This is a genomic window from Pseudomonas rhodesiae (genome assembly GCF_013285305.1).
GTDB lineage: Bacteria > Pseudomonadota > Gammaproteobacteria > Pseudomonadales > Pseudomonadaceae > Aquipseudomonas > Aquipseudomonas rhodesiae.
Map to the genome: position 1 here is coordinate 4,010,849 of NZ_CP054205.1, position 114,983 is coordinate 4,125,831.

The 114,983-nt window shown below is 60.6% G+C and carries 103 protein-coding genes, 5 tRNA genes and 1 riboswitch (2 of these 109 running past the window's edge); of the genes, 41 read left to right on the forward strand and 67 right to left on the reverse strand.

Annotated features, from left to right (window positions below):
* The 16 genes from HRH33_RS18110 to leuC all read right to left on the reverse strand — a co-directional run.
* Positions 1-398, reverse strand: the 5' portion of a protein-coding gene (locus tag HRH33_RS18110; RefSeq protein WP_034136873.1) for an SDR family oxidoreductase. The gene continues 367 nt to the left of window position 1, outside the view; the window shows 398 of its 765 coding nt (coding positions 1-398); it begins with the start codon at positions 396-398; its stop codon lies beyond the left edge, outside the window.
* A gap of 11 nt (positions 399-409) precedes the next feature.
* A complete protein-coding gene (locus HRH33_RS18115) occupies positions 410-1,621 on the reverse strand; it encodes an O-succinylhomoserine sulfhydrylase (RefSeq protein WP_034136872.1) in 1,212 nt (403 codons plus the stop codon).
* Positions 1,622-1,686: 65 nt separating this feature from the next.
* Positions 1,687-3,192, reverse strand: a complete 1,506-nt coding sequence (gene purF, locus HRH33_RS18120; protein WP_034099151.1) for an amidophosphoribosyltransferase — start codon at positions 3,190-3,192, stop codon at positions 1,687-1,689.
* Between the two features lie 41 nt (positions 3,193-3,233).
* Positions 3,234-3,791, reverse strand: a complete 558-nt coding sequence (locus tag HRH33_RS18125) for a CvpA family protein (RefSeq protein WP_167418234.1) — start codon at positions 3,789-3,791, stop codon at positions 3,234-3,236.
* 227 nt (positions 3,792-4,018) lie between these two features.
* Positions 4,019-4,687 carry an SPOR domain-containing protein gene (locus tag HRH33_RS18130; RefSeq protein WP_167418235.1) on the reverse strand — a complete coding sequence of 223 codons (669 nt, stop codon included), beginning with the start codon at positions 4,685-4,687 and terminating at the stop codon, positions 4,019-4,021.
* On the reverse strand, positions 4,671-5,978 hold the full coding sequence (folC, locus tag HRH33_RS18135) for a bifunctional tetrahydrofolate synthase/dihydrofolate synthase (protein ID WP_167418236.1): 1,308 nt from the start codon (positions 5,976-5,978) through the stop codon (positions 4,671-4,673). Before folC ends, HRH33_RS18130 begins: the two co-directional genes overlap by 17 nt.
* On the reverse strand, positions 5,975-6,895 hold the full coding sequence (gene accD / locus HRH33_RS18140) for an acetyl-CoA carboxylase, carboxyltransferase subunit beta (RefSeq protein WP_034136869.1): 921 nt from the start codon (positions 6,893-6,895) through the stop codon (positions 5,975-5,977). Before accD ends, folC begins: the two co-directional genes overlap by 4 nt.
* Positions 6,896-7,139: 244 nt before the next feature.
* Positions 7,140-7,772: a phosphoribosylanthranilate isomerase gene (locus HRH33_RS18145; protein WP_034114430.1), complete on the reverse strand. Its 633-nt coding sequence runs from the start codon at positions 7,770-7,772 to the stop codon at positions 7,140-7,142.
* A 63-nt stretch (positions 7,773-7,835) separates the two neighbouring features.
* Positions 7,836-8,660: a tRNA pseudouridine(38-40) synthase TruA gene (gene truA / locus HRH33_RS18150; protein ID WP_034136867.1), complete on the reverse strand. Its 825-nt coding sequence runs from the start codon at positions 8,658-8,660 to the stop codon at positions 7,836-7,838.
* 158 nt (positions 8,661-8,818) lie between these two features.
* Entirely contained in the window at positions 8,819-11,344 is a 2,526-nt protein-coding gene (locus HRH33_RS18155) for a FimV family protein (protein WP_167418237.1), read from the reverse strand.
* Between the two features lie 164 nt (positions 11,345-11,508).
* The gene (locus HRH33_RS18160) at positions 11,509-12,519 is read right to left on the reverse strand and encodes an aspartate-semialdehyde dehydrogenase (RefSeq protein WP_167418238.1); all 1,011 of its coding nucleotides are present in this window, start codon (positions 12,517-12,519) and stop codon (positions 11,509-11,511) included.
* A gap of 237 nt (positions 12,520-12,756) precedes the next feature.
* Positions 12,757-13,869, reverse strand: coding sequence for an aspartate-semialdehyde dehydrogenase (gene asd, locus HRH33_RS18165; protein ID WP_034099168.1), 1,113 nt, complete (start codon positions 13,867-13,869; stop codon positions 12,757-12,759).
* A 64-nt stretch (positions 13,870-13,933) separates the two neighbouring features.
* On the reverse strand, positions 13,934-15,016 hold the full coding sequence (gene leuB / locus HRH33_RS18170) for a 3-isopropylmalate dehydrogenase (RefSeq protein WP_034136864.1): 1,083 nt from the start codon (positions 15,014-15,016) through the stop codon (positions 13,934-13,936).
* Between the two features lie 53 nt (positions 15,017-15,069).
* Positions 15,070-15,834, reverse strand: coding sequence for a class I SAM-dependent methyltransferase (locus HRH33_RS18175; RefSeq protein WP_094066763.1), 765 nt, complete (start codon positions 15,832-15,834; stop codon positions 15,070-15,072).
* A gap of 136 nt (positions 15,835-15,970) precedes the next feature.
* On the reverse strand, positions 15,971-16,615 hold the full coding sequence (leuD, locus tag HRH33_RS18180; RefSeq protein WP_034099174.1) for a 3-isopropylmalate dehydratase small subunit: 645 nt from the start codon (positions 16,613-16,615) through the stop codon (positions 15,971-15,973).
* A gap of 10 nt (positions 16,616-16,625) precedes the next feature.
* Positions 16,626-18,044, reverse strand: a complete 1,419-nt coding sequence (gene leuC / locus HRH33_RS18185; protein WP_094066765.1) for a 3-isopropylmalate dehydratase large subunit — start codon at positions 18,042-18,044, stop codon at positions 16,626-16,628.
* A gap of 148 nt (positions 18,045-18,192) precedes the next feature.
* Between leuC and HRH33_RS18190 the strand changes: the two genes are divergently transcribed.
* Together HRH33_RS18190 and HRH33_RS18195 are read left to right on the forward strand one after the other, a co-directional pair.
* Positions 18,193-19,083, forward strand: a complete 891-nt coding sequence (locus tag HRH33_RS18190) for a LysR family transcriptional regulator (RefSeq protein ID WP_034114436.1) — start codon at positions 18,193-18,195, stop codon at positions 19,081-19,083.
* Between the two features lie 70 nt (positions 19,084-19,153).
* Positions 19,154-22,432 carry a sensor domain-containing protein gene (locus HRH33_RS18195; protein WP_167418239.1) on the forward strand — a complete coding sequence of 1,093 codons (3,279 nt, stop codon included), beginning with the start codon at positions 19,154-19,156 and terminating at the stop codon, positions 22,430-22,432.
* 34 nt (positions 22,433-22,466) lie between these two features.
* Here HRH33_RS18195 and HRH33_RS18200 read toward each other — a convergent pair whose 3' ends face one another.
* From HRH33_RS18200 to uvrB, 12 genes are all read right to left on the reverse strand, one after another.
* Positions 22,467-23,411 (reverse strand): hypothetical protein, encoded by a 945-nt coding sequence (locus HRH33_RS18200; RefSeq protein ID WP_167418240.1) that lies wholly within the window; start codon positions 23,409-23,411, stop codon positions 22,467-22,469.
* A gap of 87 nt (positions 23,412-23,498) precedes the next feature.
* Positions 23,499-24,653: a hypothetical protein gene (locus HRH33_RS18205; protein ID WP_167418241.1), complete on the reverse strand. Its 1,155-nt coding sequence runs from the start codon at positions 24,651-24,653 to the stop codon at positions 23,499-23,501.
* Between the two features lie 536 nt (positions 24,654-25,189).
* Positions 25,190-26,155 (reverse strand): tRNA dihydrouridine synthase, encoded by a 966-nt coding sequence (locus HRH33_RS18210; protein WP_123478976.1) that lies wholly within the window; start codon positions 26,153-26,155, stop codon positions 25,190-25,192.
* Positions 26,156-26,210: 55 nt separating this feature from the next.
* Positions 26,211-26,645: an acyl-CoA thioesterase gene (locus tag HRH33_RS18215; RefSeq protein WP_034099188.1), complete on the reverse strand. Its 435-nt coding sequence runs from the start codon at positions 26,643-26,645 to the stop codon at positions 26,211-26,213.
* A gap of 41 nt (positions 26,646-26,686) precedes the next feature.
* A complete protein-coding gene (locus HRH33_RS18220; protein WP_167418242.1) occupies positions 26,687-27,520 on the reverse strand; it encodes an alpha/beta fold hydrolase in 834 nt (277 codons plus the stop codon).
* 13 nt (positions 27,521-27,533) lie between these two features.
* Complete coding sequence (locus tag HRH33_RS18225) at positions 27,534-28,073, reverse strand: TetR/AcrR family transcriptional regulator (RefSeq protein ID WP_034099190.1); 540 nt, start codon at positions 28,071-28,073, stop codon at positions 27,534-27,536.
* A 182-nt stretch (positions 28,074-28,255) separates the two neighbouring features.
* Positions 28,256-28,331 (reverse strand) — tRNA-Glu (locus HRH33_RS18230).
* 78 nt (positions 28,332-28,409) lie between these two features.
* Positions 28,410-28,485: transfer RNA gene (locus HRH33_RS18235), tRNA-Ala, on the reverse strand.
* 50 nt (positions 28,486-28,535) lie between these two features.
* A tRNA-Glu gene (locus HRH33_RS18240) sits at positions 28,536-28,611 on the reverse strand.
* 78 nt (positions 28,612-28,689) lie between these two features.
* A tRNA-Ala gene (locus HRH33_RS18245) sits at positions 28,690-28,765 on the reverse strand.
* Positions 28,766-28,912: 147 nt separating this feature from the next.
* On the reverse strand, positions 28,913-30,394 hold the full coding sequence (gltX, locus tag HRH33_RS18250; protein ID WP_034114447.1) for a glutamate--tRNA ligase: 1,482 nt from the start codon (positions 30,392-30,394) through the stop codon (positions 28,913-28,915).
* A gap of 188 nt (positions 30,395-30,582) precedes the next feature.
* On the reverse strand, positions 30,583-32,598 hold the full coding sequence (gene uvrB / locus HRH33_RS18255; RefSeq protein ID WP_034099192.1) for an excinuclease ABC subunit UvrB: 2,016 nt from the start codon (positions 32,596-32,598) through the stop codon (positions 30,583-30,585).
* Positions 32,599-32,941: 343 nt separating this feature from the next.
* On the opposite strand from uvrB, the gene HRH33_RS18260 reads away from it, so the two are divergent.
* Positions 32,942-34,138, forward strand: a complete 1,197-nt coding sequence (locus tag HRH33_RS18260) for an amino acid aminotransferase (RefSeq protein ID WP_034114449.1) — start codon at positions 32,942-32,944, stop codon at positions 34,136-34,138.
* A 97-nt stretch (positions 34,139-34,235) separates the two neighbouring features.
* A complete protein-coding gene (locus HRH33_RS18265; RefSeq protein WP_034099195.1) occupies positions 34,236-34,448 on the forward strand; it encodes a hypothetical protein in 213 nt (70 codons plus the stop codon).
* A 48-nt stretch (positions 34,449-34,496) separates the two neighbouring features.
* Here HRH33_RS18265 and ptrR read toward each other — a convergent pair whose 3' ends face one another.
* Positions 34,497-35,369, reverse strand: coding sequence for a putrescine utilization regulator PtrR (gene ptrR, locus HRH33_RS18270; RefSeq protein WP_034099848.1), 873 nt, complete (start codon positions 35,367-35,369; stop codon positions 34,497-34,499).
* Between the two features lie 103 nt (positions 35,370-35,472).
* Here ptrR and HRH33_RS18275 point away from each other — a divergent pair, with 103 nt between their 5' ends.
* From HRH33_RS18275 to HRH33_RS18310, 8 genes are all read left to right on the forward strand, one after another.
* Positions 35,473-36,864, forward strand: coding sequence for an aldehyde dehydrogenase family protein (locus HRH33_RS18275; RefSeq protein WP_167418243.1), 1,392 nt, complete (start codon positions 35,473-35,475; stop codon positions 36,862-36,864).
* A 73-nt stretch (positions 36,865-36,937) separates the two neighbouring features.
* Entirely contained in the window at positions 36,938-38,380 is a 1,443-nt protein-coding gene (locus tag HRH33_RS18280; RefSeq protein ID WP_034099199.1) for an ATPase domain-containing protein, read from the forward strand.
* A gap of 23 nt (positions 38,381-38,403) precedes the next feature.
* Positions 38,404-38,766 carry a response regulator gene (locus tag HRH33_RS18285; RefSeq protein ID WP_034099201.1) on the forward strand — a complete coding sequence of 121 codons (363 nt, stop codon included), beginning with the start codon at positions 38,404-38,406 and terminating at the stop codon, positions 38,764-38,766.
* 96 nt (positions 38,767-38,862) lie between these two features.
* Positions 38,863-39,792, forward strand: coding sequence for a DNA/RNA non-specific endonuclease (locus tag HRH33_RS18290; protein ID WP_167418244.1), 930 nt, complete (start codon positions 38,863-38,865; stop codon positions 39,790-39,792).
* Positions 39,793-39,828: 36 nt separating this feature from the next.
* Positions 39,829-40,021, forward strand: a riboswitch (cobalamin riboswitch).
* Between the two features lie 118 nt (positions 40,022-40,139).
* The gene (locus tag HRH33_RS18295; protein WP_034114455.1) at positions 40,140-41,150 is read left to right on the forward strand and encodes an ABC transporter substrate-binding protein; all 1,011 of its coding nucleotides are present in this window, start codon (positions 40,140-40,142) and stop codon (positions 41,148-41,150) included.
* On the forward strand, positions 41,147-42,163 hold the full coding sequence (locus tag HRH33_RS18300; protein WP_034099209.1) for a FecCD family ABC transporter permease: 1,017 nt from the start codon (positions 41,147-41,149) through the stop codon (positions 42,161-42,163). Before HRH33_RS18295 ends, HRH33_RS18300 begins: the two co-directional genes overlap by 4 nt.
* Positions 42,160-42,924: an ABC transporter ATP-binding protein gene (locus tag HRH33_RS18305; RefSeq protein ID WP_034136852.1), complete on the forward strand. Its 765-nt coding sequence runs from the start codon at positions 42,160-42,162 to the stop codon at positions 42,922-42,924. Before HRH33_RS18300 ends, HRH33_RS18305 begins: the two co-directional genes overlap by 4 nt.
* Positions 42,925-43,435: 511 nt before the next feature.
* The gene (locus HRH33_RS18310; RefSeq protein ID WP_167418264.1) at positions 43,436-43,939 is read left to right on the forward strand and encodes a GNAT family N-acetyltransferase; all 504 of its coding nucleotides are present in this window, start codon (positions 43,436-43,438) and stop codon (positions 43,937-43,939) included.
* Between the two features lie 462 nt (positions 43,940-44,401).
* Here the strand turns inward: HRH33_RS18310 and HRH33_RS18315 are convergent, their stop codons facing one another.
* Together HRH33_RS18315 and tspO are read right to left on the reverse strand one after the other, a co-directional pair.
* Positions 44,402-45,346 (reverse strand): alpha/beta hydrolase, encoded by a 945-nt coding sequence (locus tag HRH33_RS18315; protein WP_167418245.1) that lies wholly within the window; start codon positions 45,344-45,346, stop codon positions 44,402-44,404.
* Positions 45,346-45,786 (reverse strand): tryptophan-rich sensory protein TspO, encoded by a 441-nt coding sequence (gene tspO, locus HRH33_RS18320; protein WP_034099216.1) that lies wholly within the window; start codon positions 45,784-45,786, stop codon positions 45,346-45,348. The genes HRH33_RS18315 and tspO overlap by 1 nt, the downstream gene beginning before the upstream one ends.
* 186 nt (positions 45,787-45,972) lie before the next feature.
* Here tspO and chrA point away from each other — a divergent pair, with 186 nt between their 5' ends.
* On the forward strand, positions 45,973-47,172 hold the full coding sequence (gene chrA / locus HRH33_RS18325) for a chromate efflux transporter (RefSeq protein ID WP_167418246.1): 1,200 nt from the start codon (positions 45,973-45,975) through the stop codon (positions 47,170-47,172).
* Here the strand turns inward: chrA and HRH33_RS18330 are convergent.
* Positions 47,161-47,733 carry a nucleotidyltransferase family protein gene (locus HRH33_RS18330; RefSeq protein ID WP_167418247.1) on the reverse strand — a complete coding sequence of 191 codons (573 nt, stop codon included), beginning with the start codon at positions 47,731-47,733 and terminating at the stop codon, positions 47,161-47,163. The genes chrA and HRH33_RS18330 overlap by 12 nt on opposite strands.
* 133 nt (positions 47,734-47,866) lie before the next feature.
* Between HRH33_RS18330 and HRH33_RS18335 the strand changes: the two genes are divergently transcribed.
* Complete coding sequence (locus HRH33_RS18335; protein WP_167418248.1) at positions 47,867-48,472, forward strand: hypothetical protein; 606 nt, start codon at positions 47,867-47,869, stop codon at positions 48,470-48,472.
* A 358-nt stretch (positions 48,473-48,830) separates the two neighbouring features.
* Positions 48,831-49,070 carry a DUF6124 family protein gene (locus HRH33_RS18340; protein WP_167418249.1) on the forward strand — a complete coding sequence of 80 codons (240 nt, stop codon included), beginning with the start codon at positions 48,831-48,833 and terminating at the stop codon, positions 49,068-49,070.
* Here the strand turns inward: HRH33_RS18340 and HRH33_RS18345 are convergent.
* Positions 49,067-49,300 carry a hypothetical protein gene (locus HRH33_RS18345; protein WP_167418250.1) on the reverse strand — a complete coding sequence of 78 codons (234 nt, stop codon included), beginning with the start codon at positions 49,298-49,300 and terminating at the stop codon, positions 49,067-49,069. The genes HRH33_RS18340 and HRH33_RS18345 overlap by 4 nt on opposite strands.
* A 319-nt stretch (positions 49,301-49,619) precedes the next feature.
* On the opposite strand from HRH33_RS18345, the gene HRH33_RS18350 reads away from it, so the two are divergent.
* Entirely contained in the window at positions 49,620-50,342 is a 723-nt protein-coding gene (locus tag HRH33_RS18350) for a hypothetical protein (RefSeq protein WP_167418251.1), read from the forward strand.
* Between the two features lie 101 nt (positions 50,343-50,443).
* Here the strand turns inward: HRH33_RS18350 and HRH33_RS18355 are convergent, their stop codons facing one another.
* The 4 genes from HRH33_RS18355 to HRH33_RS18370 form a co-directional block, all read right to left on the reverse strand.
* Positions 50,444-50,743, reverse strand: coding sequence for a hypothetical protein (locus tag HRH33_RS18355; RefSeq protein WP_167418252.1), 300 nt, complete (start codon positions 50,741-50,743; stop codon positions 50,444-50,446).
* A 575-nt stretch (positions 50,744-51,318) separates the two neighbouring features.
* Positions 51,319-52,752, reverse strand: a complete 1,434-nt coding sequence (locus HRH33_RS18360; protein ID WP_167418253.1) for a hypothetical protein — start codon at positions 52,750-52,752, stop codon at positions 51,319-51,321.
* A complete protein-coding gene (locus HRH33_RS18365; RefSeq protein ID WP_167418254.1) occupies positions 52,740-54,356 on the reverse strand; it encodes a VPA1262 family N-terminal domain-containing protein in 1,617 nt (538 codons plus the stop codon). Before HRH33_RS18365 ends, HRH33_RS18360 begins: the two co-directional genes overlap by 13 nt.
* Before the next feature lie 279 nt (positions 54,357-54,635).
* Positions 54,636-54,965, reverse strand: a complete 330-nt coding sequence (locus HRH33_RS18370; RefSeq protein ID WP_167418255.1) for a hypothetical protein — start codon at positions 54,963-54,965, stop codon at positions 54,636-54,638.
* 361 nt (positions 54,966-55,326) lie between these two features.
* Here HRH33_RS18370 and HRH33_RS18375 point away from each other — a divergent pair, with 361 nt between their 5' ends.
* Together HRH33_RS18375 and HRH33_RS18380 are read left to right on the forward strand one after the other, a co-directional pair.
* Positions 55,327-55,869, forward strand: coding sequence for a P-loop NTPase family protein (locus HRH33_RS18375; protein ID WP_167418256.1), 543 nt, complete (start codon positions 55,327-55,329; stop codon positions 55,867-55,869).
* Between the two features lie 103 nt (positions 55,870-55,972).
* The gene (locus HRH33_RS18380) at positions 55,973-56,842 is read left to right on the forward strand and encodes an AraC family transcriptional regulator (RefSeq protein ID WP_167418257.1); all 870 of its coding nucleotides are present in this window, start codon (positions 55,973-55,975) and stop codon (positions 56,840-56,842) included.
* Positions 56,843-56,850: 8 nt separating this feature from the next.
* Here HRH33_RS18380 and HRH33_RS18385 read toward each other — a convergent pair whose 3' ends face one another.
* From HRH33_RS18385 to HRH33_RS18395, 3 genes are read right to left on the reverse strand one after another with little or no spacing between them, the layout of a single operon-like run.
* A complete protein-coding gene (locus tag HRH33_RS18385; RefSeq protein ID WP_052448396.1) occupies positions 56,851-57,516 on the reverse strand; it encodes a hypothetical protein in 666 nt (221 codons plus the stop codon).
* Positions 57,517-57,518: 2 nt separating this feature from the next.
* Positions 57,519-58,880 carry a M48 family metallopeptidase gene (locus tag HRH33_RS18390; protein ID WP_243269846.1) on the reverse strand — a complete coding sequence of 454 codons (1,362 nt, stop codon included), beginning with the start codon at positions 58,878-58,880 and terminating at the stop codon, positions 57,519-57,521.
* 3 nt (positions 58,881-58,883) lie between these two features.
* Positions 58,884-59,312 (reverse strand): hypothetical protein, encoded by a 429-nt coding sequence (locus HRH33_RS18395; protein ID WP_034099236.1) that lies wholly within the window; start codon positions 59,310-59,312, stop codon positions 58,884-58,886.
* A 173-nt stretch (positions 59,313-59,485) separates the two neighbouring features.
* On the opposite strand from HRH33_RS18395, the gene HRH33_RS18400 reads away from it, so the two are divergent.
* Together HRH33_RS18400 and HRH33_RS18405 are read left to right on the forward strand one after the other, a co-directional pair.
* Complete coding sequence (locus HRH33_RS18400; RefSeq protein WP_040268908.1) at positions 59,486-60,433, forward strand: helix-turn-helix transcriptional regulator; 948 nt, start codon at positions 59,486-59,488, stop codon at positions 60,431-60,433.
* 75 nt (positions 60,434-60,508) lie between these two features.
* Positions 60,509-60,964: a VOC family protein gene (locus tag HRH33_RS18405; RefSeq protein WP_167418258.1), complete on the forward strand. Its 456-nt coding sequence runs from the start codon at positions 60,509-60,511 to the stop codon at positions 60,962-60,964.
* A gap of 3 nt (positions 60,965-60,967) precedes the next feature.
* Here HRH33_RS18405 and HRH33_RS18410 read toward each other — a convergent pair whose 3' ends face one another.
* Together HRH33_RS18410 and HRH33_RS18415 are read right to left on the reverse strand one after the other, a co-directional pair.
* Entirely contained in the window at positions 60,968-61,747 is a 780-nt protein-coding gene (locus HRH33_RS18410) for an SDR family NAD(P)-dependent oxidoreductase (RefSeq protein WP_167418259.1), read from the reverse strand.
* A gap of 54 nt (positions 61,748-61,801) precedes the next feature.
* The gene (locus tag HRH33_RS18415; RefSeq protein WP_167418260.1) at positions 61,802-62,167 is read right to left on the reverse strand and encodes a hypothetical protein; all 366 of its coding nucleotides are present in this window, start codon (positions 62,165-62,167) and stop codon (positions 61,802-61,804) included.
* Positions 62,168-62,633: 466 nt separating this feature from the next.
* On the opposite strand from HRH33_RS18415, the gene HRH33_RS18420 reads away from it, so the two are divergent.
* The 3 genes from HRH33_RS18420 (at position 62,634) to HRH33_RS18430 (ending at position 64,875) form a co-directional block, all read left to right on the forward strand.
* Positions 62,634-63,860 (forward strand): MFS transporter, encoded by a 1,227-nt coding sequence (locus tag HRH33_RS18420; protein WP_034099249.1) that lies wholly within the window; start codon positions 62,634-62,636, stop codon positions 63,858-63,860.
* Between the two features lie 161 nt (positions 63,861-64,021).
* Positions 64,022-64,453 carry a YeeE/YedE family protein gene (locus tag HRH33_RS18425; RefSeq protein WP_167418261.1) on the forward strand — a complete coding sequence of 144 codons (432 nt, stop codon included), beginning with the start codon at positions 64,022-64,024 and terminating at the stop codon, positions 64,451-64,453.
* Between the two features lie 2 nt (positions 64,454-64,455).
* The gene (locus tag HRH33_RS18430; RefSeq protein WP_123478960.1) at positions 64,456-64,875 is read left to right on the forward strand and encodes a YeeE/YedE family protein; all 420 of its coding nucleotides are present in this window, start codon (positions 64,456-64,458) and stop codon (positions 64,873-64,875) included.
* 15 nt (positions 64,876-64,890) lie between these two features.
* Here the strand turns inward: HRH33_RS18430 and HRH33_RS18435 are convergent, their stop codons facing one another.
* Positions 64,891-66,351: an MFS transporter gene (locus HRH33_RS18435; protein ID WP_123478959.1), complete on the reverse strand. Its 1,461-nt coding sequence runs from the start codon at positions 66,349-66,351 to the stop codon at positions 64,891-64,893.
* Positions 66,352-66,476: 125 nt separating this feature from the next.
* On the opposite strand from HRH33_RS18435, the gene HRH33_RS18440 reads away from it, so the two are divergent.
* On the forward strand, positions 66,477-68,240 hold the full coding sequence (locus HRH33_RS18440) for a S8/S53 family peptidase (protein ID WP_167418262.1): 1,764 nt from the start codon (positions 66,477-66,479) through the stop codon (positions 68,238-68,240).
* 76 nt (positions 68,241-68,316) lie between these two features.
* Positions 68,317-68,697 (forward strand): cupin domain-containing protein, encoded by a 381-nt coding sequence (locus HRH33_RS18445; protein WP_123478957.1) that lies wholly within the window; start codon positions 68,317-68,319, stop codon positions 68,695-68,697.
* A 36-nt stretch (positions 68,698-68,733) separates the two neighbouring features.
* Here HRH33_RS18445 and HRH33_RS18450 read toward each other — a convergent pair whose 3' ends face one another.
* A complete protein-coding gene (locus HRH33_RS18450; protein ID WP_034136828.1) occupies positions 68,734-69,360 on the reverse strand; it encodes a glutathione S-transferase family protein in 627 nt (208 codons plus the stop codon).
* 66 nt (positions 69,361-69,426) lie between these two features.
* Positions 69,427-70,059, reverse strand: coding sequence for a TetR/AcrR family transcriptional regulator (locus tag HRH33_RS18455; RefSeq protein ID WP_123478956.1), 633 nt, complete (start codon positions 70,057-70,059; stop codon positions 69,427-69,429).
* Positions 70,060-70,195: 136 nt separating this feature from the next.
* Between HRH33_RS18455 and HRH33_RS18460 the strand changes: the two genes are divergently transcribed.
* The gene (locus tag HRH33_RS18460) at positions 70,196-70,636 is read left to right on the forward strand and encodes a hotdog fold domain-containing protein (protein ID WP_034136826.1); all 441 of its coding nucleotides are present in this window, start codon (positions 70,196-70,198) and stop codon (positions 70,634-70,636) included.
* A 41-nt stretch (positions 70,637-70,677) separates the two neighbouring features.
* Here the strand turns inward: HRH33_RS18460 and HRH33_RS18465 are convergent, their stop codons facing one another.
* Positions 70,678-72,417, reverse strand: a complete 1,740-nt coding sequence (locus HRH33_RS18465) for an OPT family oligopeptide transporter (RefSeq protein WP_167418263.1) — start codon at positions 72,415-72,417, stop codon at positions 70,678-70,680.
* A 566-nt stretch (positions 72,418-72,983) separates the two neighbouring features.
* Here HRH33_RS18465 and HRH33_RS18470 point away from each other — a divergent pair.
* The gene (locus HRH33_RS18470) at positions 72,984-73,442 is read left to right on the forward strand and encodes an REP-associated tyrosine transposase (protein ID WP_167418695.1); all 459 of its coding nucleotides are present in this window, start codon (positions 72,984-72,986) and stop codon (positions 73,440-73,442) included.
* 223 nt (positions 73,443-73,665) lie between these two features.
* Here the strand turns inward: HRH33_RS18470 and HRH33_RS18475 are convergent, their stop codons facing one another.
* Positions 73,666-74,553 carry a hypothetical protein gene (locus HRH33_RS18475; RefSeq protein WP_244962426.1) on the reverse strand — a complete coding sequence of 296 codons (888 nt, stop codon included), beginning with the start codon at positions 74,551-74,553 and terminating at the stop codon, positions 73,666-73,668.
* 91 nt (positions 74,554-74,644) lie between these two features.
* Here HRH33_RS18475 and HRH33_RS18480 point away from each other — a divergent pair, with 91 nt between their 5' ends.
* Entirely contained in the window at positions 74,645-75,802 is a 1,158-nt protein-coding gene (locus HRH33_RS18480; protein ID WP_167418666.1) for a lactonase family protein, read from the forward strand.
* Positions 75,803-75,858: 56 nt separating this feature from the next.
* On the opposite strand, the gene HRH33_RS18485 is transcribed toward HRH33_RS18480, so the two are convergent.
* The 3 genes from HRH33_RS18485 to HRH33_RS18495 form a co-directional block, all read right to left on the reverse strand.
* A complete protein-coding gene (locus tag HRH33_RS18485) occupies positions 75,859-77,916 on the reverse strand; it encodes a methyl-accepting chemotaxis protein (protein WP_167418665.1) in 2,058 nt (685 codons plus the stop codon).
* Between the two features lie 331 nt (positions 77,917-78,247).
* The gene (locus tag HRH33_RS18490; RefSeq protein ID WP_167418664.1) at positions 78,248-78,943 is read right to left on the reverse strand and encodes a tRNA (adenine(22)-N(1))-methyltransferase; all 696 of its coding nucleotides are present in this window, start codon (positions 78,941-78,943) and stop codon (positions 78,248-78,250) included.
* Positions 78,944-78,973: 30 nt separating this feature from the next.
* The gene (locus HRH33_RS18495) at positions 78,974-79,684 is read right to left on the reverse strand and encodes a FadR/GntR family transcriptional regulator (RefSeq protein ID WP_034114601.1); all 711 of its coding nucleotides are present in this window, start codon (positions 79,682-79,684) and stop codon (positions 78,974-78,976) included.
* A 323-nt stretch (positions 79,685-80,007) separates the two neighbouring features.
* On the opposite strand from HRH33_RS18495, the gene HRH33_RS18500 reads away from it, so the two are divergent.
* Entirely contained in the window at positions 80,008-81,366 is a 1,359-nt protein-coding gene (locus HRH33_RS18500; RefSeq protein WP_173603537.1) for an MFS transporter, read from the forward strand.
* Between the two features lie 19 nt (positions 81,367-81,385).
* A complete protein-coding gene (gudD, locus tag HRH33_RS18505; protein WP_167418662.1) occupies positions 81,386-82,711 on the forward strand; it encodes a glucarate dehydratase in 1,326 nt (441 codons plus the stop codon).
* A gap of 288 nt (positions 82,712-82,999) precedes the next feature.
* Here the strand turns inward: gudD and msrA are convergent, their stop codons facing one another.
* Together msrA and HRH33_RS18515 are read right to left on the reverse strand one after the other, a co-directional pair.
* The gene (msrA, locus tag HRH33_RS18510) at positions 83,000-83,506 is read right to left on the reverse strand and encodes a peptide-methionine (S)-S-oxide reductase MsrA (protein ID WP_123478950.1); all 507 of its coding nucleotides are present in this window, start codon (positions 83,504-83,506) and stop codon (positions 83,000-83,002) included.
* A 34-nt stretch (positions 83,507-83,540) separates the two neighbouring features.
* Positions 83,541-84,479 carry an AraC family transcriptional regulator gene (locus tag HRH33_RS18515; RefSeq protein WP_167418661.1) on the reverse strand — a complete coding sequence of 313 codons (939 nt, stop codon included), beginning with the start codon at positions 84,477-84,479 and terminating at the stop codon, positions 83,541-83,543.
* 158 nt (positions 84,480-84,637) lie between these two features.
* Between HRH33_RS18515 and HRH33_RS18520 the strand changes: the two genes are divergently transcribed.
* Positions 84,638-85,396, forward strand: coding sequence for an SDR family NAD(P)-dependent oxidoreductase (locus HRH33_RS18520; RefSeq protein ID WP_094064872.1), 759 nt, complete (start codon positions 84,638-84,640; stop codon positions 85,394-85,396).
* A 389-nt stretch (positions 85,397-85,785) separates the two neighbouring features.
* Here HRH33_RS18520 and HRH33_RS18525 read toward each other — a convergent pair whose 3' ends face one another.
* Entirely contained in the window at positions 85,786-86,823 is a 1,038-nt protein-coding gene (locus HRH33_RS18525) for an IS110 family RNA-guided transposase (protein WP_173603351.1), read from the reverse strand.
* A gap of 230 nt (positions 86,824-87,053) precedes the next feature.
* Here HRH33_RS18525 and HRH33_RS18530 point away from each other — a divergent pair, with 230 nt between their 5' ends.
* Together HRH33_RS18530 and HRH33_RS18535 are read left to right on the forward strand one after the other, a co-directional pair.
* Entirely contained in the window at positions 87,054-87,446 is a 393-nt protein-coding gene (locus HRH33_RS18530; RefSeq protein WP_167418046.1) for a VOC family protein, read from the forward strand.
* 278 nt (positions 87,447-87,724) lie between these two features.
* A complete protein-coding gene (locus HRH33_RS18535) occupies positions 87,725-89,746 on the forward strand; it encodes an FIST N-terminal domain-containing protein (protein ID WP_167418047.1) in 2,022 nt (673 codons plus the stop codon).
* Between the two features lie 69 nt (positions 89,747-89,815).
* On the opposite strand, the gene HRH33_RS18540 is transcribed toward HRH33_RS18535, so the two are convergent.
* Both HRH33_RS18540 and HRH33_RS18545 read right to left on the reverse strand, forming a co-directional pair.
* Entirely contained in the window at positions 89,816-91,162 is a 1,347-nt protein-coding gene (locus HRH33_RS18540) for a hypothetical protein (RefSeq protein ID WP_167418048.1), read from the reverse strand.
* A 107-nt stretch (positions 91,163-91,269) separates the two neighbouring features.
* Positions 91,270-91,785 (reverse strand): hypothetical protein, encoded by a 516-nt coding sequence (locus HRH33_RS18545; RefSeq protein ID WP_135948261.1) that lies wholly within the window; start codon positions 91,783-91,785, stop codon positions 91,270-91,272.
* A gap of 369 nt (positions 91,786-92,154) precedes the next feature.
* Between HRH33_RS18545 and HRH33_RS18550 the strand changes: the two genes are divergently transcribed.
* Both HRH33_RS18550 and HRH33_RS18555 read left to right on the forward strand, forming a co-directional pair.
* Complete coding sequence (locus HRH33_RS18550) at positions 92,155-93,195, forward strand: alpha/beta hydrolase family protein (RefSeq protein ID WP_173603538.1); 1,041 nt, start codon at positions 92,155-92,157, stop codon at positions 93,193-93,195.
* Between the two features lie 143 nt (positions 93,196-93,338).
* Positions 93,339-93,500 (forward strand): DUF2986 domain-containing protein, encoded by a 162-nt coding sequence (locus HRH33_RS18555; protein WP_080758769.1) that lies wholly within the window; start codon positions 93,339-93,341, stop codon positions 93,498-93,500.
* 1 nt (position 93,501) lies between these two features.
* Here the strand turns inward: HRH33_RS18555 and HRH33_RS18560 are convergent, their stop codons facing one another.
* From HRH33_RS18560 to HRH33_RS18570, 3 genes are all read right to left on the reverse strand, one after another.
* The gene (locus HRH33_RS18560; protein ID WP_167418050.1) at positions 93,502-94,713 is read right to left on the reverse strand and encodes a YeeE/YedE family protein; all 1,212 of its coding nucleotides are present in this window, start codon (positions 94,711-94,713) and stop codon (positions 93,502-93,504) included.
* A gap of 71 nt (positions 94,714-94,784) precedes the next feature.
* Positions 94,785-95,582 carry a DNA/RNA non-specific endonuclease gene (locus tag HRH33_RS18565; RefSeq protein ID WP_167418051.1) on the reverse strand — a complete coding sequence of 266 codons (798 nt, stop codon included), beginning with the start codon at positions 95,580-95,582 and terminating at the stop codon, positions 94,785-94,787.
* A 93-nt stretch (positions 95,583-95,675) separates the two neighbouring features.
* Entirely contained in the window at positions 95,676-96,893 is a 1,218-nt protein-coding gene (locus HRH33_RS18570) for an MFS transporter (protein ID WP_167418052.1), read from the reverse strand.
* 123 nt (positions 96,894-97,016) lie between these two features.
* Between HRH33_RS18570 and HRH33_RS18575 the strand changes: the two genes are divergently transcribed.
* Positions 97,017-97,667: a TetR/AcrR family transcriptional regulator gene (locus HRH33_RS18575; protein ID WP_034138766.1), complete on the forward strand. Its 651-nt coding sequence runs from the start codon at positions 97,017-97,019 to the stop codon at positions 97,665-97,667.
* A gap of 35 nt (positions 97,668-97,702) precedes the next feature.
* On the opposite strand, the gene HRH33_RS18580 is transcribed toward HRH33_RS18575, so the two are convergent.
* Together HRH33_RS18580 and HRH33_RS18585 are read right to left on the reverse strand one after the other, a co-directional pair.
* Positions 97,703-98,161: an Hsp20 family protein gene (locus HRH33_RS18580; RefSeq protein WP_034099277.1), complete on the reverse strand. Its 459-nt coding sequence runs from the start codon at positions 98,159-98,161 to the stop codon at positions 97,703-97,705.
* A 168-nt stretch (positions 98,162-98,329) separates the two neighbouring features.
* Positions 98,330-100,183, reverse strand: coding sequence for an ABC transporter ATP-binding protein (locus HRH33_RS18585; protein ID WP_167418053.1), 1,854 nt, complete (start codon positions 100,181-100,183; stop codon positions 98,330-98,332).
* A gap of 126 nt (positions 100,184-100,309) precedes the next feature.
* Here HRH33_RS18585 and HRH33_RS18590 point away from each other — a divergent pair, with 126 nt between their 5' ends.
* On the forward strand, positions 100,310-101,122 hold the full coding sequence (locus tag HRH33_RS18590; RefSeq protein WP_094064881.1) for a DUF1206 domain-containing protein: 813 nt from the start codon (positions 100,310-100,312) through the stop codon (positions 101,120-101,122).
* 114 nt (positions 101,123-101,236) lie between these two features.
* Here HRH33_RS18590 and HRH33_RS18595 read toward each other — a convergent pair.
* Together HRH33_RS18595 and HRH33_RS18600 are read right to left on the reverse strand one after the other, a co-directional pair.
* Positions 101,237-101,312: transfer RNA gene (locus HRH33_RS18595), tRNA-Asn, on the reverse strand.
* Between the two features lie 60 nt (positions 101,313-101,372).
* Positions 101,373-102,269, reverse strand: a complete 897-nt coding sequence (locus HRH33_RS18600) for a LysR family transcriptional regulator (RefSeq protein WP_034138769.1) — start codon at positions 102,267-102,269, stop codon at positions 101,373-101,375.
* A gap of 101 nt (positions 102,270-102,370) precedes the next feature.
* Between HRH33_RS18600 and lldD the strand changes: the two genes are divergently transcribed.
* On the forward strand, positions 102,371-103,513 hold the full coding sequence (gene lldD / locus HRH33_RS18605) for an FMN-dependent L-lactate dehydrogenase LldD (RefSeq protein ID WP_123478941.1): 1,143 nt from the start codon (positions 102,371-102,373) through the stop codon (positions 103,511-103,513).
* A gap of 272 nt (positions 103,514-103,785) precedes the next feature.
* Positions 103,786-104,712, forward strand: a complete 927-nt coding sequence (locus HRH33_RS18610) for a GGDEF domain-containing protein (RefSeq protein WP_167418054.1) — start codon at positions 103,786-103,788, stop codon at positions 104,710-104,712.
* 21 nt (positions 104,713-104,733) lie between these two features.
* On the opposite strand, the gene HRH33_RS18615 is transcribed toward HRH33_RS18610, so the two are convergent.
* The 5 genes from HRH33_RS18615 to trhO all read right to left on the reverse strand — a co-directional run bounded on the left by HRH33_RS18615 (position 104,734) and on the right by trhO (position 111,519).
* A complete protein-coding gene (locus HRH33_RS18615; RefSeq protein ID WP_373873652.1) occupies positions 104,734-105,513 on the reverse strand; it encodes an iron-containing redox enzyme family protein in 780 nt (259 codons plus the stop codon).
* A gap of 79 nt (positions 105,514-105,592) precedes the next feature.
* Positions 105,593-108,055, reverse strand: a complete 2,463-nt coding sequence (locus tag HRH33_RS18620; RefSeq protein WP_167418055.1) for an EAL domain-containing protein — start codon at positions 108,053-108,055, stop codon at positions 105,593-105,595.
* 70 nt (positions 108,056-108,125) lie between these two features.
* Positions 108,126-109,946, reverse strand: a complete 1,821-nt coding sequence (locus tag HRH33_RS18625; RefSeq protein ID WP_034138773.1) for an ABC transporter ATP-binding protein — start codon at positions 109,944-109,946, stop codon at positions 108,126-108,128.
* Positions 109,939-110,574 (reverse strand): DsbA family protein, encoded by a 636-nt coding sequence (locus tag HRH33_RS18630; RefSeq protein WP_167418056.1) that lies wholly within the window; start codon positions 110,572-110,574, stop codon positions 109,939-109,941. The genes HRH33_RS18625 and HRH33_RS18630 overlap by 8 nt, the downstream gene beginning before the upstream one ends.
* 3 nt (positions 110,575-110,577) lie before the next feature.
* Positions 110,578-111,519 (reverse strand): oxygen-dependent tRNA uridine(34) hydroxylase TrhO, encoded by a 942-nt coding sequence (gene trhO / locus HRH33_RS18635; protein WP_034099294.1) that lies wholly within the window; start codon positions 111,517-111,519, stop codon positions 110,578-110,580.
* A gap of 235 nt (positions 111,520-111,754) precedes the next feature.
* Here trhO and HRH33_RS18640 point away from each other — a divergent pair, with 235 nt between their 5' ends.
* Positions 111,755-114,457: a Tc toxin subunit A gene (locus HRH33_RS18640; protein ID WP_243269832.1), complete on the forward strand. Its 2,703-nt coding sequence runs from the start codon at positions 111,755-111,757 to the stop codon at positions 114,455-114,457.
* A gap of 33 nt (positions 114,458-114,490) precedes the next feature.
* A protein-coding gene (locus HRH33_RS18645) for a Tc toxin subunit A-related protein (protein WP_167418057.1) crosses the window boundary here: on the forward strand, positions 114,491-114,983 show its start. Its footprint extends 4,349 nt past the window's final position; the window shows 493 of its 4,842 coding nt (coding positions 1-493); its start codon is at positions 114,491-114,493; the stop codon falls past the right edge of the window.

Genomic DNA, 114,983 nt, shown 5'->3' on the forward strand with positions numbered 1-114,983 from the left:
GCACGCAGGTAGGGCGCACAATGCTTGGCCAGCAACATCGGCCCACTGAGGTTAACCGCCAGCACACGATTCCAATACGCCAGATCCAGGCTTTCCAGGGTGATGTTATGCGGATCGGCAACCGCCGCATTGCACACCAGGGCGTCCAGGCGCCCGAACTGCCCGAGCACTTCGGCAACCCCTTGGGCGACCTGTTTCTCGTCGGCCACGTCCATGCTGATAAACCAGGCGTTATCGCCCAGCACCTTGGACACCTTGGCACCGCGCTCACGATCAAGGTCCGTCAGCACAACTTGCCAACCCTCACTGATCAACCACGCCGCGATACCCAGGCCAATGCCCCGCGCCGCGCCGGTCACCAGCGCAACACGGCCGTTACTGGCTACCGCGGCTTCCATGGCCCACTCGATCACAAGGCCGCCAGCCCGCGAGCCAGGTCGGCCTGCAGGTCGGCCACGTCTTCCAGGCCGACCGCGATGCGGATCAGGCTGTCACGGATACCGGCCGCTTCCCGCTCCTGCGGTGCCAAGCGTCCGTGGGACGTAGTGCTCGGATGGGTAATGGTGGTTTTGCTGTCACCCAGGTTGGCGGTGATGGAGATCAAACGAGTCGCGTCGATAAAGCGCCAGGCGCCGTCCTTGCCGCCCTTGACCTCAAAACTCACCACAGCGCCGAAACCACGCTGCTGGCGCTGGGCCAACTCGTGCTGCGGATGGCTCTTGAGGCCCGCGTAGTGAACCTTCTCGATGCCGTCCTGCTGCTCCAGCCACTCGGCCAGCGCCTGAGCGTTGGCACAGTGGGCCTTCATGCGCAGACTGAGGGTCTCCAGGCCCTTGAGGAAGATCCAGGCGTTGAAAGGGCTCAGGGTCGGGCCGGCGGTGCGCAAAAAGCCCACCACTTCCTTCATCTGTTCGCCGCGACCAGCCACTACACCGCCCATGCAACGACCCTGGCCGTCGATGAACTTGGTCGCCGAATGCACCACAACGTCCGCACCCAGCTTCAGCGGCTGCTGCAAGGCTGGTGTGCAGAAACAGTTGTCGACCACCAGCATTGCACCTTTGGCATGCGCCACTTCGGCCAGGGCGGCAATGTCTACCAGCTCGGCCAACGGGTTGGACGGCGACTCGACGAACAACAATTTGGTGTTGGCCTTGATGGCCGCGTCCCAGCCGGACAGGTCCGCCAAGGGCACGTAGTCCACTTCGACGCCGAAGCGCTTGAAGTATTTTTCGAACAGGCTGATGGTCGAGCCAAACACGCTACGTGACACCAGCACGTGGTCGCCGGCGCTGCACAAACTCATCACCACCGCCATGATGGCTGCCATGCCGGTCGCGGTGGCTACCGCCTGCTCGGCGCCTTCCAGGGCCGCAATGCGCTCTTCGAATGCGCGTACGGTAGGGTTGGTGTAGCGCGAGTACACATTGCCCGGCACTTCACCGGCAAAGCGCGCAGCGGCATCGCCAGCGGTACGAAACACATAGCTGGAGGTGAAGAACATCGGATCGCCGTGCTCACCTTCCGGCGTGCGATGCTGGCCGGCGCGCACAGCCAGGGTATCGAAAGCTACGCCATCGAGGTCGCTGTCCAGCCGACCGGCATCCCATTCCTGACTCATGCTGCCACTCCTTACTCAATACGGTATTTAAGATACAAAACCGGCCCCTCAGGGCCGGTGTCTACTCAGTTGTTGTACAGGTCGATGATCGCACTGACCGCCTGGGTCTTGATCTTCGACGAGTCGTTACGCGCCTGCTCGATCTTGTCCAGGTACGCCTCGTCGACGTCCCCGGTCACGTACTTGCCGTCGAACACGGCGCAATCGAACTGGTCGATCTTGATCTTGCCGCCACCGACCGCTTCGATCAGGTCCGGTAGGTCCTGATAGATCAGCCAATCGGCGCCGATCAGATCAGCCACGTCCTGAGTCGTGCGGTTATGGGCGATCAGCTCATGGGCGCTCGGCATGTCGATACCGTACACGTTCGGGTAGCGCACGGCGGGTGCGGCGGAACAGAAGTACACGTTCTTCGCCCCGGCTTCGCGGGCCATCTGGATAATCTGCTTGCAGGTGGTGCCGCGCACGATGGAGTCATCCACCAGCATCACGTTCTTGCCGCGGAACTCCAGCTCGATGGCGTTGAGCTTCTGACGCACCGACTTCTTGCGTGCCGCCTGACCCGGCATGATGAAAGTACGGCCGATGTAGCGGTTCTTGACGAACCCTTCGCGGAACTTGACGCCCAGGTGGTTAGCCAGTTCCAGCGCAGCGGTACGACTGGTGTCCGGAATCGGGATCACCACGTCGATATCGTGCTCGGGACGCTCGCGCAGGATTTTCTCGGCCAGTTTCTCACCCATGCGCAGGCGCGCCTTGTACACCGACACACCGTCGATGATCGAGTCCGGACGCGCCAGGTAGACGTGTTCGAAGATGCACGGCGTGAGTTTCGGCGCCACGGCGCACTGACGGGTGTGCAGCTTGCCATCTTCGGTGATGTACACCGCTTCACCCGGCGCGAGATCGCGGATCAAGGTGAAGCCCAGCACGTCCAGGGATACGCTTTCCGAGGCGATCATGTACTCGACGCCTTCGTCGGTGTGACGCTGGCCGAACACGATCGGGCGGATGCCATGGGGGTCGCGGAAACCGACGATACCGTAGCCAGTCACCATGGCCACTACCGCATAGCCACCTACGCAACGGTTGTGCACATCGGTGACCGCGGCGAACACGTCCTCTTCGGTGGGTTGCAGCTTGCCGCGCTGAGCCAACTCGTGGGCGAACACGTTGAGCAGCACTTCCGAATCGGAGCTGGTGTTGACGTGGCGCAAGTCAGACTCGTAAATCTCCTTGGCCAGTTGCTCAACGTTGGTGAGGTTACCGTTGTGCGCCAGGGTGATGCCGTAAGGCGAGTTGACGTAAAACGGTTGGGCTTCGGCCGAAGTGGAGCTGCCGGCAGTCGGGTAGCGCACATGGCCAATGCCCATGTGACCGACCAGCCGCTGCATGTGACGCTGATGAAACACGTCACGTACCAGGCCATTATCCTTGCGCAGGAACAACCGGCCGTCGTGGCTGGTCACAATACCGGCAGCATCCTGGCCGCGGTGCTGGAGGACGGTTAGCGCGTCATACAGCGCCTGATTGACGTTCGACTTACCGACGATACCGACGATGCCACACATGCGACGCAACCCCTACTTAATGGATCTTGACTGAGTACCGCTTACTGAGGCGTTTTGGCCGGTAAGAGGTGCTCCTTGAACGGCATATCAGCGGGTACGCTGATGCCGCTGGCCAGCCACTGACTGCTCCACCCCAATATGAGGTTCTTGGACCAATCTGCAACCAATAGAAATTTTGGCACGAGTACCGACTCCTGCCACCATGCATCCTGCTGTACCGGCCCCAGGCTCAACAGCCCGACCGCCACGACCACCAGCAACGCACCACGCGCGGCGCCGAAGGCCATGCCGAGAAATCGATCGGTCCCGGAGAGGCCGGTGACGCGTATCAACTCGCCAATAAGATAATTGACCATTGCCCCCACCAGCAGCGTGGCGATGAACATGATGGCGCAGCCCGCGATGACGCGAGCCGAAGGTGTCTCGATGTAACCGGCCAGGTAAACCGACAGTGAACCACCGAACATCCAGGCTACGACTCCTGCGATGATCCAGGTCAGCAACGACAGGGCTTCTTTGACGAAGCCGCGGCTGATACTGATCAAAGCGGAGATGGCGACGATTGCGACAATCGCCCAATCAACCCAGGTAAATGGCACGTTTGAGCCTACGGACGGATAAGGCGGCGCATTTTAGCAGAGCGTCGGGCTGTCGGTAAGCGGTGATTGCAGCTGCTTAGCAAATCAATGGTTTGTGACGCCCATGACAAACCAATGTGGGAGGAGGCTTGCCTCCGATGGCGCTGGATCAGTCATTCATGCGCCGACTGTCAAACCGCCATCGGGGCAAGCCCCCTCCCACACTCAGACCGATTGGTCGGCTTGAATCAGCCGCGCTCAGGCTGGAAACGGGTCACAAAACCTTTCAGACCCTGCTGACGATCGAGCAAATCGCGCAAACGATCGGCTTCGGCACGCTCGATCAACGGCCCGATAAATACCCGATTCTTGCCGTCAGCACTGCGGATATAAGCGTTGTACCCTTGAGCCCGCAGCTTTTTCTGCAAGGCGTCGGCACCGTCGCGATTGCCCAGGCTGGCTACCTGGATTGACCAGCTGATCGACAGACCATTGGCGTCGATACGGCTCTGCCCCACGTCCGGCTTGCCCGGGGCGGCGGGCTGTGGCGCCACCGGCTTGGGTGCCGGCGCTGGCGCTACTGGCTTGGCCGCTGCGGTCGCTGGCGCAGGCGCCGGAGCAGGCTTGACCACCGGCACGCTTGGCTGCACCGGCATCGACGGCGCCTGTTGCGTCGCCAGGTCTTCCTCGCTTGGCACGGGTTCTTCTTCCGGCAAGGCTTGCGGCTCAGGCACCACCACCGGCTCAACCTGTACCTGCGGCACTGCCGGCGCCTGAGGCGCAGCCGGGGCCTCGACCACCACCTGGCGCTGTTCGTCCTGGCGGGAAAACAGCATCGGCAGGAAAATCACCGCCAACGCCACCAGCACCAGCGCGCCGACCATCCGCTGCTTGTAAGCGCTATCCAGTAATGCCATGTGCAGCTTCCTCCGTGGAGCGCCGGGCCAACCACTCAAGCGCCTCGGCAACACAATAAAATGATCCGAACAACAGAATCTCGTCCTCGGGCATTGCCACCGCACACTGCGCCTCAAGGGCTGCGATGACGCTTGTATACGACGTCACCGGTGCACCAAGGTTCTGTAGAGCCGCCGCCAATTCCGCGGCAGGACGACTGCGCGGCGTATCCAACGGCGCTACCGCCCACGCCTGGACGCTGCTCAGTAGAGGCGCAATCACCCCATCAAGATCCTTGTCGGCCAGCAACCCGAAGACCGCAAGACGTCGCCCGACCGGCGGCGTGCGCGCCAAGCGGCGCGCCAGGTAGTCGGCGGCGTGGGGGTTATGCCCCACGTCCAGCAACAGATTCAAGCGCTTGCCTTGCCATTGGACCACACGACGATCCAGGCGCCCGGTCACCCGGGTCGCCAACAAGGTCGCAGCAATCTGCTCGGCATTCCACGGCAGATCCAGCAGCAGATAGGCTTGCAGCGCCAGCGCAGCGTTTTCCATCGGCAGATTCAACAGCGGCAGGTCACCCAGAATCACGACCTGTCCGCGCGCATTACGCCCCTGCCATTGCCAGTGCCGCTCGCCGATCTCAAGTTTGAACTCACGGCCTCGCAGGAAAAACGGGCAATCCAGCGTGCGCGCTTTGTCCAGCAATGGCTGCGGCGGGTCAAGATCGCCGCACAGCGCAGGCTTGCCCTGGCGGAAGATTCCGGCCTTCTCGAACGCCACGGATTCCCGTGTGTCGCCCAGATAATCGGCGTGATCCACGCCAATACTGGTGACCAGCGCCAGGTCGGCATCCACCACGTTAACCGTGTCCAGGCGCCCGCCCAGGCCCACTTCCAGCACCACCACATCCAGGTGCGCACGCTCGAACAGCCAGAACGCCGCCAGAGTGCCCATTTCGAAGTAAGTCAGGGAAATATCGCCACGCCCGGCATCAAGCGCGGCAAAGGCGTCGCACAGTTGCGCATCGGTGGCTTCGACGCCATTGATCTGCACCCGCTCGTTGTAGCGCAGCAGGTGCGGCGAGCTGTACACGCCCACCTTCAGGCCTTGGGCCTGCAGCAACGCGGCGACAAAGGCACAGGTAGAGCCCTTGCCGTTGGTGCCGGTCACCGTGATCACGCGCGGTGCCGGCCGGCCCAACCCGAGGCGGGCCGCTACCTGTTGCGAGCGCTCCAGGCCCATGTCGATGGCGGAAGGATGCAACTGCTCAAGGTAGGCGAGCCATTCGCCCAGGGTTCGTTGGGTCATAGGTTTGCAGGCACCGGCGGCACCACGATCGGCTCGACCTTGGGCGCAACGTATACCGGCGTCGGCAAGCCCATCATTTGCGCCAGCAGGTTGCCCAGTCGCGGACGCAGTTCGCCGCGCGGAATGATCATGTCGATGGCTCCGTGCTCCAGCAGGAACTCGCTGCGCTGGAAACCTTCGGGCAGCTTTTCGCGCACGGTCTGCTCGATCACGCGCGGGCCGGCAAAGCCGATCAGGGCTTTTGGCTCGCCGACGATCACATCACCCAGCATCGCCAGGCTGGCGGAAACGCCGCCGTAGACCGGGTCGGTCAGCACGGAAATAAACGGGATGCCTTCTTCGCGCAGACGCGCCAGTACCGCGGAGGTCTTGGCCATTTGCATCAGGGAGATCAAGGCTTCCTGCATACGCGCACCACCGGAGGCGGCGAAGCAGATCATCGGGCAACGGTTTTCCAGCGCATAGTTGGCGGCGCGTACGAAGCGCTCACCAACGATGGCGCCCATGGAGCCGCCCATGAAGGAGAATTCGAACGCCGACACGACGACCGGCATGCCCAGCAGCTTACCGCTGACGGAAATCAGTGCGTCTTTCTCGCCGGTCTGCTTTTGTGCGGCGCTCAGACGGTCCTTGTACTTCTTGCCGTCGCGGAACTTGAGACGGTCGACCGGTTCCAGGTCGGCGCCCAACTCATTACGGCCATCGGCGTCGAGGAAGATGTCGATGCGGGCGCGAGCGCCAATACGCATGTGGTGGTTGCACTTGGGGCAAACGTCCAGGGTCTTTTCCAGCTCGGGGCGGTACAGCACCGCGTCGCAGGATGGGCACTTGTGCCACAGACCTTCAGGAACCGAGCTTTTCTTCACCTCGGAACGCATGATCGAAGGGATCAGTTTGTCTACTAACCAGTTGCTCATGCTTTCTTTCTCCAGTACCGGTGGCTTGAACTCAGCCCCGCGTATGCCCTTGAGCTAAATTCATATGTGGCGATGACACAAACTGGACGGGGTCAGACGTTCGACCTGCCATTTCCAGCCAGTGCCCTCAGCCTTCCAGACAACCTGCCAACGCAAGGTTGCCACTTCGTTTCCGAGCCACCCACAGACGGCGTCGGGCTGTTTTACACAGTGGTAGTTATGGACGGCGGCAGACTGCCAGCCGTCACATCCCGCCATTGCTGTCGCGCACGGCCTGCATGAACGCGCGAATCTTGCTGTGATCCTTGATGCCTTTGGCCTGCTCCACCCCACCGCTGACATCTACCGCATAGGGCCTGACTTGCTGGATGGCCGCCCCGACATTCGCTGGGGTGAGCCCGCCGGCCAGGATGATCGGTTTGCTCAACCCTTGCGGAATCAGCGACCAATCGAACGCCTCGCCCGTGCCGCCCGGAATACCTTCGACGTAGGTGTCCAGCAGTATGCCCCGCGCACCGGCATAGGCGGCGCAGGCACTGGCGATGTCATCGCCGGCCTTGACTCGCAGCGCCTTGATGTAAGGCCGCTGATAGCTTTCACATTCTTCGGGGGTCTCGTCGCCATGGAATTGCAGCATGTCCAGCGCCACGGCATCCAGGGTTTCGTTGAGTTCGCAACGGCTGGCGTTGACGAACAACCCCACGGTGGTCACGAACGGCGGCAAGGCGGCAATGATGGCCCGCGCCTGCAACACATTCACCGACCGCGGGCTTTTGGCATAAAACACCAGGCCGATGGCATCCGCCCCCGCCTCGACGGCTGCCAGCGCGTCTTCTATGCGGGTAATCCCGCAAATCTTGCTGCGAACGGCTGACATGTCGTAGAAACCTCGGGATTGGACCGCGAAAGTCCCGGATGGTAACAAAAGCTTTTCCGGGCGTCAGCCGCCAAGTTCGCTGAAGCCGGTCAGGAAGTGTGGCCCGATAAAACGCTCCGGCAGCTCAAATTCGTCCCGGTACTCCACTTGCACCAGATACAGCCCGAACGGGTGCGCCGTCACCCCCCCGGTACGCCGGATGCGGCTTTCCAACACTTCCTTGGCCCATTCCACCGGGCGCTCGCCGGCGCCGATAGTCATCAGCACGCCAGCGATATTGCGCACCATATGGTGCAGGAACGCCCCGGCACGAATATCCAACACAATCATCTTGCCGTGACGGGTAACACGCAGGTGGTGAACTTCCTTGATCGGCGACTTGGCCTGGCACTGGCCGGCACGAAACGCGCTGAAGTCATGTACACCGACCAAATGCTGCGCCGCCTCGGCCATACGTTCGGCGTCCAGCGGGCGATGGTTCCAGGTGATCTCTTCATTGAGGTGGGCCGGACGGATCTGGTCGTTGTAGATCACGTAACGGTAGCGCCGGGCGATGGCCTTGAAACGCGCGTGAAAATGCGCGGGCATGACTTTGGCCCAGCTGACGCTGACGTCATGGGGCAAATTGATATTAGCGCCCATGACCCATGCCTTCATCGAGCGCTCGGCCTGGGTATCGAAATGCACCACCTGGCCGCACGCGTGGACACCGGCATCGGTGCGCCCGGCGCACATCAGCGACACCGGCGAGTCGGCGACTTTGGACAGCGCATTCTCCAGGGTTTCCTGCACCGTCGGCACGCCGGACGCCTGGCGCTGCCAGCCGCGATAGCGCGAACCTTTGTATTCAACGCCCAAGGCGATGCGGTAAAAGCCTGCGGCCGCCATTTCGGCGGCCGCGTTATCTATATTTGCCAAGAACTGAGAGCCTGATGAGTTGCGCAAAGGCGGCCATTATAAGGCGGCTCGCCGCGGACGCCATGTGTTTGGTGGGCTGCAAAGCAAAACGGCGACCCGAAGGCCGCCGCTGCGTCAATGGCCGGTCATCAAGCCAGCCGGCCGAGCATCTCCTTGGCCTCGCCGCGCTGCACCTCGTTGCCCTCGGTGAGCACCTCGGACAGGATGTCCCGCGCACCATCCGCATCGCCCATGTCGATATAGGCCTGGGCCAGGTCAAGCTTGGTGGCCACTTCATTGGTGCCGGAGAGGAAGTCAAACTCTGGCTCATCGTCACCCAGCGCGGCGTCCTGCGCCGTGAACGACGGGTGCTCAAGGCTCTGAGACAGGCGATCCAACTCAGCGTTGACGTCGTTCAGCTCCGAGGCAAACGCATCCGGCTTGGCCTCTGCTTCGGGTTCGTCCGCCAGTGACAAATCGAAATCTTCCGGCAGTTCGAAGTCGTCCAGCGCCGCGGGGGTCAACGTTGGCGGCTCGACGGCCGGTACATCCTTCATCTCGCTTTCCAGACCCGAGAGGAAATCGTCGTCCGACTGCGCCGACGCCGGTGCGTCCAGTTGCAAGTCGAAATCCGCCAGTTCATCGGTGGCGGCCTGGGCCTGGGTTTGCTCCTTGAGCAGGGATTCGAAGGTCTGCTGATCGTCCTTGAGTTCGGCTGGGGATGCCGACTCCAGCTCGTCCAGGCTCAGGTCGAAATCGGTATCGAACGCTTCCGGCTGCTGCGCCGGCTTATCTTCCAGCAACTCCTTGACGTACTGAGCGTCAAGGGCAGCGGCGGCCACCGCGGCACTGACCCCCGCCGCCAGCACAGCCATCGCCGGGAAGCGCGCCTTGAGCTGCTCGACCTGGGCGTGGTTTTCACCGTTGGCCACCAGTTGACGCTCTTGGGTGACGAAGCCGTCTTTGTCGTTTTGCAGGCCATAGACCTCCATCAGCTTCAGGCGCAGATCGCTGCGCTTGGGCTCATGCTTGATCGCTTGCTCCAATACATCGGCGGCCTGGTTGAGCAGGCCGCGATCGATATGGGACTGAGCCAGCGCCAAGGCATCATTGGCGTTTTGCGGCGCGACCGCCGCGGCCAGGGGCGACAGCACGGACGCAACCGACGGTGCCGCCACCGGCGCGCTCACCGCAGCAGGCGCGGGCGCAGCAGCCAGTTTGACGTTTGGTGGTGGCACTTCCAGGCCTTCAAAACTGTCCGGCGGCAAGTCCTGGTCGATATTGGAGGTGAATTCCGGCTCTTCGGCCAGGGCTCGCGCCATGCGCAGGTGCTTTTCTTCTTCGCGGCGAGCATTGCGATGGCGCAACACCAGCAGCAAAAGCAGCAGTGCAATCAAGGCCGCGGCACCGCCGACCACACCCAGGACGATCGGATTGGTCAGCAGCTCATTGAACTTGCCTTCGGTGGTGGCCGGTGCTGCGTCCGTCTTGATCGGTTCAGACACCGGGGCCACTGGGGTCGGTGTAGTCGGTGTGGTCGGTGTGGTCGATGCAGCAGGAGCAGCCGGGGTGGCAGCGGGGTCGGCGGCCAGTTGGGCCGACATCGCCGGCGCGGCGGCAGGGTCCGCTTTTTCAGCCTGGAGGCGAGCCAACTGATCGTTCTTCAGTTGAATCAGCTTTTGCAGCTTGTCCAGTTGGCTTTGCAGGTCGGCGGCGCGGCTTTTCAGCTCTTCGTTGTCGCGACGCGTAGTGTCCAATTGCTCCTGGGTCATCGCCAACTTGTCGCTCAGGGCCTGGCTGTCGCCAGCCTTACCCTTGCCGCCTTTCTTGGCCGCTTCGGCAGAAACCAGGCTCAGGTTGTCCTTGGCGTTGGTGGTCGCCGGGGCATTGCCTGCCTGGGTGCGTTTGGTGGCATCCAGTTGCTGCTTGCCGGCGGCCTGGTTGGCCGCCGTGCGACGGCCCTGACGCCAGGCCTCGTTCTGCGCCCTGACTTCGGCGATCGCCTGGGGTTGCGGCAGTGCGGTACTTTGGACGGTGTCCGGCAGGCGCAGCACCTGGCCGGTTTTCAGCCGGTTGATATTGCCGTCGACGAACGCGCTCGGATTAAGTGCCTGGATAGCCAGCATGGTCTGTTGGACCGAAGCGCCATTGCGATGCTTTTCGGCAATTTCCCACAGGGTATCGCGGGGAGTGGTGGTGTGCTGGGCGGGCTTGCTCACGGCCGGCGCACTCAGGCGCGGCGTCGGAGCTGCCGTGGTGGCGGCCGGCTGATCGAACTTGGCCGGATCAAGCAGCACGCTGTAGTCACGCATCAAACGGCCATTGGGCCATTGCACCTGCAACAGGAACCGGATGTAGGAATCGGGCAATGGCTTGCTGGAGGTGACGCGCACCACACTGCGACCATTGGGATTGACCACCGGGGTGAACGTTAGATCATCGAGAAACGCCTGACGATCGACGCCGGCATCCACAAATGCCTGGGACGACGCCAGGCTCGGCGTGATCTCGGACGCCGTGAGGCCGCCGACATCGAGCAATTCGATTTCCACCGACAAGGGCTGGTTCAGCTTCGACTTGAGGGTCATTTCCCCCAACTGGAGCGCCTGCGCCATACCGGAGGACAGCGCCGAGGCGGCCGCTATTGCTAACACCAGTTTGCGAACTTGAACCATAGCCTCATCCTTTGTTTGAACGCTCCCCGGCCTGCGAGAAGGTTGGTAACCGCTGCCATAAAAGGCATGGCGAGCCGATAGGTCACCGACACGCAATTGTTCCTGCTTGGGGCCAAGCATAGCGCCTGGTTAGAATCAATCTACAAATTGCCGCCAAGTATCTTTTACACAAGGGCTTTTATCAACAACTGCGCCAGCTGCACGGCGTTGAGCGCCGCGCCTTTGCGTACGTTATCTGACGTCAGCCACAGATTTAGTTCCGCCGGGTCATCCACACCGGCACGCACACGCCCGACATAGACCACATCCTGGCCCACCGCATCGCCGACTGCCGTTGGATAATCGCCCTCCTCTACAAGCTCTATCCCTGGCGAGGTATCGAGGATGCGATTCACCGCAGCGAGATCGACCGGCGCCCCCAATTGCAGCGAGACAGTCAGGCTATCGCCAAAAAACACCGGGGCTTGAACGCAGGTTGCGGAAATCTTTAGCAAAGGTAAATCCAGCACGGCGCGCAGTTCGTGTACCAGGCGCTTTTCCAGGGCGGTATGACCTTGGGCATCTGGCGTGCCGACTTGCGCCAAGAGGTTGAAGGCCATCTGGCGATCGAAAAACGTTGGCTCCAATGGCCGCGCATTCAGCAATTCGGCGGTTTGCCGGGCCAGTTCACTGACGGCTTCGCGCCCCTGTGCCGACACCGCCAGATTAGCGGTAACGTTAACGCGCTGGATATCCAGCAAGCCGCGCAACGGCGCCAGGGCCACCGCCAGGTATGTGGCGGATGGGCTCGGGCTGCTCAGCAGGAAAGGTTTGCCCAGTCCATCGAGCAGATGGGCATTGGCCTCGGGCACCACCTGCGGCGCCTGCTCGGCGGGCAACGCGCCCGACAGGTCGATCACCGAGCAACCCGCGGCCGTGGCGCGCGCAGCGAAGCTCATGGTCACGGCCGGGCCGGCGGCGAAAAACGCCAGGTGCGCTTTGCTGAAATCGAACTCGTCGACTTCTCTGACCCGCACGTTCTTGCCACGAAACGGCACCGAGGCCCCGGCGGAGTTGCTGCCAGCTAGCAGATACAAGGTGCCCACCGGAAACGCCAGTTCTTCGAGAATCTGCACCAGGGTTTCACCGACGGTGCCGGTGGCGCCGATCACGGCGACTTCAAAGGTCTGGGTCATGGGGGTTGCCTCGGGCATTGCGGGGGGAGCGGCACTTTACCGGGTGGCTGGGGGCGAGGCAATTGGCGTGGGGGTGTGGTGGGGCGGATGGCGCTATCGGGGGCAAGCCCCCTCCCACCTTTGAGTTGCGAACACATGCCACTGTGGGAGGGGGCTTGCCCCCGATAGCACCCGAACGCCCAACAAAAAACCCGCGTCTGTCACCAGAACGCGGGTTTCTCTTACCGCCTCAGGCGATCAACGCTCCAGCAGAATCCGCAGCATGCGACGCAGCGGTTCGGCCGCGCCCCACAGCAACTGGTCGCCGACGGTGAATGCGCCCAGGTACTGGGTGCCCATGTTCAGCTTGCGCAGACGGCCCACCGGTACATTCAGGGTGCCGGTGACCTTGGTCGGGCTCAGCTCCTGCATGCTGATCTCGCGGTTGTTCGGCACCAGCTTGACCCAGGGGTTGTGCTGGCTGATCAGCGATTCGATATCGGCGATCGGCACGTCTTTGTTCAGTTTGATGGTCAGCGCCTGGCTGTGGCAGCGCATGGCGCCGATGCGCACGCAGATACCGTCGACTGGGATCGGGCTCTTGAAGCGACCGAGGATCTTGTTGGTCTCGGCCTGGGCCTTCCACTCTTCACGGCTCTGACCGTTGGGCAGCTCCTTGTCGATCCAGGGAATCAGGCTGCCGGCCAACGGCACGCCGAAGTTCTCGGTCGGGTAGGCTTCGCTGCGCATGGCTTCGGCCACACGGCGGTCGATGTCGAGGATCGCGCTGGCAGGATCGGCCAATTGATCAGCGACGGCGGCGTGGGTGGCGCCCATCTGTTTGATCAGCTCGCGCATGTTCTGCGCGCCGGCGCCGGACGCCGCCTGATAGGTCATGGCGCTCATCCACTCGACCAGCCCTGCTTCGAACAGGCCGCCCAGGCCCATCAGCATCAGGCTGACGGTGCAGTTGCCGCCGACGTAGTTCTTGGTGCCGGCGTCCAGTTGCTGGTCGATGACCTTGCGGTTGACCGGGTCCAGGATGATCACGGCATCGTCCTGCATGCGCAGGCTCGACGCGGCGTCGATCCAGTAACCCTGCCAGCCGGCCTCGCGCAGCTTGGGGAAGACTTCGCTGGTGTAGTCGCCGCCCTGGCAGGTCAGAATCACGTCGAGGGTCTTCAGCTCGTCAATGCTGTAGGCGTCCTTGAGCGGAGCAATGTCCTTGCCCACGGACGGACCCTGGCCACCCACGTTCGACGTGGTGAAAAACACCGGCTCAATAAGATCGAAATCCTGCTCTTCCAGCATCCGCTGCATGAGCACGGAACCGACCATACCGCGCCAACCGATCAGACCTACACGTTTCATCGCAACTACACCTTGTTAAAAAGTGGGCCGCCTTGCAGCAACAACTGCAAGCGGGCCCGAGAGATTACAGATTCCGCAGCGCGGCGACTACTGCGTCGCCCATTTCTTGCGTACCGACTTTGGTGCAACCCTGCGACCAGATGTCGCCAGTGCGCAAGCCCTGATCCAAGACCAGGCTCACGGCCTTCTCGATGGCATCCGCCGCGTCGCTCAGGTTGAAGGTGTAACGCAGCATCATCGACACCGAAAGGATAGTCGCCAGCGGGTTGGCAATGCCCTGCCCTGCGATGTCAGGCGCCGAGCCGTGGCAAGGCTCGTACATACCCTTGTTGTTGGTGTCCAAAGACGCCGACGGCAGCATGCCGATGGAACCGGTGAGCATCGAGGCCTGGTCGGACAGGATGTCGCCGAACAGGTTGTCGGTGACGATCACGTCGAACTGCTTGGGCGCGCGCACCAGCTGCATCGCGGCGTTATCGACATACATGTGGCTCAGTTCAACGTCCGGGTAGTCCTTGGCGACTTCTTCGACAATCTCGCGCCACAGTTGGCTGGACGCCAGCACGTTGGCCTTGTCCACCGAGCAGACCTTTTTGCCGCGCACGCGGGCCATGTCGAAACCGACACGGGCGATCCGGCGGATTTCGCTTTCGCTGTAGGGCAAGGTGTCGTAGGCCTGACGTTCGCCGTTGTCCAGCACGCGCACGCCGCGTGGGGCGCCGAAATAGATACCGCCGGTCAGCTCACGCACGATCAGGATATCCAGACCCGACACCACCTCCGGCTTGAGGCTCGACGCATCAGCCAGCTGCGGATAAAGGATCGCCGGGCGCAGATTGCCGAACAGGCCCAGTTGCGCGCGGATTTTCAGCAAGCCGCGCTCCGGACGGATGTCGCGTTCGATCTTGTCCCATTTCGGTCCGCCCACGGCGCCCAGCAGCACGGCATCGGCGGCGCGGGCACGTTCCAGGGTTTCATCGGCCAGCGGCACGCCATGCTTGTCGATGGCGGCGCCGCCGATCACGTCGTGGCTCAATTCGAAGCCCAGGCTGTACTTGGTGTTGGCCAGCTCCAGGACTTTGACCGCTTCGGCCATGATTTCCGGACCAATACCATCGCCAGGGAGAATCAGAATCTGCTTGCTCATGCTTGCCTCATTTCATCGGGCGACCCATCCGCGGGACAGGTCGGAAAAATTAATCAGCGCTCGGCCCACACTACCAGCACGTCGGTGCTGAAGGTGCCGTCGGCTTGAATCTCGTAGTAATCGCGCACTTCCTGGCCCATCGCTTGCTGCAGCTCAAGAATCGCGGTGCGCAAGGCTTGTGGCGTGCGCATGCGCTCGACCCAAGAGGTGTATTCCAGACGCAGGCGTTGGCGGCTGCTGTTGCGTACGTGCAAACCGGCTTCGCTGAGCTGACGCATCCATTCAGCGGCAGAATAATCGCGTACGTGGCTGGTGTCGCGCAGCACTTCGACGGTTTGCAGGTAAGTGTCCAGCAGCGGGCTGCCGGGTGACAGCACATCGACAAAGGCCGCCACGCCCCCCGGTTTAAGCACCCGGCGTACTTCGCGCAGGGCCAGGCCGAGGTCACTCCAGTGGTGGGCCGAATAGCGACTGAACACAAAATCGAACTCGCCATCAGCGAACGGCAAGCGCTCGGCGGCACCGTTTACGGTGCTTATATTGGTGAGCCCGCGCTCCTGCGCGGCGGCGGCCACTACGTCGAGCATCTGCTGGGACAGGTCGTAGGCCACCACGTCCTTGACCAGCGGCGCCACCTGGAAACTCACATGACCGGCTCCACACCCCAGGTCCAGCAGTCGCGCACCGCCCTGCCCGGCCAGCTCAGCCTGGAGCAGCGCGAATTCGGTGCCTTGGGCGTGCACGGCGCTGCTCAGGTAGGCCGAGGCCTGTTCGCCGAATTGCTTTTGCACGACTTGGGTGTGGGCGGTGGCGGTCATGGTGGCATCCTTCATGGGTTGTGTTGATGGTACCGGCCCTATCGGGGGCAAGCCCCCTCCCACATTTGAATGTATTCACAACTCAAAAGGTGGGAGGGGGCTTGCCCCCGATGAAGCCGGCCCTGCCTACATCAATTTACGCGTCACGAAACAACCAAGGCTGGCTGGCCCGGTGCTTGGCTTCAAACGCCGCAATCGCATCGCCGTCCTGCAGGGTCAGGCCAATATCGTCCAACCCGTTGAGCAGGCAGTGCTTACGGAAGGCATCCACTTCAAAGTGATACACCTTGCCGTCCGGACGGGTCACGGTCTGCGCGGCCAGGTCCACCGTCAACTGGTAGCCCACAGTGGCTTCCACTTGCTGGAACAGCTCGTCCACTTCGGCGTCGCTCAAGATGATCGGCAACAGGCCGTTCTTGAAGCTGTTGTTGAAGAAGATGTCGGCAAAGCTCGGCGCGATGATGCTGCGAAAGCCATATTCTTCCAGGGCCCACGGCGCGTGCTCACGGCTGGAACCGCAGCCGAAGTTTTCCCGGGCCAGCAATACACTGGCGCCCTGGTAACGCTCGGCGTTGAGGACGAAATCCTTGTTCAGCGGGCGCTTGGAGTTGTCCTGGTAGGCATAGCCCACGTCCAGATAGCGCCACTCGTCGAACAGGTTGGGGCCGAAGCCGGTGCGCTTGATCGACTTCAAGAACTGCTTGGGGATGATCTGGTCGGTGTCCACGTTGGCACGGTCCAACGGCGCGACAAGACCTGTGTGTTGGGTAAAAGCTCGCATCGGGTATTCCTCAGATCAATTCGCGAACGTCGATGAAACGACCGTTGACGGCAGCAGCGGCGGCCATGGCCGGGCTGACCAGATGGGTACGGCCACCGGCGCCCTGACGCCCTTCGAAGTTACGGTTGGAGGTCGACGCGCAATGCTCGCCCGACTCCAAACGGTCCGGGTTCATCGCCAGGCACATGGAGCAGCCCGGCTCGCGCCATTCAAAACCGGCCTCAAGGAAGATCTTGTCCAAGCCCTCGGCCTCGGCTTGCGCTTTGACCAGGCCCGAGCCCGGCACCACGATGGCTTGCTTGATGGTCGAGGCGACTTTGCGGCCCTTGGCGATCACCGCCGCGGCGCGCAGGTCTTCGATCCGCGAGTTGGTGCAGGAGCCGATGAACACGCGATCCAACTGGATATCGGTGATCGCCTGGTTGGCGGTCAACCCCATGTACTTCAAGGCGCGCTCGATGGAGCCGCGCTTGACCAGGTCGGTTTCCTTGGCCGGGTCCGGCACGCTCTGATCCACCGCCAAGACCATTTCCGGCGAAGTGCCCCAACTGACCTGCGGCTTGATCTGGGTTGCATCCAGTTCGACCACGGTGTCGAACACCGCATCGGCGTCGGACACCAGGTCTTTCCAGGCTTCGACCGCCGCGGCCCAGTCGGCGCCTTGCGGGGCGAACGGCCGGCCTTTGACGTACTCGATGGTTTTTTCGTCCGCCGCCACCATGCCCACGCGGGCACCGGCTTCGATGGACATGTTGCAAATGGTCATGCGGCCTTCGATGGACAGATCACGAATGGCGCTGCCGGCGAACTCGATGGCATGGCCGTTCCCGCCGGCGGTGCCGATCTTGCCGATCACAGCCAACACGATGTCCTTGGCGGTCACGCCAAAAGGCAATTGGCCTTCGACGCGCACCAGCATGTTCTTCATTTTCTTGGCGACCAGGCACTGGGTGGCGAACACATGCTCCACCTCGGAAGTGCCGATGCCATGGGCCAGCGCGCCGAACGCACCGTGAGTAGAGGTGTGGGAGTCGCCGCACACCACGGTCATGCCCGGCAGCGTGGCGCCCTGCTCCGGGCCGATGACGTGCACGATGCCTTGACGCACGTCATTCATCTTGAATTCGGTGATGCCATATTCGTCGCAATAGTCGTCGAGGGTTTGCACCTGCAGGCGCGACACCTGGTCGGCGATGGCGTCGATGCCGCCCTTGCGCTCGGGAGTGGTCGGTACGTTGTGATCCGGGGTGGCGATGATGGAATCGACGCGCCAAGGCTTGCGCCCGGCCAGCCGCAGGCCTTCGAACGCTTGGGGCGAGGTCACTTCATGGATGATGTGACGGTCGATATAGATCAGCGACGAACCGTCGTCGCGCCGTTTCACTTCATGGGAATCCCAAAGCTTGTCGTAAAGCGTTTTGCCGGCCATCAGTCGGTCCTCATCAGCGGTCTTTCTATGCCCCGGGTTTTGAGACGTATCAATAACCCTTTGGCTTGTGAGGCTGATGGTATGGCGCTACATTAAATAACTCAAATTCATATTTTTTATGCTTTGGATTACCAACTGGAATACAACAATGGACCTGGCCAACCTCAATGCCTTTATTGCCATCGCCGAGACTGGCAGCTTTTCCGGGGCCGGCGAGCGCCTGCACCTGACCCAGCCCGCCATCAGCAAGCGCATTGCTGGCCTGGAGCAACAGCTCAACGTGCGACTGTTCGACCGCCTGGGCCGCGAGGTCGGCCTGACCGAAGCCGGGCGTGCCCTGCTGCCGCGCGCGTATCAGATTCTGAATGTGCTGGACGACACCCGCCGCGCCCTCACCAATCTCACCGGCGAAGTCAGCGGGCGCCTGACCCTTGCCACCAGCCACCATATCGGCCTGCATCGCCTGCCGCCGGTACTGCGCACATTTACCCGGCAGTACCCTAACGTGGCCTTGGATATTCAGTTTCTGGATTCGGAAGTGGCCTACGAAGAAATCCTCCATGGCCGTGCCGAAGTAGCGGTGATCACCCTGGCGCCCGACCCTCATCATCTAGTGCGCGCCACCCCCGTTTGGGACGACCCGCTGGATTTCGTGGTAGCGCCGGAACACAGCCTGGCCGGCGATAGCCCTGTGAGTCTGGCCGACATTGCCGGCCACCCAGCCGTATTCCCTGGCGGTAACACCTTTACCCACCATATTGTCAGCCGTTTGTTCGAGGCTCAGGGGCTCACGCCGAATATTGCGATGAGCACCAATTACCTGGAAACCATCAAAATGATGGTGTCCATCGGCCTGGCCTGGAGCGTGCTGCCGCGCACCATGCTGGACGATCAGGTGGCCAGTGTTGCTTTGCCAGGCATACAGCTCAGTCGCCAGCTAGGCTATATCGTGCACACCGAAAGGACGCTGTCGAACGCTGCGCGGGCCTTTATGAGCTTGCTGGATGCACAGGTCGATCTCCCGGGGATATCGGCATGACCTACTGCGTCCCGGTTTATTGAGCAGGACCGCGTTGTTTGCCCATTGAGTGAGCCAAGGCCCTTTGATAATGCGCACCCCCGTCGATTCCATGCCACCGCTGCCCCGCATCTACGCCCTCGACCCGCGTGAGGCGGAGCAAAGCTGGGAGAGCGCCCCGCAGTTGCTGGCGGCGCTCAATGCCGCGCGCCTGGGCGCATGGTGCTGGGAAATCGACAGCGGGCGCATCAGTTGGTCACGGGGCACCCAGGCGCTGTTCGGCTTCGACCCGCGCCAGCCACTGCCCAAGGACCTGGAATACCTGGAGCTGCTGGATCCCGCCGATCGCTCCCGGGTGGTGCGCGCCTTCCACGCCGTCTTGGCCGGCGAGCCGTTCGAGCAAGCCATGCACCACCGCATCCAGTGGCCCGACGGCAGCTTTCATTGGCTGGAGATCAACGGCAGTGTGGTGCCGGACAGCACCGGTAGGGGCCGCATGATCGGGGTGATCCGCGAGATCACCGAGCAGCGCGAACGGGAGCACGCCCTCAGCCACTCCGAAAAGCGCTTCGCCACGCTGTTCCACCTGTGCCCGAACATGGTGCTGCTGACTCGCCAGGCCGACGGTTTGATCAGCGAGGCCAACCAGTATTTCGAAATGCTGTTCGGCTGGCCCCTGGCCGATGCGATTGGCCGCACCACCCTGGACCTGGGCCTGTGGCGCCATCCCGAACAGCGCGCGCAACTGGTCAAAGCCACCCAGCGCAAGGGCGAACCGATCACCATGGAAGTGCAGTTCTGCGCCAGTAACGGCCAGATCCACGACGGCACGCTCAGCGCCCAAAAGGTCGAACTGGACGGTGAGGCCTACCTGATCAGCACGTTCCTCGACACCACCGAACGCAAAATGGCCGAGGACGCCCTCAAGGACAGCCAGGAGCGTCTCGACCTGGCCCTTGATTCCGCGCAATTGGGTACCTGGGATTGGCACATCCCCAGCGGCATGCTCTACGGCTCGGCCCGCGCCGCCCAACTGCATGGCCTGCCGCCGGAGCCGTTCCACGAGTCCTTCGATGCGTTTTTCGAAGGCATGCCCGATGAAGAGCGCGAAAATATGCGCCATGCCTACCGCACCCTGCGCGAAGGCCCGGCCGGCAACTATCAGCTGACCTACCGCGTGCCGATGGAAGACGGCTCCTCACGCTACTTGGAAAGCCGCGCCCGCCTGTACCGCGACGCCCAGGGCGCGCCGTTGCGCATGGCGGGCACCTTGCTGGACATCACTGACCAGGTCGAACGGGAACAGCGCCTGAGCGCCTCCGAAGAGAAATTCGCCAGTCTGTTCCAGGCCAGCCCCGACCCAATCTGCGTCACCGGCCTGGATAGCGGCGCGTTCATCGAGATCAACCCGGCGTTTACCCAGACCTTCGGCTGGAGCGTCGCCGAGGTGATCGGCAGAAGCGCCGATGAAATCGGCCTATGGAACGATTCGAGCCAGCGCCTTGAGCGCATCGAGCGAGTAATCCGCGAGCAAGCGCTGAACAATGTGGCGGTGGTGGCCCATCACAAAGACGGCCGCAGCCTCACCTGTGTAATTTCCAGCCGCCTGATCAAAGTGGGGGAGCAACCATGCATTGTCACAACCTTGCGCGATATCACCCAGCAACAACGCTCGGAGGCGGCGTTGAAGGCCAGCGAAGAAAAGTTCGCCAAGGCGTTCCATTCCAGCCCGGACGCTATCTCGATCACCGAACGCGACACCGGCCGGTATGTAGAAGTCAACGATGGTTTCTGCCGCTTGACCGGCTACCGTGCTGAAGAGGCCATCGGTCTGACCCTCTACCAGATCGGCATCTGGGCCGACGACAAACAACGCTCGGCGCTGCTGGCCGAGCTGCAGATCAAGGGTCGCATCCATCATCTGGAGATGCTCTGGCACAACAAACGCGGCGAATTGCTGGCAGTGGAAGTCTCGGTGGAGCCCATTACGCTGAATGAAACCCCGTGCCTGCTGCTGACGGCGCGGGATGTGAGCCTGCTGAAAAACGCCCAGGCGCAGATCCGCCACCTGGCCTATCACGACCCACTGACCAACCTGCCCAACCGCGCGTTGCTGATGGATCGTCTGAGCCAGCAGATTGCATTGCTCAAGCGCCACAATCTGCGCGGGGCGCTGTTGTTTCTGGACCTGGACCATTTCAAGCACATCAACGATTCCCTCGGCCACCCGGTGGGCGACACCGTGTTGAAAATCGTCACCGCGCGGCTTGAAGCCAGCGTGCGCATGGAAGACACCGTGGCGCGCCTGGGCGGCGATGAGTTCGTGGTGTTGCTTAGCGGTCTGGAAGGCTCACGCAACGAAGTCAGCCATCAGGTTCAGAACCTGGCCAATACCCTGCGTGAGTTGCTCTCGGAGCCAATGTTTTTGGACGGTCAACGCCTGCAAGTCACTCCCAGCATCGGCGTGGCGCTGATCCCCGACCACGGTTCGACCCCGGCCGACCTGCTCAAGCGCGCCGACATCGCGCTGTACCGCGCCAAGGACTCGGGGCGCAATACCACGCAAATGTTCCACAACAGCATGCAGAAGACCGCCAGCGAACGTCTGCGCATGGAAACCGACCTGCGCCTGGCCCTGTCGCGCGGCGAGTTCAGCGTGCATTACCAGCCGCAAGTGGACGCGCGCGGCAACCGTATCGTCGGCGCCGAAGCCTTGGTGCGCTGGCAGCACCCGCAATTGGGCGCGCAGTCGCCGGCGGAATTTATCAAGGTATTGGAAGACAGTGGCTTGATCCTTGAAGTCGGCACCTGGATTCTCGACGAGGCCTGCGCGGCGTTCGGGCAATTGCTTCAGGAGGGCAAGATCGACCCGTTGGACTTCAGCCTGTGTGTGAACATCAGCCCGAGGCAGTTCCGCCAGAGCGATTTTGTCGAGCGGGTGGAGCGCAGTCTGCAGCAGCACTCCTTGCCCTGCAGCCTGCTGAAACTGGAAATCACCGAAGGCATCGTGATCCAGAACCTCGACGACACCATCAGCAAGATGCGCCGCCTGAAAAAACTCGGCGTGAGCTTTGCGATGGATGACTTCGGCACCGGCTATTCATCCCTCACTTACCTCAAGCGCTTGCCGGTGGACGCGCTGAAAATCGACCAATCGTTTGTCCGCGATGCCACCCACGATCCCAACGATGCCGAAATCATCCGCGCCATTGTGGCAATGGCGCGCAGCTTGAACCTGGAGGTGATTGCCGAGGGCGTGGAAACCCCTGAACAACTGGCGTTCCTGCAAAAGCTGGGCTGCCATTTATACCAAGGGTATTTACACAGTCGTCCGCTGCCGATTGAAGGCTTCAGGCGGCTGCTGGTATAGCCGACACCCGCCCTTCAGCGCTGGTAAGCGACCCCTAGATCAAGGCTACTGCAACGCCCCGCCTCGGTGTCGAACCCTGCCGCCCCCACAACTCTTCACGTCCGTTGATAACCGCCACCGAATGCCCGGCTCGATTACACATGCCTATTTGTCCACGGGCGAGCTCACGCACGGAGACTCTTTTCATGTGCTTTTTCAATCCAAGCCGTTCAAACCCCTCACCCGCTATGGATTCATCCTCACCGTTGTTCAAGCTGTGGATCGCAGCACGGTAACTCCTGCCCGCCGTGCCGTCGTTATTGTCCAGTTGAGCACGCTTGGCGCTCACCGCAAACAGAAACTGCGCATCCTTGAGCATTCCTTTGTCTGGGCCAATAAACTTCGCGCCTTGTGCGCCCTCTCTCAACTCTTGGTCGCTCAAGGTCAGTTCATAGCCGTCGCGCATGACCACGTGATAACCCGTACTGGTTTTTTTCACCTCTTTATAAATATCCGTTGGGCTTTGACCGAAGCGATGCATCGCCGCCTTGATCGCCGAGACAGTGACACAATTGCCATCGGGGCCCTGACGAAAACCACTCCAAATATTCTCCGGCTTGGCACCACTACGCTTGCTTGAAAGACCTGGGATATCAGTGGCGGGTCCGGGAGCGGGCGGTGTCGGATCAGGTACGACCTTGGGCAGGACGTCAGGGGGACGTGGAACGTCAGGTACGGTTGTTTCTTTTTTATTGGATATCAAGCCAATTAATTGGTTAAAAAATGAAGTAAATAATGCCACCAATGAATTGACCGCATCCGCATTTTGGACAGCACTATTTTTTACATTCGCGACGGCGCTGGGCGACGCATCAAACTTTATGTTATTTCTGGAAGAACCGTGCGAGACGTCTTCATTCACTGCATTGAAAGTATCAACACCCAGGACCTGGCGCACATCTATCACACGCGCAACATTATTAATTAAAGGACATGGCATAACTGACTCCTTGAACAATGACCTCACCGAACCGAGCCGACACCGGAGAAGTCATTGTTTTACGTGAACGAACCTAGCCTGTTGTTTTCAACGCCTGAATGCAGGCCGCCTATTAAAACGCCAGTCCCTGTTATCGAATATATTTTCGGCTGGGCCAGGGCTGGTCAAATCAGGTTCCGTTTTGTCAGGTTTAACTTCGACGAGTGTCTCCGGATTGACGGGTGGCGTCACGTTGGGTTTCGTATCCGGCTTCACATCCAACTTCACGGCCGGCTTCGTTTCCGGTTTCACATCCAACTTCACCGCCGGATTCATATCCGGTTTCACATCCAACTTCACCGCCGGATTCGTGTCCGGTTTCACATCCAACTTCACCGCCGGGTTCGTGTCCGGTTTCACATCCAACTTCACCGCCGGATTCGTGTCCGGTTTCACATCCAACTTCACGTCTGGCTTCGTGTCCGGTTTTACCTCAGGCTTGACTCTCGGCACGGGTTTTGGCGTTACGCCAGGCGTTATATCGGGATTGGGCCCAACGCGCACGTCTGGGATAACCCTTGGCCTGATCCCACTATCAGGCAATACGCCGTGGTCGGGGCAGTGACAATGGCTGACGTTGACATTCACCTGTACGTTCGCCTTTGCATCGTTGGTCACTGCGACCTCAGGCCGGGGCACTTGCGGCATCACCGGTTTTGGGGTGTTGCGGGCGTCCGCTAAAACCATCGACTTCTCTGCGTCAGCCTTACCGGAGAGGTCCGTTGCCTGAGGGGTTACCCGACGCTTATCCAAGCCTGGTGTCACGGATGGGTCGGCAGCATCCGGCTTCACCGATTGCTTTTCCATATCCGGCTTTACCATTCGCTTATCTGCGCCTGGCGTCGCCGGTTGGTCAGCGGCATCCGGCTTCACAGGCGCTTTGGTGACGTCCGGCGTAAGACCCGGCGAATGCTTCAAACCAGACATAAGATCAGGCGCATTATTTCGCCCAACAAACACTTCCCGCATAGACCTAAAGAACTGTTCGATCATGTCAAACATCTTGGAGAGTGCACCCGCGCTGAACATCAATTCGTTATTTTTAACGCTAGAATTTTCAAAGCGCGCCGTCGAAACATCGGAACGGGAAGTGCTACTAGGCGGGGTGGATTTAGCATCAGCGCTCGTCGGCTTGGACGACGGTTGATCGAGAATCGATGTATCGGGTTTTACAAAAGTAGGATTATTGATCGTTAGAGACATTCATAACTTCCTCAATTAACGCAACCTGACTCCGCTATAGGAACAGGAAAGCAATTAGTCTTATTGACCAGTAAGCAACAAAGCTGCTTCACAGTCCCTACTTTCGTGGAAAATAACGTTGTCGGGTTCCTCGAATCGCATTTCATATAAGGAAACCAAACCGAATTTTCAGATAATACCCCATGGCTTTTATCGGAAGTCCGCGAATCAAGCCGCCAAGCGAAAGCATTAACGGAAATACAAATTAATAAATCGACGCGCGCGCAACTCAGCGAAATAATTCCGGATACCGCCCAGTAATTGATTCTGCTAACAGCCTCGCAAGAAACAAATCAAGACAAACTGACACATGTGTATGAACTTAAATAAAAAGACACCCGGCGATACATCAGCTTGGTTAAATATAAAAAATACATCTCACTTGACGCCGCATCACTAATGCTGCCCATAAACAAAAAATGCCCCGCATCTTTCGATACGGAGCATTTCCTTAAAACATGCAGCCATGCACGCCATGCCGCCGCCCCACTCCCCCGTCAGGGTTGATAAACCGGAGGGTGGGGCACGCCGAGCAAACGACTGACTTGCTCCAGCGATGTCTCACGCCGCAAGGCGGCAAACAACGCCACCGCTTCAGGGTAGTTACGCGTCAACATCGCCAGCCACTGCTTCAGGCGACCCGGCGCCTGGCGCTCGGTCAACTGCGCCACGCATTGCACCCAGAAATCCTGCAGCAGCGGTTGCAGTTGGGCCCAGGACATTTCCACCACGTCTTCACCTGCACGAGCAGCCGCGATTTGCCGCGCGAGATCAGGACGCGCCACCAAGCCACGGCCGAGCATGATGTCTTCGGCGCCGCTGACTTCGCGACAACGCCGCCAGTCTTCAACACTCCAGATATCGCCGTTGGCAAACACCGGAACCTTGACCACCTCCTGCACACGAGGAATCCACTCCCAATGCGCGGGCGGCTTGTAGCCATCGGCTTTGGTACGGGCATGCACCACGATATGGGCGGCGCCGCCCTCGGCCAAGGCCGTGGCGCACACCAATGCACCGTCGGGGCTGTCGAAGCCCAGGCGCATCTTGGCAGTCACCGGGATATGCGCCGGCACCGCGCGGCGCACATGCTCGACAATCTGGTTAAGCAGCTCTGGTTCCTTGAGCAGCACGGCACCGCCGCGCGATTTATTGACGGTCTTGGCTGGACAGCCGAAGTTCAAGTCGATCACTTCAGAGCCCAGCTCACAGGCCAGCGCGGCGTTTTCCGCCAGGCAAACCGGATCGGAGCCGAGCAATTGCACACGCAATGGCACACCCGCAGCGGTGTGGGCACCGTGCAGCAGTTCAGGCGCGAGCTTATGGAAATAGGCTGGGGTGAGCAGGCGGTCGTTGACGCGGATGAATTCGGTCACGCACCAGTCAATCCCACCGACGCGGGTCAGCACGTCACGCAGGATGTTATCGACCAGCCCCTCCATGGGCGCCAAAGCAATTTGCATGGAAAACACTCAAGAAAAATCGTGGCGCAGTTTACTGGGTTTCCCGCTGCAACCGTTAACCCCCTGTCAGGGCAGGGCCATAGCCATCGAGAAACTCCGCCGGCATGCGCTTGGGCTTGCCGCTGGACAGCTCAATGCAGACGAATGTGGTGTGCGCCCGCAGCAAGGTGGCGCCATCCCGGGGGCGGACCAGTTGGAAACGGCGGGTCATCTTCAGACGCTGATCCCAATCGACGATCCAAGTGGCCAACTGCAACTCATCGCCTTCGTACCCGGCCGCCAGGTAGTCGATTTCATGACGCACCACCGCCATGGCACGATCCAATCGACGGTACTCGGCAAGGTCCAACCCCAAGCGCTGCGAATGGCGCCAGGCGCAGCGTTCGAGCCAGGCGACATACACTGCGTTGTTGGCGTGCCCCAGACCGTCAATGTCTTCAGGGGCGACCTGCAGGTCGATGATAAACGGCGTTGCCAAATCCCAGCCCATGCCTTGCTCCCGGTCGATTGATGTCGGCGGGCAGCAGTGTATCAGGCGCTTTGCCGCTCCTGTAAACGAGCGCCAGCCAGCAGCGTCAGAACACCGTCGACTACCCGTGGATCGGCCAACACCTTCTGATGACCGCCCTGCTCCAGTTGCAGCAGGCGGCTGTCGAACCAGGCGTCGTGGATGGCCTTGGCGGCCTTGACGGGCACAAACGTATCGTCCTCGGCGTGCACGATAAGACCGGGAATAGCCATATGGTAGTGAGCGACATCCAAATGCTTGAGCGGCATGCCAAACGTCTGCTCGACCTCTTGGATGAACGCCATGCGCGCCCGCTCCGGCAGGCCCACCATGCGGGTAAAGCCGCGCAGTACATCCAGGAATCGCGAGGGTGCAGCAATGCTGACCAAAGCCCGGGTGCGCAATCCCAATTGCACGGCGAGCATGGCACTCGCTCCGCCCATGGAATGGCCGATAACCGCATGCAGCGGTGGCAACTCGGCGGCCGCTTCCAGCATGGCTCGGGCAAAGAGCACCACATGGGCTTCACGTCCCGGTGAGTGGCCATGGGCTGGGCCGTCGAGGGCGATCACGGAGTAACCGTTGTTGATCAGCGCACTGATCAGACTGGCGAACTGGGTCGGTCGCCCCTCCCAGCCATGCATCAGCAGCACGGCGGGCCCTTCTCCCCAACGCAGGGCCGACAAGCCGAAACGCAAGGTGATGCGTTGCGCCTGCGCCAGCAGCGGCAACTCCCATTCACGCGGCGGCAACTCGCGCGGGGTCATAAACACACGCCGCATTTTGTTCGCCACCGTGTGCGGCGCCACGCGCCCCAACGTACCGTTGACACCTCGCACCCAGGTTAACGCACCCATAACCCGCTCCTTTTCAGCGCACCGCCGACTTGGCCGCGCGCATCACCCGATCCGACAATTCACCCGGCCCGAGCGCACGCGCCAGGGTCAGTCCACCGACCATCAACGCCATGTCCGCCAGGGCCTTGTCGATGTCTTCCGGGCACGTCGCCAACTGTGCCGCCATCAATTCAACATGCTCGCTGAGTACCTGGCGGAACGCCTCTGGCAAGCGCCCCATCTCCCCGACCGTGGCGGGTAGCGGGCAGGCCTGAGAGGTTGAGTCGCGGTGTTTGCGCGACAGATAAAACGCCGCCGCCAGGGCGCGGCGCTCTTCGCCGGTGATCTGCTCGTCCAGGTCATTGATGGAGGCCCGGCGCTGAGCCAGCAACTGACTGAATGCCTCCAGCATCAGCGCGTCCTTGCTTTCAAAGTGTGCGTAGAAGCCACCCACGGTCAGCCCCGCAGCCCCCATGACTTCACCGACGCTAGGCTCAGCCGGGCCACGCTGAATCAACGCAGCGCTGGCAGCCTGCAGAATGCGTTCGCGGGTTTGCGCTTTTTTGTCGCTCATCGTTGCCTCCGTGGTTCATGGGTTGAATATTATTACCATAATAATATTCCGCAAGCGACGGGTATGACCACTGGTCAGAACGACAAGAAGAAAGGCAAGGGGGAATGGGCCAAACGCCAGACAAACAAAAGGGCCATTCAATAATTGAATGACCCTTAAAAATCCCGCAGAGCGGGTAATCGTGGCGTCCCCTAGGGGACTCGAACCCCTGTTACCGCCGTGAAAGGGCGGTGTCCTAGGCCACTAGACGAAGGGGACACAAACCTTCTATACAACTGATCAGGCTGAGACTGATCGATCCAAGGACGGTGTGGCCGGAACCTTGAACCTGTAAATTGGTGGAGCTAAACGGGATCGAACCGTTGACCTCTTGCATGCCATGCAAGCGCTCTCCCAGCTGAGCTATAGCCCCGGATTTTTCGCCTCGCGGCGCAGCAGACCTTGCGAGCTGCTTGTTGAAACTGGCGTCCCCTAGGGGACTCGAACCCCTGTTACCGCCGTGAAAGGGCGGTGTCCTAGGCCACTAGACGAAGGGGACAAAACCTTCTGTACAACGGATCAGAGCTGAGTTCTGATCGATTCAAGGACGGTGTGGCCAGACCTTGAACCTGCAAATTGGTGGAGCTAAACGGGATCGAACCGTTGACCTCTTGCATGCCATGCAAGCGCTCTCCCAGCTGAGCTATAGCCCCTCATCGGTGAGGACGGGGCGAATCTTAATGGCGGTTTGGAAACGTGTCAAATTTATTTTCAACAATTTCCAAAATTTTTTGCCGGGATAACAATCACTTACCGACGAAACCCCGGAAAACCGGGGTTTCGTCGTTACAACCGAGTGCTTAAGCGATAGTGCCCAGCAGCTTTTCCCACTCTTTGTTTTCTTTCTTCGATACACCACCCAGCAAATCAAGCGCTTGGCGCAGACGGAAACGCGTCAGGTCAGGGCCGAGAATTTCCATCGCATCAAGCACCGACACCGAACTGGCCTGCCCGGTGATCGCCGCGAACATCAGCGGCATGGCATCGCGCAGTTTCAACTCCAGGGACTCGACCACCGCCTGAATCGTCGCGGTGATGGCGTCCTTCTCCCACTGACGCAGGCTTTCCAGTTTCCACAGGATCAACTGCATCAACTGGCGAACCTGATCACCCGAGAGCTTCTTGGATTCAAACAGCTTCGGATCCGGGTTCACGCCCCCCGCAAAGAAGAAACTGGCCAATGGCGCGACCTGGCTGAAGGTCTCCACCCTGCCCTGCACCAGCGGCGCGATCTTCATCATGTATTCAGGGTTCAACGCCCACTGCTGCACACGGCTGGCGAATTCTTCCACAGGCAAGTCGCGCAGCCATTGACCGTTGAGCCACGACAGCTTCTCGATATCGAAGATCGGCCCACCCAGCGACACACGGGACAAGTCGAAGTTGTCGACCATCTCCTGCAGCGAGAACTTCTCGCGCTCGTCCGGCATCGACCAGCCCATGCGGCCCAGGTAATTGAGCATCGCTTCGGGCATAAAGCCCATGCGCTCGTAGAAGGTCACTGAGGTCGGGTTCTTGCGCTTGGACAGCTTGCTCTTGTCCGGGTTACGCAACAGCGGCATGTAGCACAGTTGCGGCTGCTCCCAGCCGAAGTACTCGTAGAGCAGGATCAGCTTCGGCGCCGACGGCAGCCATTCTTCGCCGCGCAATACATGGGTGATGCCCATCAGGTGGTCGTCGACCACGTTGGCCAGGAAGTACGTGGGCAGGCCGTCGGTCTTCATCAGCACCTGCATGTCCATGCGGTCCCACGGGATCTCGACGTCACCGCGCAGCATGTCCGGCACCACACACACGCCTTCGCTCGGCACCTTCATGCGGATCACATGGGGTTCGCCGGCAGCCAGGCGGCGTGCCACTTCTTCTTTGGATAGCAACAGCGCGCGACCGTCGTAGCGCGGGGTTTCGCCCCGGGCCTGTTGTTCGGCGCGCATCTGGTCGAGTTCTTCGGCGGTGCAGAAGCATGGGAACGCATGCCCCATGTCGACCAGTTGCTGGGTGTACTGCTTGTAGATGTCGCTGCGCTCGCTCTGGCGATACGGGCCGTGGGGGCCGCCCACGTCCGGGCCTTCGGCCCAGGTAATGCCCAACCAGCGCAGCGCATCGAAAATCTGCTGCTCCGACTCGCGGGTGGAGCGCAGTTGATCGGTGTCTTCGATCCGCAGAATGAATTCACCGCCGTGCTGCTTGGCGAAGCAGTAGTTGAACAAGGCGATGTAAGCGGTGCCGACGTGGGGATCCCCAGTGGGCGATGGCGCGATGCGCGTGCGGACGGTGGTCATGGCAGGTCTCGAATGGGCGATATAACTGAAAATTGAAACAAGGGGCGAATGGTAACAGCCCAGGGGGTTTTCTGGAAAACCGCGGCGCGGCTATCGGGGGCAAGCCCCCTCCCACACTTGGATCTGTGAACACATTTCAACTGTGGGAGGGGGCTTGCCCCCGATAAGGCCAGTCAAGTCAGCGCAGATCAAACCGCCAGCAATCGCTCACGCAACTTGCCAATCTCGTCACGCGTCTGCGCCGCCGCTTCAAACTCCAGATCGCGCGCCAACTGGTACATCTTCTCTTCCAACTGCCGAATCCGCTTGGTGATTTCACTGGGCGAGCGCAGTTCGTTTTCGTACTTGGCACTCTCCTCCGCGGCCTTGGCCATGCCCTTGCGCTTCTTGCTGCGCGAGCCGGGCACGGTGGCGCCTTCCATGATGTCGGCAACGTCCTTGAACACACCTTTGGGCGTGATGCCATGTTCCAGGTTGAAGGCAATTTGCTTGTCGCGACGACGCTCGGTCTCGCCGATCGCCCGCTCCATGGAACCGGTGATGCGGTCCGCGTACAAAATCGCACGACCATTGAGGTTACGCGCCGCGCGGCCGATGGTCTGGATCAGCGAACGCTCGGAGCGCAGGAAGCCTTCTTTATCTGCATCCAGGATCGCCACCAACGACACTTCCGGCATGTCCAGGCCCTCGCGCAGCAGGTTGATGCCCACCAGCACATCAAAGGTGCCCAGGCGCAGATCGCGGATGATCTCCACGCGCTCCACGGTGTCGATGTCCGAGTGCAGGTAGCGCACGCGCACGCCGTGGTCGGCCAGGTAGTCGGTCAAGTCTTCAGACATGCGCTTGGTCAGGGTGGTAACCAGCACCCGCTCTTCCAGGGCCACGCGCTTGTTGATTTCCGACAGCAGGTCGTCGACCTGGGTCAGCGCCGGGCGGATTTCGATTTCCGGGTCCACCAGGCCGGTGGGACGCACCAACTGCTCGATCACCCGCCCGGCATGCTCAGCTTCGTAGTTGCCAGGCGTTGCCGAGACAAAAATCGTCTGCGGGCTGATGGCCTCCCACTCGTCAAAGCGCATCGGCCGGTTATCCAGCGCCGATGGCAGGCGGAAACCGTATTCCACCAGGGTTTCCTTGCGCGAACGGTCGCCCTTATACATCGCGCCCACCTGCGGCACGCTGACGTGGGATTCATCGATCACCAGCAGCGCATCCGGCGGCAGGTAATCGTAGAGCGTCGGCGGCGGCGCGCCGGACTCGCGGCCCGAGAGGTAGCGCGAGTAGTTTTCGATGCCGTTGCAGTAACCCAGCTCCAGAATCATCTCCAGGTCGAAGCGGGTGCGCTGCTCCAGGCGCTGGGCTTCCACCAGCTTATTGTTAGCGCGCAGGTATTCCAGGCGTTCGGCCAATTCGACTTTGATGCCCTCAATCGCGCCCATCAGGGTTTCGCGGGGCGTCACGTAGTGGCTTTTCGGATAGAAGGTGAAGCGCGGCAGTTTGCGGATTACCTCGCCGGTCAACGGATCGAACGCCGAGAGGCTCTCGACTTCATCGTCGAACAGCTCGATGCGAATCGCTTCCAGGTCCGATTCGGCCGGGTAAATATCAATCACATCGCCGCGCACGCGGAAGGTGGCCCGGGCGAAGTCCATGTCGTTGCGGGTGTATTGCAGGCTCGCCAAACGACGCAGCAACTCGCGCTGATCGAGTTTGTCGCCGCGATCAACGTGCAGCACCATCTTCAGATAGGTTTCCGGGCTGCCCAAGCCGTAGATGCACGACACCGTGGTAACGATGATTGCGTCCTTGCGCTCCAGCAGCGCCTTGGTCGCGGACAGGCGCATCTGCTCGATATGGTCGTTGATCGAGGCGTCTTTCTCGATAAAGGTATCGGAGGACGGCACGTAGGCTTCGGGCTGGTAGTAGTCGTAGTAGGAAACGAAGTACTCCACCGCGTTGTTCGGAAAAAACGCCTTGAACTCGCCATACAACTGCGCGGCCAGGGTTTTATTCGGCGCCAGCACCAGGGTCGGGCGGTTCACCTGGGCGATGACGTTGGCGATGCTGAAAGTCTTGCCTGAACCGGTCACCCCGAGCAGCGTCTGGTGGGCCAGGCCGGCTTCAATGCCTTCGACCATCTGGCGAATGGCCTCGGGCTGATCGCCGGCGGGTTCGAAGCGGGTGACTAGTTGGAAATCCGACATAACGTACCTCTTGAAGTCACCCCAGACTGTAAAGCGGTCGGGGAAGAAATAGACCACCACCCGCGAAAATACAGAGCGGGCCGTAGGAAATAATCATGATAGCCATACAAGTGGAGGCAAATGTGACGGCTTTCAAGGCAATTGTCTGACCTTGGGTTTTCGATCAAGGTTGCAATATGACTAACGGTCGGTAAATAAACCGAAAAACTTGGCCGAAAAGCCGTTTCGGTGGTCGCCCTCGGCGGTGATGGCCTCTATACTAGCTCCCCGTTTGTGCACCGCTCTAGTGCATTCGGCTGGAGCGCGACACGTCCCTCCTACCCCCCATAGAGCTGCCGCAAAAATGAGCCTGTTCTCCGCTGTCGAAATGGCACCACGCGATCCAATCCTGGGCCTCAACGAAGCATTCAACGCCGACACCCGAACCACCAAGGTCAACCTTGGCGTAGGCGTTTACTGCAACGAGGAGGGGAAGATTCCACTCTTGCGTGCCGTTGCCGAAGCGGAAGCCATTCGCGTGGCGCAACATGCCGCTCGCGGGTACTTGCCGATCGATGGTATCGCCGCCTACGACAAGGCCGTGCAGACCCTGCTGTTCGGTCAAGCATCGCCATTGCTCAGCGCTGAGCGGGTGGTCACCGTGCAAGCCGTTGGCGGCACCGGCGCGCTGAAGATCGGCGCAGACTTCCTCAAGCAGCTGCTGCCTGACGCCGTGGTGGCCATCAGCGACCCGAGCTGGGAAAACCACCGCGCGCTGTTCGAAACCGCCGGTTTCCCGGTGCAGAACTATCGCTACTACGATGCCGCCACCCACGACGTAAACCGTGCCGGCCTGTTCGAAGACCTCAACGCCCTGCCGCCGCAGTCCATCGTGGTGCTGCACGCCTGCTGTCACAACCCGACCGGCGTCGACCTGAGCCCGGCCGACTGGCAAAAAGTCTTGGACGTGGTCAAGGCCAAAAACCTCGTGCCGTTCCTCGACATGGCCTATCAAGGCTTTGGCGATGGCATCGACGAAGACGCCGCCGCCGTGCGCCTGTTCGCCGAGTCGGGCCTGACCTTCTTTGTGTCCAGCTCGTTCTCCAAGTCGTTCTCGCTGTATGGCGAGCGCGTAGGCGCGCTGTCGATCGTCAGCGAATCCAAGGAAGAAAGCGCGCGCATCCTGTCCCAGGTCAAGCGTGTGATCCGCACCAACTACTCCAACCCACCGACCCACGGCGCGGCCATCGTCGCGGCGGTACTCAACAACCCGGAGCTGCGTGCTCAGTGGGAAGCCGAACTGGCCGAAATGCGCCTGCGCATCCGTGGCATGCGTGAGCAGATGGTCGCAGAACTGGCCAAGGCTGCACCGGGCCACGACTTCAGCTTTGTCGGCCGCCAGCGCGGGATGTTCTCCTACTCCGGCCTGACCGTTGAGCAAGTCACTCGCCTGCGCACCGAGTTCGGTATTTATGCGTTGGATACCGGGCGGATCTGCGTGGCAGCGTTGAACCAGGCCAACATCGATGCGGTCACAAAGGCAATCGTTCAGGTCCTGTAAACCTGCTGGTTGCATAAGGAGGGGAAGCCGATGGCTTCCCCTTTTTCGTATCCAGCCCCTAGACTGAACCCCACCGCCCCTTTGCTGTGAGAGCCCTATGCGAAACGATGACTTGGACCTGCGCGCCGACCCCGACGACATGGACCCCTTCCCCCCGCGTGCCACCCACCACCCCAAGCGAGAAAAAAGCCTGGTGCTGCAAGTGGCGCTCGGTGTGTTCCTCGGTGGTTTGGCACTGTGGCTGGTGCAACTGGGGGCAACGGCGATCATGGCGAAATTGGCCATGGGCACCTTCCAGTTCGGCGGCTGATGAAGACCAACATGTGGGAGAGGGCAAATCCACTCCCCTATCGATAACTCAGGCGGCAACCAGGCCGCCCTCCTCCAGCAGCTTCACAAAGCTGTTCAAACTCTGCGACACCGTGCCACGCCGCCAGATCAGCCAGGTATTCAATAAGCGGAAGGTATCGGCCAGTGGCCAAACACTCACCGCCGCTGACCCCGGCATGCTTTCCAGCATGCTGCGCGGCATCAACGCCAGCCCGGCACCGGCGCTGACGCACGCCAACATACCGTGGTACGACTCGATTTCGAAGATTTTGCCCGGCACCGCGCCATCCTGGGAAAACCAGCGCTCAAAGTGATGCCGGTAAGAGCAATTGGAGCGGAACGTATAGATGTTCTCGCCATTGACGTCTTGCCCTCGGGTGATCGGCGCGTGGTGCAGCGGCGCGATCACCACCATCTCTTCCTCGAACACCGCCACACCTTCCAGGGTCGAGTGCAACACCGGCCCGTCGACAAACGCGGCCGTCAGGCGCCCCGACAGCACACCTTCGATCATGGTGCCCGATGGCCCGGTGCTCAGGTCCAACTCGACCTTGGCGTGCTTCTGGTTATAGGCCGCCAGCAAGGCCGGGATGCGCACCGCCGCCGTGCTTTCCAGCGAGCCCAGGGCGAACGCGCCCTGGGGCTCCTCTCCCGCCACCGTGGCGCGGGCCTCTTGCACCAGATCGAGAATGCGCCGCGCATAGCCGAGGAAATTCCACCCAGCTGGCGACAAGCGCAAACGGCTCTTCTCGCGAATAAACAACTCGACGCCCAGGTCCTGCTCCAACTGCTTGATGCGCGTGGTCAGGTTCGACGGCACCCGATGGATCAGCTGTGCCGCGGCACTGATGCTGCCCTGCTCGGCCACGGCCTTGAAGATTTCCAACTGCACCAGATCCAAGTCATTCTCCAATCGTGAACGTATCGCTCAATATTATTCAGTTCTCAGAAAAGAGCCAGCCCCGTACGCTGAACCCATTCCTCCCATTCAGCAGGACGGCGCCATGAACGCAATCACTTCCCAGACCCACGCCCTCTCAATCAACCCGGCCAGCGGCGAAACCGTCGGCAGCTACCCTTACGAAACCGCACCGCAACTGGACGCGGCGCTTGATCGCGCTACCCAGGCGTTCCGCACCTGGCGTCGCCAGCCGGTCGGCCAGCGTGCCGAGCTGCTGCTGGCCCTGGCCGCCGCTCTACGCGAGCAGGCCGAAGCCATGGCGCAGATGATCACCCTGGAAATGGGCAAACCCATTGCCCAGGCCCGTGCCGAAATCGAAAAATGCGCCCACCTCAGCGAGTGGTACGCCGCCCACGGCCCGGCCATGCTCGCCCCGGAACCGACCTTGGTGGACAACGGCACGGCCCACATCGAGTACCGCCCGCTGGGGCCGATCCTCGCCGTGATGCCGTGGAACTTCCCGGTCTGGCAGGTGCTGCGCGGTGCCGTCCCCACTTTGCTCGCTGGCAATACCTACGTGCTCAAGCACGCGCCGAATGTGATGGGCTGCGCGTACCTGATCAAAGCAGCGTTCCAGCAAGCCGGTTTCCCTGATGGCCTGTTCGAAGTGCTCAACGTGACCCAGGATGGCGTGTCCAACGCCATCGCTGACCCACGCATCGCCGCCGTCACCCTCACCGGCAGTGTGCGGGCCGGCATCGCCATCGGCTCACAGGCCGGCGCCGCGCTGAAAAAATGTGTGCTGGAACTGGGCGGCTCCGACCCATTTATCGTGCTCAACGACGCCGACCTCGACGCCGCCGTGCAGGCCGCCGTCATCGGCCGCTTCCAGAACAGCGGCCAGGTCTGCGCCGCCGCCAAGCGCCTGATCATTGAGGAAGGGGTGGCACAAGCCTTCACCGCGAAGTTTGTCGAAGCCACTCGCGCCCTGGTCATGGGCGACCCGACCGCCGACAGCACTTACGTCGGCCCGATGGCGCGCTTCGACCTGCGCGACGAACTGCATGGGCAAGTCCAGGCGACCCTGAACGAAGGCGCGACCCTGCTGCTGGGCGGCGACAAAGTCGAGGGGGCCGGCAACTATTATCAGCCGACGGTCCTGGCGGATGTCACCGACCAGATGACCTCCTTCAAACAAGAACTGTTTGGCCCGGTAGCCTCGATCATCACTGCCCGCGATGCCGACCACGCCGTGGCCCTGGCCAATGACAGCGAGTTCGGCCTCACCGCCAGCATTTTCACCGAGGATCCGGCCAAGGCGCGCCAGATCGCCGACCAACTGGAGACTGGCGGTATCTTCGTCAATGCGTTCAGCGTTTCCGATCCGCGCGTCGCTTTTGGCGGTGTGAAAAAGAGCGGGTTCGGCCGCGAGTTGTCGCACTTTGGCGTACGAGAGTTCTGCAATGCGCAGACGGTGTGGCTGGATCGCAAGTAGCCCCATTGAACAAATGGCGTTAGCATCCTGTCCACTCGGCTTAACAGCATGTTTTTAGGGTCAGGATCGCACTGTGGAAAAGCTAAATCGCCTTCAAAGCGGAATCGAAGGGCTGGATGCTCTGCTCAAGGGAGGGCTGGTGTCTGGGGCGTCCTATATCATCCAGGGGCGCCCCGGCTCCGGTAAAACCATCCTCGCCAACCAGCTGGGGTTTCATCACGCGCGCAACGGCGGCCGCGTCTTGGTCGCTACGTTGCTGGCGGAATCCCACGACCGCCTTTTCCAGTTTCTGTCCACCCTGAGCTTTTTCGATGCCTCCCGCGTCGGCGCCGAAATCCAATTCGTCAGCGCCTTCGACACCCTGGAAAACGAAGGTCTCGACGAGGTGGTGAAGTTGCTTCGGCGCGAAATCAGTCGGCAGAAGGCTACCGTCATGGTGGTGGACGGCCTGCTCAATGCGCGCTCCAAAGCTGACTCACCCATCGACACGAAAAAATTCATCTCCGAACTGCAAGGCCATGCCGCCTTCGCCGGTTGCACCGTGCTGTTTCTAACCAGCTCGCGATTGGACGACGGCAGCCCAGAACACACCATGGTCGACGGCGTGATCGAAATGGGCGAAGAACTGTTCGGCACCCGCTCGGTCCGCCGTATCCAATTGCGCAAGACCCGCGGCAGCGGCGCGCTCACCGGCCTGCACGAATGCGAAATCACCAACGACGGCCTGGTGGTGTACCCGCGCCTGGAAAGCCTCTATGGCCGCCCTTCCGCACCGGACAGCGCCGACCTGACGCGCATCCCCAGCGGCATCACTTCATTGGACGCGATTCTCGGCGGCGGCCTGCACAGCTCCAGCGTGACCCTGGTGATGGGCCCGTCGGGCATCGGCAAAACCACCCTGGGCCTCAAGTTTTTATCCGAGTCCACGGTGGACGCGCCGGGTCTGCACTTCGGCTTTTACGAAAGCCCGCAGCGCCTGCAACTCAAGGGCCTGTCCCTCGGCATCGACTTGCAACAGATGCAAGACAGCGGCGCCCTGAGCATCGCCTGGCAGCCCACCACCGAAGGTTTGCTCGACGGTCTGGGCGCGCGTCTGCTGGGCCTGGTGGAAGAAAAAGGCATCAAGCGTCTGTTTATCGACAGCCTCAGCGGCATGACCCGCGTGTCCACCAACCCGGCGCGCATCACCGATTTCTACAGCGCGCTGATGAACGAACTGCGCGCCCGTGGCGTCACGGTATTCGCGACCTGGGAAATGCACGATCTGTTCGGTTCCGAGGTCAGTTCACCGGCATCCGAGCTGTCGAGCATTGCCGACAACTTGATGTTGATGCGTTTCTTCGAGATTCAGTCTGAACTTAGAAGGACGCTTTCCATTCTTAAGGTCAGAGACAGCTTCTATGACCCCTCGCTTCTGGAAGTGGTCATCCGCGACCAAGCCGTTGATCTAAGAAAGGTTTCAAGAAATGCCCCCTCAGTGGTGTCCAATTCAGCGCTGCCTGGTTCAGCTTTTTAAGTCTTTGTGTGGGTTGGACTGACATGACCACCATCCTGGTCGTCGATGACGAATATCTGATCGCCGACATCCTTGGCTTCGCGCTGGAGGATGAGGGGTTCATGGTCGTCACAGCGAGCAACGGACGCAAGGCACTGGACGTGCTGGAGCGCGAACGCCCGTCGCTGATCATCACCGACTTCATGATGCCGGTGATGGACGGTCAACAGCTCGCCGAAGCGGTGCGCGCCCTGCCGAGCGTCAATCACCTGCCGATCATCCTGATGAGCGGCGCGCAGGCGCACATCGGTATGGAGCGCTCGGACTTGTTTGACGCCGTGCTGGCCAAACCCTTCAAGATCGATCTGATCGTCGCCGAAGTGAGAAGGCTGCTGGCGGCGACGTGACAAGCGCCGCCTGGACAAGGGCGATAGCGACCAGGCTGAAATTGTCATGAGCCTATGCTGCACTGGTGTGCATTCAAGGACCGAGAGGAACACCCCATGCCAGCCCGCAATCCCCCTATCGATTTGTCCCATCGCCCGCGCCTGGCCGATCTGCGCCCACTGATCGCGCCAAGCGCGAGTCTGCTGGAAGCCCGGGCAGCAACCCCACGGGTGACCGCCGCCAAGGATCTGCAGGACCGCCAAGGTTACGCCACGGATTTTCTCAGCCGCTTCGTCGTGCCTTGGCCCACTACAGACGAGGCGTTGCAGGATGATGTGGAACCACTGCGCCTGGACTACACGCACTTTTCGATAACGATGTCGCGCTCGCGGCGACTGGCGCTCTACGTGGGCGTCAATATCGACGGCGCCAAGCACGTAGACATTACCCGCAGCAACGACACCTGGGCCTACGACGGTCGCCTGCCGATCAGCGCGCAGGTGGGCGAAGCGCTCTACACCAACAATGGCCTGGACCGCGGCCACCTGGTACGGCGCCAAGACCCCAACTGGGGCGAGCAGGCCGCCACCGCCAATGTCGATACCTTCCATTTCACCAACTGTTCGCCGCAAATGAGCGGGTTCAACCAGAAGACCTGGCTGGAGCTGGAAGACTACATCCTGGACAACACCCAACGCTGGCAAGCCCGCGCCACCGTGTTCAGCGGCCCGGTGTTCGCCGATGACGACCGCGTGTACCGTGGCGTGAAAATCCCCAAGGCATTCTGGAAAGTGGTGGCTTACCTGGGCGATGACGGCAAGCCCTCGGCCAGTGCCTACATGATCGACCAAAGCCGCGAGCTGGGGCAGCTTGACCTGATCTTCGGCCCGCTCAGGACCTACCGGCGCAGCTTGCTTCAAATTGAACAACTGACCGGCATCCGCTTCGCCAACCTGGCTGACTACGACGGCTTCAGCAACGAAGAGCGCGCTACGGGCACGCGGATTGAGGCACTCATCCGGGGCCCGCAAGACATTCGTCTATGACCGGGCGTTCTTCGGGCTATATCGCCTCGCCCTGATCGACTACCATACCGCGCCGGTTCCCGAACGGGACTAATAGGGAATCCGAAGCGCGGTACGCCGCGCCAATCGGAACTGCCCCCGCAACTGTAGGTGCCGAGCCTGCTCCCCACTGCCACTGGACGCGTCCGGGAAGGCTGGAGCGAGGCGACGACGCATCAGTCAGGAGACCTGCCGGCCCAGCAACATCACTAACCGGCGGGGTGTCCGGGAAGGACTTCCTTGCCCGGCCCTTGGCGGCGGTGTTCAAGGGCGTGTTTCCATGACCGTAGCTCCCCAGTCGCACGTACGGTCCACACGGAGAACGCCCCATGCTGCCACGCGCTACCGCCCTGCTCGCCAGTTTCGGCCTGGCCACCCTGGCTCACGCCGCGCCCACTCATTACCCGCTGACGGTGCAGAACTGCGGCAGCACGCTGACCTTTGCCCAGGCCCCCGCGCGCAGCGTGACCATCGGCCAGACCGCCACCGAGATGCTTTACACCCTCGGTGTCGGCGACAAAGTGGTCGGCACCTCGCTGTGGTTCAACCCGGTGTTGCCGCAGTTCAAGGCGCAGAACGACACCATCGAGCGCCTGGCCAATAACGAACCGAGCTTCGAAGCCGTGATCGCCAAGCGCCCGCAACTGGTGGCCGCCGAGCTGGAATGGGTGGTCGGCCCCCAAGGCGTGGTGGGCACACGCGAGCAGTTTCATGAGCTGAACATCCCCACTTACCTGCTGCCCTCCGATTGCGAAGGCAAGGACAACCTGGTGGGCGCCGACGGCACGCGGCTGGAGCCGTTTCGCATCGACACCATCTACAAAAGCATCAGCCAACTGGCAGCCATTTTCGACGTCCAGGATCGCGGCCAACAGCTGAACGACAGCCTCAAGGCGCGCCTGGCCAAGGCCGTCGCCACGGCGCAGGGCAAGGGACTCAAGCAGGCCAGTGCGCTGGTGTGGTTCTCCAGCTCCGAGATGGCCAGCGACCCGTACGTGGCCGGCCATAAAGGCGTGCCCGAGTTCATGCTGGAGACCCTCGGCCTGCGCAACGTGGTGCAGTCCGACGAAGAGTGGCCGGCCGTCGGCTGGGAAACCATCGCCAAGGCCAACCCGACCTTTCTGGTAATCGCCCGCATGGACCGCCGCCGCTACCCCGCCGACGACCACGAAAAGAAACTCGCTTTCCTGCGCAGCGACCCAGTCACGCGCAACATGGACGCGGTCAAACATAACCGCATCATCATCCTCGACGCCCTGGCCTTGCAGGCCAGCGTGCGCACCTTCGATGGCCTGGAACAACTGGCCAGCGCCATCGACGGCTACGACCTGCCGCAATGACCGCCAGTCTGCTACGCACCCTCCTCGCCCTGGCGCTGCTGCTCGCTGCCGTACTCGCCGGGGTGGCCATCGGCGAAACCGCCATCGAACCCCAGGTGGTGTTGCAGGTGCTCGCCAACAAACTGTGGCACGCGGGTTATGTGCTCGACCCCATCGACGAGGGCGTGGTGTGGAACTACCGCCTGACTCGCGCCCTGGTCGCCGCCGCCTGCGGTGCCGGGCTGGCCACTTGCGGGGTGATCCTGCAATCGCTGCTGCGCAATCCGCTGGCCGATCCGTATTTGCTGGGCATCAGCGCCGGCGCGTCGACCGGCGCGGTGCTGGTGGCGCTGATGGGCGTGGGCGGCGGGCTGGTGTCGCTGTCGGCGGGCGCATTCGTCGGCGCGATGGCGGCGTTTGCCCTGGTGATCCTGCTCGCGCGGGCCAGCGGTTCGTCCAGCGGCACCGGCCAGATCATCCTGGCGGGCATTGCCGGCTCGCAGTTGTTCAACGCCCTCACCGCCTACCTGATCACCAAGTCGGCCAGCTCCGAACAGGCGCGCGGCATTCTGTTCTGGCTGCTGGGCAACCTCAGCGGCGTGCGCTGGCCATCGGTGTGGCTGGCGGTGCCGGTGGCGCTGTTGGGGTTGGCGGTATGCCTGTGGCACCGTCGCGCGCTGGATGCGTTTACCTTCGGCAGCGACTCGGCGGCATCCCTGGGCATCCCAGTGCGGCGAGTGCAGATCGTGCTGGTGGGCTGCGCGGCGCTGGTCACGGCGGTGATGGTGTCGATTGTGGGCTCCATCGGTTTTGTCGGCCTGGTGATCCCCCACGCCGTACGCCTGTTGCTGGGCACCGGGCACTCGCGCCTGCTGCCGGCCAGTGCGTTGGGCGGCGCGCTGTTTCTGATCGCCGCCGATGTGCTGTCGCGCACTTTGATCAAGGGCCAGGTGATTCCAGTCGGCGTGGTCACGGCGCTGGTGGGCGCGCCGGTGTTTGCGCTGATCCTGATCGGCCGGAGAAACGCGCGATGACGGTGTTGAGCTGCACCAACCTGGGCTTCAAAGTGCGCGACGCCGAGCTACTGCGCGGGATCGATCTGCAGGTGGCCCAGGGGGAAACCCTGGGCATCGTCGGCCCGAACGGCTCGGGCAAATCCACCTTGCTCAAGCTGCTCGCCGGCCTGCGCCCGCCGGCCAGCGGCGAAGTGCGCTTGGGCGAGCAGCGCCTGCACGACCTGTCGCGCCGCGCCATCGCCCAGCAACTGGCGGTGGTGGAACAACAGGCCGACACCGACGACGCCATCCGCGTGTTCGACGCCGTGGCCCTGGGGCGCACGCCCTGGCTGTCGGCGCTGAGTCCATGGTGCGCCGAGGACGACGCCATCGTGCGCCAGGCCCTCGTCGACGTGGACGCTACACACCTGAGCCAGCGCGCCTGGCGCAGCCTTTCCGGCGGTGAACGCCAACGCGTACACATCGCCCGCGCCCTGGCGCAACGGCCCCGGATCCTGCTGCTGGACGAACCGACCAATCACCTGGACATCCAGCACCAACTGGCGATCCTTAAAGGCGTGCAAGCGCTACCGGTGACCACCCTGATCGCCCTGCATGACCTCAACCAGGCCCTGACCTGCGACCGCCTCGCCGTGCTGGATCGCGGGCGCCTGGTAGCACTGGGCAAACCGCTGGAGGTGCTCACCCCGCAACGCCTGCAAGACACCTTCGGCGTGCAGGCGCACTACCTGACCGACCCGTTCGATGGGGCGCAGATACTGCGGTTACGGCCCAACTGATCAAACAGCCAGGGCGTGGGGCGGATTCTGGGGATTGCTCTATATGGTTGGTGGATAGGCTTGTTGTGGTGAGCGGGCTTGCCCTAATGCCAGTCAGTTAAGGCGAGATGGGCAATGACTAAAAAATCGGAGCCAATATGCGAATCTAAACGGCCTACTCAGTATTAACTGGAAGAACCGGCTCAAAATGTGGGAGGGGGCTTGCCCCCGATTGCGCTGGTGAGTCAGCCCATCTGCCACTGACCCACCGCAATCGGGGGCAAGCCCCCTCCCACCTTCCTCGAAAAGAGTCGTAATGACCTTCGTCCTGCAGACCCGCGCCGAGTTGTTCCCGTCCCTCAGCACCGCCGGTCTACCCGCCGATCTAGCGCAGATACTGCGGTTGCGGCCCAACTGATCAAACAGCCAGGGCGCGGGGCGGATTCAGCCTGCGTAGACGAGTAATTTTCCAGTTCTCTATTTCAGCTCAACCAGTCAAGGGCACACTGTGAAACTTGATAAAAGCACCACGATGCTGCCGGCACTCACACTTACACCAACAACGATAACCGCCGCCGACATCCCCGACGTACTGACCTTCGTCCTGCAGGCCCGCGCCGAGTTGTTCCCGTCCCTCAGCGCCGCCGGTCTACCCGCCGATCTAGCGAGTTTCGAAGCAACGTACCTTCAGGGTGGAGGTCAATTCATGATCGTGCGTAACGCCGGTGCGATCGTTGCCGCTATCGGCTATCTCCACTACGACGGGCGTTTTCCCCAGTTGAACTACCAAGGCCTGAACACCGTGGAAGTGGTGCGCCTGTACGTGCTGCCGGCGTTCCGTGGTTTTGGCCTGGCAAGCAGGCTGTATCGGGCGCTAGAGGCACAGGCCCGAGCCGATGAAGTGCAGATGATGTACCTGCACACTCACCCGTTTCTACCGGGGGCGATTGATTTCTGGAGACGTCAGGGCTTTGAAGTGGTGGATATCGAGTCAGACCCGGTCTGGCAGACCACTCATATGCAACGGCAGTTGTGAGTCCACTCAGGTGAGCGGGCTTGCCCTGATGCCAGTCAGTTAAGGCGAGATGGGCAATAACTAAAAAATCAGAGCCAGTATGCGAATCTAAACGGCCTACCCAGTATTAACTGGAACAACCGGTTCAAAAGGTGGGAGGGGCGGTGCGACGATTCGACTTGCCCCCGATTGCGGTGGGTCAGTGACAGATGGGCTGACTCACCAGCGCTATCGGGGGCAAGTCGAATCGTCGCACCGCCCCTCCCACCTTTGATAGTCATCGCTGCCTGGATCATACGGCGTACTGCCGCGCAGTTTGCGGCCTGCGAATCCGTCCTCAGCCTGGCGCAGAAAATCACTCACTGAGTCCTTAACTGCCCGGCGTTAGGGCAAGCCCGCTCACCACAAAAAAACCGCTCATCACAGCGCATCGACTCACCACGAAAAGAGTCGTCAGGCCCACTGTCGATGTGATGCGCTGTGTTAGCGCGAAGACTGTTCACCAGTGAGGCAACCGCTGATCCACTGTCGGCTATACGCCAATACCGCATCCGCCATGGCCACCGGAAAGTGGATAAACCCGTGGGCCGATTCCGGCAGCAAGTGCGCCTCTACCTGGGGCCAGCGCTCGGCGAGCAACCGCGTGTCGTCCAGCAGCGGGTCCAGCTCGCCGACAAACATCAAGGCCGGCGGCATCCCCTCCACCTCACCAAACAGCGGCGATAACGGGGGCTGCCGACGCTGCTCGTCACTCAGTCCCGGGGTCAGCAAGCGCAGCGCGTCGACCATGCCCGGCCCGTCCAGCAGCAACGTATCAGGGCCTGCCGCCCGCACGCTGGGGCTGCCGGTGAGGTCGTAGACGCCGTAATACAGCACCGCGCCGCTGATCCGTTGGAGCAGCGCCGGCCATTGTTTCAGCGCGAGCAATGTCGCGGTCGCCAGGTGCCCACCGGCCGATTCGCCGACGACGATCACCGGCAACCCGGCAAACTCCGGTTCACCGAGCAGCCAGCGCGCGGCGGCCAGGCAGTCCTGCATCAGGCCCTGGACCGGCGTGTCGACCGCCAAACGATAGTCCACCGACACCACTATCACGTCGCAGGCGCGCACCATGCCCAGGTTGAGGTCGTCGTCCATTTGCGCGTTGCCGATCACCCAGCCGCCGCCGTGGATATCCAGCACCACGCCCTTGGGTGGGCCATTGGGACGCAGGATGCGCACCGGCACCTGAATGCCGTCCTGGCGAATCAAGCGGGTTTCAGCGGCTGGGCCTTTCTTGATTTTCTGGCTGATGCGCAACAACGTCTGCAACACGCGCGGCGTGACGCGATTGCGGATCTTGAAGCGCGGCATCCACCCAAGCTTCTGGTTGAAGCGGCGCATCTGGGCCAGTTCGGTCGCACTGGCGGGCCATGGCTGCAGGGCCATCAGCGGTTATTACGCAAGATCGAAAAATTCAACGCCGCCGCCACACACAGCCACGCCAGGTACGGGAACAGCATCAAACCGGTGAGCAGGTCCAGGCGCACGGCCAGCACCACCATCGCAGCGACGGTAAGCCACAGCAGCACGATAATCACCATGCCCGCCAACAGTCGGTGGGCGCCGAAAAACACCGGGGTCCACAAGGTATTCAAGGCAATCTGCGCCGCCCACAGCGCCAATACCATCTGGCTGCCGGGGATCAGGCTCAAGCGGTAACCAGCCCAGGCCAGCAGTAAATAGATGATCGTCCACGCCACCGGGAACAACCAATTGGGCGGTGTAAAGCTCGGTTTGACCAGGGAGTCGTACCACGCGCCAGGCTTGAAAATGATGCCGGTACTGGCGGCGGCGGCGCAGGCGAGCAGGAAGATAAAGAAGGTCATCGTCGGTCCTTGGCTGAAGTCAGCGGGGCGAGTGGAAAGAAAACCAAGCGGTCTGCATGTTTCAAATGACTCAAGCAAGCGCGCATAAATTCAATGCAGGTCTGAAATTCGCGTCGGATCCCTCGCTTTCAGCCGTCATTAAAATTGGTTACCGTGCCTTCACTCCACCCGCCCGCGAGACCAATCTTGACCGACCCCATCAGCGCTCGACACAGCAGCCCCTGGGCGGTGTTCCTGATTTTCCTGCGCCTGGGGCTCACCTCGTTTGGCGGCCCAATTGCGCACCTGGGGTATTTTCGCCATGAGTTCGTGACCCGGCGGCGCTGGCTGAGCGAGCGCAGCTACGCGGAACTGGTCGCCTTATGCCAGTTTTTGCCCGGCCCGGCCAGTAGCCAGGTCGGCATCGCCCTGGGCCTGACCCGCGCCGGTTACGGCGGCGCAGCGGCGGCGTGGGCCGGGTTCACATTGCCGTCGGCATTGCTGCTGATCCTGTTTGCCCTGGGCTTGGCCCACTACGGTACGGCCGTGCCCGCCGGTGTGCTGCATGGCCTCAAGGTGGTCGCGGTGGCAGTGGTCGCCCAAGCCGTGTGGGGCATGGCGCGCAGCCTGTGCCGGGGCGTAGCGCGGGTGCTGCTGATGCTGCTCGCGGCCGCGGCGGTGCTGTGGCAACCCTCGGCCTGGGCGCAGGTGGGCGTGATTGCCGCCGCTGGATTGGCCGGCCTGGTGCTATTCAAACCTGCACTGGCCGCTGCGCCCGACGCACTGCCCATCCCCCTCAGCCGACGCGCCGGGGCCCTGTGGTTGCTGCTGTTTGCCGTACTGCTGGTGGGCCTGCCGGCGCTGGCGCAGGGGCTGCCCCATCACAGCCTGGCGCTGGTGGACGCCTTCTACCGCAGCGGCGCCTTGGTGTTCGGCGGCGGCCATGTGGTGCTGCCGTTGTTGCAAGCTGAAGTGGTGGCGCCGCAATGGCTGAGTAACGACGTATTCCTCGCCGGCTACGGTGCCGCACAAGCCGTGCCCGGCCCACTCTTCACCTTTGCCGCCTTCCTCGGCGCCTCGATGCATGCGCCCCCCAACGGCTGGATGGGCGGCGTGGTGTGTCTGCTGGCAATCTTCGCGCCGTCGTTTTTACTGATCTTCGGCGCGCTGCCCTTCTGGCAGAGCCTGCGCCACAGCCCCCGCACCCAGGCCGCGTTGGCGGGGGTCAACGCGGCGGTGGTCGGCCTGTTGCTGGCGGCGCTGTACCACCCGGTGTGGACCAGCGCGATCTTCAACCTGTACGACTTCGCCCTGGCGTTACTCGCACTCGTCGCCCTGATGGCCTGGAAGCTGCCGCCGTGGCTGGTGGTGGCAGGTTGCGCCGTGCTGGGTGGCCTACTCGGCTGAACCGGGCGCGACGATCCTGAGCCAGGGCCAGCGCGCCTGATAACTGAGGGCCTTCTGCGCAAACAACTCGGGTTCTGTGTGCAACGGGTTGATGCGCAGCACGCCCTCGGCCACATCCTGCAACCCGTAAGGCGCATACAACTTGCCCGTCGCCACCTCCAAAGCGATGCAGGTGCCGGCCACCAAGTAACGATCCACGCCGTCGCGGGCCGAGTGCAACTGGGGGTAAGGCCGACCGAAACGCTGGCCATACCACAAGTGAACCCGCGCCTGATTCCTGACCTCGACATTTACCCCCAAGTCCTTGAACACCCCCTGCGCCGCCCGAATCACCCTGTCCTCAGCCTCGTAGGACAGGTCCGGGTCGAAGTAAAAAACGTCATAGTCCTTTACGCCCTGATCGGCCGGTCGATTCGCCTGATGATTCCACACCGCCTGGAACAGGCAGCCCGCCGTAAGCATGCACTGCGCCACACCCAGGTCGGGTAGGCGTGCAGTAATTTCGGCATTGAGGGGGTTGGCCATGGCCAGGGAGATAAACGTGTCGACGGTCAATGTCATGGGCGCTCCTGCGGACGGCACTGCTTATTCGGGCGAAGACGGCCACAATAATGCACCGTCGTAAATGGCGGAAACATTTACTCAATGTGACAGTCTCAGTGCCGACACGCCCTCAATCGTCAAGGATAAAACGATGCGACTCACTGCCATGGCCCTCGCCACCGCCAGCGCCCTGCTGCTCACCGCCTGCAGCGACAGCCCGTCCGACACGGACATTCAAACGGCGCTGCAAACCCGACTGCAAGGCCCTGCCTGCATCAGCGCACCAATGTTCAAGAGTTTCCCGGTGACCTTGAGCGAGAGTTTCAGCGCCGGCGTTTCCAGCGGCAACGCACCGGCGTTCGACGCCCTGGTCGACGCCGGCCTTCTGGCCAAAAGCGACAAAACCTACAGCCTCACCGAATCCGGTCGTACGGCCTACACCGAAAAAGCGCCGGGCTTCTGTTATTCCCAAGGCTACGAAATTGCCAAGATCAAGGATGTCAGCCCCAACCCTGACCCGATGGGCGCGGCTGTGGACAAATCCTGGGTGGTCACCCTAGACATCCGCCAGATGCCCGTGGCCGCCTGGGCCAAAACCCCGGCCCTGGCAAAACTCACGCGCCACCCGGAAAACCTTTCCGAAGCGCCCAAGACCTACCACGTGACGGTCGGCCGCGTGAAAGGTGAGCAGGGCCTACAGCTGATCGACCCACGGTTTTTTATCATGCGTGGGGTCAGTGTCAGCCAGGGGTTCTGACCGTAGAGCTTGGAGGTGTTGGCGGATATCGTCTGAAGGCTAAATCCGAATAGCCAGCGACGCCTTGCTCCCTTGCCTACGCCTGCGTCAGAATCCGCCGGCTTGTGCGCTGGGGTGGCCGTCTCTAAGGTTGCCCGGTCGCTGAATTTCTCAGGGACCGGGTTTAGTAGCCTGAGTTGGGTATCGAAAAGTGCATGAGTTACATCATTCAGACATTGCGTCTGAACTTGATGGTGGCTGTGCGTAGGGCGCCTCCGGGCGCGCCGGCTTTAGATATCCACCGGTCTACTAACCTGCGTACAGCTGCCACCCATCGTTTAGTAGCGACAAGGTGACGGCATCATTCGGGATATCTTGTATGTACAAAGTCGCGCCAGATTCACCCCATCTTTTTAGCGTCACCCCCGACGCCAGCACCGAAAGCCTCATCACCAACAGCTACGAAACCTTCACCAGCGTCAGCACGCTGCTGCTCGACCTGTCCGAAGACCTCAGCGGCAAACAACGCGACATCGCCCTGGCCATCCACCAACTGAGCGAACTCGGCGTACTGCTCACCGCCCGCCTCCTCGACCGCCAAGCGCCCTGCTCGGCTTAACCTTTCAACTCATCCGCCCGATGGCCCGCCGCGTCGTCGTAAGCCACATACAACGACTCGGCGACCTGGCTCTTGATCGTTTTGCTGGCTTCCAGCCCAAGCACAAACCCTTCGGCTTTACCCCCGGCGCGGTTGAGTTCTTCATCGGTGGCGGCGCCGGTAATGGCGTCAAGAAGCTTAGCGGCCTGCGGGCCGACGCCTTTGGGGAGGGAAATGTGCTCGATGGACATTGCGGTACCTATTAAGGAAAAGATCGGTAGCGCGTGGAACCACTGCCGGCGGCGCATGGTAAACGGGTTGGCCGAGTGATGGGTTGTTTTCGGCCGATTCTATGGAAAAAGCTACCCTTTCAACTCTGCCCGATGATTGATCGCTGCGACTGCATCCAACACACCGCTAAGCGAAATCTCAGAGCGATAGCAGGGCCAGAGGGCCATCTATGGAAATAATGAGATGGCCCCATTTGGCGCCCCCTTAGCATCGATGCGCTAAAGCTTGGCACATAGCCGTCGATACTCTGGAAGAGGACGACACATCATGGAGCGATAAATGAACCTTTCCGTTAGCGCAGCCTACTTGGCGCCAGCCAGCACCCAGCTCGCACCTTCCGACCAAAAGCTCGTGGCTCAGCCCCTGACTGATCACGCGAAACAGACGTTGGCAAACACCGCCCCGGCAGCGATCTATCATCCCAGTGAATCAGCAAGCACAACGGTTGAACCGGTGGACATTGTCGATACCTGGGTCGGTCGCCAGCAATCGTCGGAATATCCTCGACTCGCTGAAATTTCCAACGGGGCGTTTCACACGTTGAAGGCCTCTTTCAAGGCATTCGTGTCCACGTTGTCGGGTATCGCGCCGGACCTGGCGAGCAAAGAGTATGGTTTCACCGTCGAGGCTGACGGCCGCCTGACAGTGCAGGATACGGCCAGCCAGCTCAGCGGCGAAGAGAGCAAGCGTCTCACAGAGTTGCTCAATCAATCCCTTTCTATGAAAACCGCAGCGGTGGCTTACCGCAACGCCATTATCGATACGGTGGACGCCGACTCGGTTTGGTCGGGCATGGGTTATTACAGCCTGACCAACGAAAACTTCGCCAAAACCATTGATCTGGCGCCTCTTCTGAGGGATTACGACCCGTCGGATTTAACGGCGATGAAGGACCGTTCTTTTGTCCTGCAACTGTCCTACAAAGGCGAGCGGGCCACACAGGAGACGGAAAACGCCATGTTTGAGCGACGCGCAACACAGCGTTTCAGCGCGCAAGCTTGATCCGCTTTGCGTGATGAGAGATGAAGGCTACCCGCTGGCTCTTGGACAAACCCAAAGTTTCGGCCATGACCGGCCCGCCCAATTGCTCAGCGGCAGCGCGATTACTGATAAGTGTCCGCCTCTTGCGCCGGATAAAACTCGCCCTCCTTGCCCATTTTTACCAGCCGTTCGCGCACCATCACCTCAACACGGGCCACCGCAGCCTGATCGTCAGGATCGACCAGTTGCAAGCACAGGCGCCGAACATTCTGATCGTGGGTGCCCTCACTGAGCATCTCGTGGGTGAACACTTGCTCACCACGCCATAGACACAGCTGCGTATGCGTGTCGCCAAGCCATATCTCGTTGACCGATCTGAGGTCAGTGGTCGCCAGTTGGTCCACGGTGATTGTCTTATCCATTGCGCCATACCTTACCGATGAATAGGTACAGGTAGACTGAAAGGCACAGCGGGTCGTTCCACGCGTCCACAGGTCGACCGGACCTATGGTGTTGAACTGCGGCCTGGTTCAGGGTTGAACAGGCAGCAATTGCAGGGGGCGAGGAAGAAGAGTCCAAGGTGAACCACCACTGTCTTGATATGTTTACTCACAAAGGACCGTATGCAGATATAGCTCTTTGTGACGGGCAGAAATCGGCCAAAAGCAGTCGGATGTCGCAAGCGATTTAGCTCTGCTGTGAGGATCAAGACACATTAGGGCGTCCGAACTCCTCTTAAGTGGCTTCCCACCACCGGCCTACACAAAGAACTCCTTTCGGCAGGCCATTGTTTAAAAAGCGCTTACAATAAGAAGATGGCAGTATTCACCTAGCAGAGCTGCCCCCTCTGCTAGGTGAGTCTATGGCATTTCCCTTGTAATAATATTTTGGCTGGGATTGCCTTCTACTTTGATATCCGCACAAAAGACGCAATAGGAGGAGCGATGCCAGCTGAGATACTGACTTTTTGTGAGACGGTCGTGTTTGTTTTTTCAAACTATCCCCATTTGAGTTTTATATATGGAAAATTTGGTGTGTCATAGTCCCAAGCGCTATCATTAAAAACCCAGTCATCGTCTAGGCTAACTTTGCTAGCATGCTTGTAAATTTTAAGTTGCGATAGCAATACGAACCACTCGCTCTTGCAGGGCACTACAGAGCGGAACCATTGATGGTGCAAAGTTGAGAGGTTTTGTTCGATTTTTTCAATTTTAAGTTTTAGCTCGGCCTCGGTTATACATTCGACTGCATATCCGACGCAGGCATAATCAATTGAGGACCGATTTAATTCATGTAGAGATGTATGTTCGTTGCTCGTGCCAAACCGCCAATTGATCCACTTCTCATGTAGTCCTTGCCAGAGAAAAAGACGAACGTTCTCGGGAGCAATTTTATGAAATTCTTTAAGGAGGGCTGACACCGCTTGCCTCTCTACGCAAGTACGCAAACCTCCATCAGAAATGATATTTAGATGTTTAATAAACGCTGGCTGTATTGATGTGCTGCCATTCGCGAGAACCCTTGCTATAGTTGAATGAAGGTGTGCAGATCTTCGTGGGGAACTAACCAGCATAGCTAATGCTGAGGACCACTCACGTGGAGTTTGACTTAACTTCTGAAGGAAGGCGGTAGCGTCATATTGCTCAGATGATAATTCTTGCGCTTCTGGTGAGAGAACCTTTAGTAAAGTTGTGAATTGAATTAAAGGGTTTTTTGTGTCGGTTCCGATTTTCAAGCTTTGGTTCAGAGTTAGAAGTTCCTGCTGCTGTAAAGCTATGATAACTTGGTGTTGACTTGATATGGCTTCCTCTAGTGTGTCTGGGGAATATGTGCTCAAAATATCAGTAACTTGCATCTGGAAGATAGTAGGTTGTGGAAATCTCAAGCTCCTAAGCGCGGCATCCATAGCGACCCAGTCCTTGGAACGCTCCGCATCTCTTAATTGAGGCCATTCGAGCGAAGCTGTTTCATAATTCGGGATCGCCAGCCCAGCTAGTAGCTTTGAAAGAGATCGCAGTAGCGCATCGCTAATTATTATTTCGCTCGGTAAGCCCTTCCAAAATGACTCTTCTTTTTGACAAAACTGCGCAATCAATAATAAAGATGTCAAAGTTGACTCGTTAGGATCTTCTTTATGAGTCCACTCTTTCAGTGTTCGTTTAAACCACGCGAACATGGCTGTCCATTTTTGAAATTGCTCGGGTGTAGGTTCTATTTGATCTAGGATATAGTTAAAGATCGAGTTAAAGTCCTCGGCAAACTCGTGTGTTAGTTCTTCTAGAGTATCGTGATCATAGAAAAGAGCATTAAGAGATTTTTTTCCTAGTAGATTGATGGCATTTAATAGTGTTACTGGAGGTGCCTCGTTGCAGGTCATCGGGCAAACGGTTATGGCGTTCAAAATTTTGTTATCGCTCCTTAAATTTTGCATATGAGTTGCTCCTCCTTGTTTAAGGTATGCCAAAGCTCAAGAAACGCATCCATGATGAGCTGCCCATCATCTACACGCTGTAATATATGATGCTGTTTTCCCAAACTATTAACAGATGTTCCTAAAGACCAGGCAAGCGCGCCATGATTTTTATTTGGAAAAATAAGGAACCTGTCATGAAATCGCCATCCACTGGAATTAACGCGTGCTCTGAACTCAAATCGAAGCCCTCTTTTGTTGCAATTTGCGCTTTGTAATATCAGTTTTTGGCTTTGAACAAAAGTTTCGGGACTTGGTGTGGTGCAAGAGCATACTGGTGGTTCTTTTCCCGCTGAAATAGCTCGGAGATCTACGTATGAAAACGTTGAATGAAACAAAGTATCTAACACATCATTCATGTCTAAGAACGGATCCCAGAGCCATGCTGCTTCTTTTCCATGAGTATTAATGAGCCAGCGAACATCCGATAAAGCTCGATCTCTCTCTGCGGTTTCTTGTCCAGGTAACGGCTTATATTGAACGAAACGACGCTGGTCTTTTAGTCTGCGGATTTCTTCGGTATACATCCGCTTTGATGCCCACTCCTCATTAGGGTTCGGCTTATTCCCAATACGGCTGGTCTGAAGTGTTATTAACGAAACTTCTTTTGTAATGATATCATCGCCCGTGCGGCGTATAAATGTTCTTGGTTCACTCTCTATTAGGTGGATACCTAAGTCGATGTTATTTATGAAATTCATCGCTCCAGTGCTACTAATCAAAACTTCGTTCTCATCATCCCATAAGTATGCTGAGTAATCACCAGGGCCATCTGGTGTTGATATGGTTGTTGAAGTGGATTTTATTTCTAAGGAGCGGAAAACCGCGTCGATCTTATCGTATTTTCGATATAAAACAAGGCGTAAAGGGCGAGGCGTTATCCCTTCTAGCCACTCTACATCTACGTTAAACTCAGATCGGTCGGCGGGTCCGCTAAATGAAGAGGCAACGGCTGTTACAGGTAGTTGAATAATAATGTTTCCTAAGCGGTCCGAGATTTTCGCAAGGTTGATTGGTAGCGCCGCTTTTAGCTCCTCAGACAGCTCTTGAAGGCTTTGAGGTGCTTCAAAAAATTCGAATAGCGAATTTTTTTCTGAGTCGGCCCATTCAAAAAAGTAAGAGCCGTTCCAATAGTTGTTTTTAAGTATGTTGTTTATTATTATTTCTTGAGCTGAATCCGATGGTGCGAACTCAGGTGGCTTTGCCGTTAAATTTCCAGTTCTCAACTCTTTGCTAGAGCCTTTCCAAACTCCACTTGCATCTAATGTTACAAGTGCCTCAATCAGGGTCTCTGCACTTTTTGTATAACGTTTTACGCCAAATGACCAGTGCTTCAAAGTTTTAATTTTTAGAAGGCTATTTGTAAGATAAGATTCGCCATCATCTGCCAAAGATAATTTTTGTTCCGCCACGATTATTGTGATCAGATTGACTGGTGTTTCGCCTTTGATGAATCCGAATATTTCTGTTACTTCGAAACTGTTATGTAGGCCAAGAACTCCAGGCGCTATGAGTTTTTGTAATGATTTTAACGAATCATTGAAGTTCCACTTGTCTTTAGACATTTTTTAGTCCCTTAATGCGAGGAAAAAGATAGCCATCTTAGAAAGATAAACATTTAATTGATGATGTCAATATGGCATTGGTCGACGTTTCACATCGAGGGCTTCGAGCTGCAAGGGTTCGAAGCGGACGATTACCTTCCCACCCACCGTACATGGGGTGACTTCAATTGAGGTGAATTCAGGCAATCAGTAATCAACAAGGCAGTCTCGACGATGGGGTCTTTGAAATAATTCGTGGGCATTACCGGAATCACTTTGCGTGACCAGCTGAAACCGACCCTAAGCAGACGGTACCCACTTAGTGTCAGCTAAGATGAAAATTTGCCGCTCAGAAGAACTGCCAAGCTCTCCGAAGATAAGCTCCACTTTAGTTGTTGGCTGTTGTAGAAAATCCAGGTTTTGGATATGCGGAAGGATGACGGCCAATAGCTGTTTTGCATCCAAACCTCGAAATATAGCCTCACAGTCGCCGCCATCGATTGCCATGTCATCGCTATCGAATTGACCTACGCCACTCCGAGCAAGCTGTGGCTTGAGTTCTTCAATAACGTTGCACCACGGGACAATGTCCTCGATGGAATGAGTGAAATGAAGGATCAGATGTTGCATCGGTTATTCCTGAAGTTCTGATGGTGATAGGAGCGCTGGCTATTTTCTTTCCTTTAACGTTTCGCCGGCGGAAACTCCTATTTCGAGGATTTTCATCCTTCATAGCGAGGCTTGCTTAAGCCTAGCTTGATTCCTCAATCACGGGCTGCTGCTTTCGAACTGAAGACGCCCATGCGACTCACATCATGCAGCTAAGCAACGGCTGACTCCGGCAGCTAATGGCCGAACGCTGCCTTTCCCAACCGCCATATATTGGTCAAACGCCCCCCACAACACCAACCTCCCTTTTGTTGACACACACCCCCATTAACGCAAAATCCCCCACCCACCACTCAACGTGCTCAACCCAAAAGGAGCCTCAATGCAGCGCGTGATGATCGTCGGTCAACCCGGTTCCGGCAAAAGTACGTTAGCGCGCAAGCTTGGCCAGCGTACGGGCTTGCCGGTGATTCATATCGATACCATCCACTGGCAACCCGGTTGGGTAGAACGCAGCGGGGACGAGAAGACGCGCTTGTGTCATGAAGTCGAGGCGCGTGAGTGCTGGATATTCGAAGGGGGTCATTCAGCGACTTGGGACAATCGGGTCGCGCGCGCAGATCTATTGATATGGATTGATCGTTCGGCGGCGCTTCGATTCTGGCGCGTCGTGCTCAGGACGTTCTTGGGACGCGGACATTCTCGCCCTGATCTGCCGGAGAACTGCCCCGAGCAGTGGGGGAATTTGCCGGCTTTCTTTGGGTTTATGTGGCGCACGCGAAAATCAGCAAGGGCCAAGATGCAACAACTGGCCGCGAATGCGCCCTCTGCTTGCCGGGTGGTTTGTTTGCGGTCTAATCGCGAGACCCAGGTTTTTCTTGCCAGCATTGAACAATCGGCTGGCCTGGCTCAGCGAGATTGCTAGGCACGACGATTACCCCAATCGCACCTTGAGCAAACCCGGCTAGGCACGCGCGCCCCGCTATAGTCGACTCTATCGCCGACCGCCCTTCCAGGAGTTTCTCCCAGTGTCCGAGACGCCGACTCAACTCGCCTATACCAAGCGCTTCAACGCCGTTCTCGCCTACATCCAGGCCAACCTCGAAGGCGACCTGTCGGTGAATACGTTGAGCCGGGTGGCGAATTTTTCGGCGTTTCACTTCCATCGACAGTTCACCGCGTTCGTCGGCGTGCCGGTGTCGCGTTATGTGCACCTGATGCGCCTGCGTCGTGCGGCCCATAGCCTGGCAAACGCTGCCGATTATTCGGTGCTGGAGGCCGCGCTCAGTGCCGGTTTCGATAGCCCGGAGGCATTTAGCCGGGCGTTCCGGCGGGCGTTCGGTATGGCGCCGAGTGCGTTCAGGAAGGCGCCGAACTGGCAGACCTGGAATGCGGTGTTCGCTATCCCTCACTTTTCCAGGACGATCATCATGCAATTACGCATCGTAGAATTTCCCCAAACCCAGGTGGCCGCGCTTGAGCATTGCGGGCCCGCCGGGCTGGTCAATCAGACGACCAGTCGATTTATCGAATGGCGCAAGCAGAGCGGCCAGTCGCCGGTGGCGTCGAGCCGCACGTTTGGCATTCCCTATAACAACCCCGATACCACTGCGCCCGAGGCGTTTCGCTTTGCTATCTGTGGCGAGATTGACGAGGCGGTGGCACCGAATGGGTTTGGCGTGCATGCGCGCATCATTCCTGCCGGGCGCTGCGTGGTGGTGCGGCATGTGGGCTCGCCGGATCATATCGGCGAAACCATCTATCCGATTTACCGCGATTGGCTGCCTGCCAGCGGCGAGGAGCTTCGCGACCACCCGCTGTTCTTCCATTACCTGAGCGTCTACCCCGAGACGCCGCAGGATCAATGGCAGACCGATGTGTATGTGCCGCTGCGCTAGCGGACCGATCAAGCCCGCTGGGTTTCCTGGCGCAACGCATCGAGGTGACGTTGCGCATGGGCGGCCTGGCAATAGGCGTTGAGGATCTCTGCGATCTGGTCGCAGTCCAGGGTGCGGCCGTCCTGCATCAGGCCGGCGGACTGGATGCGGATCTGCGGCTGGGGCTTTTTAAGGGCCAGGGCCTGGTTGCCGAACAGCTGTCGCGCGGAGCGATGGACAGGCAGGGGCGCATCGGCACGCAAAATCAGTTTCTGCACCGTCAGCCAGCCTTCCTCACTGATGGAAACATCGACAATGTCCACCAGATCCACCGGCGCGCTCAGGGTGTCCACAAACAACTGGCGGCGGGTCAGGCGCATAAAGGCGTGTTGCCCGGCGTTGCGGTGCTGCCAGGTGAGCAGCACGAACACCACGGCCATCACTGCGGCACACACGCCAAGGCCGGTGGAGCCCCGGTGCAGCGCGAACCCCAGCAGCGCCAGGGAAATCAGTAAAAACAGCGGGCCGCGCACCTTGTACCGGCGCGAGTTGGTGAACTCGGTCTGCTCGGGTACGCGCTGGATAACCTGCTCAAGTTCGGCAACCGCACGCTCGCGTTGAGCGTCGCGGGAGTCGGCATATTCCTGGCTGAGTGCGCCGGCGAGATCCGCCAGCGGATCGGTGGGTTGGGTCATGGTCATTCTCCTTGGACGGTTGATATCGGCGGTGATACAGGCTGTGGGGCAGCCGACGACGCCGTACGGGTGAGCTGGCTGAACCAGTGTCGGTCGTGTTCGGTGGGCACACGGGTGGCCTCGGCCAGCAGGGCTTCATCCAGCGTGACGCCCAGTTGCTGAAGGCGTAATGCCGTCGGCGGGTGCGTATCGAAAGGGTGGGCAATGGCGTGATCCAGTGCTGCCTCGTTCAGGCGCAGCGGCGTATGACGCAGATGGTCGGCCAGGGCCTGGATCAGATTGGGGTGACGCTCGCTGAGCAGCGTATTGATTTCAGCGTCCAGCGCGATCACCCGTAACAACGCCTGGCAGAACAACCGCTCGCCACCGATGTTGCCGCCCACCCGATCCGCGACTAGTTCTTGAGCGCGGCCCCAGTGATGCACCGCCAGTTGAAAGTGGTGCAGGAAACGCTGCGTCATCCAGATCGCCGGACGCTCGATCCAGGCCGGGTCGGCATCTTCAGCGCGGATAAACGCACAGTGCAGGCACATCAGGCTGAAATGCGCGCCGATTTCGCTGCCGCGCTCGGTGTCGCGACTGCTGAAATGGCCCAGCTCATGACCGATGATGGATGCCGTCTCGGCCTGGCTCAGGGTCGAGAGGTAGGTCAGCGGCAGGTAAAGGGTGCGCCCGCTGAGCGAGTCGCCGGCCGGTTGCAAGAGCACATCGACGCTGGTGACGAAAAACGATTGGTCGATGCCCACCACGATATGGTCGGGCACCGGCGCGCCGGTGGCGGTGGCCAGTTGTTCAATCCACGCCCACAAGGCCGGAGCCTTGTCGCGCCCGATGCTTTGCCCCAGAAACGCCGAGGACGGGCTATCCAGGGCATGCCATTGCTGGCGCAGACGCCCGATCAGCAAGCATCCGGCCCACAGCACGGCAACCACCGGCACCGCTACCAGCAGCATGAACCAGCCACCGGCCTTGAAGTGGCTCCAGCCCCAGCTCAGTTCATACAACAGGCTCAGGGCCAATGCGCCCACCAATAGCCCCGTGTACGCCGCCAGCCAATGCCCCAAGGCACGCCAGCAGAGAAACAGGCGGTGGTAGAGAAAATCCCTGGACTTCAGCGCGCGCCAGGCATCCAGCCGCAGCTTGAGCCACGTCGCAGGCCCGGCCACGAATGCGGCGAGGGCCAGCCAGTAGGCCAACCCAGCCAGCACCTGACGCACGCGCAGCCAGGCATAGTCACTGCCGACACTCTGTGCTTCGCGCAGCACGTCATCGACACGCCCGCTTTGCACACTGGCCCAGCCCATCAATACCAGCGGCAGCAGCAACATCGTCAGCGGCCATGACCACCGCGCGAATCGACCCATGGCTCAGTTGGCCTGCAAATAATCGGTCAAAAAGGCCTGTGCATTGCCTTGGCTGGACAGGAACTCGTCATAGCCGACGTTCAGCGTCTGCGACTCGCCGGGCAAGTACAGTTCGCCCCAACCTTGTTGCAGCACCAGCACCACGAACTTCTGACCGTCCACGGTGGTGGAATAGCGGGTGTCCTTGCTGGTCTTTTCCACGGCCATCTTCTGGATCTTCATGTTCCAGTCATGGTCCACGCCCTCTAGCTGCACCAGCGCCTGATTGTCACTGCGCGCACCGATACGCAGGGTCCAGACTTTCACGCCGCCTTCACCGGCATAGGCCAGCACTTTTTCCGCGACTTCCGGGCGATTGTCAGCATGGGCGAGCCCCGCGATCACGGCCAGAACCAAGCCCATCAGCGCTGCCCACTTGCGATACATCAACATTTGCGGCTTCCTCGACAGTTCAAAGCCGACCATTGAAATCAACGCTTGGCCGCCTGCCAAGCGGGCCGGCCGTGGCGCACAACAATAAGGCCGTGACTCACAACAACTGATCGGCCTGCCAGATGTCGATATCATGCAACGCTGCCCACCAGCTCTAACGGACGCTTTTGCCAATGGACCGCCGCAACCCCTACTTGGACACCCACTTCTGCTTCGATCACCCGGAGGCCCTGGACCAGGCGGGTGTATTCGATGACAGCGCACGGCAGGTCATGGGCAGCGCGATCGGCCATTACCGCGCGCAGACGGTGCGGCCACATGTGCAATATTTCGACTGCGATTTGCAGTTTCCCGAGCCGTTGCGCATCCACAAAGTGCTACCCGACAGCGTGTGCATCGTGCAGGTGCTGGGTGGGCAATGGCAGCATCGGGTGGACGGTCGGCTCAATCAATACACCCCCGGCGCGCCCCATGTGCTGGGCTTGAGCGAAAGCATGGAAGCCATGGACCAGATGCCTGCCGGCAGCCGTGCGCGCATGGCGGGGCTGCGCATCGGCGGCGACTATCTACGCGAACTGGCCGAAGAAGACCCGTCACTTCAACCGCTGGCCAGGCTGCTCGACGATGGCATGCACTTTTCGGAGTTGCATGGCTGTCGCGCCGTCGGGCGTTTGTTCGAGCGCCTTTATCACTCGCCCTACCAAGGGGCGTTGGAGCGGCTGAATCAGGAAAGCCTGAGCCTGGCCGTGCTGGTCGAGTTGGCGACGCATCTGGCGCCGCAGCCAGCCAAGCCCATGGCCCCGCTGCGCAGCCATTCGGACCTGGCACACGAGGCACGCTTCAAGCTCGACGCCAACCTGATGAACCCACCCGGTACGCTGGCGCTGGCACGGGAACTGGGCGTGGGCGAAACCACCCTGAGACGCGCCTTCAGCCGCGTGTACGGCCAGTCGATGCTCGATTACGTGCGCCAACAACGCCTGGAACTGGCGCGCACCCTACTGCGCCAGCGCAAATGGCACGTCGCGCAGATTGCCCACCGCCTGGGCTACGCCAACCCTGCCAACTTCAACCATGCCTATAAGGCGTATTTCGGTCATCCGCCGGGGGCTGAATCCTAGAGTGGGCACAAGGTGTTGTGGGACACGCAAATCGGCTACTGTCGTGGGCTTCCCTCTTTCGCCGGATGGCCAGCAATGGATCTGAAATTCAGTCACGTCGATATCTTGGTCGAGGACCTCGACGAGGCGTGCGCTTATTACGCCAACATTCTTAATGCGCGCATCTCCACGACCCAGGTCTGGGAACGCGGCGGCCTGCAGGTGCGCTATGCGGTAGCGCTGATGGGCCAAGAGCGTTTTATGCTGGTACAGCCGTTGGCCGGCAACCTGCGGGTGCTGTTGGACACTCACGGTGAGGGCATGATTTACCGGCATTGCTACACCACGCCGGACATCGAGGTGGCTTACACCGAACTGGTCGCCAAGGGTGTGCAGCCCGAGGACGAAAACGGCCAACCGTTGGCCCTGGAGGACCTGCAATCGCCGTCGGGTACGCGCATCATCTGGCTGCCCAAGCGTTTCGGGCACTTCTCCATCGAGATCCTTGAGGAGCAAGGGCTTGAGGCGTTTATGGTGGCGGCATTTGCCTGAACCTCAACGCGGGCCTTTGTTCTCCGACAGGCAGTTGCCGCCGTCGATCACCAGCAGTTCGCCGGTGATGTAGCTGGCCTCTGGCGACGCCAGAAACGCCACCGCTGCCGCGACCTCATCCGGCCTGCCGGCACGCCCCACGGGCACATACTGAGCGGCGGCGATTTCTTCGGCGGTGCTGGACTGCGTCGCGATCCACCCCGGCGCCACCGAATTCACGGTGATGCCAAAGGGCGCAACTTCCAGCGCCAGGCTCATGTTCATCCCTACCATGCCGGCTTTGGCCGCCGCATATGCCGCCTCGCCAGGGTTGCTGACTCGGGTGCCGGTGGTGGAGCTGACCTGTACGATGCGCCCGTAACGACGCTGCTGCATCCCCGGCAGGACCGCGCGGGTCAGCAAAAACGCCGTGGTCAGGTTGCGCGCGATTGACGCATTCCAAGCATCGAGGCTCATGCTGGCCACCTCAGCGAAAGCTTCGGCGTCGCCCTGCATCGCCATGCCCGCGTTGTTCACCAGCACATCGATTCGCCCCCAGCACGACTCAGCCCACGCCACCAATTGCGCGACCTGATCGGCTTGGGTGAGGTCCGCCGCACGCCCTTGTACCTCGTAACCCTCCTCGCTCAATTGCGCGACGCGCTCGTGGATGCGGGCACTGCTGCCGGTGATGATCAGCTTCGCCCCCGCCGCTCCCAGCCTCCGCGCAATCGCCAGGCCAATCCCCTGCTCACTGCCAGCGCCACTCACCAGCGCGACCTGACCCTTCCAGTCCTTCACCATTGCACAGCTCCTCGCGTTATCTGGACAGACTGCTCGCGCCCTCCATAGCGCCGGTCACTCCACCTCGTCCGACGGCGCGCCGTACGCCTCCCCAATCTCAACCCGGTCTGCCTTGAGCCAACCGGTGTAGTCCTCGCCATCCTTGGCAACGAAGTTCACTTGCACCCAAGTCTGGTCTTCCAGCATGGCGTAGACCGTCAGGCCGTCACCGGGGATAACGAACAGCTTCTTGTTGGCACAAGCCTCATCCGGCGCGGTATGAAAATGCGCGCGCCCGGTGCCGATAACCTTGCCCTGCACCGCAGGATGAAATTCAGGCGCCGTGCCGGAGATTGTTTCCGCCAGGGCGGAGCAGTCGACAGCGGCCTGAGACAGACCGCTGAACAAGCACAGGCATAACAGGCTGGAACGCAGAAGCATGGGGCGAATTCCGAAGGAGTTGATGGCGCAGGACAATAAAGCCAGAACCTATTGGATAATTCAGGGCCATGCCAGCGTTATCTCAGAAAACCCATCCCCCGGCGAAGTTAAATCACCGTCTGGGCTCGCCGGGCTTCTGCGCGCTCGGGATACATCAGGTCCTGAATTTATTGATACGTACGCTGAATGCCAGACATCGGCGCGTCGATTACCTCTTGTGGGGGTGCTTGAAGCAAACGGCTTCAGTGGCCTGGCAACTGCGTACGTTCCGCCTTGATGTTTGCGAAACATTTGCGCGTTATCGCTTTAGAGCGCTTCCCCGAGCAGCGCGCATTAATTGCAGTGATGATCACTATCGAACCACCGACCTGTTTAATCGCCAGACCGGCTTCCTATAATCGCCCCCACTTTCCTCCCCGCGTCCCCGTCGACTGACTTCAGTCGGCCCTCTCCCGGAACCCAACCTATGCCAAGCGCCAGCCAGGCCCCTCGTGGCCTTCCCGAACATAATCAGCAAAGCGTCAAACAACAGTGGTTGGCGATTCTGTCGGTCGCCGTGGGTGCCTTCGCCCTGGTTACCAGCGAATTTCTGCCGGTGGGGGTGCTCAATGACGTCGCCAGCGACTTAGGCATCAGCGCCGGCCACGCCGGGCTGATGGTGACGCTGCCCGGCATCATGGCCGCGCTGGCCGCGCCGTTGCTGTCGGTGAGTATCGGCGCGATGGACCGGCGTTATCTGCTGATCGGCCTGACGCTGATCATGATCATCGCCAACGCCGTCGTGGCCTATGCCAGCGACTTCAGCTTGTTGCTGTTCGGTCGTGTGTTACTGGGCATCAGCATCGGCGGCTTCTGGGCCACGGCCATCGCGCTGAGCGGACGCCTGGCGCCCAAAGGGGTCGGCGTGGCACAGGCGACTTCGATCATCATGGTCGGCGTGACCCTGGCCACCGTGCTCGGCGTGCCCGTCGGGACCTGGCTGAGCGGCCTGATGGGCTGGCGCATGACGTTTCTGGTCACCGCGTTGGTGGGCGTGCCGGTGCTGCTGGCGCAGATCTTCCTGCTGCCGCGACTCACCCCGGAGAAAGCCATTCGCATCAGTGATCTGCCTGCGTTGTTCATCAACCCACAGGCCCGGGTCGGCTTGATCGCTGTGCTGCTGATCGGCCTGGCGCACTTTGCCGCTTACACCTATGTGGCGCCGTTCTTCAAGCACAGTTCCGGCTTCGACGGGCCGACCATTGGCTCGCTGTTATTGCTGTATGGCGTGGCAGGCGTGATGGGCAATATCTTCGCCGGCTTCGCCGCCAACCGCAGCGTGCGCCACACCTTGTTGCTGGTGGCGCTGATGATCGGCACCAGCACCGCGCTATTCCCGTACTTCGCCACCGGCCTGACCGGCGCCGCCATGCTGATCGCCCTGTGGGGCTTCGCCTTCGGCGCCTTTCCGGCCTGCGCGAGTATCTGGATGTTCGTCGTCGCCCCCAAGGACGTGGAACGCGGCATGCCGCTGTTCGTCGCCTTGTTCCAGGTGATCATCGCCCTGGGCTCGTTCTTTGGTGGGCGCATCGTTGATCAGATGGGCAGCTCGGTGCTGCTCAGCATGGCTACGGGGCTGGTGGTGTTGGGCTTCGCCACGGTGCTGGTGTTGGGGCGCAGGGTCAGTAATGGATTGGTGGCGCAGGCTTGCTGAACCTACGGCGCTGCGCTTGAGGCCGGGGGCTGATGCGCCGTCATCGCGAGGGTCCCATTTGCTGGCGACGTCTCAAGGATGCGACCGAAAGCCAGCTTTCACAGGCTCAAGCATCCAAACTATGCTAGCGGTACATCACCCTCCCCCCACTGGTCCTACCCATGACCCTCTCCCCAGATTTCACCCCTTGGTCCTCCCTGCTCGGCGGTGCCCTTATTGGGTTATCGGCCGGGCTGTTCATTCTGTTTAACGGCCGCATCGCCGGTATCAGCGGGTTGTTGGGCAGCCTGCTGTCACGCCATGGCGAGGGCCGTGGCGAGAAAGCGCTGTTCTTGACCGGCCTGCTGGTCTCTCCATGGCTGTGGTCGCTGTTCAGTGAACTGCCGGCTTCGTCGTTTCCGGTCGGCGATTTTGGGTTGGTGGCGGCAGGGTTGATGGTAGGGATCGGCACGCGCTATGGCGCCGGTTGTACCAGCGGGCACGGGGTCTGCGGGCTTTCGCGGTTGTCGCCACGGTCGATGGTGGCAGTGGGGTGTTTTATGGGCAGCGGCTTTGTCGGGGTCTATGTGATCCGCCATTGGCTGGGGGTTTGAACATGCGTCGACTAACGGCGTTAGTGGCTGGCCTGATCTTCGGCATGGGGCTGTACCTGAGCGGCATGACCAATCCCGCCAAAGTCATGGGGTTTCTGGATCTCGCAGGCGAATGGGACCCTTCGCTGGCATGGGTGATGGGCGGTGCGCTGATGGTCAGCGGCGTACTGTTCTACTTCGCCCGACGGCGCAACGTATCGTTGCTGGGCGCGCCGATGCAGATGCCCACGCAGAGCCGCATCGACAAACGCCTGGTGCTGGGCAGCCTACTGTTCGGCATGGGCTGGGCGATTGCCGGCTTGTGCCCCGGGCCGGCGATAGCGCTGGTGCTGACGGGGCAGTGGCAGGTGCTAGTGTTCGTACTCGCCATGCTGGTGGGCATGGGAATATTCGAAGGGCTTGAATCGCGCCGGCGGCGTTGACTCGCCCGCCGCGCTTCAATCCTTGGCCTGTGACAACGGCCTGGCCACGCTTTCCAATGCTTGCCGTTCCGCCGCCACGCCCCAGATCGCCTGCACCAGCGCCGCGCCGCACATCAATGCGGCGCCGATCAGATAGCCGATCAACAGGCTGCCACGCTGCTGTGTCTGGATCAGTTGCCCGAACAGGGTCGGCCCGATAATCCCGCCCAGCCCGGTACCGAAGGCATAAAACACCGCGATGGCCAACGCGCGAATTTCCAGGGGAAAGGTTTCGGCAACGGTCAGGTAGGCCGAGCTGGCCGCAGCCGAGGCGAAGAAGAAGATCACCATCCACGCTATGGCTTGCTGGGTCACATCGAACCAGCCTTGCGCAAAGGCGTAACCGCTCAGGGCCAGCAACACGCCAGACACCGCATAGGTGAGGCTGATCATCACGCGCCGGCCAATCACGTCGAATAGCCGCCCCAACAGCAGCGGCCCACAGAAATTGCCCAGGGCCAACGGCAGCACATACCAGCCAACCTGTTCGGCGGGCACTTGGTAGAAGTCAGTCAAGACCAGCGCGTAGGTGAAGAAGATCGCATTGTAGAAAAACGCCTGGGCGGTCAGCAGGGTCATGCCCACCAGCGCCCGGCGGCGAAAGCTGACGAACAGGGTGTGAAAGATTTCACCCAAGGGCGTGTGATCGCGGGGGTGCAACCGCAAAGCCGGGCTGTTGACCGCCGGCAGTGTGTGGCCCTGGTCGCGCAGGCGGGCTTCGATACCTTCGACGATGCGCCGGGCTTCGTCGTGCCGGCCGTGAATCAGCAACCAGCGCGGGCTTTCCGGCAGCCACAGGCGCATCACCAGAATAATCAGGCCCAGCGCGGCACCGATGCCGAAACACAGGCGCCAGCCGAGATCGCCGCCGACCACGTTGGGGTCGAGCAACACAATGGCCCCGCCCGCACCGAGCGCCGCCCCCAGCCAGAAGGTGCCATTGATGGTGAGGTCGACCCAGCCGCGATAACGCGCCGGGGTGAACTCCTGAATGGTCGAATTGATCGCGGTGTACTCGCCGCCGATGCCCATGCCGGTGAGAAAGCGAAACAGCAAAAAGCTCTCCAGGCTGAATGAAAACGCCGTGGCCGCCGTGGCGCCGATGTACAGCCACAAGGTGATGAAAAACAGTTTGCGCCGCCCCAGACGGTCGGTGAGCCAGCCGAACAACAGCGCCCCGAGCACGGCGCCAGCGATGTACACGCCGCCGGCCAGGCCAATATCGAAATTGCTCATGCGCAGTTCGGGGCTGGCCTTCAGGGCGCCGGACACTGAGCCGGCCAAGGTCACCTCCAGGCCGTCGAGCAACCAGGTGATCCCCAGCGCGAACACCAGCAAGGTGTGAAAGCGGCCCCAGGGCAAGCGGTCGAGCCGCGCCGGCAGGTCGGTTTCAAAGACGGTGCCGGGCTTACCGGCGGGCAGGTGTAGATCGGTCATCGCGACATCCCTGGTGCAGAACCTTACGAAATAGGAGCCAAGCGGCGCCGCTGGAGTTCAAAGTCTTGGAACGCGGCACACCTTGCGGTAGTCGGAACAACACCTCCCGGCAAAGAACCTGGCCCATGCCTTTCAAATCCTCCGCCCTCGCAACCCTCTTCACATTGGCCGCCAGCGCAGCCGCCTGTGCCCAGGAGCCCCTGCGCCTGGAAAACCTCAAGCGCTGCGGCGACCTGCTGGAAAACCGCGAGCAGGACTGGTGTCTCAGCGTCCGCGGGCTGGGCGCTGCCACGCCGCAGTTGAAACTGGCGGGTAAGGCCCTGCCCGCGCCAGCCGTTGTGCGCGACGGCAACACCCTGCGCCTGCGCCTCGACAGCAGCCACTACCAGAGCGGCCCGTTATGGCTGGAAGACGGCCCGCGCACCAGTAACGCGGCATGGCTCACTCTGCGCCACAGCCATGTGGTGGCCGCCCGACCGGATGAAGTGGCAAAGAACATGGACGGCCTGACCACCTATGTGGACCTGGTCAGCGTGCTGATCGAGGAAGACCAGAACGGCCGCCAGGAAGCCGAGCGCCTGGCCCGCAAATACGGGGCGACGGTGGTCGGTGCCATCGCGCCGCTGAATGTCTACCAGCTACGTTTGCCCGCCAAAGACCTGATGCAGCGTGACGCGCTGGTGCTGCGCCTGGGCAGCGAGACCGGGGTAGATGCGGTGGTGATCGAAGAGTCGGGCGCTGAAGAACAGGAGCAGGCCGCGCCACAGGCCACGCCGAACAAACCTGCGCCGGACTCCGACGAGTGGGCCGCCAACCGTTTTCTCGACGCGGTGGCCTACTATCAGCGGCGCATCCCTGGGCACCACACACCGATCACGCCACAACCGATTCGCATCGGCGTCATCGAACGCGGCGTGGATTTCGACACCGCGGACTTCGCCGACGACCTCGGCGCATGCACGGGCAAGCGCACCTGCGTGTACGCTCGCGACACCTCCAAGCCCGACAGCCATGGCACTACCGTCACCGGCATCCTCGCGGCGCGCTGGGACAAGGGCGGCAACCGGGGCTTGCTGAGCGGTCTGGATAAGGCCAGCGGCGGCTTCGAGGTCATCGTTGACCGCAACTCCGACGCCGGCATCACCGCCAACATCGCCGCCTCGGTCAACCTGGTGGAGGACGGCGTGCGGGTGCTGAACTGGAGCTGGGGGATCCATCGCGTCGGCACTCAAGACGTCAACGGCAAGGAGGTCGATTCCCTGGTGCGCTCGGGCATCGCCATGAGCGGCTACGAGGAACTGCTGGAGGAATTTTTCCTGTGGCTGCGCAAGGAGCATCCCGACGTGATCGTGGTGAATTCCGCGGGGAATGGCTCGGCATTCTCCGGCACCGATGACTATCGCCTGCCCTCCTCGTTTATCACCGAGCAACTGTTGGTGGTGGGCGGGCACCAGCGCAGCGAACGCACTGACGTGGGGGTGGATGATCCAGGCTATGCCGTCACCCGCAGCTCATCGAACGTGGATATGCGCGTGGACATCACCGCCGCAGCCTGCACCCACGCCTCGACGCCGGGGGCCGACGAACAAGGCGCCGTGCATTGCGGCACCTCGTACGCGACGCCAATGGTGGCGGGCCTCGCGGCGGCGATGCTGTCGATCAACCCGCAGTTGCAGCCCGAGCAACTGCGCATGCTGCTGCGCCGTAGCGCCATGACTATCGGTGATCAGCATGATTTCGAACGCAGCGACGCCCAAGACCTCACCGCGCCAATCCTGCCCTCGGAGCGCAACTACCGGCTTGACGACAAAGACGTAGGACGCTCGGCCCGCCTGGACATGCAAAAGGCCTTGGACCTGGCGGTGCAGAGCCGCACGCGGGTGCGCTGACGCGCACAATCGTGCAAGCCCGCGTGGCCATCGCGTCGATAGTCTGGTCATCCTATAAATGATCAGAGACTTCGTGATGGCTCAGGCAAACCCCACCGCACAACCGATCAACCTCGCCCACAAAGCTTCGCTTATCCCTGAACAGTGGAGCCCCAGGGTCGTTGCGCAAATGAACGACTACCAGTTCAAAGTGGTGCGCATTGAAGGTGAGTTCATCTGGCATGCCCACCCGGAAACCGACGAAGCGTTCCTGGTGCTCGAAGGCACCTTGCGCATCGATCTGCCGGACGGGCCGGTGTATGTGGCGCCAGGTGAGCTGTATGTGGTGCCGCGGGGCATGCAGCACCGCACGGCTGCGGAGGGCGAAGCCCGGTTGCTGATGATCGAGCCGCGTGGCGTGTTGAACACCGGGCATGAAGGCGGCGATCGCACGGCGACGAATGATGTGTGGATCTGAACATTCTTCGCCGACAATGCCGCCTGCATCACACGGTCATTTGGCGAACGCGTACTCGCCACCCTGCTCCACCGCTTTGCGGTAGGCCGGGCGCGCTTGCAGGCGTTGCAGCCACGCCGCCAGGTGCGGGTAAGCCTGCAATTTGCCTTGGGCTTGGGCGATTTCGCCGATAAAACTCATCTGGATATCCGCGCCGCTGATGGCTTCACCCACCAGGTACGGGGTGCGCGCCAGCACGTCGTTGAGGTAACCCAGGTAGTTGGCCAGTTCCGATTCGATACGCGGATGCAACGGCGCGCCGGCGTCGCCCAGGCGGCCGACATACAGGTTAAGCATCAACGGCAACATCGCCGAGCCTTCGGCGAAATGCAGCCATTGCACGTATTCGTCATAGGTGGCGCTGGCCGGATCGGGCTGCAAGCGGCCCTGGCCGTGGCGGCGGATCAGGTAGTCGACGATGGCGCCGGACTCGATTACCACATGGGGGCCGTCCTCAATCACCGGGGACTTGCCCAGTGGGTGGACCGCCTTGAGTTCAGGCGGCGCGAGGTTGGTCTTGGGGTCGCGCTGGTAACGCTTGATCTCGTAGGGCAGGCCCAGTTCTTCCAGTAGCCACAGGATGCGCTGGGAGCGCGAGTTGTTCAGATGGTGGACAGTGATCATGCAAACTCCGCGGGCGACAGTAGGTGTGTAGCAACAGACTACGCCAACGCGGCCGAGTGCCGTTCATCAACCGTCTGAATGAGACGTGTGCATGATCGATGCCCAGGCCGCCTGCGCCAGCAGGTCGGCATAGGCCGTGGGGCTGTGCTTGACGCGCCCGGACAACCAGGCCCGCGCATAGCTTTCCGCCGCGCCGATGATCAGCGATGGCAGCAGCTCAGCAGGAATATGGCTGAACGCTTCGCGGCGACCTTCGCCGGTCATCCATTCGCTCAGTTGTCGGTTGCGTTGCTGATTGCGGCTGAGCAATTCCTCCTTGAACGGGCCGTTGGCCACGGCAAAGCGACCTTGGAACACAAAGCGCGCCCAGTCCGGTTCGGCATCCACCCATTCAACGTAACTGCGCACCAACGCCGCCACGCCCTGCTCGGCCGTGTGGGCGTTGCTCAAGTGCTGGTCGCGCAGTGCGCCCTGGTCGTCCAGCGCAGCAAAAAACAGCGCGGCGACGATGCCTTCTTTGTTGCCGAAATGGTGATAGATCGCGCCCACGCTGGTGTCACAGCGGGCGCGGATGGTTTCGATAGTGGTCGCTTCGATCCCCGCCTCGTTAAAGCAGGTCAGGGCCTGGCGCAAGATGCCGCGCTTAAGCTCACTGCGCCGGCCGGGAACGGCGCGCTCGATCAGATCGGGTGCTTGCATGAAGAGGCTCGCCAAATGTGCGGAGTCTAAAGGTACAGCGGCCGCGAGAGAAGGCACGGCTTGACATCCCTGAATTAAACGGAATATTGTTCTGTTACAGAATATTATTCTGTTAACCCATCAGGAGGATCGTTCCATGAGTCAGGCTCTCAGCATGTTCAACAGCGTCGGCCCGTCGGCATTCAGCAACCTGGCGTGTCAGATGGCGCCGTACTTCAGCACCATCACCCCAGAAATCAGCGAGCTGCGTCCCGGCCACGCGGTGGTCAACGTGCCGTTTCGTAAGGAAATCACCAACCATCTGGCCTCGGTCCACGCGATCGCGCTGTGCAACGCCGCCGAATTGGCCGGCGGCATGATGACCGACGTATCCATCCCCGCCGGCGCCAAGTGGATTCCCAAGGGCATGACTGTGGAATACCTGGCCAAGGCCAAGTCGAACATCCGCGCCGTCGCTCAAGGTGAGGGGATCGATTGGCAAACTGCTGGCGACAAGGTCGTGCCGGTGGATATTTTCGATGAGGCCGGTGTGAAGGTATTCACCGCGAACATCACCATGAACGTGAAGATCGCCTGAGGCGCATAGAACGGCTCGGTGCAGGCCGAGCCGTATCGACCTCAGCCGTTGACCATTGCCCACAGCGAAGCGCCGACCCCGGTGATGCTCTCCCCGGCGATCAACCCCGCCGCAGCGGTGATTGCAAAGCGCTCGGTGAGGCTCGCCCAACGGCAACTCACCAGCCAGGTCAGCACGGCGCCGAGGGCCATCATCAGCGAGACCGACGCCGGCAGTACGAATGCCAGGCCCAACGCAGCGGCACTGGGCAGGTAACGCGCACGGTGCGCGGGCAAGGTGCTGTCCAGAATGCCGAGCAGCACACCGATCACGCCGCCCAACCCAATCGCCCAGCGGATACTGATCGACAACGAGTCAAGCCCATGGGTCAGGGTTTGCGCCACGGCTTTCCAGGTGGCGACGGCCGGAGCAGGCCACTGCTCGGTCAACAACATGGCTTGTGGGTCGGGGATCAGCGCCAGGTAAGCGAATACGCCGACGATGCTGCCGATAAAAATCCCCAGGATTTGCGCGATCACCTGTTTATGCGGTGTGGCGCCAATCGCCTTGCCCACCTTGAAATCATTCATCAGGTCGGTGCACTGCCCGGCTGAACCGCCTGCGGTGTTAGCGCTCATCAGGTTGATCGGCACCTGGCCCGGCGCGACGATGCCAAAACTCAGCTGAGACAACTGCCCAATGGCGCCAATCGGCGGAATACCCGTGGCGCCCACCACGCGCGCGGCCACCGCGGCCAGGCAGATCGCCAACGGAATGGTCAGCAGCGCCATCCACAGGTTGATGCCGAACAACAGCGCCTGCAGGCTGACCACCAAGGCAATCGCCAGCACGAATCCAGCGGCCGGACCGGGCTTGGGCACACGCCAAGCCTGCGCCCCGGTAGAGCGGCTGGACGCATATAGCGCCCACAACCGAATGGCCAGAGACGCCAAGGTCGAACACACCATCAGGCTCACGCCCGGCCACAACAGCCATTCCACCAGCGCGGCAAACTGCGGGCCGGTGCTACCGGCGGGCACGATCACCAAGCCTTCGGCAAGCAGCCATGGCGCAAGCCCACCCCAGGCGAGCACGGCACCGAGCAACAGGGTCAGGCCGACGCGGATGCCGATGATGCCGCCAAACCCCACCAGCAACAGCGATGGGTCGGCGCTGAAGGTCAGGCGCTCCAAGTGGGCGCTCGGCGACCAGCGCGGCAGCGTCCATAGAAACGTGTCCACCCATTTGACCAGCCCGGACAGCAACGCAGCGCCCAGCAGCACTTTCAAGCGCGTCGCGGCTTCGCGGCCATGGTTGTAGATGTGCAACAGGGTTTCCAGGGTGGCCATGCCTTCGGGAAATTTCAGCGCGTCGTCATTGAGCAACGAGGGCCGCAGGTACCAGGCGATCCAGATCCCCAGAAAACTCACCGAGAACACCCAGGCGATCATCGGCAACGCGTCCAACTGGTTGCCGGTCAGCAAGGTATAGGCCGGAATCGGCGCCACCAGCCCGCCGGAGATGATCGACGCGGCGGCCGAGGCGACGGTCTGGTTGATATTGCTTTCATGCAACGTCCACGGCAGCGCCTGGGACGAACGCCGGGCCAGGCCTTGCCAGATCGCGTAGCCGACCAGCAGGGCAATGATTGACATATTGAACGACCAGCCGATCTTCAGCCCGGCGTAGACATTGGAAGGCGTGAGCAGGATACCGAGCAGCGTACCGGTGACGACCGCGCGCAGGCTCAGCTCGCGTTTGATAGGGCCGTGCTCAGGGAGCGCTAGCGGAGTGGAAGGCATGCGGAGTCCTTTCAGCAAAAAAAGAGCGACCCAACTAGTGAGCCCCCTCAGCTTCGAAGGTTCCTGAAACGACACCCGAACCTCTGTTTGTGCTGAGCGGGCTTGCTGCTATGAACAGCCTTGTTGGATTGAGAGAGCTTGATGGGGTGAGCGGGCTTTAGGCTTTCTGTGGTGAGCGGGCTTGCCCCGCGCTGGGCTGCGAAGCGGCCCCTCATACACACGCCGCGTTGATTCAGGTACACCGCGTTGCCGGTTTTGGGGCCGCTTCGCAGCCCAGCGCGGGGCAAGCCCGCTCACCACAAAAGCTCCGCTCAGCACAAAAGCTCCTGCACCACAAAATCCCCGGTCAGCACAAAAGCTCCTTCACCACAAAATCCCCGGTCAGCACAAAAAGTTCCGTTCACCACAACGAGCCTGCTCAACAGAAAGGGCATCGCTGCTTACGGCCAGCTTGCCGGGCTGTAGGCGAGCAAGTCTGGATACATCCGGTCATCAACTGACATGCGCTCGTCACTCATCTCGGGCTAGCGTTAAAGCTCTTCAGAACAGTCACATAGAGCAACGCAATGCGCTTCATCCCTCAATCCCATCGCCTGCGTCACGGTCGCTATTCGGAACATGGACGTAGCTACCTAGTGACCTTCGTTGTGAACCACCGTCGCCCTCTGTTTACTGACCTCTACCTGGGTCGGCTGCTGGTTGCCGAGCTGCGGCAGGCGCATGAACTGGGACTGGTCGATTCCATGGCCTGGGTGATCATGCCAGACCATGTGCATTGGCTATTTGAGTTGAAGCAGCGGAATTTGCCCGATGTGATAAGGCGCGTGAAGTCACGAAGCACGCTGACCATCAACCGACGCCGCCAAAGCAAGGAGCGCGTCTGGCAGCCCGGTTATCACGACAGGGCGGTGCGTGCGCAGGACGATGTGCGCAAGATGGCTCGCTACATCATTGCCAATCCGCTGCGGGCCGGCCTGGTAGAGCGGGTTGGGGATTTTTCGTTATGGGACGCCGCCTGGCTCTGAAGCTTCGACGGGTTTAGAGGCATGTCATAGGACGAGCGCCCGTGTGATGAAAAGGCTCTTTGTGGTGAGCGGGCTTGCCCCGCGCTGGGCTGCGAAGCGGCCCCAAAACCGGCAACGCGGTGTACCTGAATCAACGCGGCGTGTGTATGAGGGGCCGCTTCGCAGCCCAGCGCGGGGCAAGCCCGCTCGCCACAGCAAGCCTAAAGCCCGCTCACTACACCTATCAGCCGGCCGGCTCTGCGCTGGCCTGCGCCTTGTCCACCAGTCGCTGTACCCACGCTGCATCCTGAGGATTGATGACGCCGTAACGGTCCGGCGGGGAAAAATGCCAGTGGTGCGCAAGCTCCGTCAGGCGCTTGTGTTCGTCGGCCGACAACCAGTACGTGGTGCGGGTCAACGGTATCGGTTCGCCATCGAAGCGGCGCCCGAGCATCACGTTGGTGCGGGGGGCGAAGGCCACGGCCAGGTTCTGGGCGGGGTGCAGTTGTTTGTCGAGGGCTGGCATACGTCCGACGCGGTTATAGGTGAAATTGCCGGGGTATTCTTCCTTGAGCACCAGCCAGTGGCCCGCCGCAGTCGTGGCCACGATCCACTGTGCAACTCCGCTGCTCTGGGTACTGCTCCACTCGCCATCCTTCCACTGCGTCAGCGTGTTGCAGTCCGGGTCGAAGTCCGACACCCACAGACACGTACCCGCCACCAGCCTGTGGCGCTCCAGTTCCACCACGCCCTGGCCCGGCATCGCCGCCCAGTAGCGTATGACCGGGTCGCGGCGGTCGCGCAGGTAGTTACGCAGCCCCCAGGCCACGATGACTATCAGCGTCACCAGCACTTGCCAGCCAAAGGTATTGCCGACGATGCGATCAACCGCCAGTGTCGGCATGAACGTGGCGCTCAATAGCCACAAACCCGTCAGGAATACCAGGAACGGTAGGACCGCGCCCAGACACAGCGGCGCCATCAGCACCGTGAGCCAGTCAAAGCGTTGCCCGCGCGCGCGCTCGTAGGCCCACGCCTGCTCCTCAGCGAGCATCGGTGCCTGTTCGCGTGGGGCGATGTCGGGATCGGGAGTATGAAAGCGCCAGTAGCGCGTGTAGGGGTCTTCGTTCATGGCGCTCATCATGCCTTCCCCGCAGGGGCAGCGACACCGCTGATGACGTCGATCAACACAGGCATTGCTCCAACTGCGATACAGTCATACGATGACTGATCACAACCATAAAAATAAAGGATCACCTGTGAACACACCCCTCCTCCTGGCTACTGCAGTCGTCTGCGGCCTCAGCGCCCACGCCAACGCGGCTACCTTCGCCTATATCTCCAGCCCCGGTGACGGGCTGATCTCCCAATACAGCCTGAACGAAAGCAACGGCGCATTGAACCTGGTGAGTCAGGTGGCGGCCGGCGATCAGGTCAACCCGATGGCCCTGAGCCCCGACGGCAAAACCTTATATGCCGCGTTGCGGGTCAAGCCATTCCAGGTTCAGGCGTTCAACATTGACCCCACCACCGGACGCTTGAGCGCAAAAGCCAAAGCGCCGCTGGCCGAAAGCATGGCGTACCTGGCCACCGACCGCACCGGGCGTTACCTGCTCGCCGCCTCGTATGGCGCCGACACCCTCAGCGTGCAGCCTGTCGATAAGGCCGAGCCGATCCTCACCTACAAGACCGGCCTGCACGCGCACTCCCTGCGCACCGACCCGAGCAATCGCTTTGCCTACGCGGGCAACCTGGGCACGGACCAGGTGCTGCAATACCGTTTCGATGCCGACACCGGCGCCCTCAGCCCCATCGGCAGCGGCTACGTGAGCGTGCCGGCCAATACCGGGCCTCGGCACCTGGCGTTTTCTGCCGATGGCAAATTTTTGTACGTGGTGGGCGAAATGAGCGGCACCGTCACCGCGTTCGCCATCGACCATAGCAGCGGCGCGCTGACCCGGATCGGCGTGGCCAATGGCATACCCGAGCGCTTGAACCTGGCGCCCGGCCAAGTGCGGGACGCCCGCAACAATGACTTGAAAGACGACCCCACACCGCGCATCTGGGCGGCCGACCTGCGTTTGTCGCCCGATGGCAAGCTGCTGTTGATGAGCGAGCGCACCAGCAGTTCGGTGTCGGCATTTGCGGTGAACACAGGCACCGGCGAACTGCGTTTCCTGGACAACTACCCGGTCGAAGAAAAACAGCCGCGCAACATCGCGTTCTCGCCGAACGGGAAATGGCTGCTGGTCACGGGTGAAAAAAGCCAGCAAGTCGGCACCTATGCGGTAAACGCAGGCGGTGCCTTGAACCGCGTGGGTGAAGCCGCGTCGGGCAAAGGGGCATTGTGGATCGAGGTGTTGAGCACTTCGGCGCACTGACCCCCAGGGCTGAGCACACTTGAAGGGGGAAGGAGCAAGCCCCCTCCCCCTTCGGTTCAGCTCAGGCGGAACCGCGCCGTGTTATCGCTCAGCGCCTGGCTGCCCTTGCTCAGGGTGTCCGCCGCGCGGTTCACCGCGCGGGCGCCGTCAAGCAAGCGCCCGGCGGCCTGGTCGACTTGTTGGATATTGCCGCTGACTTCATCCGCCGTGGTCGCTTGTTCCTCTACCGCCGTGGCGATTTGCGCCAAGGTGTCGGTGACGTTCTGCACCGCGCCGGCGATCTCGCCCAATCGCACGCCCAGCCCGGTGACCGATTCGGCATCGCTCAGTGCTTGTTCGCACGCGGCGCCCATCAGGGTGACGGCCTGGGTCACGGTGGCGCGCAGGCTGTCTACCGTGCCGGCGATCTGCGCGGTGGATGCTTGAGTGCGTTGGGACAGGCTGCGCACTTCATCGGCCACCACCGCAAAGCCGCGTCCTTGCTCACCGGCGCGCGCCGCTTCAATGGCGGCATTGAGCGCCAGCAGGTTGGTCTGCTCGGCGATACCGCGGATGGTGTCGACCACCGATTGAATCTGCTGGCCCTGATCGCTGACTTGCTGCAACGCTGCAGCGGTGTCGGTCAGGCGCTGGTTGAGCTGCTGGATGCTGGCCGTGGTGCGCTCGCTGTCGCGGCTGCTGTCCTCGGCGATGCGCCGGGTTTGCTGGGCGCTGCCGGAGGCCTCTTCGCAACTTCTGGCGACCCCCATGGAGGTGGCGGCCAACTGCGTGGCGGCGGCGGCGATCTGGCTGATCTGATGTTGCTGGTCTTCGACTTCGCTGAGGGTGCTACCCGATTGGGTGTTGAGGGTGATCACCGCCGAGCCGAGCTGCTGGGTTTCGTGATTGACCCCCAGCAGGCTGGTGCGCAGTTGCATCACCGCCACGTTCAATGCCGTGCTGATCGCCGCCAATTCGTCACGCCCCTGCACCGCCACTTCCACGCACAGATTGCCGTCGCGCAGGGACTCGGCCAGGGTCGTGATGCCACTGGCGCTACGCCGGATAGAAGCTTGCAAGCTCATAAACAAGTACAGCGCCGCCAAGGCCAGCAGGCCGAATGTCGCCGCCACCGGGATAAATTGCTGCAGTGAGCGATCGTGGTAATACGCCAGGCGCGCATCCAGGGAATTGAGCGACTGGTTGCGCAGTGCGCCGAGGCTGCTCAGCATGGCGTCGACACTGCGCTCGAAAGCGGCGGTGTCGAGTTTGATCGTGCCGCCGAACACGCCGTCGTCCAGCACTTTGAGTTCGTTATCCAGCACCTGCAGGCTGTTGTCGTACTGCGCGGTCCACGGCTCCATACCCGCGTAGGGCTTGGCCTTGAGCGATACGGCGGCCTTGATCAGTTGATCCCGCGCATCACCGATGCGGCTGCGCAGGTCACGCATCTGCAAGCGGCTCTGCAAGGTGAACTGCCCCGACGCGATGGACGACTGGCCGATACCCGCCATGCGGCCGATGCGCTCGATCAGGTCGGGCGTCTGCTGCGTGGCGATTTGCATCGTCAGGTAGGTTTCCAACCAGGGGTCGAGGATCAGGCCGGTATCCAACGCGATCTGCTCGCGCAATGCCTGCATGGCACCGAGCGCCGACGTGAAGCGGTCGTAGCCGTCCGGCCACCAGCCGACGGTGCGCAGGGATTGGCTGTCCAGGCCCTTGACCGCGCTTTGCAAGGTGTCAAAGCGTGCCTGAATGTCCGCGCTGACGTCCTGCGCCTTGAGTGTTTCACCCAAGGTTTGCAGGCTTTGTTGGATCGGCCCGTAGTTGGCATCCAGGGCGGCCATGGCAGCCTTCGCGGCGGGTGTGGGCTCGCGCAGCAGGTCCACGGCCTTCCAGCGCGCAGCCAGGTTGCGCTGGGCGGTCAATTGCGCGTCCAGGCTATCGAGCGCCAATAACTGGCGGACACCGGAGCGCTCGCTGGAAATCACGGTTAATTTTTCTCGGTAATCCTGACCGATCATCCACAAGCTACCCGCCAGGGGCAGCATGAACAGGAAAAACAGCAGTTGGAATTTTCGCGCGAAACCAAACTGTCCGAGCAGGCGGATACCGGGTGATAACAAACTGTGCATGTCCGACTACTCCCTCAAACCACCCAGGCGGTGCAGCGCTGGGGGAAACCTTGAAATGACTAACGGCAAAACGCCATGTCATTGATTATTCTGGGACTAGCAAGATACGGGCCGTTGAGCCACAGCCCCGAAACAGGGCAGGCGATGTGCAAAAACGCGCCGTAGCGTGCTCGAAAATGGGGCGAAAGCACTCAGTCCTGGCAGTGACGGTGTCACCGCCGGGGACGACAAGCACGGGGATGTTCGGACAAGCACACGCTTCAACCATCCGCCGTCATAGGCAGGCTATCGGCTGCCTACGGCGCAAACTTGAAGACGCGATGAGGGGGGCTTAACCCAGCAGCTCACGGATCCATTGCACTTGCCGGGCGATGTGTTGTTGCTTGCCGTGTAGAGCGCCCTGCTCCGACTGTTCAAGGCCTGCCAGCACCTTTTGCTTCAGACGCAACGCCCGCTGCCATTTGGCCAAAAACACCGGGCTGCGTGCCTGCATCTGCAGTGGGCCGAAGTACAGTTGTTCGGCGCTGTAGGCCACCGGACCGGCGCGTTCGGCGACGATGATTTCGTAGTAGAAGCGGTTTTCGTGCACCAGCTCTTCGTTGAGGATCGTGTAACCGGTATCCATCAACCAATGGCGCAGCGGTGCCTCGCCGCCATTGGGTTGCAGAACCAGGCGTTCGCGGCCGCTCAAGCGCGCCTTGCCTCCGTCCAGGATGTCGCGAATCGTCTCGCCGCCCATGCCGCACAGGCTGATCGCGGTAATGCCGTCGTCGGGCTCGATGGCCGCAAGGCCGTTGGCCTGGCGCACGCTGATGTGCGCTTGCAGGTCGTTATCGCGCACGGTGCGCTGGGCGGCGTGGAACGGCGTGCTTGCCAGCTCCCCCGCAACCGCCGCGCTGATCGCGCCACGACGCAACAAGGCTACCGGCAGGTATGCGTGGTCCGAGCCGATATCGGCCAGGCGCGCGCCCGACGGCACGTTCGCCGCCACGCGCTCCAGACGCATGGATAAAGTGTGTTCGTTCAATTGAGGGTCCTATGGGCGCGTTCGAGCGTCTTACTCCCCGGAAAACCGGTCCCGGCTATTGGTCAGGTGCAGCACCATGGCTGCGCGGGCCGCGTCCGCGTCCTGACGCTTGATCGCGTTAAAAATCGCCTCATGCTCCAGGTGCGCCAACTGCCCCAGTTTGGCGAAGTCCGCACCACCGCGCTCGGCGCCCTTGACCAGGCTGCGCGGAATCATGGCGCTGCCCAGGTGCTGCATGATCTCGGTGAAGAAGGTATTGCCGGTGGCTTCGGCAATCAGTTGGTGGAAGCGTTTGTCTTCTTCCACACAACTGTCGTTGTTGGCCAGGGACGCCTGATAGTCATCCAGGGCCTGGCGCATATGGGCCAGTTGCGCATCGGAGCGTCGCCCGGCAGCCAACGCCACCGCCTGCACCTCCAGGCCCAGGCGCAGCTCCAGCATGTTGCGCACACTGGCCACCGTGTCCACATGCAGACGCAAGCCTTGCTGGGCGCGCGGCTCCAGCACAAAGGTGCCGATGCCGTGGCGCGTCTCCACCAGCCCGGACGCCTGCAGCTTGGAAATGGCTTCACGCACCACCGTGCGGCTCACGCCGTGTTCGAGAACGATGGTGGATTCGGACGGCAGTTTTTCACCGGGTTTCAACTGCCCCAGCAGGATGCGCTGGGTCAGATCATCGACCACGCCTTGAGCCAGGTTGGTGGAGCGTTTGCGCGGGGTGGCTGGGGGTTGGATGGGCATTGCGACGGGTCCAAGGGGTTGGGCTGGGGAGAAGCTTAACATTCTGCCTGTTCGGCGTGACACGAATCCGAAACCCTCTTACTTGTATGACAACATCACACATTAAGCTCTATTAGGGTCCTTTGACAGAGACCACACTCCGGGCTTAACAACCGCCAAAAAACCAATGAAAGCTGATAAATAACCAAAAAACCCACTGGATAGCGGGCTTTATAAGAACAAATCCCGAGCAGTGCATTGCGATCCCAAGAAAACTACTTGTATGATGTCTATCAACAAAGCATCCAAACCCGCATAAAAATAATCAGGGGGAGTCTTGAATTGTGAACAATTCAAACCACGCAGCTGTTGCTTCAGAACGCAGTCCGGTCCTCGCGCGCGCCGTGAGCAAAGTGAAGGGCCATGTGCTCCCACTGTTCGTGATCATGTTCATCCTCAACTACATCGACCGGGTCAATATCGGCTTCGTGCGAACGCACATGGAGCATGACCTAGGCATCGGCGCGGCCGCCTATGGCTTTGGCGCCGGGCTGTTTTTCATTGGTTATGCCCTCTTCGAAGTACCTTCCAATATGCTGCTGCAAAAGGTCGGCGCGCGTATCTGGCTGACCCGCATCATGTTCACCTGGGGCATCGTCGCCACGCTGATGGCGTTTATCCAGAACGAAACCCACTTCTACATTCTGCGTTTTCTGCTGGGAGTGGCCGAGGCTGGTTTCTTCCCAGGGGTGATCTACTACTTCACACGCTGGCTGCCGGGTGTGGAGCGCGGCAAAGCCATCGCGATTTTCCTCAGCGGCTCGGCGGTGGCCTCGCTGATCTCCGGCCCGCTGTCGGGTGCACTGCTGCAGATCGAAGGGTTTGGCCTGCACGGTTGGCAGTGGATGTTCGCCATCGAAGGCCTGGCCTCGGTGGCCATCGGGTTCTTCGTGTGGTTCTGGCTCGATTCCAAGCCCCACGACGCCAAATGGATGAACCGCGAAGAACAGGACGCACTGGTGGACGCCATCGACCAGGAACAACGCGAGCGCGAGGCACTGACCAGCGTCAAGCCGCCCCTCGGCCAACTGCTCAAAGACCGCCAGATTCTGTTGTTCTGCGCGCTGTACTTCTGCATCCAACTGACCATTTACGCCGCAACCTTCTGGCTGCCGAGCATCATCAAGAAGATGGGCGACCTCAGCGATGTGCAGGTGGGTTTCTTTAACTCGATCCCGTGGCTGATCTCGATCATCGCCATGTATGCCTTCGCCTCGCTGTCGGGCAAGTTCAAATTCCAGCAGGCCTGGGTCGCGGCGGCGCTGTTGATTGCGGCGGCGGGCATGTTTATGTCCACCACCGGCGGGCCGATCTTTGCCTTTGTGGCGATCTGCTTCGCGGCGATTGGTTTCAAGTCGGCGTCTTCGCTGTTCTGGCCGATCCCCCAGGGCTATCTGGACGTGCGCATCGCCGCGGCGGTGATCGCGCTGATCAACTCCATCGGCAACCTGGGCGGCTTTGTTGCACCGACCACGTTTGGGTTCCTGGAGCAGACCACCGGCTCGATCCAAGGCGGCCTCTGCGGCCTGGCCGGCACCTCGGTACTGGCGGCGATCCTGGTGTTCTTCGCCAAGACCACGCCCTCGTCCACCTTGACCGCGCCCGGCACAGTGCCCAGCGCCGCCCTCAGCAAACCTCTTTAAGCTCAATCAGGAACCTGCCATGACTACGCCAATCGTCACTCACTTTCAGGTCATCCCCGTGGCCGGCCACGACAGCATGCTGCTCAACCTCAGCGGCGCCCATGGGCCGTTCTTTACGCGCAATATCGTGATTCTCAAGGACAGTAGCGGCCACACCGGCGTCGGCGAAGTACCCGGCGGCGAACGCATCGGCGAAACCCTGGAAGACGCGCGCAGCCTGGTGATCGGCCAACCCATCGGCCAGTACCAGCGCATCCTCAACCGCATGCGCAGCACTTTTGCCTCGCGGGATGCCGCCGGGCGTGGCCTGCAGACCTTTGACCTGCGCATCACCATCCATGCGGTGACCGCCATGGAAGCCGCCTTGCTCGACTTGCTGGGGCAGTTTCTCGAAGTGCCGGTGGCCGCACTGCTCGGCGAAGGCCAGCAGCGCGATGCGGTGAAAATGCTGGGCTATCTGTTCTACGTCGGCGACCGTAAGGCCACCGACCTGGCCTATCGCAACGAGGCCGACAGCGACGATGCGTGGTTCCGCCTACGCCATGAAACCGCCCTGACCGCCGAGGCGGTGGTGCACCTGGCCGAGGCGGCCCAGGCCAAATATGGCTTCAATGACTTCAAGCTCAAGGGCGGCGTGCTAAGCGGCGATGCCGAAATCGAAGCGGTCACCGCACTGGCCGAACGCTTCCCCGAGGCGCGCATCACCCTCGACCCCAACGGCGCCTGGTCGTTGAAAGAAGCCATCCGCCTGTGCCGCGACCAGCACCACGTACTGGCCTATGCCGAAGACCCCTGCGGTGCCGAAAACGGTTACTCAGGCCGCGAAGTCATGGCCGAATTCCGCCGCGCCACCGGGCTCAAGACCGCCACCAACATGATCGCCACCGACTGGCGCCAGATGGGCCACGCGATCCAGCTGCAATCGGTGGACATCCCCCTGGCCGACCCGCACTTCTGGACGATGCAAGGCTCGGTGCGCGTGGCGCAGATGTGCCACGAATGGGGCCTGACCTGGGGTTCGCACTCCAACAACCACTTCGATATTTCCCTGGCGATGTTCACCCAAGTGGCCGCCGCCGCACCGGGCGACATCACCGCTATCGACACCCACTGGATCTGGCAGGACGGCCAACGCCTGACCCGCGAGCCGCTGAAAATCGAAGGGGGTTATGTGAAGGTGCCGACCCGGCCCGGCCTGGGGGTAGACATCGACATGGACGCCGTGGCCCACGCCCATGAACTGTACAAAGGCATGGGCCTGGGCGCGCGGGATGACAGCGTGGCGATGCAGTTCTTGATTCCGGGGTGGGGGTTTAACAACAAGCAGCCTTGCCTGGTGCGCTGAAGCCTTCAGGTAGAGCGGATAAATGTGGAAGGGGCGGAGCGACGATTCGACTTGCTCCGATAGACACACGTATCCACACAAGTCTTAAAGGCTAACGCATAACCCTGTGAGCGGGCTCGCTGTGGTGAGCGGGCTTGCCCTGCGCTGGGCTGCGGAGCAGCCCCATTCCAGGCGATGTGATTTCAGCTGACACTCCGAGGTGCCTGGGTGTGGGGCCGCTCCGCAGCCCAGCGCAGGACAAGCCTGCTCACCACGGAGTTCACGGCCTCTCCCCAGAGCTACTCACGCTTAGCTCCGCTTGGGCAATGTCCAATTCGGCCGAATGAAGTGGCAGGTATACCCGTTGGGTATCCGCTCCAGGTAATCCTGATGCTCCGGCTCCGCCTCCCAGAACTCCCTTGCAGGCTCTATCTGCGTAACCACAGGCCCCGGCCATAGCTGGGAAGCATCCACGTCAGCCGCGGTGTCTTCGGCAATCTCCCGTTGCTGCTCGCTCAGGTAGTAAATCGCCGAACGATAGCTTGGCCCCAGATCATTGCCTTGCCGATTCGGCGTGCTGGGGTCATGGATCTGGAAAAAGAACTCAAGGATCTGCCGGTAGGAAATCACCGCCGGGTCAAACACGATTTCAATCGCTTCGGCATGGTTGCCATGGTTGCGGTAGGTGGCATTCGGCACATCGCCGCCGGTGTAGCCGACGCGCGTGTGCAGCACGCCGGGGTAGCGTCGCAGCAGGTCCTGCATGCCCCAGAAGCAGCCGCCGGCGAGGATGGCGGTTTCGGTTGGGTTGGTCATGGTGTGTCCTTGCGCTTGGTGGATATGGGGATAGTTATGGGGTGATATCGGGCAATACCAAGCTGGATCGCGGAAAAACGACCGCCGGGTCACCAATCGCCTGCCGTATCTCCCGAACATCACGCGCCGGCGATGCACCAAACTGGCGTAGATACTCGCGGCTAAACTGCGACGCACTTTCATACCCCACTGCAAACGCCACGTCAGAGGCCCGATGCTCGCCGGCCAGCAACAGCTGGCGAGCTTCCTGCAATCGAAGCTGTTTCTGATAGCGCAGAGGGCTGAGGCCTGTCATCGACAGAAAGTGCCGATGCAGGCTTGCCCGGCTCATGCCACTAGCCTCGCACAACGCCTCGATACGCAGTTGGGCGGTGTAGTTATCTCGGATCCAGGCGACGGCGCGGCGGATGCTGGCCAAGGCACCGTCGGGTTGAGCAATCTGTCGCAGCAACCGGCCCTGAGGGCCCCGCAGAAGACGGTAAAGCAATTCCCGCTCGACCAGCGGCCCGAGCACCGAGATATCGTCCGGCGTGTCGAGCAAGGCCAACAAACGCAGCAACGTGTCGCGCAGTGAAGCACTCATCGGGTTGATCGTGATGCCGATGCCTTTTTGTTCGCTCTCGCGAATCGAAGGCATGTTCGCCGCCAGGTCCGCCAGCAAGGCGGGGTCCAGCACCAGCGAAACCGCCACATAGGGCTCGCCCCCTTCGGCATCGAGGATTTGCCCGCTCAAAGGCAGGTCCAGAGCGCTGATGAGATAGTGTTTACTGTCGTAGCTCAGCAGCTGGTCGTTGATCGCGACGCGTTTGGCGCCTTGCAGGATAAAGCAGACCATTGAGCGATACAGGCATGGCGCCTGGTCGGTGGTGCCTTGCCCGACGCAGAGGTCTACACGCGGGATCGGTGTTGTCGTCAAACCCGGAGGCGCGTGGCGTAGGGCAATTTCTAGATGGGGTGCAAGGTTGTCGTTCATGGGCCGATTATGCCGGCGCCCTGCCATCCTGCAAGACGATTGAGACAATCAGGCAATGAATTGAGCGTATCGGACGTGGGTTATAAACCCAACACTGCCTATCGTGAGCGGGTCAAGAAAGCGCCAAAAGGCGCGCTCATCCTTAGCAGAGATAAACCATGCCCCATCCAATCGCTCTCATCACAGGCGCCAGCCGTGGCCTTGGACGCAATATGGCCCTTCACTTGGCCAAGCGCGGCGTCCACATCATCGGCACCTATCGCAGTGGCGCGGCAGAAGCCGATTCGCTAAAGCAGCACATTGAGGCCCAGGGCGGCAAGATCGTAATGTTGCCGCTCGACATCACCGATACCGCCGGCTATGAGACTTTTTCACGCGCAGTGACCGAAACGTTGAAGACCGACTTCGGCCGCGAGCGCTTCGACTTTCTCGTCAACAACGCCGGCAATGGCCTTTTCGCCAACTTTACCGATGCCACCGAAGAGCAATTTGCCTCGCTCGTCGCTACGCACCTTCGTGGGCCGATCTTCCTCACGCAAAAGCTGCTGCCCCGACTGGAAGACGGCGGTCGGATTCTTAACGTGTCCTCGGGTTTCGTGCGTTTTACCCTACCGGGATACAGCCTCTACGCGGCCGTAAAAGCCGCCATCGAGGTGCTGACCCGTTTCATGGCAGTAGAACTGGGCTCGCGCCAGATTCGGGTAAATGCGATTGCTCCCGGCGCCATAGCCACCGATTTCGGTGGCGGTGCGGTGCGCGACAACAAGGACGTGAACGCCTATGTGGCGCAAGGCATCGCCCTGGGCCGCGTCGGTCTACCGGATGATATAGGCGCTGCGGTTGCTGCAATCCTGTCCGATGACATGGCCTGGGCTAATGGGACGACGTTTGATATCTCGGGCGGGCAACTGTTGTAGCTTGGTTGTACGGGATCATTTTGGATCCCATCGGGGCAGAGGTATCTAAACCTCTTGGGTGAAAACATCACCTGAGAGATGAGGTTCCTGTGATGAGCAGACTTGCTGTGCTCATACATGGACGCCCCCAGTATGCCAAGCACTCAATTCGTGAAAACACAGACGGGATAAGGTTGCAGCCATACATCCGGACTTTAAGTGAGGCGGTGCCTCTGTCCCTGATGGAATTCGCTGATCGGGCTCTTATCACCACAACGCGCTCGAAGCGCTGTGAGCAGGGCAGAGTTACCCGATCCCGGTCCTACCTGTCTTGCCATCACGTCATGATCGCCTGAGCAACCTTGGAAGTACTCCTTCTAACGCATCACTTTTTCATTTCACCGGGCCGGCTACGCCACCGTTACGTCGGGGGTGTAGTCGGGTCGGAACTTGGTGCCATGGGCCAATAATGCCCAGGCTATCCGGGCCGTTTTATTAGCCTGTGCAACGACAGCAACGTTGGTGTGACGACGAGCCAATAACCCCTTCAGCCAATCCGCCGAAGGATCTGTCTTGCTCTCCACCACTCGAACCATCGAGCGTGCGCCATGAATCAGCAAGGTGCGTAAATAACCATCGCCCCGTTTACTGATCCCCAACAACGTGGGCTTGCCTCCGCTGGAGTGTTGTCGCGGCACTAACCCCAACCATGCCGCCATTTGCCGACCGTTACTGAAGTTTTTCGCGTCACCCACTGACGCCACTAGCGCGGTTGCAGTGAGCGGGCCAACGCCTGGGATTTCTGCCAGGCGGCAGCTGCCTTCATTGCTGCGATGCCATTGTTGAATCTCTCGTTCCAACTCGACGACCTGTCGATCCAGCTCTTTGAAATGCTCCATCAAGCGCTGCATCAGTTGGCGTAACGATCCAGGAAGAGCGTTTTCATGATCTTCCAAAATATTCGGCAAACGCTCGACGATATGTCGAATGCCCTGAGGCAAGACCACCCCAAATTCGCCAAGGAGCCCACGAATCGAATTAGCTTGTGCCGTTCTGGCCTTTACAAACCCTTGCCGTGCGCAATGCACCGCCAAAATAGCTTGCTGCTCTACCGTCTTGATCGGCACAAAGCGCATGTTAGGCCGAGTAACGGCTTCACAGATCGCTTCTGCGTCAGCTACATCGTTTTTGTTCGACTTCACGTAGGGCTTCACAAATTGCGGAGCCATTAACTTGACCGTATGACCAAGTGCCTGCAGTTTTCTTGCCCAATAGTGGGCTCCGCCACATGCCTCCATGCCCACTAGGCAGGGCTCCAGGTTGGCAAAAAAAGGGACAACCTGCTCACGTTTAAGCTGCTTCCTTAGCGCTGTTTTTCCTTGTTGATCGATCGCGTGAAGTTGAAACACGGTTTTTGCCAAGTCAACCGAAACAGTCGTAAGCTGCATGAGGACGCTCCCTTCCGCTAAGTGTGGGTAACACTTTAACTTTGGCACATAGATGCCGTTAGGAAGGGGGCGTCCATTCCATTACCACAGATTTATTTTTCAGCCTTTGAGACTGATGAGACACCTGGGCCATTCGCGGTGAAGCCTGCGATGCGAGCCCGATTGGCCCTTTCACCGGTAATCGTTTCGGGCCAGACTCATGCGTATTCATAGCCGCAGTGGTAGCCACCATGATTTCCCATGTTTGTTTAGGCGTAGGTGATTTTGATCGGGCCTTTGCTTTCTACTCAAAAATAATGGCCGACTTAGACCTCACGTTAAAATTCTGCGAAGCGAGTAAGCCGTGGGCCGGTTGGGTCTCAAAAACCTCATCTCGCCCCCTTTTCGTCATAGGAAAGCCATTTGACGGCAACGCATGCGAGCCCGGCAATGGAAATATGGTGGCGCTACTTGCACCCAATCGGGAGGCGGTAAGAAGAAGCCACGCAACCGCACTGGCCTTAGGCGGAACGTGTGAGGGCGCGCCTGGATTAAGGCCTCACTACCATCCCGACTATTACGGCGCGTACTTTCGAGACCCTGACGGTAACAAGCTTTGTGTCTGCTGCCACAGCCCGGCATAAGATTGGTCGGCGTTCATCAAGCGAGCTGCCGACGCTCAAGCAAAGTCGAGGGCATCAACCCAATAGCTCGTCGACTTTACGTAGCCGAAAGACTTTAAAACGGCCTATGGGTTTTCTCACAGCCTGGACCTAGAGCAGCCGCTGTATGCCTCCCCACCTACGACCCGCGTCCATCCGTCGCATCCCCCCACCCTCCCCCTCTAGCCCCCATCCAACCTGCCGATAACCCTACTAACCACATGCCTTACCCCGCATCCCCACTCGACCGAGCCCACCCCATGAATCCACTCGCCCTCATAAAAAAAAACCGGCCCGCTCGCCAAGGCACCACCACCCTCACCTGTACCGCCAGCGACCTGGACGCCGCTTTAGCCGCCCAGCGCATCACACCGACGTTGATCACGGGCTTCATCTCGCCGCACTTGGACATCGACGCCATCGCCGCCAAGCTCAAGCGCCGTTTCCCGCAATCCACCATCAGCCTGTGCACCACCTCCGGCGAGTTGTGCAACGCACCCAATGCTCTCTATTGCAGCACCGGCGAGCGCTGGGATCGGATGGTGTTGCAGTTGTTCGATGCCAGTGTGATCGCCTCAGCCGAGGTGGTGATGGTGCCGTTGGAGTGCGAGGACATTCGCAGCGGTGGCAAGCGCCTCAAAATGCAGGAGCGGATTGCCAAGTTGGTGGCCAATATCAAGCGGGTGCAGGTGAATACACCAATCGATCATCGCGATACCTTGGCGTACGTGGTGTTCGACGGGCTGTCGGCGTCGGAGTCGTTTTTTATGGAGGCGCTGTACGAGTCGGGGCGGTTCCCGTGTTTGTTTGTAGGGGGATCAGCCGGGGGTAAGTCGGATTTCCAGAAGACGCTGATTCATGACGGACAGCGCAGTTATCAAAACCACGCGCAAATCGTGTTCGTGAAAACCGCGGCGGATGTGCGTTTTGGCGTGTTCAAAAGTCAGAATTTCAAGCCTGCCGACCTGACCTTCAGTGTGCTGACCGCTTCGGTGGAAGACCGCACTATTGACCAGGTCATCGACAGCAGCGGCAACATTAAGAGCATGGTGCAGGCGCTGTGCGATGCCTTCAATTGCTCGCCCCAGGCGCTGGAGCCGAAGCTGGCGGATTATTCGTTTGCTATCCGCGTGGGCAGTGAATTGTTTGTGCGCTCCATCGCACGCATCGACTATGAGCAGCAGATTGTGCAGCTGTTTTGCGACGTGGCGCCGGGCGAAGAGTTGGTGATGGTGCGGCGTACGCCGTTGCGGGAGGCGACGCGCCGTGACTACGAGCAGTTCTTGCGCGGCAAGGGTGGCCAGCCGGTGGCGGGCATCCTGAACGACTGCATCTTGCGGCGACTGAACAACGGCGCCGAGCTGGGCAGCATGGCCGGCACGTTCGGCGATGTACCGCTGGCGGGGTTCTCCACCTTTGGGGAAATCCTGGGTTTGAACCTCAACCAGACACTGACGGCGATTTTCTTTTTCCGGGTGGGCAAAGGCGCGAGTTTCACCGACGAGTACGTGGACAATTTCATCGCCCATTACGGCGAATTCAAGGCGTTTTTCCTACGCCGCCAGGTGAAGAAACTGGCCGGTTTGAACCATGTGGTGGTCAAGCAGATTGCCGCATTCAAAAACAACGACTTCGCCAACACCCTCAATACCCGGGGGCTGGACAGCAATATCCTGCCGGTTTTCGAAGGGCTGGCAGACTTGGGCATGGTGTTGGCCCAGGCTGAGCGTCAGCAGGAAGACATCGCTGCGCAGCTCAAGCATTACTCGGGTGAGTTGCACGCGTCGATGGATGAATTGGTGGGCACCATCGGCCAGCAGAACAGCGTGTCCGCCCAGGCCGGGGCCACGGTAGAGGGCCTGTCCAGCCAGGCGGACGTGGCGGTGGAAGGTGCGCGTACGCTGGCGGGGTCGAGTTTGCGTATTCAGTCGATCGTGCAGGTGATCCAACAGATCGCCGGGCAAACCAACCTGCTGGCGCTCAACGCAGCCATTGAAGCGGCACGCGCCGGTGACTTGGGCCGTGGCTTTGCCGTAGTGGCGGACGAAGTACGCAAACTGGCGGAAATCACCCGTAAGAATGCGGCGGAAATCGGCGTGGATATTGACCTGCTGTCCAGTGAGATCCAGCGCGTTGCCCAGCAGATCGAGGACCAATCCACCGGTGTCGGCGCACTGCGCGAAATGCTCGACGCTCTGGAAGCGTCCAGCCGCGCCACCGAGGGCACGGCGCAGCGGACCAAGACAATTGCGGATACGTTGACGGGGCTTACACATGCGTAGGCATCCGTCGGATCGCCAGGGCTGCACGTTGATCCGCCATTAGCCGCCGCGCCTGACTGATAGGCCATTTCAAGGTTTGTAATGTTTGATCAGACTGAACAATTGACGGGTCCAGACCCAACGCGTGCTGGGCCTTTCTCGGTTGTCCGAAAGCGCATCAAGTAGGGTGCGCTCACGCGCTAAGCCTGAGACAAGGCCCGGCTCTGAGCGCTGCGGACCTGGAACGTCAGAACGGTCGACTGGCTTGATCAGCGAGCCGGTGGCCGGGTCTATCGAATACCCCGCTGCCTTGCCTTTTTCGGTGAGGGTCCAGACGCCGTTTACGTTATCAGCGAGCGCCTCGGAGGGCGGGCGCCTTATGGATTCGTCGGTGGTAACGATGATGTTGTCTTCGACCGGGATCACTTTAAAGGTGGTGAACTCATCGCCGAGCCCAGGTTGCTTGCCGCCTTCGTCCGAAAACCTATTCACCATTTTTTCCAGGAACGGCAGGCCGCCAATATTGGAAAGCGCCCCGTAATCTGGATTGAGGATATGTCGCAAATAGCCCTGATCAAGTCGGGTACTGGTGATGGCCGTGCCGTTCAGAATTCGTGAGGCCGTTGCCGCGTCTTCTTGCTTAAAGTTGAACGTTACGCGATACCCCTGTGCATCGTAGCCGTTATTGGAACTCAACTGCTGGCGCCCGTCGCTTGCACGACGATAGCTGCCGAGTGAATGAGCCAATTGATCCACATAGCCCAGACTGGCACCCTCCTCCTGTGCGTAAGCGAACATATCCGCGATCAGCGCACGATCATCGTGACGTAAAAATTCAAAAACGTTCTGGCCTGCATTTTCGTAGGTCGCAGGCGGCAGGGCGACCGGCGGCTCGTGGCTACCGAACAAGCGCGCAATCATCAACTCGCGGCCAGCTACTGACCTTGAGCCGGGTGCTGCGGGGGACACCCCAGACTGCATCTGCAACCAAGCTGCACGTCGCTCATTCATGGTGAAAGTGCCGCCGTCGTCGTGGGCGATCAAGCTCAGGTGGTCGCGGGCGAGGTCTTTGAACGGGTTGATGTCAGTACCGTTGACGAAGCCGGTGGCCTGCCGAGCACGCGCCAGGAGGTCCGGGTCATCGGTATCGGGGGTCTGTGCGTCGTGCCGCACTTTGTTGGCGAAGTAGTTGCCATCTGTAATTGGGTCGACCAGATTGGAGCCTTGCTGAACGATACGGTTTTCAGCGTGCGTTGCGGCTTCACTTAACTGGCGCGCAAGGGTCGAAACAGCCTCGGTAGCTGGGTGACTACTGTTTGAGACACCCACGCTTGCACGTTCATCGGCGGGCATAACAGCATAATTGCTAGCCGCACTGACGGAACGACTTGTCAAATAGCGGTTAGACGAAGATGCATCAGCATTGAGATTAACCACGACAGCATCCCTCCTTCATAATTGAGTAGCGATAACGCTATCTAAAACCGCCTTTAATAACCATAAGCCACTTACAGCAGAGTTAACTGCGAGAACCTCGCACCGCATCAATACCGATAGCGGAAAGTTACCGAATCGGCACCAGCAGGACGCGTATAAGGTGGCACACCCCCTAGTACATAATGTTTGATAGTGACACGTGCGCCATGATCAAAACTCTGGTTATTAAAGTCGTAAATAGTCCCAGAGGAACCCGAGCCTATATCTACACAATTTTCCTGAGAACTATAAGGACGGTAATAGCAGAACTGCACCCGTTGACTCACACTATCTGGGTAGTATGTTGTTCGCCATTGAATTTCTAACAATTGTTTGGGAACAATGAGTGTGCCCTGAGGGATATCCGAGGTAAAAACAGTAAAACTGGTAAGCCCAACACCAGGACTCGTATTAGAATTTGACAAAACAAGGACGGGGCCTGGCGCACCGACTTTAGTTATAGAGAACTCTTGTGCGTAAGACTTTCCGCCTATCAGTATCCCTCCTACACAAATTAATACCATTGTAAAAATTTTTTCGTTCAGCCAGCGCAGCGATACCATGGACTTCAATAGGCTTTTCATATTACACCGCCCTTTAATATTAAATATACAATCCAAAATTCTCCCGCAGTAACTCACACCCCTAACATTGCATGAACTTTTAACAAAAGTAAGCTTTCAAATTCCTAAAAACACGAAGTCCATATCTGTAAGACATCCAAGTAGGAAGCCGTCAGCAACTTCCTAGTCCTGCCTCTCTACTATAAAAACCGCCTGTTTTAAGCCAGCTGGCGACCGTCACTTCAAACGCGGAATTTCAAAAAAACCAGTGATCGACTTGCTGCCGTATCCCGAAGGTTTACCCATGTGCTGATCAAAAATAGCCCGCACCATGGCGCTGGAGTCATGATGCCGAGCATGATGCCTCGCTCACCTCAAGGACGATAAAAAGTGAAAATCACCCTCGCCGCTTTGCTGCTGACTTGCCTTGCCGGACCTGTGCTTGCAGTTAATATCCCTATCGGATTTCAGACCGCCACCCTCCCCGATGCGCAAAACAATCGCCCATTGCAACTGACCGTCTGGTATCCCGCCGCTACCACTGCGACCCCCGAACCGATCGCCGACGATACGGTGTTCGTCGGCGCTCTCGCGGTGCCGAACGCGCCGGTGGTGGCTGGTGAGCATCCACTGGTGGTGCTCTCCCACGGTTACGGCGGCAATTGGCGCAATCAGGTGTGGTTGGCCAGTGCATTGGCACAGCGGGGTTATATCGTGGCGGCGGTCAATCATCCTGGCACTACCAGCAAAGACCGTAGCCCCGCCGCCGCTGCGCAGTTATGGCAAAGGCCCAGGGACTTGAGCCGGGCGATCGATGGGGTGCTGGCCGAGCCGGGCCGGTTCGGTGTGGTCGCCAAAGGCCAGATTGCCGCCATGGGCCATTCCCTGGGCGGCTGGACTGTGCTGGAAATGGCCGGCGCTCGGTTCGATCCCGACCGGTTTGTCCAAGACTGCACCGTTCACCCTAAGCTCGGCGGCTGCCTCGGTTACCGGCAAATGAACCCCGCCGGTACGCCAGAGGGTAAAGCGCGCTTGGCTGCGGATTTAAGCGACCAGCGCGTCACCGCCATTGTGTCCTTGGACCTGGGCCTGTCGCGCGGCTTCGCCGATGCCAGCCTGGCGACATTGCCAGTGCCGGTGCTGGTGATTGCGGGAGGCGTGCCGTCCGAGGATATGGACCCGCAGTTGGAGTCCGCCAACATGGTCAAGCGCCTGCCAAAAGCCACGACTCAATATATGGAGATCGCCGACGCCACCCACTTCAGCTTTATGTCGATCTGCAAACCAGGCGCCGTGGCGTTGATTGAAGCGGATTCGCCGGGCGATGGGATGATCTGTCAGGACGGCAACGGGGCGAGGCCACGGTCAGTGATCCAGCAGCAGGTGGTCGACCTGATCGGTGCATTCCTGCAGCGTTCATTTCACAACTGATACTTGGGCCTGGGGGATGTCCCCCTTAAGAAACACCGGACGATATAGCCAAAGCGCGATCTACGCCTGGATTTTGCCTAGGCCCCACGGTGCAGCTTGCTTAGCTGGTATGATCCGCGCGTTGACAGCCCCGGTAAAAACCCATGAATCGCCAGAAAAAACTCCAGCAACTGTTCAAGGCCAAGGCCAAGAAAGCCAGCGCCAAATTGGCGCCCAAATCCAAGGATCGCTACATCAGCAAGGCCGAGCGGGAAAGGCTGGCGGCTGAAGCTGCCGAGGCGCCCAGCCCGTCCCCCGAAGCCTGACTCAGCAGCCGCTCAACGCCACCTGCGGCCGCTCACCGGCGAAGAAAAACGGCCGCAGGCGCACGCCCACGCCGTTGCCGATAAACGCTGCCACCAACCACATCCAGCCATGCAGACTGCCGGACGCGATGCCGCTGAAGTACGCGCCGATGTTGCAGCCGTACGCCAGGCGCGAGCCGTAGCCCAGCAGCAACCCGCCGATTACCGCCGCGATCAACGAACGGGCCGGGATCTTCAGGCTCGGAGCGAAACGTCCGGCCAGGCCGGCGGCCAGCAACGCACCGAGGACGATGCCGATGTCCATCACACTGGTGATGTCTTCCCACACCGGCGCGGCCAGGGCCTTGGCATTACCCGGCATCTGCCAGAATGCCCAGGCGCCGACGTCCACGCCCACACCGCTCGCCACCTTGGCGCCCCACAGTGCGAACGCCGAAGTAATGCCCCACGGCCGCCCGGCCAACGCCAGGGTCGCGTAGTTGAGCAATGCCAGGCCAACGGCGCCCCACACCAGCGGCCACGGCCCGCGCAGAAAGCGGCGCACACCTGAATGCGGGCTTTTCACACCCTCTTCAAGCTGACCGTGGCGGCGTTTTTCCAGGCGCACGGTGACGGCTGCGATCAACGCAAACACCGCAAGGCTCAGGATCAAGGCCGGTACCACGCCGAAACTTTTGACGATGGACACCGCCGGGAACGCCGGCAACGCAAACCACCAATCCACATGGTGCGTAGCGATCAGCGAGCCGCAGATAAAGAACAACAGGGTCACCAGCATGCGCGCATTACCGCCGCCCACGGTGAACAACGTGCCCGAGGCACATCCGCCGCCCAACTGCATGCCGATACCGAAGATGAACGCACCGAACACCACCGACACTCCAGCCGGCGCTACCAGCCCGACAACCGGCTGACCCAACAACGTGCCCGCCCCCAGCGCCGGGAAGAACAACAGCACCGCCAACGCCAGCATCACCATCTGCGCCCGCAGGCCGGCGCCACGACGATCATTGATAAAAACCCGCCAGGCCGAGGTGAAACCGAAGGCGGCGTGGTACAGCGTCAGGCCCAGGGCCGCGCCGACCATCAGCAATAGCATCTGGCGCGAGCCGACAACGTTGTGCAGGAACAGCGCGCCCAGCACCAGCAGGGCAAAGGCCACCAGCGGCGCGACGGGTGAGCGCGCGGGGGTCAGGGGAATTGAGGCGTTCATGGGTCTCTCGCGGGTTTGAAATAAATGAGGGGCAAGGGCGACAGTATAGATAAGCCCGAAGCCGTCTGGTGTCAGCCGCGGCCGATCGAACCCGACACCGGCAGATTCCCCAACAGTTTCAGCCCGGTGCTCTTCACAAAAGTGGGGTAATCCATCGGCCGCTGAATCCTTGTTTCAGCATTCGGCAGCACATAAGCCCACGCCCGTTGGGACGATGCGTCGTACACCAGCTTGAACAGCCGCGTCGGCACCCACACCCGGTTAGCACCGATGGTGCCGTGCCCCTCATCGAACAGCGGCCCAGTGAACACATACACATCGCCGCCAGCGCGAAGGGCGAACTTGCGCACGTCCGCCTCGACCTTGCTCCAGATCTTGCGGTTGTTGGTAGGGTCTTGCGGCACCATGTTCGACAACGCAAATGACTGGGCCATGGCCTTGGCATCGGGTGCGTCGGCGGCGGGGGATTGGTGGCCGCGGTCCATTGCCGGCTGCACGCCACGGTAGTCGCTCAACTCCGCGCGCGCGCCCTTGGGAATGCGCGGGTCCGCGTAGAAATGGTTGGTTCGTTCTTCGCCTTTGGCGTCCTTGAGCTGGCGGGCGTTGAGGCGCTCGACCACCACCAGCGGTGTCTTGCTGGTTTGCGAATACAGCACCGCAAAATGGTCGGAGCACAGCGCCAGGGGTTTGAGGCTGGCGGGGACGGTCGCGGTTTTGATCGGTGTCGCGCCGGGGAATACATCGGCGCAGGTGTCGAACGACAACTGCCGTTCCTGGGTGGAATAAAGGTCTATCGCGCCACGGGCATGTGCCCCGGACGAAAACAAAACAAAGGCCGATAGCCCAACTGCAATTTTGCGTAGGTACATGGATTGAATCTTCGAAAGAGAACGACGCGGCAGGCTCCGCGTACGGAGCCAAGTGAATGATATTTCGAGGATTATGGACTAACAGATGTCAGATTAGTGCCCGAGCGACGTAGGTTTTCCCGCACCCCGCGCGCCCGGCCTGAAGCCGTGGGCGCTGGCCGCCCAGGCAATGGCAAACGCCACGCCGACTAACAGCAGCATCGCCCACGCAAATGCGGCCACGCCCCATGTGTCCAGCAGCACGCCACCCACTACGCCGCTGCCCGCAATCGCGCTATTCCATGCCACCACGTTCAGCGACAACGCCACATCCGCGCCATCACCCGCCGCGTCCGCCAGGGCGGTTTGCAACAAGGTTGCAGCGCCGCCGAAACTCAGACCCCATACCGCCACACCGAGGTAGATCACTTGCGGCACGTTCCCCAGCAAGCCCAATAGCACGCTCACCGCCGCAAACGCCGCCAAGCTCACCAGCACAGTGTTGCGTAACAACGGTTCGACCAGTCTGGCCGTGACCCAAATCCCCACCAACGCAGCGATGCCGAAGACCAGCAACACCAGATCCACCCGCTCGGCCAAGCCTGCCGGGGCCACGAACGGGGCAATGTAGGTGTAGAGGATGTTATGGGCCAGCATCCAACTGATCACCACCGCCAGCACCGGGCGCACGCCCGGCGTGGTCAGCACCTTGCGCAATGACAGGCGCTGATGCGCGGGCTGCGGCGCAAAGTCCGGGACCTTCACCAGCACCCAGCCGATCAGCACCAGGCTCACGCCCGACATCAGGCCGAAGGTGGTGCGCCAGCCCAGCAGGCCACCGAGCCAAGTGCCCAGCGGCACACCCAACGACAGCGCAATCGGCGTACCGACCATGGCCAACGCCAGCGCCCTACCCTGTTGCTGCGGCGCGACCATCCGGCGGGCATAACCGGCGAGCAAGCTCCAGGCCAACCCTGCCGCCACCCCGGCGAAGAAGCGCGCCACCAGCGTGACCCCATAGTGGGAGGACAACGCGGTGATGGAGTTGAACAGCAGGAAACCGGCGATGGTCAGCAGCAATACGTTGCGTCGGCGCCAGCCACGAGTGGCGATGGTCATGGGGATCACCGCCAGTACTGAACCCAGCGCATACGCGGTGACCATCTGCCCGGCCATTGACGGCGAAATCGCCAGACCGTCACTGATCAACGGCAACAGGCCGGCGGGCAGGGTTTCGGTGACGATGCAGATAAAGCCGGTCATCGCCAGGGCGAGCAAGGCGCCGACGGGCAAGCGGTCGAACGGAGCCGATAACGTCAGTGAGGGGGTCAAGGGAAACTCCTGGGCAAGTTGATTTAAATACTGATCGATACAAATGTTGCAGGCGGGCGCAGCGCGTTGTCAACGACTTATGTATCGACTAGTATCTATTTCGCTTTCCGAAGGAGACCTCACATGGCACAGATGGGCCGCCCGCGTAATTTTGATCGCGAACAGGCTGTGGAACAGGCGTTGCATCTGTTCTGGCAGCACGGCTATGACGCCACGTCCCTTGCCCAGCTCAAAGCGGGTTTGGGCGGTGGCATTTCCGCGCCGAGTTTTTACGCCGCTTTCGGCTCCAAAGAAGCGCTGTTCGAGGAATGCGTGCAGCGCTACCTGTCCACCTACGCCCAAGTCACCGAATGTTTGTGGGACGTATCCCTACCGCCGCGCCAAGCCATCGAAACCGCGCTGCGCCAATCGGTGCGTATGCAATGCGAAGACGGTCACCCCAAGGGCTGCATGGTTGCACTTGGCGTGATGAGTGCGCCCAGTCCGGAAAACGCGCGGGTAGCGAATGCGCTGACCCAATCGCGACTGCGTACGCGGGCGGGGATTGTGGCCTGTGTGGAGCGGGCCGTGCGTGAAGGTCAGTTGCCTGAAACAACCGAAGCTGCGGTGATGGCGACCGTGTTTGACAGCTTTTTGCAGGGAGTGTCGATCCTGGCGCGGGATAACGTGCCCCATGCAATCCTTGATGCCGCGATCAGCCAACTGTTGGTGACGTGGGACGCTGCGGCTTCTTCCGTGCCGGCCGCTGAGCCTGAAGTCGGTGGCGCAAAATAAAGGCGCTCCGAAGAGCGCCTTTATTCATTGCTGTATTACTGCTCGCTGATCGACTTCACTTCAGCCTTGTTCGCGCCGCCAATCGCAATGCGTTTAGGCTTGGCTTCCTCCGGCACCACTCTGAGCAGATCGATGCTCAGCAGGCCATTGGAGAGCTGCGCGCCCTGCACTTCAATGTGGTCGACCAGGCGGAACGACAAGCGGAACGCGCGCTGGGCGATACCTTGATGCAGGTAGGTGATGTTTTCGTCGTGTTCGCGTTTGCCGCCGGCGACGGTCAACACGCCTTTTTCCACCTGGATATCCAGGTCGTCTTCCACCAGGCCGGCAGCGGCGATCACGATGCGGTAGTGATCATCACCATGCTTCTCGACGTTATGGGGTGGGTACGTGGTACCGGCCTCGCTGCGAAGCGCCGATTCGAAAAGGTCGTTGAAACGGTCAAAGCCAACGGAGTGGCGGAACAGTGGGGCCAACGAGAGAGTAGTAGCCATTGCAAAATCTCCTGAGTTTTCTCCAAGTGATTTGATACGCGACCCGTATTCGGCATCGCGTAAAACCTAAGTAGGTTCAGGGGAAAAAATTTCAAGCGACGACCCAAAAAAAATTTTCCTGCCGACAAACAGCTGTTTGGCTCCTCGGACTGAGGTATCAGAACAGGCCTATTCCGCAGTCTCGGCCACGCCCTGATCCTCCCCCAGAAACCCGCCGCTCTGGTGATGCCATAACCGCGCATAGGTGCCGTTCTTCTCCAGCAACTCGGCGTGGCTACCTTGCTCGATGATGCGACCGTTATCCATGACGATCAGTCGATCCATGGCGGCAATCGTGGACAGTCGATGGGCGATGGCAATGACGGTCTTGCCCTTCATCATTTCATCCAGGCTTTCCTGGATGGCGACTTCGACTTCCGAATCCAGCGCGCTGGTGGCCTCGTCAAGCAGCAGGATCGGAGCGTTCTTGACCATCACGCGGGCGATGGCGACCCGCTGGCGCTGGCCGCCGGATAACTTGATGCCGCGCTCACCCACCAACGTGTCGTAACCGCAGTGGCCTTGTTTATCGCTCAGTTGGCTGATGAAGCCGTCAGCCTGGGCACTCGCGGCGGCACTGCGGATTTGCTCGTCGGTCGCATCGGGGCGCCCATAGGCGATGTTGTCGCGAATCGAGCGGTGCAGCAGGGATGTGTCCTGGGTAACCATGCCGATGGCGCTGCGCAGACTGTCCTGAGTGACGTGGGCGATATTCTGCCCATCGATGCAGATCTGCCCTTTGTCCACGTCATAGAAGCGCAACAACAGATTGATGAGCGTCGATTTACCGGCACCGGAGCGTCCCACCAGGCCGATTTTTTCACCTGGGCGGATGCTCAAGCTCAGGCCGTCGAGAACCTGGCGTTCGCCGTTGTAATTGAAGCTCACGTTGTCGAACGTCACGGCGCCGCCGTGGGTGACCAGCGTGGCGGCATCCGGCGCGTCCTGCACCTTGGGCCCGCGGGTCAAGGTTTGCATACCGTCCTGCACGGTGCCGATGTTCTCGAACAGCGAGGTCATCTGCCACATGATCCAATGCGACATACCGTTGACGCGCAACGCCATGGCGGTAATGGCCGCCACCGCGCCGGTGCCCACTGCCCCTTGGTGCCACAGCCACAAGGCATAACCGCCCGCGCCCATGATCAACGCAACCACCAGTGCCTGATTGACGATCTCGAACTGGCTGACCAGGCGCATCTGGCGAAAACCGGTCTGCTTGAAGTCCTCCATCGCCGCGCGCGCGAAATGCGCTTCACGCTTGGAATGGGAGAACAGCTTGACCGTGGTGATATTGGTGTAGGCGTCCGAAATACGCCCGGTCATGGACGAGCGCGCATTCGCCTGCTCCTGCCCGACTTTGCCCAGGCGCGGCACGAAGTGCCCCATGGCCAGGCCGAACAACGCCAACCAGGCAATGAAAGGCAGCATCAGCTTCGGGTCGAAGCCGCCGGCCAGTGTGATAAGCGCGATGAAGTACACACCGATTCCGGGGGCCATCTCGATCAGGGTGAACAGCACCTCGCGCACCGACAGCGCCGTCTGCATGACCTTGGTGGTGACACGGCCGGAGAACTCGTCGGAGAAGAACGACAGGCTTTGTCGCAGCATCAGCCGATGGAAATCCCAACGCAGCCGCAACGGCAGGTTGATCGCCAATACCTGGTGCTGCACCAGCGTGCGCAGCGCTACCAGCCCAATGCTGGTCACCAGCACGATACCGATCCCCCACAGCACCCGGCTTTCCTGCCCGCCTACATCGCCGCCGGCTTGCCAGGTCGACAGCAGGTCCACCACCTGTCCGAGAAAAGCAAACAACCAGGCTTCGTAGATCGACACCCCGGCACTGAGCAGCGCGAGCGCAACGATATAACCCCGGGCACCACGGGTGCAGGCCCACAAAAATCGCGCCAGGCCCTCGGGGGGTGGAGGCGCCTCGTCGGGCGGGAAAGGGTCGAGGCGTTGTTCGAATGCACGAAGCATAGGGTTCTCCAGAACGATCTAGTCCGGGGATTCTGGCATTTAAAGCTTGGCTTGAGGGCGTATCGGGATAGAACCCTGCTCTGCAAGCAGGGTCTGCTCTTGAATCAGATCTCAGGAATACGTCGAATGTCAGCGCAAAACAGTCTTGTCATGCTCGCTCGAGGAGGCTACGCCGCTCGGGGAGTGCTGTATCTGATCATTGGTATCTTCGCGCTGCTGGCAGCACAGGACTCGACAAAACCGAAGGATAGCCACAAAAGTCTGGAGGCATTGCTCAGCCAACCATTCGGCTATTTTTTAATTGGGGTTGTGGTGGCGGGCCTGCTCTCATTTGCCTCTTGGCGCATGCTGCAGGCTACCCGTGATGTCGATCATCATGGCAAAGAACTCAAGGGTTTGGTGATTCGAACCGGCCTGTTTGCCGGAGGCGTCGTTAATGGCGCGCTGGCGTTTTTTGCATTGGGCCTGCTTATAAGCGGCATTAAAAGCTCGGGTAATTCCGGGGGGCAGGCCAAAGACTGGCTGTCCCATCTATTGTCCTGGGAACATTCGAACATGCTGGTTTACCTGATCGCCCTCATTCCGCTTGGGGTCGGTATTGCTCACATCATCAAGGGATGGAAGGCATCGTTCGAAAAATACTTTGAGGCCGATGAAGATGTCATGCGCTACGTGCGCCCCGTATCGCGATTCGGATTGATCGCCCGTGGCGTGGTGTTTTTAGAGATTGCAGTGTTATTGGCCATCAGCGGTTCCACTTATCAAGCCATGGACCCACCCGGCATGAAGGAGGCGCTGGACGCCCTCCAGAACCTACCCGCTGGGTGGTTGCTTTTGATGGTAATGGCCTTGGGGCTGATCGCTTTCTCGGCTTACAGTTTTTCTGAAGCCTTCTGGCGCAAGATCAATATGGATGTGCCGGGGGTGGCGAGAACGTAGCAGGCCACGGCCGTTTGTGGCGGTTTTAGAGACGCGCTTATGCTGTGCGCTCGAATCACCCCGGAAAAATCCAAGGCAAAAAAAAGCCTGCATCGCTGCAGGCTTTTCCCTATCTGGCTCCACGACCTGGACTCGAACCAGGGACCCAATGATTAACAGTCATTTGCTCTACCAACTGAGCTATCGCGGAATGCGCCGTATGTTACTGATTGAAAAGGAGAAGTCAAGCATTGCCTGGCAAACGCGAGGATTAATTACCCGGCCCGCCCGTCAGCGGCTGTTCTGCGGCCAAGTCCAACCAGGCGCGGGCGGCCGGTGGCAAGTGGGCGTTGGCGCGCCAGGCCAGGGCGATGTGCCAGTCGGTGTGGGGCTCGTCCAACGCGACCAAGGCAATGCCGGCGTGTCGATGCTTGTGCGCCAACATTCGCGGCAGGAAGGCGACGCCCAGGCCAGCCGCGACCAGGTCGACAATAAAATCGATCTGCCCGCTGCGTGCCGTCACGCGGGGGGTTACGCCTTTGCGCTCGCAGGCCGCGAGGATCTTGGCGTTCAGGGCGAAACCGGCCTCGAACAGGATGAAGGGCGAGTCTGCCAGGTCGGTAAAGTCGATACACTCACGCCCTGTCAGGGGATGGTTCATGGGCAGCACGGCGATCAGCGGCTCATTGCGCACCGGTTGATAGTCGAAGCCCTCGTCAATCGGTAACAACAGTGCCGCCAGGTCGACCTCTCCTTCTTCCAGGCATTCGCGCAGGCGCTTGCTGCCGTATTCGGTCAGCTCAATGTCAATGTCCGGGTAGCGGCTGCGGTAGGTGGCGAACATGGTCGCAAACAGCACGCCGCAGCCTACCGGTGGCAAGCCGATGCGCAACATACCGCGCTTGAGACCGCGCAGGTCGTTGATTTCGCCGAGCAGATCGCTGTGTTCGGCCAGCAATACCTGGGCGCGACGGTAGGCAATTTCGCCGGCGGCGGTCAGTTGGTTACGATGCCCAAGGCGGTTGAGCAGCGGCATGCCCAGTTCCTCTTCGAGGGTTTTGACCGCCTTGCTCACGGTGGACTGGGTGAGGGATACCACCTCGGCTGCCTGAGAAAAACCACCTTGGCGCACCACCTCGACAAAGGCGCGCAGTGTTCGCAGATTCATCGGTATTCCTTTGGCGACTGGAAGCCAGTGATAAAAGTTGTTTTTATCATGACAGAAGTTCGCTTAAGGTGGAGCCACCTTGCCCTGTGGATTGACCGTTGATGATCATTTCGTCCGCCTCCGACTACCGCGCCGCCGCCCAACGCAAACTGCCGCGTTTTCTGTTCGACTATATCGACGGCGGCGCCTACGCCGAGCACACGCTGCGGGCCAACAGCGCGGACTTGGCCGACATCAGCCTGCGCCAACGCATCCTGCGCAATGTGGATAACCTCAGCCTCAACACCACCGTGCTCGGCCAGAAGCTGACGATGCCGGTGATTCTCAGCCCGGTAGGGTTGACCGGCATGTACGCGCGCCGTGGCGAAGTACAGGCAGCCAAGGCCGCCGCCAACAAGGGCATTGCGTTCTGCCTGTCGACGGTGTCGGTGTGCTCCATTGAGGAAGTGGCATCGCAAAGTCCGCAGGCCATCTGGTTCCAACTTTATGTGCTCAAGGACCGCGGTTTCATGCGCAACGCGCTGGAACGCGCGCAGGCAGCCGGGGTGACGACGTTGGTGTTCACCGTGGATATGCCCACGCCGGGGGCGCGCTATCGCGATGCTCACTCGGGCATGTCCGGGCCGTACGCGGCCTCGCGGCGCATGCTGCAGGCTGTGACCAAGCCGCAGTGGGCCTTCGACGTGGGCCTGATGGGTCGCCCCCATGACCTGGGCAATATTTCCAAGTACCTGGGCAAACCCACTCATCTGGAAGACTACATTGGTTGGCTGGCCAACAATTTTGACCCGTCGATCAGTTGGAGCGACCTGGAGTGGATCCGCGAATTCTGGAAAGGTCCGATGATCATCAAAGGCATCCTTGACCCCCAGGACGCCAAGGACGCCGTGAGCTTCGGCGCCGATGGCATCGTGGTGTCCAACCACGGCGGCCGCCAATTGGATGGCGTGCTGTCCACCGCCAAAGCGTTGCCGGCGATTGCCGAGGCCGTGGGCGATGACCTGACGGTGCTGGTGGACTCCGGCATCCGCTCCGGCCTCGACGTGGTGCGCATGCTCGCCCTGGGCGCCAAAGCGTGCCTGCTGGGGCGCGCGCCCTCCTACGCGTTGGCCGCCGACGGCCAGCACGGGGTCGAAAACCTGCTGGATATTTTCGCCAAGGAAATGCGCGTAGCCATGACCCTGACCGGTGTGACCTCAATCGAGCAGATTAACGCCGACACCTTGGTACAAGCAGCCAAATAACCGGCGCGGGCCCTCCACACCTGGGGCTGGCCTGCTACAGCGACCATTGATTCGTAAGGTTTTTTATTAAATTAAACGAAGTGGCATGAATCTCGCTCTAACCTGTTCCAAGCAGGTCCAGCGATGACAAGACGTGCGGCGGTGCCCAGGGGTTAAAACCCACTGTAAAGCGGTTTAGACTGTTTCCATGTTTTACGAAACTGACGGAACAGTAAGACCCCGGCACTCGCCACACGCATCGGGCCTGTAAGACTCTTAGAGGCCAAACGGTTATGAAAACACCTACCCAGACCAACGCAATTGATTTCGACACAGCCAAATTGCAACGTCTGGGCTTCGGCCAGCCGTTCCCGCCACCCCGCCGCCCCACCACCGTCGCTCAACTGCGCCAGCAACTGGGCCTGCAATTGCAGACCAGCCTGGAACCGGAGCGCATCCTCAGTGTGTTCTTCCGTGAGATCCAGCGCCTGGTGCCCCTGGATGCCCTGCATTATCGTCACGACGCCGCAGACCTGCGCCTGGAGTTCGGCCAGCGCGGCCATCACTCGGTGAGCTACAGCCTGAGCCACGAGGGCGAGCATCTGGGAGAACTGATCTTTCGCCGTAACCAACGCCTGAGCGAAGAAGAACTCGGCCAGCTCGAATCGCTGCTGGCCACCCTGCTTTATCCCATGCGCAATGCCCTGCTCTATCGCGCGGCCACTCGCAGCGCCCTGCGTGACCCGCTGACCCAGACCGGCAACCGCATCGCCATGGATCAGACGCTGCAACGGGAAATCGACATGGCTCGCCGGCACCTGAACCCACTGTCCTTGCTGATGCTGGACATCGATCACTTCAAGCACATCAACGACACCTACGGCCACGCCGCCGGCGACGACGTATTGCGCGAGGTGGCGGCTGTCATCAAGGCGCAGCTGCGTAACGTGGACATGGTGTTCCGGTTCGGCGGGGAAGAGTTTCTGATCCTGCTGTCCAACACCAGCCGGGAAGCGGCGGCGGTGGTCGGGGAACGCCTGCGCAAAGCGACCCTGGCCCAGGACTATTGGGCCGACGGTAAACGGATTGAATTGACGGTAAGCCTGGGCTGCTCGACATTGCTGGCCGCCGAGTCGGCCGAGAGCCTGCTGCGCCGGGCCGATAACGCGTTGTACGTGGCCAAGCGCGAAGGCCGCAATCGCTTGGCAATGGCGGGGTAAGCACCCCGCCACCGCGTTACATCAGGCTTCGCTGGCGACACGCTCCTGGCGCTCGCGCACAGGGGCGCTGGCGAGGCTGACAGGCTTGTCTTTTTCAAGACGCATGCAGCTTTCCAGGAACAGGTACATGTAGTCGTAGCTCTTGCACACGGCCTGGCGCAGTTCCACCTGCAAGGCCTTGCTCGGGTTCATCCCGGCCAGGGTGCAGATGATTTCCAAGGCTTCCCACGGGTGCGCGTCATCGTACTGGGCGTGCATCTTCAGCCACTTCATTGCCCGTTTGCGCTCCTCCTCAGGAAAGGCCGCGGCGTAGACACCCGTGGAGCAGACCACGGCCGACCATTCCCCGGTCGCCCCTTCGATTGCGTAGTTGGTGGCGGCAATTGCCACGATCAACGAATCGGCCGAGCTGGTATGCCAGCACCAATGACTCAGTGCATGCAACTCCGGCGGCACATGCTGGGCCTGCAACTCTTCCAGGCTCACCCCATGGGCGTGCGCCCAATTGACCCAATAGTCGGCATGGTTGAGTTCCACGCGAATATTGCGCATCAGCCAGCGCCGCGCCATATCCTCCCCAGGATGGCGGGCAAACTTAGTCTTGGTGAGGTTTTGTGCCATGTACAGGGCAAACTGTTCTACCACGGGCCAGCCACCGATCAAGTAGTGACGCATGGTCCGCGCGCTGAGCGTGTTGTCGCGCATGCGCTGGTACAGTTCGTGTTCGACAACCCGGCGCTTGCTCTCGCTACAGTCCTGGATCAGTTGCTGTGCCCAGGCAGGGTAACTTGAGGCTTCCATCAGCGGGCCGGTTCTGTTGAATGTGTCGATCACTATAAGGCTCCTTTTTAAGTGTGATGTTTACAGACCGGCAAATGTTTCAGCGGAATGTGCCGGGCGCCTTGAATAACAGGGGCTGCGGCCGCACAGGTCGACATTGCAAGCTATCAAAGGTAAACAACTGCGGTCGTTCGATCAGGTAGCCCTGAGCGTAATCCACCCCTATTTCGAGCAGTGCCTGCTCGATTTGGGGTGTTTCGACAAACTCGGCAATTGTGCGCTTACCCATGACGTGGCCGATGTGGTTGATCACTTCGACCATGGCGCGGTTAATCGGGTCGTCCAGCATATCCTTTACGAAACTTCCATCGATCTTCAGGAAGTCTACAGGTAAATGTTTCAGATACGCGAATGAGGACATTCCGGCACAAAAATCATCAAGTGAGAAATGGCAACCTAAGGCTTTGAGTTCATTAATAAAACGAATTGCACTGGCCAAATTGGCAATCGCACTAGTCTCGGTAATTTCAAAACAAATCATTTCTGGCGGGATGTGATAAGAGGCGAACTTATCTCGTAAAAATCCTAAAAAATCGTCATCGCCGATGGTAATACCTGACAGATTAATCGCACACATGGCCATGGGCCGGCCCGGACGCTCGTGCAGGCAGCGGGCAATGATCGCGAACACATTCTCCACCACCCAGCGATCCAGAGAAGTGATCAGGCCATAGCGCTCGGCCGCCGGAATAAAACTCTCGGGCAGGATGATGCGACCGGCTTCGTCATGCAGGCGCAGCAGAATCTCGATATGCCCACTGCCGTCCTCGGTGTGGTTCAAGGCAGCGATTTCTTGGGAATACAGGCAGAAGCGGTTCTCTTCCAGGGCCATGTGCAGGCGCTGCACCCAGGCCATTTCGCCGAAGCGCACGGACAACTCGGAGTCGTCGGCGTGATACACCTGCACGCGGTTGCGCCCCTTCTCTTTGGCCATGTAGCACGCCATGTCGGCAGCGCGTAGCGACGCTTCCAGGGTGGTCGGGGTGTGGGAGATATGCACCAGCCCGATGCTCACGGTGGTCACGAATGGCCGGCCTTTCCATACAAAATGCAGGCTTTGCACAGTGTGGCGCAGGCTCTCGGCGATCTTTTCCGCGGCCGCCGGCGGGCAGTTCTCCAGCAAGATGCCGAATTCATCGCCACCCAGGCGCGCCAGGGTGTCGCCCTCGCGCAGGTCCGATTGCAACAGCGCACAGATATGCCGCAACAGTTCATCGCCCGCCGCATGCCCGCAGGTGTCGTTGACCAGTTTGAACTGGTCCAGGTCGAGGAACATCAAGGCGTGGCGCCCAACCTGCTGATGCGCCAACGGGTACAACACCTGCTCCAGACGGAATTCGAATTCACGCCGGTTGGCCAGGCCGGTCAGGGCGTCATGGGTCGCCTGCCACGACAGATTGGCGATGTACTGCCGTTCCTGCGTCATGTCGTGCAGCACCAGCACTGCACCACTGACCCTATCGCCACTGCGAATCGGCGCACCTACCAAGGTGACCGACACAGTGCTGCCGTCCAGGCGCTGGATGGTCTTGGCATGCTCGCTACCGCCCCTGAGCTGGCCCTTGACGATGTGCTCGATCAGGGTGAAGCCGTCGGGCTGGGCATTGTCGTCCAGCAGGTTGAACAGCGCCGCCAGGGGCAAGCCCTGGGCCTGGCTCGACTTCCAATGGGTGAGTGCCTCGGCCGCCGGGTTCATGTAGGTAATGGCACCGTCGACGTTGGTGGTGATCACCCCGTCGCCAATCGACGCCAGAGTGATCTGCGCCCGCTCCTTTTCCACCTGCAGCGCTGTGGCGAACGCATGGCGCTGGCTCAATAACTTGTGGGTGCGCAACAACGCCAGCACGATCAACCCCAGGGCAGTGGTCAGGTTGGTGATCAACAGCAGGCGCAGGATCACCCGCGAGCCTTCGCCCAAGGCATCGCTGAAGGCTTTGGCGGCGGGGGTCACGCCGTCGTTGATGGCGGTGATACGGGCCTTCCATTGGCGCACATCGTTGGCGTTGACCTGGTCGGCGCTGATCGCGGCGTGCATCTCCTGGGCCAGGTTATCCAGCTGCACCAGGTAGCCATCGCCCACCGTCCACAACTCGATGGCCTTTTCCAGATAGCTGAAATGCCGGAAGTTCAGGTACAGCCAGATCACGCTCGACACATCGTCCGGGTGGTTGCCGCCCTTAAGTATTCCCAGGCGTGCGGCGTCGAGGTCAGGGGTTGGGCGGTCCAGGGCAACGCGCAGTTCGTGCCCGCCCTGAGGCACGGCGATGGCGTGCTGGTATTTCAGGTAGGTGGCTTCGTCGCGATTATCGGCGTACAGCGTGAGGTAATAGATGGCGTCTTTCTGGCCCTTGGACCACAGACTCTCGCCGCCCACGTAACCACGCACAGCCGACAGCACATACAGGCTGCCACAGCCCAGCAATGCCTGAAACAGCACGACTGCGATAAAGGGCCACACAATGCCCAGCAGCCGAGGCGTTCCGAAAGTCCGCTTTCGCTTCATGAAGTCCCTTGCATATGCACTGCTCAATACGCACGCTAAAACCCGCTTCCCTGCTACAGCCTAAGCTAAATCAACGTACTTGTTGCAAGTGTCCATAAAGCTTGGCGTAAAGGCCGCCATCGGCGATCAACTGCTGGTGGTCGCCATCTTCGGCAATGTGCCCGCCATCAAACACTAATACCCGGTCCGCCTGTTTTACCGCCGACAGACGGTGGGCGATGATCAGTGTAGTACGGCCACTGAGAAACCGCGCCAGCGCCTGATGCAAGTTATATTCGGTGGCGGCGTCCAGAGCCGAGGTCGCTTCATCGAGGATCACCACTTTGGGCTCGGCCAGCACCATCCGCGCAATCGCCAAGCGCTGGCGCTGGCCGCCGGAGAAACGCACCCCGGAACGCCCCACCACACTGTCCAACCCCTGAGGCAGGGCCCTGACGGTGGCGTCCAGCTGGGCGATTTCCAGCGCTTGCCAGCAAGCCTGGTCACTGCGTTCGCGGCCCATGGTCAGGTTGGCGCGCACCGTGTCGTTGAAAAGCGCCGGGTGCTGCAACACCACCGCGACGTGCTCGCGGATGGTCTCCAAGCCAATCGCCTGCTGGGTCGCGCCGCCAAAACGGATGGTGCCGGCCTGGGGCGTATAAAGCCCCAGCAGCAGTTGCACCAACGTACTTTTGCCGCCGCCGCTGGCGCCGACGATGGCGACTTTCTCACCCGGCGCGATGCTCAGGTTCAACTGATCGAGCACCAACTCTTCGCCGTAACCGAAATCCAGCCCGCGCACTTCGATGCCGACGGTGTCGTGCCCGCTGAACGGGTCTTCGCCGCCGACATACTGCGGTTCATCGGCACGCGCCAAGAGTTCATTGATGCGCGTCAGCGCACCGCCCGCTGCGTAATAGGCGTATTGCAGGTTCAGCAATTGCTCCACCGGGCCGATCATGAACCACAGGTAGCTGAACACCGCGAGCATCTGGCCGATGGACAGGTCGGAAAACAGCACGGTAAGCATCGCCGCCGCACGGAAGATGTCGATGCCGAACTGGAACAGCAACCCGCTGGCCCGGCTGGAGGCGTCGGTTTTCCATTGCGAGTGGATGGCGTAGTCGCGCACTTCCTGGGCGCGCTGGCCGAGCCGCCCTAGAAAGAAGCCCTGGCGGTTGCCGGCGCGTACCTCCTGGATGGCATCGAGGGTTTCGGTCAGGGCCTGGGTGAAACGCGAAGTGCTGTCGTTTTCAAGTTTCTTCAGGTGTTTGACGCGCTTGCCCAATTGCACCGTGGCGTAGATCACCAGCGGGTTGAACAGCAGGATCAGCAGCGCCAGTTGCCAGTGCATCCACACCAGGATCGCCGAGGTGCCGACCAGCGTCAGCATCGCCACCAGGAAACGGCTCAGGGTTTCGCCAACGAATTTGTCCAGCGTGTCCAGGTCGGTGACCAGGTGCGTGGTCACCGTGCCGCTGCCCAGGCTTTCGTATTCGCCCAGAGAGATGCGTTTGAGCCGTTCGATCAGGCGCACGCGAATGCGGTACACGATGTCCTTGGCCAACCGTGCGAACAGCCGCGCCTGCACCACGTTGAACAGCAGCGCGCCGCAGCGCAGCAGCAAGGTCACCAGCAGCATCAGGCCGATGTAGCCCGCGGCTTTCTGCCAACCCAGGGGCAGCGCGTGGTTCATCACCTTGAGCGCGGCATCGCCACGGCCCAGCAGGACTTCGTCCACCAGTAACGGCAACAGCAAAGGGATGGGCACGCTGCACAGGGTCGCCAGCACGGCGACGCCATTGGCGATCCACAGGGATTTCTTGTGACGCAGGGCCAGGCGGCGAATTTCCGCCCAGGTCAGTCGGTCGGTGCGCTTGGGCTGCTCGGGCGTGGCGGGCTGGTCATGCACAGGCGCCTCGCTTCAGCCATCGGGCCAGCAAGGGCGACAACTCGGACAGCGGCTGATAACCATTGGTCAGCAGCGCCAACTGGCCGTCGCGCTCGGCCAGCAGCGTCGGGAAACCGGCGATGCCCAAATCCTGCACCCAAGTGAAATCGGCGGCCGTGGCGGCGTGTTGCTCGGCGCGATCGAACTCGCCGGCAAACTCGATACGCGGGATGCCGGCCTGCTCGGCCAGCTCCACCAACACCTTGGCCAGGGTCACGTCGCGGCCTTCGACATAGAACGCCTGCTGGATCAGCCCCAACAGCTTCCATGCGCAATCCGGCGCCAGGCTGCGCGCGGTGACGATGGCGCGGCACGCAGGCTCCGTGTCATAGACAAAGCCATCGGGCAGCGCCCCTTCGCGCTTGAACGGCTGGCCGGTGGCGTCGGTGACGGCTTGCCAGTGTTCGAGAATATAGCGCCGCGTGGTCGGTTCCAGCGCCGCGCCGCTGCCGGTGCGCAGGCCGCCCACCACCAGATGTACGTCGACGCCGGCCACGCGGGCCTGCTCTACCAGGGCCTGCGCCACCGGGGCAAAGCCCCAGCACCAGGAACACATCGGGTCCATTACGTAGAGCAGGCGCGCGGACATGGCTCAGGCCTCGGAAGGGGTTTGCTTGTAGTTGTAGCCAATCGGGTGCGGCATGTTGCGGGCCTTGGCCAGCTCAATCTGCTTTTGCCGGTCGATCGCGCTGCGACGGGTTTTCTCCGGCAGCTTATCCCAGCAGTGCGGGCAACTGATGCCGGCCACATAGTGTTCGGATGCGCGGTCGGAGACACTGACCGGGGTACGACAGGCATGACATTGATCGTAGTCGCCTTCGCTCAAGTCGTGGCGCACGGTCACGCGGTTGTCGAACACAAAGCAGTCGCCCTGCCACTTGGTTTCTTCCTGCGGCACCTCTTCGAGGTACTTCAGGATGCCGCCCTTGAGGTGGTACACCTCATCGAAGCCTTCGCTGAGCATGTAGCTCGAGGCTTTCTCGCACCGAATGCCGCCGGTGCAGAACATCGCGACCTTCTTGTGCTTGGCTGGGTCGAAGTGGGCTTTGATGTAGTCAGGAAATTCGCGAAAACTGGTGGTTTTCGGGTCGATCGCGCCTTCAAAGGTGCCGATGGACACTTCGTAGTCGTTGCGGGTATCGATCAACAACACTTCCGGATCGCTGATCAGCGCGTTCCAGTCCTTGGGATCGACATAAGTGCCGACCTGCTTGTTGGGGTCGACGCCTTCGACGCCCAGGGTCACGATCTCTTTCTTGAGCTTGACCTTGGTGCGGTAGAACGGCTGCTCGTCGCAGTACGACTCTTTGTGGTCGAGGTCGACCATGCGCGGGTCGGTCTTCAACCAGGCGATCAGGCCATCGATGCCTTCGCGGCTGCCGGAAACGGTGCCGTTGATGCCTTCTTCGGCGATCAGCAGGGTGCCTTTGATGCCGTTGTCGACCATCGCCTGCAACAGGGGCTCGCGCAAGGCGACGTAATCTTCGAGGGTGACGAACTTATACAGTGCCGCCACGACAATCGGTTGAGTCATGGGTGTTCTCTCCAGGTGGCTACCCTCGTAAAGGGTGAACCGGATGCAAAAAAACGCGGGCCAGGCCGCGCGGCGCGCATTCTAACAAAACCCCGGCCGCGCCGCATCGGCACTCAGTCGCCGATATTTCCTCGACACCCGCGCGGCATTGGCCGACCTCGGCCGCAAAACCTGCGTGATAGCGTCGGGCGTTGCCCATTGGATCCACTGGTGGGCTCACTGGAAGATCGTTGTCATGCACACTCTAAGCAGTCCCCTGTTGGCCAGACTGCTGGACCGGCCCGCCCCTCCCGGCGAGGGGAAGGTCGACTTCAGCACGGCCCTGCATCAACTCGGCGTTACCAGCGTCTTTGACATTGTGCGCCTGCCCCGCGCCGACTTCATCCGGCAACTGGGCCGCCTCAACGATGACGATGGCGCCCAGGCCTACGACACCGCGCTGGCCTACGCCACCCAGCTGCAATGGCTGTACGAGCTGCAGCCGACCGACACGCCGCCCGCACGCAGCAAGCGCGAGCTGGACGCGAGCGGGTCATCCCTGCTGGCTGAAGACTGGGCCAATGCCTGCGCGCCCGATGCGCTCGCCGCGCTCGATTCGCCGGTGGCTTATCTGCGCACGCTGTACCTGTTCGCGCGGCAGCTGGAACAGAACGGCGTGGGCACCTGCGATAAAGTCCTGCTGAGCCAACGTCGCCCGGATCTGGAAGCGCTGGTGATCGACCACGACAGCACCTTCACCCAGCGCCCCCTGCTGACGCTGGTCGATGACATGCTGCGCAAACACATCAAATACCACCATCCGCGCCAGAAGCTGTATCGCCTGCTCAGTACCCAGCACTACCCCCTGACGCTGCCGTATCACCATCACCACTATCAATGTCGCCTTGGGCTGGCCGGCACCCGGCACCGCGTGGGCGAATTGAATTACCGCATCAGCAAACGGCTACCGTTCGATGCCGCCGGCAGCGCGCGATATGGCTGGGTACAGACGCACAACCCCGATGTGCAATGCCTGTTAAGCGACCTGAACCCCGGACTACAAACGCTCCTGCTGCAACCGCCCCTTGAAGCCGGCACGTTGTTTCAAACCTGCTTCGGCCTGGCTGGCGCACCGCAGACCCTGCAAGCGCTGCTCGACGCCACCGCCCTGAATACCGCGCAGTTGCACGCGTTGCTGGCAGAGGAACGTTTTGCCCCCCATGCCTCCCCCTCCGCCAAAGATATGCCGTTGCCCCTTTACGGAGCTCGCTATGTCAACGGCACCGATCAGTCGCCGATGACGGTGGCGAGTAATAACGCGCAGTTGCTCAATATCACGGATGAGCGCTTCGACCGCCTGCAGCGCATGATTCGCCTGCAACGCGGGGTCGATTTGCCATTTGCCGAACTGGATACCTTGATCGTCAGCGCCATGGCCTGTGAACGGCCGATCAACGCCCACCTGCGTATCAGCCACAGCACCCTGCGTGCGCTGGGAGTGTTTCGCTACCTCAATCGCCGCTATGCACTGACGCCCCTGGCGTTCAGCGCCTGGCTTAATCGCGTGCCGTTGCAGGCCAGCGCCACTGCGCAACCGTTGTTCGACCAGGTGTTCAATCCCACACCGGTAGGCAGCCAACCACTGCCGCTGGACGACCAGGTGTTGGATGCGCCGACCCGCCAGCGCCTATGCGCCGCGCTCGAACTCACAGACACGCCAAACTCGTTGCACCTGCTGATCGACGCCTGCCCCACCCCAGTGTTGCGCAACCTGGCGACCTACTCGGCGCTGTATCGGCAGGCGCACATCGCGCGCACCTTCGGCTTGTCGGTGCAGCACTGCCGACAGTTGGCCGACCTGCTTGGCCCTGCGACGTGGAGCCACTTGACCGCCCCGACCTTGCGCAGCGGGGAACGTGTTGCCGCAGACTTTCTCGACGGGCTTATGCAACTGGATTGGGCCGTCACTTGGCTCAAGGACAGCCACATCAGCGTCCCCCAGTTGCGCCAGCGTCTGTTGCTGGAGCCGGTTAGCGATAACCCGGCCCTGGCGCGCTGGGTCGATTTGCTGCGTCACCCCCCCTATGAACTGCCATCGGCCTGGCAACTGGCGCCGTTGCCGCAGCCGGCCGCCGCCGACAACCTGCCCCCCATCGAATGGACCGGCGTGCTCGCCCAGGCGTTCGGACCGTCAGCGGACCTGTCCCAACCTCGACAACCCTCGCTTGCCCTGGACCAGGCGATTTCGACCCTGAGCCTGAGCCCGGTGCCCGCCCAAGACGCAGTCCTCAAACAGCAAGCCAAGGATCGACTGACGCCCTGGCTGCAACGCATCGCAGACAAAGGCCAACGCGTGTGCATCCAGCAGTTACTGGATACCCCGGTGCCGACGCCCTACAGCAAGGAGCTCACGCTTTACTACAACCAGTTCCTCAACAGCGCAAAAACCCCGCCGGCGCTCAAGCACCTGATCCTGCTGGCGCCGGATGTCACCACCCTGCTGGCCTTGCCGGTGAACGACACGTCATTGCGTCAACTGCTGCTCAACCCCCATTGGCTGGACCGCGCGCTGGCGCCGTCGACCCTGCTCGAACTGAACCTGGGCACTCTGTATTTGTTGCAGCGCTTCAAGGCGTGCTGCGACACCTGGGGCCTGACCCAGGACGAGCTTCTGGACTTCTTTCGGCGCGCCAACGGCAACGGCGCGCAGCCACTCGACACACAACTGAGCCACTGGCTGGGCTGGAGCGAAACAGAACTGCGGGTGCTCACCGATACCTTGCCCACCAGGCGTGTCACGGCCATGGATCAGTTGGATTGGATCCTGCGCTGCCACCAAGCGTGCGCCGCCACGCGCCTGCCCTGCCAGGCCCTGCTGGACGCAAGCCACCTGAGCCTCTCCAGCGACTTCAGCCAATGGAAGGCCCTCGGCGAAGCGGTCATTGCCGCGCGCCACTAAGGGCCGCTTCCCACCCGGACTCAAGGAACGACTATGTCTGAGCCCCTCGAACACCGTCTCAACGAAGCCCGCCGCGATGCCATGCTCGGCTTCTACCTGGCGCATTGCATCAGCGCCCCGTTGAAAACCACCCTGCGTACCCCAGAGGATCTGTACGACTATTGGCTGCTGGATGTGCAGGTCAGCCAGGCCGTGCCGAGCAGCCCGGTGGCCAGTGCGATCACCAGCCTGCAGCACTACATCAACCGCATCCTGGGCGGGCTGGAACCGGGCTACGACACACAGGGCCCGTCGCCTGACGAAGCGCGCGCCTGGCAAGACAGCCTGCGCACCTACCCGCTGTGGAGCGCCAGCCAGCAACTGCGTTACCAGCCCCACCACTTCCTCGACCCCACGCTGCGCGAGGACAAGAGCGCCAGCTTCGAGCAACTGGAAAACGACCTCAACCAGCACCGGCTGCAACCGGCCACGGTGCAAAGCGCCGTGCAAGGTTACCTGGCACGATTCGAACACATCGCGCGCTTAC

Excerpts from the sequence above, each read along its gene's own strand:
- HRH33_RS18115 (WP_034136872.1), bottom strand. The coding sequence starts at position 1,621 with ATGAGTCAGGAATGGGATGCCGGTCGGCTGGACAGCGACCTCGATGGC.
- purF (WP_034099151.1), bottom strand. The coding sequence starts at position 3,192 with ATGTGTGGCATCGTCGGTATCGTCGGTAAGTCGAACGTCAATCAGGCG.
- HRH33_RS18130 (WP_167418235.1), bottom strand. The coding sequence starts at position 4,687 with ATGGCATTACTGGATAGCGCTTACAAGCAGCGGATGGTCGGCGCGCTG.
- folC (WP_167418236.1), bottom strand. The coding sequence starts at position 5,978 with ATGACCCAACGAACCCTGGGCGAATGGCTCGCCTACCTTGAGCAGTTG.
- accD (WP_034136869.1), bottom strand. The coding sequence starts at position 6,895 with ATGAGCAACTGGTTAGTAGACAAACTGATCCCTTCGATCATGCGTTCC.
- HRH33_RS18145 (WP_034114430.1), bottom strand. The coding sequence starts at position 7,772 with ATGTCAGCCGTTCGCAGCAAGATTTGCGGGATTACCCGCATAGAAGAC.
- truA (WP_034136867.1), bottom strand. The coding sequence starts at position 8,660 with ATGGCGGCCGCAGGCTTTTACCGCATCGCCTTGGGCGTTGAATACAAA.
- HRH33_RS18155 (WP_167418237.1), bottom strand. The coding sequence starts at position 11,344 with ATGGTTCAAGTTCGCAAACTGGTGTTAGCAATAGCGGCCGCCTCGGCG.
- HRH33_RS18160 (WP_167418238.1), bottom strand. The coding sequence starts at position 12,519 with ATGACCCAGACCTTTGAAGTCGCCGTGATCGGCGCCACCGGCACCGTC.
- asd (WP_034099168.1), bottom strand. The coding sequence starts at position 13,869 with ATGAAACGTGTAGGTCTGATCGGTTGGCGCGGTATGGTCGGTTCCGTG.
- leuB (WP_034136864.1), bottom strand. The coding sequence starts at position 15,016 with ATGAGCAAGCAGATTCTGATTCTCCCTGGCGATGGTATTGGTCCGGAA.
- HRH33_RS18175 (WP_094066763.1), bottom strand. The coding sequence starts at position 15,834 with ATGACCGCCACCGCCCACACCCAAGTCGTGCAAAAGCAATTCGGCGAA.
- leuD (WP_034099174.1), bottom strand. The coding sequence starts at position 16,615 with ATGCGAGCTTTTACCCAACACACAGGTCTTGTCGCGCCGTTGGACCGT.
- leuC (WP_094066765.1), bottom strand. The coding sequence starts at position 18,044 with ATGGCCGGCAAAACGCTTTACGACAAGCTTTGGGATTCCCATGAAGTG.
- HRH33_RS18190 (WP_034114436.1), top strand. The coding sequence starts at position 18,193 with ATGGACCTGGCCAACCTCAATGCCTTTATTGCCATCGCCGAGACTGGC.
- HRH33_RS18195 (WP_167418239.1), top strand. The coding sequence starts at position 19,154 with ATGCGCACCCCCGTCGATTCCATGCCACCGCTGCCCCGCATCTACGCC.
- HRH33_RS18200 (WP_167418240.1), bottom strand. The coding sequence starts at position 23,411 with ATGCCATGTCCTTTAATTAATAATGTTGCGCGTGTGATAGATGTGCGC.
- HRH33_RS18205 (WP_167418241.1), bottom strand. The coding sequence starts at position 24,653 with ATGTCTCTAACGATCAATAATCCTACTTTTGTAAAACCCGATACATCG.
- HRH33_RS18210 (WP_123478976.1), bottom strand. The coding sequence starts at position 26,155 with ATGCAAATTGCTTTGGCGCCCATGGAGGGGCTGGTCGATAACATCCTG.
- HRH33_RS18215 (WP_034099188.1), bottom strand. The coding sequence starts at position 26,645 with ATGGGCTGGGATTTGGCAACGCCGTTTATCATCGACCTGCAGGTCGCC.
- HRH33_RS18220 (WP_167418242.1), bottom strand. The coding sequence starts at position 27,520 with ATGGGTGCGTTAACCTGGGTGCGAGGTGTCAACGGTACGTTGGGGCGC.
- HRH33_RS18225 (WP_034099190.1), bottom strand. The coding sequence starts at position 28,073 with ATGAGCGACAAAAAAGCGCAAACCCGCGAACGCATTCTGCAGGCTGCC.
- gltX (WP_034114447.1), bottom strand. The coding sequence starts at position 30,394 with ATGACCACCGTCCGCACGCGCATCGCGCCATCGCCCACTGGGGATCCC.
- uvrB (WP_034099192.1), bottom strand. The coding sequence starts at position 32,598 with ATGTCGGATTTCCAACTAGTCACCCGCTTCGAACCCGCCGGCGATCAG.
- HRH33_RS18260 (WP_034114449.1), top strand. The coding sequence starts at position 32,942 with ATGAGCCTGTTCTCCGCTGTCGAAATGGCACCACGCGATCCAATCCTG.
- HRH33_RS18265 (WP_034099195.1), top strand. The coding sequence starts at position 34,236 with ATGCGAAACGATGACTTGGACCTGCGCGCCGACCCCGACGACATGGAC.
- HRH33_RS18275 (WP_167418243.1), top strand. The coding sequence starts at position 35,473 with ATGAACGCAATCACTTCCCAGACCCACGCCCTCTCAATCAACCCGGCC.
- HRH33_RS18285 (WP_034099201.1), top strand. The coding sequence starts at position 38,404 with ATGACCACCATCCTGGTCGTCGATGACGAATATCTGATCGCCGACATC.
- HRH33_RS18290 (WP_167418244.1), top strand. The coding sequence starts at position 38,863 with ATGCCAGCCCGCAATCCCCCTATCGATTTGTCCCATCGCCCGCGCCTG.
- HRH33_RS18295 (WP_034114455.1), top strand. The coding sequence starts at position 40,140 with ATGCTGCCACGCGCTACCGCCCTGCTCGCCAGTTTCGGCCTGGCCACC.
- HRH33_RS18300 (WP_034099209.1), top strand. The coding sequence starts at position 41,147 with ATGACCGCCAGTCTGCTACGCACCCTCCTCGCCCTGGCGCTGCTGCTC.
- HRH33_RS18305 (WP_034136852.1), top strand. The coding sequence starts at position 42,160 with ATGACGGTGTTGAGCTGCACCAACCTGGGCTTCAAAGTGCGCGACGCC.
- HRH33_RS18310 (WP_167418264.1), top strand. The coding sequence starts at position 43,436 with ATGCTGCCGGCACTCACACTTACACCAACAACGATAACCGCCGCCGAC.
- HRH33_RS18315 (WP_167418245.1), bottom strand. The coding sequence starts at position 45,346 with ATGGCCCTGCAGCCATGGCCCGCCAGTGCGACCGAACTGGCCCAGATG.
- tspO (WP_034099216.1), bottom strand. The coding sequence starts at position 45,786 with ATGACCTTCTTTATCTTCCTGCTCGCCTGCGCCGCCGCCGCCAGTACC.
- HRH33_RS18330 (WP_167418247.1), bottom strand. The coding sequence starts at position 47,733 with ATGACATTGACCGTCGACACGTTTATCTCCCTGGCCATGGCCAACCCC.
- HRH33_RS18335 (WP_167418248.1), top strand. The coding sequence starts at position 47,867 with ATGCGACTCACTGCCATGGCCCTCGCCACCGCCAGCGCCCTGCTGCTC.
- HRH33_RS18340 (WP_167418249.1), top strand. The coding sequence starts at position 48,831 with ATGTACAAAGTCGCGCCAGATTCACCCCATCTTTTTAGCGTCACCCCC.
- HRH33_RS18345 (WP_167418250.1), bottom strand. The coding sequence starts at position 49,300 with ATGTCCATCGAGCACATTTCCCTCCCCAAAGGCGTCGGCCCGCAGGCC.
- HRH33_RS18350 (WP_167418251.1), top strand. The coding sequence starts at position 49,620 with ATGAACCTTTCCGTTAGCGCAGCCTACTTGGCGCCAGCCAGCACCCAG.
- HRH33_RS18355 (WP_167418252.1), bottom strand. The coding sequence starts at position 50,743 with ATGGATAAGACAATCACCGTGGACCAACTGGCGACCACTGACCTCAGA.
- HRH33_RS18360 (WP_167418253.1), bottom strand. The coding sequence starts at position 52,752 with ATGCAAAATTTAAGGAGCGATAACAAAATTTTGAACGCCATAACCGTT.
- HRH33_RS18365 (WP_167418254.1), bottom strand. The coding sequence starts at position 54,356 with ATGTCTAAAGACAAGTGGAACTTCAATGATTCGTTAAAATCATTACAA.
- HRH33_RS18370 (WP_167418255.1), bottom strand. The coding sequence starts at position 54,965 with ATGCAACATCTGATCCTTCATTTCACTCATTCCATCGAGGACATTGTC.
- HRH33_RS18375 (WP_167418256.1), top strand. The coding sequence starts at position 55,327 with ATGCAGCGCGTGATGATCGTCGGTCAACCCGGTTCCGGCAAAAGTACG.
- HRH33_RS18385 (WP_052448396.1), bottom strand. The coding sequence starts at position 57,516 with ATGACCCAACCCACCGATCCGCTGGCGGATCTCGCCGGCGCACTCAGC.
- HRH33_RS18390 (WP_243269846.1), bottom strand. The coding sequence starts at position 58,880 with ATGGGTCGATTCGCGCGGTGGTCATGGCCGCTGACGATGTTGCTGCTG.
- HRH33_RS18395 (WP_034099236.1), bottom strand. The coding sequence starts at position 59,312 with ATGTTGATGTATCGCAAGTGGGCAGCGCTGATGGGCTTGGTTCTGGCC.
- HRH33_RS18400 (WP_040268908.1), top strand. The coding sequence starts at position 59,486 with ATGGACCGCCGCAACCCCTACTTGGACACCCACTTCTGCTTCGATCAC.
- HRH33_RS18405 (WP_167418258.1), top strand. The coding sequence starts at position 60,509 with ATGGATCTGAAATTCAGTCACGTCGATATCTTGGTCGAGGACCTCGAC.
- HRH33_RS18410 (WP_167418259.1), bottom strand. The coding sequence starts at position 61,747 with ATGGTGAAGGACTGGAAGGGTCAGGTCGCGCTGGTGAGTGGCGCTGGC.
- HRH33_RS18415 (WP_167418260.1), bottom strand. The coding sequence starts at position 62,167 with ATGCTTCTGCGTTCCAGCCTGTTATGCCTGTGCTTGTTCAGCGGTCTG.
- HRH33_RS18420 (WP_034099249.1), top strand. The coding sequence starts at position 62,634 with ATGCCAAGCGCCAGCCAGGCCCCTCGTGGCCTTCCCGAACATAATCAG.
- HRH33_RS18425 (WP_167418261.1), top strand. The coding sequence starts at position 64,022 with ATGACCCTCTCCCCAGATTTCACCCCTTGGTCCTCCCTGCTCGGCGGT.
- HRH33_RS18430 (WP_123478960.1), top strand. The coding sequence starts at position 64,456 with ATGCGTCGACTAACGGCGTTAGTGGCTGGCCTGATCTTCGGCATGGGG.
- HRH33_RS18435 (WP_123478959.1), bottom strand. The coding sequence starts at position 66,351 with ATGACCGATCTACACCTGCCCGCCGGTAAGCCCGGCACCGTCTTTGAA.
- HRH33_RS18440 (WP_167418262.1), top strand. The coding sequence starts at position 66,477 with ATGCCTTTCAAATCCTCCGCCCTCGCAACCCTCTTCACATTGGCCGCC.
- HRH33_RS18445 (WP_123478957.1), top strand. The coding sequence starts at position 68,317 with ATGGCTCAGGCAAACCCCACCGCACAACCGATCAACCTCGCCCACAAA.
- HRH33_RS18450 (WP_034136828.1), bottom strand. The coding sequence starts at position 69,360 with ATGATCACTGTCCACCATCTGAACAACTCGCGCTCCCAGCGCATCCTG.
- HRH33_RS18455 (WP_123478956.1), bottom strand. The coding sequence starts at position 70,059 with ATGCAAGCACCCGATCTGATCGAGCGCGCCGTTCCCGGCCGGCGCAGT.
- HRH33_RS18460 (WP_034136826.1), top strand. The coding sequence starts at position 70,196 with ATGAGTCAGGCTCTCAGCATGTTCAACAGCGTCGGCCCGTCGGCATTC.
- HRH33_RS18465 (WP_167418263.1), bottom strand. The coding sequence starts at position 72,417 with ATGCCTTCCACTCCGCTAGCGCTCCCTGAGCACGGCCCTATCAAACGC.
- HRH33_RS18470 (WP_167418695.1), top strand. The coding sequence starts at position 72,984 with ATGCGCTTCATCCCTCAATCCCATCGCCTGCGTCACGGTCGCTATTCG.
- HRH33_RS18475 (WP_244962426.1), bottom strand. The coding sequence starts at position 74,553 with ATGAACGAAGACCCCTACACGCGCTACTGGCGCTTTCATACTCCCGAT.
- HRH33_RS18480 (WP_167418666.1), top strand. The coding sequence starts at position 74,645 with ATGACTGATCACAACCATAAAAATAAAGGATCACCTGTGAACACACCC.
- HRH33_RS18485 (WP_167418665.1), bottom strand. The coding sequence starts at position 77,916 with ATGCACAGTTTGTTATCACCCGGTATCCGCCTGCTCGGACAGTTTGGT.
- HRH33_RS18495 (WP_034114601.1), bottom strand. The coding sequence starts at position 79,684 with ATGCCCATCCAACCCCCAGCCACCCCGCGCAAACGCTCCACCAACCTG.
- gudD (WP_167418662.1), top strand. The coding sequence starts at position 81,386 with ATGACTACGCCAATCGTCACTCACTTTCAGGTCATCCCCGTGGCCGGC.
- msrA (WP_123478950.1), bottom strand. The coding sequence starts at position 83,506 with ATGACCAACCCAACCGAAACCGCCATCCTCGCCGGCGGCTGCTTCTGG.
- HRH33_RS18515 (WP_167418661.1), bottom strand. The coding sequence starts at position 84,479 with ATGAACGACAACCTTGCACCCCATCTAGAAATTGCCCTACGCCACGCG.
- HRH33_RS18520 (WP_094064872.1), top strand. The coding sequence starts at position 84,638 with ATGCCCCATCCAATCGCTCTCATCACAGGCGCCAGCCGTGGCCTTGGA.
- HRH33_RS18525 (WP_173603351.1), bottom strand. The coding sequence starts at position 86,823 with ATGCAGCTTACGACTGTTTCGGTTGACTTGGCAAAAACCGTGTTTCAA.
- HRH33_RS18530 (WP_167418046.1), top strand. The coding sequence starts at position 87,054 with ATGATTTCCCATGTTTGTTTAGGCGTAGGTGATTTTGATCGGGCCTTT.
- HRH33_RS18535 (WP_167418047.1), top strand. The coding sequence starts at position 87,725 with ATGAATCCACTCGCCCTCATAAAAAAAAACCGGCCCGCTCGCCAAGGC.
- HRH33_RS18545 (WP_135948261.1), bottom strand. The coding sequence starts at position 91,785 with ATGAAAAGCCTATTGAAGTCCATGGTATCGCTGCGCTGGCTGAACGAA.
- HRH33_RS18555 (WP_080758769.1), top strand. The coding sequence starts at position 93,339 with ATGAATCGCCAGAAAAAACTCCAGCAACTGTTCAAGGCCAAGGCCAAG.
- HRH33_RS18560 (WP_167418050.1), bottom strand. The coding sequence starts at position 94,713 with ATGAACGCCTCAATTCCCCTGACCCCCGCGCGCTCACCCGTCGCGCCG.
- HRH33_RS18565 (WP_167418051.1), bottom strand. The coding sequence starts at position 95,582 with ATGTACCTACGCAAAATTGCAGTTGGGCTATCGGCCTTTGTTTTGTTT.
- HRH33_RS18575 (WP_034138766.1), top strand. The coding sequence starts at position 97,017 with ATGGCACAGATGGGCCGCCCGCGTAATTTTGATCGCGAACAGGCTGTG.
- HRH33_RS18580 (WP_034099277.1), bottom strand. The coding sequence starts at position 98,161 with ATGGCTACTACTCTCTCGTTGGCCCCACTGTTCCGCCACTCCGTTGGC.
- HRH33_RS18585 (WP_167418053.1), bottom strand. The coding sequence starts at position 100,183 with ATGCTTCGTGCATTCGAACAACGCCTCGACCCTTTCCCGCCCGACGAG.
- HRH33_RS18590 (WP_094064881.1), top strand. The coding sequence starts at position 100,310 with ATGTCAGCGCAAAACAGTCTTGTCATGCTCGCTCGAGGAGGCTACGCC.
- HRH33_RS18600 (WP_034138769.1), bottom strand. The coding sequence starts at position 102,269 with ATGAATCTGCGAACACTGCGCGCCTTTGTCGAGGTGGTGCGCCAAGGT.
- lldD (WP_123478941.1), top strand. The coding sequence starts at position 102,371 with ATGATCATTTCGTCCGCCTCCGACTACCGCGCCGCCGCCCAACGCAAA.
- HRH33_RS18610 (WP_167418054.1), top strand. The coding sequence starts at position 103,786 with ATGAAAACACCTACCCAGACCAACGCAATTGATTTCGACACAGCCAAA.
- HRH33_RS18615 (WP_373873652.1), bottom strand. The coding sequence starts at position 105,513 with ATGGAAGCCTCAAGTTACCCTGCCTGGGCACAGCAACTGATCCAGGAC.
- HRH33_RS18620 (WP_167418055.1), bottom strand. The coding sequence starts at position 108,055 with ATGAAGCGAAAGCGGACTTTCGGAACGCCTCGGCTGCTGGGCATTGTG.
- HRH33_RS18630 (WP_167418056.1), bottom strand. The coding sequence starts at position 110,574 with ATGTCCGCGCGCCTGCTCTACGTAATGGACCCGATGTGTTCCTGGTGC.
- trhO (WP_034099294.1), bottom strand. The coding sequence starts at position 111,519 with ATGACTCAACCGATTGTCGTGGCGGCACTGTATAAGTTCGTCACCCTC.
- HRH33_RS18640 (WP_243269832.1), top strand. The coding sequence starts at position 111,755 with ATGCACACTCTAAGCAGTCCCCTGTTGGCCAGACTGCTGGACCGGCCC.